This window comes from Oceaniglobus roseus, from assembly GCF_002869745.1.
In the GTDB taxonomy this organism is placed as follows: domain Bacteria; phylum Pseudomonadota; class Alphaproteobacteria; order Rhodobacterales; family Rhodobacteraceae; genus Oceaniglobus; species Oceaniglobus roseus.
Window position 1 is genome coordinate 222036 of the sequence record NZ_PNOS01000001.1, and the last position, 111037, is coordinate 333072.

113 protein-coding genes and 1 tRNA gene (2 of these 114 only partly in view) are annotated in these 111037 nt (G+C 68.5%); 83 read left to right on the forward strand and 31 right to left on the reverse strand.

The annotated features are described in order from the left end of the window. From A7B20_RS01080 to A7B20_RS01095, 4 genes are all read right to left on the reverse strand, one after another. Window positions 1-174, reverse strand: partial view of a DctP family TRAP transporter solute-binding subunit gene (locus A7B20_RS01080; protein ID WP_102106691.1) — the beginning only. The gene continues 828 nt to the left of window position 1, outside the view; 174 of the gene's 1002 nt are visible here — the first part of the coding sequence; it begins with the start codon at window positions 172-174; the stop codon falls past the left edge of the window. Window positions 175-405: 231 nt separating this feature from the next. Next, window positions 406-1452, reverse strand: coding sequence for an ABC transporter substrate-binding protein (locus A7B20_RS01085; RefSeq protein ID WP_102106692.1), 1047 nt, complete (start codon window positions 1450-1452; stop codon window positions 406-408). After that, entirely contained in the window at window positions 1452-2789 is a 1338-nt protein-coding gene (locus A7B20_RS01090; RefSeq protein WP_245866446.1) for a sensor histidine kinase, read from the reverse strand. The genes A7B20_RS01085 and A7B20_RS01090 overlap by 1 nt, the downstream gene beginning before the upstream one ends. Continuing rightward, entirely contained in the window at window positions 2782-3453 is a 672-nt protein-coding gene (locus A7B20_RS01095) for a response regulator (RefSeq protein WP_102106693.1), read from the reverse strand. Before A7B20_RS01095 ends, A7B20_RS01090 begins: the two co-directional genes overlap by 8 nt. Before the next feature lie 273 nt (window positions 3454-3726). On the opposite strand from A7B20_RS01095, the gene A7B20_RS01100 reads away from it, so the two are divergent. The 3 genes from A7B20_RS01100 to A7B20_RS01110 all read left to right on the forward strand — a co-directional run bounded on the left by A7B20_RS01100 (window position 3727) and on the right by A7B20_RS01110 (window position 6774). Beyond that, complete coding sequence (locus A7B20_RS01100) at window positions 3727-4719, forward strand: Bug family tripartite tricarboxylate transporter substrate binding protein (RefSeq protein WP_102106694.1); 993 nt, start codon at window positions 3727-3729, stop codon at window positions 4717-4719. Between the two features lie 71 nt (window positions 4720-4790). After that, window positions 4791-5222: a tripartite tricarboxylate transporter TctB family protein gene (locus tag A7B20_RS01105; RefSeq protein ID WP_102106695.1), complete on the forward strand. Its 432-nt coding sequence runs from the start codon at window positions 4791-4793 to the stop codon at window positions 5220-5222. Between the two features lie 10 nt (window positions 5223-5232). Continuing rightward, entirely contained in the window at window positions 5233-6774 is a 1542-nt protein-coding gene (locus A7B20_RS01110; protein WP_102106696.1) for a tripartite tricarboxylate transporter permease, read from the forward strand. A 328-nt stretch (window positions 6775-7102) separates the two neighbouring features. Here A7B20_RS01110 and A7B20_RS01115 read toward each other — a convergent pair whose 3' ends face one another. From A7B20_RS01115 to A7B20_RS01140, 6 genes are all read right to left on the reverse strand, one after another. Further along, window positions 7103-8113, reverse strand: a complete 1011-nt coding sequence (locus A7B20_RS01115; RefSeq protein ID WP_102106697.1) for a P1 family peptidase — start codon at window positions 8111-8113, stop codon at window positions 7103-7105. A gap of 90 nt (window positions 8114-8203) precedes the next feature. Further along, window positions 8204-8944 (reverse strand): SDR family oxidoreductase, encoded by a 741-nt coding sequence (locus A7B20_RS01120; RefSeq protein ID WP_102106698.1) that lies wholly within the window; start codon window positions 8942-8944, stop codon window positions 8204-8206. A 13-nt stretch (window positions 8945-8957) separates the two neighbouring features. Beyond that, window positions 8958-10412 carry an aldehyde dehydrogenase family protein gene (locus A7B20_RS01125; RefSeq protein ID WP_172960942.1) on the reverse strand — a complete coding sequence of 485 codons (1455 nt, stop codon included), beginning with the start codon at window positions 10410-10412 and terminating at the stop codon, window positions 8958-8960. Next, window positions 10402-12012: an ABC transporter ATP-binding protein gene (locus tag A7B20_RS01130; protein ID WP_102106699.1), complete on the reverse strand. Its 1611-nt coding sequence runs from the start codon at window positions 12010-12012 to the stop codon at window positions 10402-10404. The genes A7B20_RS01125 and A7B20_RS01130 overlap by 11 nt, the downstream gene beginning before the upstream one ends. After that, on the reverse strand, window positions 12009-12827 hold the full coding sequence (locus A7B20_RS01135) for an ABC transporter permease (protein WP_102106700.1): 819 nt from the start codon (window positions 12825-12827) through the stop codon (window positions 12009-12011). Before A7B20_RS01135 ends, A7B20_RS01130 begins: the two co-directional genes overlap by 4 nt. After that, window positions 12824-13771, reverse strand: a complete 948-nt coding sequence (locus A7B20_RS01140) for an ABC transporter permease (RefSeq protein WP_102106701.1) — start codon at window positions 13769-13771, stop codon at window positions 12824-12826. The genes A7B20_RS01135 and A7B20_RS01140 overlap by 4 nt, the downstream gene beginning before the upstream one ends. Window positions 13772-14000: 229 nt before the next feature. Between A7B20_RS01140 and A7B20_RS01145 the strand changes: the two genes are divergently transcribed. Continuing rightward, window positions 14001-14216 carry a hypothetical protein gene (locus A7B20_RS01145; protein ID WP_102106702.1) on the forward strand — a complete coding sequence of 72 codons (216 nt, stop codon included), beginning with the start codon at window positions 14001-14003 and terminating at the stop codon, window positions 14214-14216. Window positions 14217-14641: 425 nt separating this feature from the next. On the opposite strand, the gene A7B20_RS01150 is transcribed toward A7B20_RS01145, so the two are convergent. Together A7B20_RS01150 and A7B20_RS01155 are read right to left on the reverse strand one after the other, a co-directional pair. Beyond that, window positions 14642-16117: an ABC transporter substrate-binding protein gene (locus A7B20_RS01150; RefSeq protein WP_102106703.1), complete on the reverse strand. Its 1476-nt coding sequence runs from the start codon at window positions 16115-16117 to the stop codon at window positions 14642-14644. A gap of 203 nt (window positions 16118-16320) precedes the next feature. Continuing rightward, window positions 16321-17646 carry an acetylornithine deacetylase/succinyl-diaminopimelate desuccinylase family protein gene (locus tag A7B20_RS01155; RefSeq protein ID WP_245866448.1) on the reverse strand — a complete coding sequence of 442 codons (1326 nt, stop codon included), beginning with the start codon at window positions 17644-17646 and terminating at the stop codon, window positions 16321-16323. 159 nt (window positions 17647-17805) lie between these two features. Between A7B20_RS01155 and A7B20_RS01160 the strand changes: the two genes are divergently transcribed. The 9 genes from A7B20_RS01160 (at window position 17806) to A7B20_RS01200 (ending at window position 26063) form a co-directional block, all read left to right on the forward strand. Next, the gene (locus tag A7B20_RS01160; protein ID WP_102106704.1) at window positions 17806-18789 is read left to right on the forward strand and encodes a sialic acid TRAP transporter substrate-binding protein SiaP; all 984 of its coding nucleotides are present in this window, start codon (window positions 17806-17808) and stop codon (window positions 18787-18789) included. Window positions 18790-18900: 111 nt separating this feature from the next. Beyond that, a complete protein-coding gene (locus A7B20_RS01165; protein ID WP_102106705.1) occupies window positions 18901-19467 on the forward strand; it encodes a TRAP transporter small permease in 567 nt (188 codons plus the stop codon). 12 nt (window positions 19468-19479) lie between these two features. Beyond that, window positions 19480-20760 (forward strand): TRAP transporter large permease, encoded by a 1281-nt coding sequence (locus A7B20_RS01170; protein ID WP_245866449.1) that lies wholly within the window; start codon window positions 19480-19482, stop codon window positions 20758-20760. 180 nt (window positions 20761-20940) lie between these two features. Further along, entirely contained in the window at window positions 20941-22020 is a 1080-nt protein-coding gene (locus A7B20_RS01175) for an Ldh family oxidoreductase (protein ID WP_102106706.1), read from the forward strand. A gap of 66 nt (window positions 22021-22086) precedes the next feature. Next, complete coding sequence (modA, locus tag A7B20_RS01180; protein ID WP_102106707.1) at window positions 22087-22851, forward strand: molybdate ABC transporter substrate-binding protein; 765 nt, start codon at window positions 22087-22089, stop codon at window positions 22849-22851. After that, window positions 22848-23543, forward strand: a complete 696-nt coding sequence (modB, locus tag A7B20_RS01185; RefSeq protein ID WP_102106708.1) for a molybdate ABC transporter permease subunit — start codon at window positions 22848-22850, stop codon at window positions 23541-23543. The genes modA and modB overlap by 4 nt, the downstream gene beginning before the upstream one ends. After that, window positions 23540-24637 carry a molybdenum ABC transporter ATP-binding protein gene (gene modC, locus A7B20_RS01190; protein WP_102106848.1) on the forward strand — a complete coding sequence of 366 codons (1098 nt, stop codon included), beginning with the start codon at window positions 23540-23542 and terminating at the stop codon, window positions 24635-24637. The genes modB and modC overlap by 4 nt, the downstream gene beginning before the upstream one ends. Window positions 24638-24716: 79 nt before the next feature. Next, window positions 24717-25550: a carbon-nitrogen hydrolase family protein gene (locus A7B20_RS01195; protein ID WP_102106709.1), complete on the forward strand. Its 834-nt coding sequence runs from the start codon at window positions 24717-24719 to the stop codon at window positions 25548-25550. 66 nt (window positions 25551-25616) lie between these two features. Continuing rightward, a complete protein-coding gene (locus A7B20_RS01200) occupies window positions 25617-26063 on the forward strand; it encodes a hypothetical protein (protein ID WP_157937573.1) in 447 nt (148 codons plus the stop codon). A 9-nt stretch (window positions 26064-26072) separates the two neighbouring features. Here the strand turns inward: A7B20_RS01200 and A7B20_RS01205 are convergent, their stop codons facing one another. After that, complete coding sequence (locus A7B20_RS01205; RefSeq protein WP_102106711.1) at window positions 26073-26552, reverse strand: VOC family protein; 480 nt, start codon at window positions 26550-26552, stop codon at window positions 26073-26075. Window positions 26553-26633: 81 nt separating this feature from the next. Then, on the reverse strand, window positions 26634-28019 hold the full coding sequence (locus tag A7B20_RS01210; protein WP_102106712.1) for a M20 family metallopeptidase: 1386 nt from the start codon (window positions 28017-28019) through the stop codon (window positions 26634-26636). 191 nt (window positions 28020-28210) lie between these two features. Here A7B20_RS01210 and A7B20_RS01215 point away from each other — a divergent pair, with 191 nt between their 5' ends. Both A7B20_RS01215 and glgX read left to right on the forward strand, forming a co-directional pair. Continuing rightward, a complete protein-coding gene (locus tag A7B20_RS01215; protein ID WP_102106713.1) occupies window positions 28211-29365 on the forward strand; it encodes a sugar phosphate nucleotidyltransferase in 1155 nt (384 codons plus the stop codon). After that, window positions 29362-31440 (forward strand): glycogen debranching protein GlgX, encoded by a 2079-nt coding sequence (gene glgX, locus A7B20_RS01220; protein ID WP_102106714.1) that lies wholly within the window; start codon window positions 29362-29364, stop codon window positions 31438-31440. The genes A7B20_RS01215 and glgX overlap by 4 nt, the downstream gene beginning before the upstream one ends. A 36-nt stretch (window positions 31441-31476) precedes the next feature. On the opposite strand, the gene A7B20_RS01225 is transcribed toward glgX, so the two are convergent. The 4 genes from A7B20_RS01225 to A7B20_RS01240 are packed head-to-tail and all read right to left on the reverse strand — an operon-like array spanning window position 31477 to window position 34857. After that, window positions 31477-32229 (reverse strand): phosphatase PAP2 family protein, encoded by a 753-nt coding sequence (locus A7B20_RS01225; RefSeq protein WP_102106715.1) that lies wholly within the window; start codon window positions 32227-32229, stop codon window positions 31477-31479. Then, window positions 32226-33011, reverse strand: coding sequence for a glycosyltransferase family 2 protein (locus tag A7B20_RS01230; RefSeq protein ID WP_102106716.1), 786 nt, complete (start codon window positions 33009-33011; stop codon window positions 32226-32228). The genes A7B20_RS01225 and A7B20_RS01230 overlap by 4 nt, the downstream gene beginning before the upstream one ends. Continuing rightward, window positions 33008-34582 (reverse strand): ArnT family glycosyltransferase, encoded by a 1575-nt coding sequence (locus tag A7B20_RS01235; protein WP_102106717.1) that lies wholly within the window; start codon window positions 34580-34582, stop codon window positions 33008-33010. The genes A7B20_RS01230 and A7B20_RS01235 overlap by 4 nt, the downstream gene beginning before the upstream one ends. Next, entirely contained in the window at window positions 34579-34857 is a 279-nt protein-coding gene (locus A7B20_RS01240; RefSeq protein WP_102106718.1) for a lipid-A-disaccharide synthase N-terminal domain-containing protein, read from the reverse strand. Before A7B20_RS01240 ends, A7B20_RS01235 begins: the two co-directional genes overlap by 4 nt. Window positions 34858-34972: 115 nt before the next feature. Here A7B20_RS01240 and A7B20_RS01245 point away from each other — a divergent pair, with 115 nt between their 5' ends. Continuing rightward, window positions 34973-35632 carry a response regulator gene (locus tag A7B20_RS01245; protein ID WP_102106719.1) on the forward strand — a complete coding sequence of 220 codons (660 nt, stop codon included), beginning with the start codon at window positions 34973-34975 and terminating at the stop codon, window positions 35630-35632. Window positions 35633-35650: 18 nt separating this feature from the next. Continuing rightward, window positions 35651-36985 (forward strand): ATP-binding protein, encoded by a 1335-nt coding sequence (locus A7B20_RS01250; RefSeq protein ID WP_102106720.1) that lies wholly within the window; start codon window positions 35651-35653, stop codon window positions 36983-36985. A 176-nt stretch (window positions 36986-37161) separates the two neighbouring features. Here A7B20_RS01250 and A7B20_RS01255 read toward each other — a convergent pair whose 3' ends face one another. Beyond that, the gene (locus tag A7B20_RS01255; RefSeq protein WP_102106721.1) at window positions 37162-38292 is read right to left on the reverse strand and encodes a Do family serine endopeptidase; all 1131 of its coding nucleotides are present in this window, start codon (window positions 38290-38292) and stop codon (window positions 37162-37164) included. 183 nt (window positions 38293-38475) lie between these two features. Here A7B20_RS01255 and A7B20_RS01260 point away from each other — a divergent pair, with 183 nt between their 5' ends. The 18 genes from A7B20_RS01260 to A7B20_RS01340 all read left to right on the forward strand — a co-directional run bounded on the left by A7B20_RS01260 (window position 38476) and on the right by A7B20_RS01340 (window position 60868). After that, window positions 38476-39147, forward strand: a complete 672-nt coding sequence (locus A7B20_RS01260; protein WP_102106722.1) for a winged helix-turn-helix domain-containing protein — start codon at window positions 38476-38478, stop codon at window positions 39145-39147. Then, window positions 39144-40538 (forward strand): sensor histidine kinase, encoded by a 1395-nt coding sequence (locus A7B20_RS01265; protein ID WP_102106723.1) that lies wholly within the window; start codon window positions 39144-39146, stop codon window positions 40536-40538. The genes A7B20_RS01260 and A7B20_RS01265 overlap by 4 nt, the downstream gene beginning before the upstream one ends. 118 nt (window positions 40539-40656) lie before the next feature. After that, on the forward strand, window positions 40657-41832 hold the full coding sequence (locus A7B20_RS01270) for an efflux RND transporter periplasmic adaptor subunit (protein WP_102106724.1): 1176 nt from the start codon (window positions 40657-40659) through the stop codon (window positions 41830-41832). Then, a complete protein-coding gene (locus tag A7B20_RS01275) occupies window positions 41829-44885 on the forward strand; it encodes an efflux RND transporter permease subunit (RefSeq protein ID WP_102106725.1) in 3057 nt (1018 codons plus the stop codon). The genes A7B20_RS01270 and A7B20_RS01275 overlap by 4 nt, the downstream gene beginning before the upstream one ends. Window positions 44886-45052: 167 nt before the next feature. Further along, complete coding sequence (locus tag A7B20_RS01280) at window positions 45053-46078, forward strand: ABC transporter ATP-binding protein (protein ID WP_102106726.1); 1026 nt, start codon at window positions 45053-45055, stop codon at window positions 46076-46078. Next, complete coding sequence (locus A7B20_RS01285; protein WP_102106727.1) at window positions 46075-47175, forward strand: ABC transporter ATP-binding protein; 1101 nt, start codon at window positions 46075-46077, stop codon at window positions 47173-47175. The genes A7B20_RS01280 and A7B20_RS01285 overlap by 4 nt, the downstream gene beginning before the upstream one ends. A 15-nt stretch (window positions 47176-47190) precedes the next feature. Then, window positions 47191-48717: an ABC transporter substrate-binding protein gene (locus tag A7B20_RS01290; protein ID WP_102106728.1), complete on the forward strand. Its 1527-nt coding sequence runs from the start codon at window positions 47191-47193 to the stop codon at window positions 48715-48717. Between the two features lie 73 nt (window positions 48718-48790). Next, window positions 48791-49735, forward strand: a complete 945-nt coding sequence (locus A7B20_RS01295; RefSeq protein ID WP_102106729.1) for an ABC transporter permease — start codon at window positions 48791-48793, stop codon at window positions 49733-49735. Between the two features lies 1 nt (window position 49736). Further along, window positions 49737-50630 (forward strand): ABC transporter permease, encoded by an 894-nt coding sequence (locus tag A7B20_RS01300; RefSeq protein WP_102106730.1) that lies wholly within the window; start codon window positions 49737-49739, stop codon window positions 50628-50630. 28 nt (window positions 50631-50658) lie between these two features. Then, complete coding sequence (locus A7B20_RS01305; RefSeq protein ID WP_102106731.1) at window positions 50659-52449, forward strand: gamma-glutamyltransferase family protein; 1791 nt, start codon at window positions 50659-50661, stop codon at window positions 52447-52449. Further along, window positions 52446-53201 carry a DUF1028 domain-containing protein gene (locus tag A7B20_RS01310; protein ID WP_102106732.1) on the forward strand — a complete coding sequence of 252 codons (756 nt, stop codon included), beginning with the start codon at window positions 52446-52448 and terminating at the stop codon, window positions 53199-53201. The genes A7B20_RS01305 and A7B20_RS01310 overlap by 4 nt, the downstream gene beginning before the upstream one ends. 4 nt (window positions 53202-53205) lie before the next feature. Further along, the gene (locus A7B20_RS01315; protein ID WP_102106733.1) at window positions 53206-53922 is read left to right on the forward strand and encodes a FadR/GntR family transcriptional regulator; all 717 of its coding nucleotides are present in this window, start codon (window positions 53206-53208) and stop codon (window positions 53920-53922) included. A gap of 169 nt (window positions 53923-54091) precedes the next feature. Beyond that, the gene (locus A7B20_RS01320; protein WP_102106734.1) at window positions 54092-55222 is read left to right on the forward strand and encodes a TRAP transporter substrate-binding protein; all 1131 of its coding nucleotides are present in this window, start codon (window positions 54092-54094) and stop codon (window positions 55220-55222) included. Window positions 55223-55295: 73 nt separating this feature from the next. Further along, window positions 55296-55880, forward strand: a complete 585-nt coding sequence (locus A7B20_RS01325) for a TRAP transporter small permease subunit (protein WP_102106735.1) — start codon at window positions 55296-55298, stop codon at window positions 55878-55880. Beyond that, window positions 55877-57295 carry a TRAP transporter large permease gene (locus A7B20_RS01330; protein WP_102106736.1) on the forward strand — a complete coding sequence of 473 codons (1419 nt, stop codon included), beginning with the start codon at window positions 55877-55879 and terminating at the stop codon, window positions 57293-57295. Before A7B20_RS01325 ends, A7B20_RS01330 begins: the two co-directional genes overlap by 4 nt. Further along, window positions 57285-58631, forward strand: coding sequence for an amidase (locus A7B20_RS01335; RefSeq protein ID WP_102106737.1), 1347 nt, complete (start codon window positions 57285-57287; stop codon window positions 58629-58631). The genes A7B20_RS01330 and A7B20_RS01335 overlap by 11 nt, the downstream gene beginning before the upstream one ends. A 3-nt stretch (window positions 58632-58634) precedes the next feature. Continuing rightward, window positions 58635-58796 carry a hypothetical protein gene (locus A7B20_RS21400; RefSeq protein ID WP_172960943.1) on the forward strand — a complete coding sequence of 54 codons (162 nt, stop codon included), beginning with the start codon at window positions 58635-58637 and terminating at the stop codon, window positions 58794-58796. A 104-nt stretch (window positions 58797-58900) separates the two neighbouring features. Beyond that, complete coding sequence (locus A7B20_RS01340) at window positions 58901-60868, forward strand: AsmA family protein (RefSeq protein WP_102106738.1); 1968 nt, start codon at window positions 58901-58903, stop codon at window positions 60866-60868. A 9-nt stretch (window positions 60869-60877) separates the two neighbouring features. On the opposite strand, the gene A7B20_RS01345 is transcribed toward A7B20_RS01340, so the two are convergent. Next, a complete protein-coding gene (locus A7B20_RS01345; protein ID WP_102106739.1) occupies window positions 60878-61753 on the reverse strand; it encodes a 3-hydroxybutyryl-CoA dehydrogenase in 876 nt (291 codons plus the stop codon). 164 nt (window positions 61754-61917) lie between these two features. Between A7B20_RS01345 and A7B20_RS01350 the strand changes: the two genes are divergently transcribed. Next, window positions 61918-62754: a DUF6473 family protein gene (locus tag A7B20_RS01350; RefSeq protein ID WP_102106740.1), complete on the forward strand. Its 837-nt coding sequence runs from the start codon at window positions 61918-61920 to the stop codon at window positions 62752-62754. 23 nt (window positions 62755-62777) lie between these two features. Here the strand turns inward: A7B20_RS01350 and A7B20_RS01355 are convergent, their stop codons facing one another. The 3 genes from A7B20_RS01355 to A7B20_RS01365 form a co-directional block, all read right to left on the reverse strand. Next, window positions 62778-63281, reverse strand: coding sequence for a superoxide dismutase family protein (locus A7B20_RS01355; RefSeq protein WP_172960944.1), 504 nt, complete (start codon window positions 63279-63281; stop codon window positions 62778-62780). A 115-nt stretch (window positions 63282-63396) separates the two neighbouring features. Next, window positions 63397-64323 (reverse strand): electron transfer flavoprotein subunit alpha/FixB family protein, encoded by a 927-nt coding sequence (locus A7B20_RS01360; RefSeq protein WP_102106741.1) that lies wholly within the window; start codon window positions 64321-64323, stop codon window positions 63397-63399. After that, window positions 64323-65084 (reverse strand): electron transfer flavoprotein subunit beta/FixA family protein, encoded by a 762-nt coding sequence (locus A7B20_RS01365; RefSeq protein ID WP_102106742.1) that lies wholly within the window; start codon window positions 65082-65084, stop codon window positions 64323-64325. Before A7B20_RS01365 ends, A7B20_RS01360 begins: the two co-directional genes overlap by 1 nt. 218 nt (window positions 65085-65302) lie before the next feature. Here A7B20_RS01365 and A7B20_RS01370 point away from each other — a divergent pair, with 218 nt between their 5' ends. Continuing rightward, complete coding sequence (locus A7B20_RS01370) at window positions 65303-65947, forward strand: DedA family protein (protein ID WP_102106743.1); 645 nt, start codon at window positions 65303-65305, stop codon at window positions 65945-65947. A 31-nt stretch (window positions 65948-65978) separates the two neighbouring features. Here A7B20_RS01370 and A7B20_RS01375 read toward each other — a convergent pair whose 3' ends face one another. The 4 genes from A7B20_RS01375 to A7B20_RS01390 all read right to left on the reverse strand — a co-directional run bounded on the left by A7B20_RS01375 (window position 65979) and on the right by A7B20_RS01390 (window position 68271). Further along, window positions 65979-66551, reverse strand: coding sequence for a cob(I)yrinic acid a,c-diamide adenosyltransferase (locus A7B20_RS01375; protein WP_102106744.1), 573 nt, complete (start codon window positions 66549-66551; stop codon window positions 65979-65981). After that, complete coding sequence (locus tag A7B20_RS01380) at window positions 66551-66760, reverse strand: twin transmembrane helix small protein (protein ID WP_102106745.1); 210 nt, start codon at window positions 66758-66760, stop codon at window positions 66551-66553. The genes A7B20_RS01375 and A7B20_RS01380 overlap by 1 nt, the downstream gene beginning before the upstream one ends. Before the next feature lie 72 nt (window positions 66761-66832). Next, a complete protein-coding gene (locus tag A7B20_RS01385; RefSeq protein ID WP_245866452.1) occupies window positions 66833-67702 on the reverse strand; it encodes an SDR family NAD(P)-dependent oxidoreductase in 870 nt (289 codons plus the stop codon). Further along, window positions 67699-68271, reverse strand: coding sequence for an SH3 domain-containing protein (locus A7B20_RS01390; RefSeq protein WP_157937574.1), 573 nt, complete (start codon window positions 68269-68271; stop codon window positions 67699-67701). Before A7B20_RS01390 ends, A7B20_RS01385 begins: the two co-directional genes overlap by 4 nt. A 120-nt stretch (window positions 68272-68391) precedes the next feature. Here A7B20_RS01390 and A7B20_RS01395 point away from each other — a divergent pair, with 120 nt between their 5' ends. From A7B20_RS01395 to A7B20_RS01410, 4 genes are all read left to right on the forward strand, one after another. After that, complete coding sequence (locus A7B20_RS01395; protein WP_102106747.1) at window positions 68392-70818, forward strand: DNA topoisomerase IV subunit A; 2427 nt, start codon at window positions 68392-68394, stop codon at window positions 70816-70818. A 117-nt stretch (window positions 70819-70935) separates the two neighbouring features. After that, window positions 70936-71664 (forward strand): hypothetical protein, encoded by a 729-nt coding sequence (locus A7B20_RS01400; RefSeq protein ID WP_102106748.1) that lies wholly within the window; start codon window positions 70936-70938, stop codon window positions 71662-71664. Window positions 71665-71755: 91 nt separating this feature from the next. After that, complete coding sequence (gene tuf / locus A7B20_RS01405) at window positions 71756-72931, forward strand: elongation factor Tu (protein ID WP_102106749.1); 1176 nt, start codon at window positions 71756-71758, stop codon at window positions 72929-72931. 104 nt (window positions 72932-73035) lie between these two features. Beyond that, complete coding sequence (locus tag A7B20_RS01410; RefSeq protein WP_102106750.1) at window positions 73036-74022, forward strand: zinc transporter ZntB; 987 nt, start codon at window positions 73036-73038, stop codon at window positions 74020-74022. 69 nt (window positions 74023-74091) lie between these two features. Here the strand turns inward: A7B20_RS01410 and A7B20_RS01415 are convergent, their stop codons facing one another. Next, a complete protein-coding gene (locus A7B20_RS01415) occupies window positions 74092-74589 on the reverse strand; it encodes a ferritin-like domain-containing protein (protein WP_102106751.1) in 498 nt (165 codons plus the stop codon). Window positions 74590-74744: 155 nt separating this feature from the next. Here A7B20_RS01415 and A7B20_RS01420 point away from each other — a divergent pair. After that, a tRNA-Trp gene (locus A7B20_RS01420) sits at window positions 74745-74820 on the forward strand. Window positions 74821-74829: 9 nt separating this feature from the next. On the opposite strand, the gene A7B20_RS01425 is transcribed toward A7B20_RS01420, so the two are convergent. Next, window positions 74830-75648, reverse strand: coding sequence for a hypothetical protein (locus A7B20_RS01425; protein ID WP_102106752.1), 819 nt, complete (start codon window positions 75646-75648; stop codon window positions 74830-74832). A gap of 122 nt (window positions 75649-75770) precedes the next feature. Between A7B20_RS01425 and secE the strand changes: the two genes are divergently transcribed. The 22 genes from secE (at window position 75771) to rplP (ending at window position 98786) form a co-directional block, all read left to right on the forward strand. Beyond that, window positions 75771-75971: a preprotein translocase subunit SecE gene (secE, locus tag A7B20_RS01430; RefSeq protein WP_102106753.1), complete on the forward strand. Its 201-nt coding sequence runs from the start codon at window positions 75771-75773 to the stop codon at window positions 75969-75971. A 176-nt stretch (window positions 75972-76147) separates the two neighbouring features. After that, complete coding sequence (gene nusG, locus A7B20_RS01435) at window positions 76148-76681, forward strand: transcription termination/antitermination protein NusG (RefSeq protein WP_102106754.1); 534 nt, start codon at window positions 76148-76150, stop codon at window positions 76679-76681. 156 nt (window positions 76682-76837) lie between these two features. Then, window positions 76838-77263: a 50S ribosomal protein L11 gene (rplK, locus tag A7B20_RS01440; protein WP_102106755.1), complete on the forward strand. Its 426-nt coding sequence runs from the start codon at window positions 76838-76840 to the stop codon at window positions 77261-77263. 1 nt (window position 77264) lies between these two features. Then, entirely contained in the window at window positions 77265-77963 is a 699-nt protein-coding gene (gene rplA / locus A7B20_RS01445; RefSeq protein WP_102106756.1) for a 50S ribosomal protein L1, read from the forward strand. Window positions 77964-78240: 277 nt separating this feature from the next. Further along, a complete protein-coding gene (gene rplJ, locus A7B20_RS01450) occupies window positions 78241-78759 on the forward strand; it encodes a 50S ribosomal protein L10 (RefSeq protein ID WP_102106757.1) in 519 nt (172 codons plus the stop codon). Window positions 78760-78830: 71 nt separating this feature from the next. Then, a complete protein-coding gene (rplL, locus tag A7B20_RS01455) occupies window positions 78831-79214 on the forward strand; it encodes a 50S ribosomal protein L7/L12 (RefSeq protein WP_102106758.1) in 384 nt (127 codons plus the stop codon). Between the two features lie 238 nt (window positions 79215-79452). Beyond that, complete coding sequence (gene rpoB / locus A7B20_RS01460; RefSeq protein ID WP_102106759.1) at window positions 79453-83592, forward strand: DNA-directed RNA polymerase subunit beta; 4140 nt, start codon at window positions 79453-79455, stop codon at window positions 83590-83592. A gap of 96 nt (window positions 83593-83688) precedes the next feature. After that, on the forward strand, window positions 83689-87933 hold the full coding sequence (gene rpoC, locus A7B20_RS01465; RefSeq protein WP_102106760.1) for a DNA-directed RNA polymerase subunit beta': 4245 nt from the start codon (window positions 83689-83691) through the stop codon (window positions 87931-87933). Between the two features lie 174 nt (window positions 87934-88107). After that, window positions 88108-89004: a DMT family transporter gene (locus A7B20_RS01470; protein WP_102106761.1), complete on the forward strand. Its 897-nt coding sequence runs from the start codon at window positions 88108-88110 to the stop codon at window positions 89002-89004. Between the two features lie 302 nt (window positions 89005-89306). Further along, window positions 89307-89678: a 30S ribosomal protein S12 gene (gene rpsL / locus A7B20_RS01475; protein WP_102106762.1), complete on the forward strand. Its 372-nt coding sequence runs from the start codon at window positions 89307-89309 to the stop codon at window positions 89676-89678. A 90-nt stretch (window positions 89679-89768) separates the two neighbouring features. Further along, entirely contained in the window at window positions 89769-90239 is a 471-nt protein-coding gene (gene rpsG / locus A7B20_RS01480; protein ID WP_102106763.1) for a 30S ribosomal protein S7, read from the forward strand. Window positions 90240-90313: 74 nt separating this feature from the next. Next, window positions 90314-92437: an elongation factor G gene (fusA, locus tag A7B20_RS01485; RefSeq protein ID WP_102106764.1), complete on the forward strand. Its 2124-nt coding sequence runs from the start codon at window positions 90314-90316 to the stop codon at window positions 92435-92437. A gap of 86 nt (window positions 92438-92523) precedes the next feature. Beyond that, window positions 92524-93699, forward strand: coding sequence for an elongation factor Tu (gene tuf / locus A7B20_RS01490; protein ID WP_102106749.1), 1176 nt, complete (start codon window positions 92524-92526; stop codon window positions 93697-93699). Between the two features lie 148 nt (window positions 93700-93847). After that, window positions 93848-94159 carry a 30S ribosomal protein S10 gene (rpsJ, locus tag A7B20_RS01495; protein ID WP_099826123.1) on the forward strand — a complete coding sequence of 104 codons (312 nt, stop codon included), beginning with the start codon at window positions 93848-93850 and terminating at the stop codon, window positions 94157-94159. A gap of 14 nt (window positions 94160-94173) precedes the next feature. Continuing rightward, window positions 94174-95055 carry a 50S ribosomal protein L3 gene (gene rplC, locus A7B20_RS01500; RefSeq protein ID WP_102106765.1) on the forward strand — a complete coding sequence of 294 codons (882 nt, stop codon included), beginning with the start codon at window positions 94174-94176 and terminating at the stop codon, window positions 95053-95055. Then, the gene (gene rplD / locus A7B20_RS01505) at window positions 95052-95672 is read left to right on the forward strand and encodes a 50S ribosomal protein L4 (protein ID WP_102106766.1); all 621 of its coding nucleotides are present in this window, start codon (window positions 95052-95054) and stop codon (window positions 95670-95672) included. Before rplC ends, rplD begins: the two co-directional genes overlap by 4 nt. Further along, a complete protein-coding gene (locus tag A7B20_RS01510; protein WP_102106767.1) occupies window positions 95669-95965 on the forward strand; it encodes a 50S ribosomal protein L23 in 297 nt (98 codons plus the stop codon). Before rplD ends, A7B20_RS01510 begins: the two co-directional genes overlap by 4 nt. Window positions 95966-96151: 186 nt before the next feature. Beyond that, on the forward strand, window positions 96152-96994 hold the full coding sequence (gene rplB, locus A7B20_RS01515) for a 50S ribosomal protein L2 (protein ID WP_102106768.1): 843 nt from the start codon (window positions 96152-96154) through the stop codon (window positions 96992-96994). 3 nt (window positions 96995-96997) lie between these two features. After that, a complete protein-coding gene (rpsS, locus tag A7B20_RS01520; RefSeq protein WP_102106769.1) occupies window positions 96998-97276 on the forward strand; it encodes a 30S ribosomal protein S19 in 279 nt (92 codons plus the stop codon). Beyond that, entirely contained in the window at window positions 97273-97653 is a 381-nt protein-coding gene (gene rplV / locus A7B20_RS01525) for a 50S ribosomal protein L22 (RefSeq protein ID WP_102106770.1), read from the forward strand. Before rpsS ends, rplV begins: the two co-directional genes overlap by 4 nt. Beyond that, window positions 97653-98360, forward strand: a complete 708-nt coding sequence (gene rpsC, locus A7B20_RS01530; RefSeq protein ID WP_102106771.1) for a 30S ribosomal protein S3 — start codon at window positions 97653-97655, stop codon at window positions 98358-98360. Before rplV ends, rpsC begins: the two co-directional genes overlap by 1 nt. A gap of 12 nt (window positions 98361-98372) precedes the next feature. Continuing rightward, window positions 98373-98786 carry a 50S ribosomal protein L16 gene (gene rplP / locus A7B20_RS01535; RefSeq protein ID WP_102106772.1) on the forward strand — a complete coding sequence of 138 codons (414 nt, stop codon included), beginning with the start codon at window positions 98373-98375 and terminating at the stop codon, window positions 98784-98786. Window positions 98787-98920: 134 nt separating this feature from the next. On the opposite strand, the gene A7B20_RS01540 is transcribed toward rplP, so the two are convergent. Next, complete coding sequence (locus A7B20_RS01540) at window positions 98921-99649, reverse strand: SpoIIAA family protein (RefSeq protein ID WP_102106773.1); 729 nt, start codon at window positions 99647-99649, stop codon at window positions 98921-98923. 117 nt (window positions 99650-99766) lie between these two features. Here A7B20_RS01540 and A7B20_RS01545 point away from each other — a divergent pair, with 117 nt between their 5' ends. Then, complete coding sequence (locus A7B20_RS01545) at window positions 99767-100387, forward strand: 2OG-Fe(II) oxygenase family protein (protein ID WP_102106774.1); 621 nt, start codon at window positions 99767-99769, stop codon at window positions 100385-100387. A 37-nt stretch (window positions 100388-100424) separates the two neighbouring features. Here A7B20_RS01545 and A7B20_RS01550 read toward each other — a convergent pair whose 3' ends face one another. Then, window positions 100425-101186: a lysozyme family protein gene (locus A7B20_RS01550; RefSeq protein WP_245866454.1), complete on the reverse strand. Its 762-nt coding sequence runs from the start codon at window positions 101184-101186 to the stop codon at window positions 100425-100427. Window positions 101187-101401: 215 nt separating this feature from the next. Here A7B20_RS01550 and rpmC point away from each other — a divergent pair, with 215 nt between their 5' ends. The 18 genes from rpmC to A7B20_RS01640 form a co-directional block, all read left to right on the forward strand. Then, window positions 101402-101611, forward strand: coding sequence for a 50S ribosomal protein L29 (gene rpmC / locus A7B20_RS01555; RefSeq protein ID WP_102106775.1), 210 nt, complete (start codon window positions 101402-101404; stop codon window positions 101609-101611). Window positions 101612-101615: 4 nt separating this feature from the next. Further along, on the forward strand, window positions 101616-101852 hold the full coding sequence (rpsQ, locus tag A7B20_RS01560; RefSeq protein WP_102106776.1) for a 30S ribosomal protein S17: 237 nt from the start codon (window positions 101616-101618) through the stop codon (window positions 101850-101852). A 67-nt stretch (window positions 101853-101919) separates the two neighbouring features. Further along, window positions 101920-102288: a 50S ribosomal protein L14 gene (gene rplN / locus A7B20_RS01565; protein ID WP_102106777.1), complete on the forward strand. Its 369-nt coding sequence runs from the start codon at window positions 101920-101922 to the stop codon at window positions 102286-102288. Window positions 102289-102290: 2 nt separating this feature from the next. Continuing rightward, window positions 102291-102596 (forward strand): 50S ribosomal protein L24, encoded by a 306-nt coding sequence (rplX, locus tag A7B20_RS01570; RefSeq protein WP_102106778.1) that lies wholly within the window; start codon window positions 102291-102293, stop codon window positions 102594-102596. Beyond that, window positions 102596-103159, forward strand: a complete 564-nt coding sequence (gene rplE, locus A7B20_RS01575) for a 50S ribosomal protein L5 (RefSeq protein ID WP_102106779.1) — start codon at window positions 102596-102598, stop codon at window positions 103157-103159. Before rplX ends, rplE begins: the two co-directional genes overlap by 1 nt. Window positions 103160-103175: 16 nt before the next feature. Then, complete coding sequence (gene rpsN, locus A7B20_RS01580) at window positions 103176-103481, forward strand: 30S ribosomal protein S14 (RefSeq protein ID WP_102106780.1); 306 nt, start codon at window positions 103176-103178, stop codon at window positions 103479-103481. Between the two features lie 13 nt (window positions 103482-103494). Further along, window positions 103495-103887: a 30S ribosomal protein S8 gene (gene rpsH, locus A7B20_RS01585; protein ID WP_102106781.1), complete on the forward strand. Its 393-nt coding sequence runs from the start codon at window positions 103495-103497 to the stop codon at window positions 103885-103887. A gap of 10 nt (window positions 103888-103897) precedes the next feature. Then, window positions 103898-104431, forward strand: coding sequence for a 50S ribosomal protein L6 (gene rplF, locus A7B20_RS01590; RefSeq protein ID WP_102106782.1), 534 nt, complete (start codon window positions 103898-103900; stop codon window positions 104429-104431). Window positions 104432-104442: 11 nt separating this feature from the next. Then, on the forward strand, window positions 104443-104802 hold the full coding sequence (gene rplR / locus A7B20_RS01595; RefSeq protein WP_102106783.1) for a 50S ribosomal protein L18: 360 nt from the start codon (window positions 104443-104445) through the stop codon (window positions 104800-104802). A gap of 166 nt (window positions 104803-104968) precedes the next feature. Then, entirely contained in the window at window positions 104969-105550 is a 582-nt protein-coding gene (gene rpsE, locus A7B20_RS01600; RefSeq protein WP_102106784.1) for a 30S ribosomal protein S5, read from the forward strand. Between the two features lie 3 nt (window positions 105551-105553). Beyond that, window positions 105554-105742, forward strand: a complete 189-nt coding sequence (rpmD, locus tag A7B20_RS01605; RefSeq protein ID WP_102106785.1) for a 50S ribosomal protein L30 — start codon at window positions 105554-105556, stop codon at window positions 105740-105742. 174 nt (window positions 105743-105916) lie between these two features. Continuing rightward, window positions 105917-106357: a GFA family protein gene (locus tag A7B20_RS01610; RefSeq protein WP_102106786.1), complete on the forward strand. Its 441-nt coding sequence runs from the start codon at window positions 105917-105919 to the stop codon at window positions 106355-106357. Window positions 106358-106541: 184 nt separating this feature from the next. After that, window positions 106542-107018 (forward strand): 50S ribosomal protein L15, encoded by a 477-nt coding sequence (gene rplO / locus A7B20_RS01615; protein ID WP_102106787.1) that lies wholly within the window; start codon window positions 106542-106544, stop codon window positions 107016-107018. Window positions 107019-107148: 130 nt separating this feature from the next. Then, window positions 107149-108504, forward strand: a complete 1356-nt coding sequence (secY, locus tag A7B20_RS01620) for a preprotein translocase subunit SecY (protein WP_102106788.1) — start codon at window positions 107149-107151, stop codon at window positions 108502-108504. Continuing rightward, complete coding sequence (locus A7B20_RS01625; protein WP_102106789.1) at window positions 108501-109145, forward strand: adenylate kinase; 645 nt, start codon at window positions 108501-108503, stop codon at window positions 109143-109145. Before secY ends, A7B20_RS01625 begins: the two co-directional genes overlap by 4 nt. Window positions 109146-109338: 193 nt before the next feature. Beyond that, the gene (gene rpsM, locus A7B20_RS01630) at window positions 109339-109707 is read left to right on the forward strand and encodes a 30S ribosomal protein S13 (RefSeq protein WP_102106790.1); all 369 of its coding nucleotides are present in this window, start codon (window positions 109339-109341) and stop codon (window positions 109705-109707) included. A 14-nt stretch (window positions 109708-109721) separates the two neighbouring features. Beyond that, window positions 109722-110108 (forward strand): 30S ribosomal protein S11, encoded by a 387-nt coding sequence (rpsK, locus tag A7B20_RS01635; protein WP_102106791.1) that lies wholly within the window; start codon window positions 109722-109724, stop codon window positions 110106-110108. A gap of 115 nt (window positions 110109-110223) precedes the next feature. Next, a protein-coding gene (locus tag A7B20_RS01640) for a DNA-directed RNA polymerase subunit alpha (RefSeq protein WP_102106792.1) crosses the window boundary here: on the forward strand, window positions 110224-111037 show its 5' portion. Its footprint extends 203 nt past the window's final position; 814 of the gene's 1017 nt are visible here — the first part of the coding sequence; the start codon lies at window positions 110224-110226; the stop codon falls past the right edge of the window.

Sequence of the window (111037 nt, forward strand, 5' to 3'; positions counted from 1 at the left end):
CTCCTCGTTCACCCGCTCCATCAGCAGGTTGGCGGCGATCCCCTTGGGATGCTTGTCGGTGTTGGTGACGTGGCTGAACTTGACGACCGTCTCGCCGGGGTCGCAGGCCGCGAGGGCCGCGCCGGGCACGGCGACGACGGCAGCCGCCAGAGCGGCCTTCAGGAAACTTTTCATGGTGGTCCTCCCATAGGATCTGAAAGGGCGGGTTTTCCCCGCCGCTGCCGGGCACAATGCCAAGGAAACGCGCCCCGTGACAAAGGTAATCGTGGGGGTCGCAGAAAATTTATCCAGATCACGGCTTTATGGCCCCTTCTCAAGGCTTTGGCAGCGCCCGGCGCCGCATGCACCGCGGTCCGCCCGGGCGGCCGGCGACCCCCGCGACGTGATTCGCAATACCCGAGCGTCTCAGCGCAGCGGAAAAGAATCGCGCCAGCGGGCGCGGAACAGCGCCCGTTTCTGCGCGTCCAGCGCCAGCAGCAGGGCCGGGCCAAGCGCGATCGGCCGGCGGATCGAGGCGGCGCTGCCGGGCATGTCCAGAAGCGTGCCGTCCGCCCCGTCGAGCGGCACGATCAGCAGCGCCCGCTCCAGCGCCTCGCGCCCCGGCGGCGACAGCAGGAAGTCGACGAAGGCGCCCGCCAGCCCGGACGATCGCGCCCCGGCGGGGATCATCGCCGCCCGGCTGAGAACCAGCGTGTAGTCCCCCGGCGCCACGACGCCGAGGCGCGCATCCTCCGCCGCCCGCGCCAGGGCATAGGAGCCGAGCACGTTGTAGGCGACAAGAAAGCGCCCCGCGATCACCGCGTCGATGATCTCGGCCGAGCAGCAGGTCGCCACCGCGCCCGCGCCGCCGAAGCTTTCCATCAGCCCGCCGAAGGTCGTCGCCTCCAGCGAATCCGCGAAGGCCAGCAGGTAGCCGAGGCCCGACTCCTCGATGTCGTAGGTGGCGATCCGTCCGCGGAAGCGGCTTTCGGCCGGGCGCAGCAGGTCGAGAAGGTCGAAGCGCGAACGCGGCACCTCGCCCTCGGGCACGAGGTCGCGGTTGTAGACCATGACCGCGGGCTCCTGCGTCACGCCCCACAGCTCGTCCCGCCAGCGCAGCGCCCCCGGCAGGGCCGCCGTCAGGGCCGAGCGCCAGGGCTGCGCGCAGCCCTCGTTCACCAGGTCGACCATCTGGTGCACCGCCGAGCTCAGTACCAGGTCCGCGCCCGCCGCGCCATCGGCGCACTCCGTCCGCGCCAGCCGATAGAGGTCGTTCGACCCCCATTGCTCGTAGTCCAGCCCGACGGTCGGCCGGGTCTCGAGGAAGGCCGCGATGACCGGTCCCATCGCCTCCAGATCGGTGGTCGAGCGCACCACCAGCCGCTCGGCCGCCGCCTCCGGTCCGAAGGCCATCACCCGCTCCTGCGCGAAGGCGCCTTGGACGAGGCAGAGCCACAGCGCCAGCCACCGCATTACGCGGCCCCCTCCAGGCACAGCGCCGCCTCGAACCCGCCCGCGCGCCGCTCCAGCCGCAGCCGCCCGCCGTGCCCTTCCGCCACCGCCGCGGCGATGGACAGGCCCAGGCCGCTGCCCCCGGCCGAGCCGACGAACCGCTCGCCCACCCGTGCCAGCACCGCCTCTCCCGGCCCCGCGCCGTTGTCGCGGACGTAGAGGACCGGACCGCGCACCCCCAGCCGCACCGGCCCCCTGCCGTGACGCAGCGCGTTGTGCAGCAGGTTCTTCCCCGCCTCCGCCAGCGCCACGGCGTCGGCGCGCACCATCACCGGGTCGTCCGGCAGGTCCAGTTCCACGACGCCGCCCGCCGCCTCGGCATCCTCCAGCACGTCCAGCGCGATGTCCCGCAGATCGACCAGCGCCCGCGGCTCGGTGTCCGAGCGGTGGGCGATCAGAGCCTGGCTCAGCATCTGGTCCAGAAGGCGGCTCAGCGACAGCGTGCGTTCATGGATCCGCGCCACGATCCGCGCCCGCGTTTCGGGGTCCGCCTCTCCGGCGGCCAGCTGCGCCTGCGCCCGGATCGCCGCCACCGGCGTCCTCAGCTGGTGCGCCGCGTCCCCGATCAGCGACCGGTTCGACACGAGCTGCCGGTCCAGCCGGGCCATGAAGTCGTTCAGCGGCGACAGCATCTCGGCCACCTCCCGCGGCACCGACAGGTCGAGCGGCGTCAGGTCCGTCGGATCGCGCCCCCGGAGCGCCGCGCCGATCCGCGGCAGCGGCAGCAGGGCCGAGCGCAGGGCGAGCCAGGCGAGAAGGGCGATCAGCGCCCCCGCCGCCCCCAGCACGGCGACGGCATTCCCGGCGATGTCCCGCGCCAGCGCCCGGCGCGCCAGCAGGGTCTGGCCGACCACCACCGTCACCGGGCCGGAGAAGCTGCGCTCGGCAAAGCGCCGTGTCAGCGCGACATAGCGGGCCGCCTCCGCGCCGAAGGCCCCGTCGTAGAACACAGTCTCCCCCGCCTCCCGCGGCAGCGGCGCCGCGGCGCTTCCCGTCACCGTCTGCCCGTCGGGGCCGGTCACGCGATAGCGGATGCGGTCGTCCGGGGCGAAGGCCAGCAGCTCGAACGCCGTCACCGGCATGTCGACCACCAGCGTCCCGTCGCGCACCGAGATCGACTCGGCGATGCTCTGCGCGGCGCCGAGCAGCAGCCGGTCGTAGATCTCCCGCGCCGCCTGCCGCCCGTAGCCGAGCGCGGCGGCCAGCACCACGATGCCCCCCGCCACCAGCACCGCCGCCATGGCGAGCGCCACCCGCGCCTTCAGCGAGATCGCCGGCCGCCGCAACGCCTCAGCCACCCTCGGCGATCCTGTAGCCGAGCCCGCGGTGCGTCTCGATCACCGCGCCGCTGCCCGCCAGCTTCTTCCTCAGCCGCGCGATGTAGAGCTCGACCGCGTTCACCCCCACTTCGCTGTCGGCGAAGGAGAACAGCCCGTCGAACAGCCGCTCCTTGCTCAGGATGTGTCCCGGGTGCCCCATCAGCAGCGACAGCAGCGCCATCTCCCGCCGGGTCAGCGGCAGCGGCTTGCCGCCCACCCGCACCACCTGCGCCGAGGGGTCGTAGTCGATGGCGCCGAGCCTCAGCCGCGCCTCCACCCGCCCGGCCTCGCGCCGGGTCAGGGCGCGCACCCGCGCCTCCAACTCGCGCAGGTCGAAGGGTTTCACGAGGTAATCGTCCGCCCCGTCGTCCAGCGCGTCCACTCGCGCCGAGACCTCGATCCGCGCCGTCAGCATCAGCACCGGCACCCGGTTTCCGCCCCGCCGCAGCGACCGCAGGAAATCCCGCCCGTCGCCGTCGGGCAGGTTGATGTCCAGCACCACCACGTCATAGCCCTGCACGCCGACATGGTCCCGCGCCGCGGCGAGGTCGCCCGCGATGTCGCAGGCATAGCCCGCCCGCCCCAGCGCGGCCGCCACCGCCTCGGCCACGTCGGCCGCATCCTCCACCACCAGCACGCGCATGACGTCCTCCCTGCCGGAGCCTAGTGCGCCGGGACCGTCCCCTGCAACAGAGCGTGCATGCCGCCCTTCCGTCACGGGGGATGGGTGAATCACCCATCCTACGCGCCGCGCCGATCGTAGGGTGGGTGATTCACCCACCCGCCCCGGCGAAGATCGGCGCAGCCTGCGCCCTTCCGCGGCATGACAGGTCCATGACAGGTCCGCGCCCTATAGGCTTTCCCAAGGGCCGGGACACAACGGACCCGGCCCGTGATATCTGTGGAGGAGACCACCATGACACTCACCGCCCTCCGGCGCGGCCTGACCGCTGCCGCCCTGATCGCCTGCGCGCCGCTGTCGGCCCTGGCCCAGGACTTCACCCCCTCGAACCCCGAGTGCATCGCCCCGGCGAACCCCGGCGGAGGCTGGGACTTCACCTGCCGCCAGGTCGGCAAGTCGCTCCAGGACGAAGGGCTGATCCCCTCGACCATGCAGGTCGTGAACCTGTCGGGCGGCGGCGGCGGCGTGGCCTTCGCCGAAGTCGTGAACAAGCGCAACGACGACAACGACCTGATCGTCGCCGCCTCCTCGGCCACCGCGACCCGGCTCGCCCAGAACGCCTTTCCGGGCAACACCATGGACCAGGTCCGCTGGCTGGCCTCGGTCGGCGCCGACTACGGCGTGATCGCCGTCGCCAAGGACAGCGAGATCAACACCCTGCCCAAGCTGATGGACAAGATGAAGGCCGACCCGAAATCCGTCGCCATCGGCGGCGGCTCGGCCGTCGGCGGCTGGGATCACCTGAAGGTACTGATCGCCGCCCAGGAAGCCGGGATCGAGGACGTCCGCCAGGTCAAGTACATCGCCTTCGCGGGCGGCGGCGAGGCGGTGACCCAGCTTCTGGCCGGCTCGCTCCAGGCCTTCACGGGCGACCTGTCCGAGGCCAAGGGCTTCGTCGACTCCGGCGACATCAAGGTGCTGGCGGTGCTTGCGCCCGAGCGTCTGGGCGGCGAGTTCGCCGACATCCCGACCGCGAAGGAGCAGGGGATCGACGCCATCGGCGCCAACTGGCGCGGCTTCTACGCCCCCGGCGGGATGAGCGACGCGGCCTACGACTACTGGGTCGACGCCATCGCCAAGCTCTACGCCTCGGACGAGTGGAAGCAGGTGATGGAGACCAACGGTCTTGCCCCGCTCGACCTCCACGGCGCCGAGTTCCAGGCCTTCGTGCAGGAGTCGGTGAACAACATCACCGCCCTCTCGAAAGAGATCGGCATCATCCAGTAACCGGGCACCTTGCCCGCCGCCCGTCCCCGAACCCCCGGGGGCGGGCCATCCACGTCCGGGAGGGGACATCCATGAGCGACCGCATCTTCGGCGGCATCGGCCTTCTGCTTGCCGCCATCTTCGCCTGGCAGGCGACCATCATCCAGGAGAGCTTCCTCTCCGATGCCGTCGGCCCCAAGACATTCCCGCTGGTGATCGCCGCCGTCATGGCGCTGTCGTCCCTCTATTTCCTGGTCAAGCCCGACCCCGAGCCGGAATGGCCGACCATGGGCCGCCTGGCCGAGATCGGCCTCGCCGTCCTCGTGATGATCGCCTATGCCGAGCTTCTGCCCGAGGTCGGCTTCCTGATCGCCACCGCCGTCGCCTCCGCCTATCTCACCTGGCGCCTCGGCACCAATCCGCTGCAAAGCCTCGTCGTCGGGGTCTGCACCTCGGTCGGCATCTACGTCGTCTTCAAACTGGTGCTGGGGCTCTCGCTCGCCTCCGGTCCCCTCGGATTCTGAGGCCGCATCCATGGACACCCTCGCTTCCCTCGCCGACGGCTTCGTTGTCGCGCTGACCTTCCAGAACATCCTGCTGGCCCTCGTCGGCTGCTTCCTCGGCACGATCATGGGCGCGCTGCCGGGCCTCGGGCCCAGCAACGGCGTCGCGATCCTGATCCCCGTCGCCTTCACCCTCGGCCTCGGGCCGACGCCCGCGCTGATCCTGCTGACCTCGGTCTACTACGGCGCGATGTACGGCGGCCGGATCTCGTCGATCCTCCTCAACATCCCCGGCGACGAACCGGCGCTGATGACCTGCCTCGACGGCTACCCGATGGCGAAACAGGGCCGTGCGGGCGAGGCGCTCGCGCTGTCGGGCATCGCCAGCTTCGTCGGCGCCTTCTTCGCCACCTGGGGCCTCGTCCTCCTCGCCCCGCAGCTCGTCAAGGTCGCCCTGCTGTTCGGCCCGGCCGAATACTTCGCTCTGTTTACCCTCGCCTTCGCCACCCTCGGCGGCATCTCGGCCACCAACCAGGCGAAATCCGCCTTCGCCGCCGCCCTCGGCCTCGGCCTCGCGATGATCGGCGTCGACACCCAGACCGGCGTGCCGCGCTTCACCTTCGGCGAGGTGCACCTCTACGACGGCATCGACTTCCTCGTCGCCATCGTCGGCCTGTTCGCGCTGTCCGAGGTCTTCATCTTCCTCGAACACCGCGGCTCGGCGGAAGAGGAAGCCGCCAAGCCGAAGATCGAGATCGGCAGGATCGTCCCCTCCTGGGGCCTGATCCGCTACTGCACCCCCACGATGCTGCGCTCGACGGTCCTCGGCTTCATCGCGGGCGTCCTGCCGGGGGCGGGCGCGTCCCTCGGCTCGTTCATCTCCTACTCGATCGAGAAGAAGGTGGTCGACTCCTCGGGCAAGACCTTCGGCAAGGGCGACCCGCGCGGCGTCGCCGCGCCAGAGGCCGGCAACAACGCCGCCGCCGGGGGCGCGCTGGTGCCGATGCTGGCCCTCGGCGTGCCGGGCTCCGGCACCACCGCGGTGCTGCTCGCCGTGCTGCTGTCGCTCAACATCACGCCGGGGCCGCTCCTGTTCTCGCAGAACCCCGACGTGGTCTGGGGCCTGATCGCGGCGCTGTTCATCGGCAACCTGATGCTGCTCGCCATGAACATTCCCATGGTCGGCCTCTTCACCCGCGTCCTGATGGTGCCGCCGCGGATCCTGATGCCGGTGGTGGCGATGATCTCCTTCGTCGGGATCTACGGCATCTCCGGCTCCAGCTTCGACCTGCTGGTGATGATCGCCTTCGGCGTCGGCGGCTGGGCGCTGAGGAAGCTCGACGTGCCGCTGGTGCCGGTGATCCTCGGCACGCTGCTCGGCAACGAGATGGAGGTGAACCTGCGCCGCGCCGTCACCATCGACGACGGCAACTACGGCATCCTCGTCGGCTCGCCACTCGCCATCGCGCTCTGGACCATCGCCATCGTCGGCTTCATCCTGCCGATCTTCGTCGGCGGCATTCTGAAGCGGCGTATGAAGCAGGCCCACGAGGAAGGGTCGCTGACGGATTGATCGGATCCTGCCCCGACCGGACCGCAGACCGGGCATCGGCCCGGTCTGCCCATTCCAGACCCACAGTGCTCCGTCGCCATGGCCCGATGACTCGCGAGCCGAGCTTCAACCCGGGAAGCCCCTCCGGAGGGGCGACTTCACCACCCGCGCCTATCGTCATCGGTCACACCGGCAGAGCCACAGCCTCCTGGCGCATCGAACCCCGCGCTTCGCGTTGGGAGCCGTTACATATCCGCCCCGGCAACGGCGTGCGTGATTGCCTCATCTCGCCGACGCGCCGGACCTGACCCCACGTCGACCCGGTTGTCGGGGGCGGATGCTGGGGCGTTCAGACGCCGTTCTCCTGCCGCCAGGTCGGCAGCAGATCGCCCTCCGCAGGGCGCGCCAGAAAAACCGCCCGCGCGATCGACCGCGCCACGCAATGCGCCGCCGCGGCGCCGATCCGCAGAACGGTGGAATCGTCAACCTCGACACCACCGGTGGACAGCGCGAACACGATATCCCCGTCATGTGGCGTATGCGCAGGCACCACCGCCCGGGCGATCCCGTCATGGGCCGCCACCGAAAGCCGGTGGCACTGCGCCTTGGTCAGCCGCGCGTCCGTGGCCACGATGCACAGGGTGGTGTTGCCGCCACCCCGTGCCGCCAGCATCTTGCGGCTCTCCCCGATCTCCGCCAGCCCGCCCCGCGGATCCGGCCCCAGCCCGCCGAACTCGTCCCCGACCTCGAAGGGTGCCGCCCAGAAATGCCGGTCCCCCGGCGTCGTGACGCTGCCCACCGGGTTCGCCGCCACCAGCGCCCCGACCGTCACCCCCTGCTCCAGCACGAAGGACGCCGACCCCAGCCCGCCCTTCTGCCGGGCCGCCAGCGCGCCCGTTCCCGCGCCGACCGAGCCGAGGGCGAAGTCCTGCGAAGCCGCCGCGAACGCCGCCCGCCCGAGCGCGCCATAGGGGTTCACCCCCCACCCCTTGTCCCCGCCGTTCAGCAGGTCGAACAGGATCGCCCCGGGCACCACCGGCACCCGCGCGGAGCCCACGGCAAACCCCCGCCCGGCCTCCCGCAGCGCCGCCGCGACACCCGAGCAGGCGTCCAGCCCGAAGGCGGACCCCCCCGACAGGACAATGGCGTCCACCGCCTGCACCGACTTGTCCGGCGCCAGAAGATCGGTCTCGCGCGTCCCCGGCGCGCCGCCCATGACGTGGCAGGACGCCACGAAGGGCGCATCGCCGACCACCACGGTACATCCCGATTTCAGCACCGGGTCCGAGGCCTGTCCGACCTTCAGACCCGGCACGTCCGTCAACAGGTTCCGCGCTCCGACCTTCACCACACGCCCCATCTTCGCTTTCCAGAATTCCCGCGGGGGCCCACATTGCGTGCCATGGGCGCAAGCGCGATGGCGACGGGTGTGAAGCCCCCGGTCCCGCCCTCAGATGCAGCGCCCACCATCGACCTCCATCACCACCCCGGTCACCATCGAAGCCTCGCCCGAACAGAGATAGAGGGCGGCGTTCCCGAGATCTTCCGGGGTCGAGAACCGCCCCAGCGGAATGGTGGCAAGGAACTTCGCCCGCATTTCCGGCGTGTCCTCGCCCATGAAGGACTTCAGCAGCGGCGTCTCCCCCGCCACGGGCGCCAGCGCGTTCACCCGCACGCCGGAGGGCGCCAGCTCCACCGCCATCGCCTTGGTCGCCGTGATCATCCAGCCCTTCGAGGCGTTGTACCAGTTGAGCCGCGGCCGCGGGCTCAGCCCCGCGGTCGAGGCGATGTTCAGGATCGCCCCGGTCCCGCGCGCCTTCATCTGCGGCACCAGCGCCCGCGCCGTCAGGTAGACCGATTTCACGTTGACCCGCAGCACCCGGTCGAAGTCGTCCTCGCTGACCTCCTCCATCGGCGCGGGCAGGTGGGTGATCCCGGCGTTGTTCACCAGGATGTCGACGTCGCCGATGGCCTGCACCGCCGCCTTTGCCATCGCGTCGACGCTGGCGCCGTCGCCCACGTCCACCGTCACGGCGACGCCACCGATCTCCTCGGCCACCGCGCGCGCCGCATCGCCGTTGATGTCGGCGCAGACCACCCGGGCGCCCTCGGCCGCGAAGCGCCGCGCGATCCCGGCGCCGAAGCCCGATCCGGCGCCGGTGACGATGGCGCCCTTTCCGTCCAGTCTCATGCTCTTTCCTCCCTCATCCGTGCCAGGCGGCCACGGTCTTCAGCTGTGAAAATCCGTAGAGCGCCTCGAACCCCTTCTCGCGTCCATGCCCGGACTGACCGACGCCGCCGAAGGGCAGCTCGACCCCGCCGCCCGCGCCGTAGTTGTTGACGAAGACCTGCCCCGCCCTCAGCGCCTTCGCCAGCCGCATCTGCCGTCCGCCGTCCGCCGTCCAGACCGAGGCGACGAGGCCATAGGCGGTGCCGTTCGCGATCCTCGCCGCCTCGGCCTCGTCCGCGAAGGGGATCAGCACCTGCACGGGTCCGAAGATCTCGTCCTGCGCCAGCGGGTGGTCCGGCGGCACGTCGGCGAAGAGCACCGGTGCGACGTAGTGGCCGCCCGGCGGCGCATCCTCCAGCACGCCCTCGGCGGCGCGCACAAGATCCGAACCGCGCGCGAGGAAGCCTTCCACGATCGCTTTCTGGCGTGCCGAGATCAGCGGCCCGACCTGGAGATCCGCCAGCGCCGGACCGACCCGCAGCGCGCGATAGCGCTCGGCCATCCGCGCGCGCACCTCGCCGTAGACCTCGCGCTGCACGAGGATGCGGGAGGAGGCCGAGCAGGTCTGGCCGGCGTTCTGGATCCCCGCGTTCACGAGGAACGGCAGGGCGCGGTCGAGGTCGGCGTCGGCGAAGACCACCTGCGGCGACTTGCCGCCCAGTTCCAGCGTCACCGGCACCACGTTCTGCGCCGCCGCCGCCTGTACCAGCCGCCCCGTCGCCACCGAGCCGGTGAAGGACAGGTGCTGCACGCCGGGATGCGCCGACAGCGCCGCCCCGGCCGCGGCCCCCGTGCCCGGCACGATGTTCAGCGCGCCGGGCGGAAGCCCCGCCTCCCCGGCGATCCAGCCGAACATCAGCGCGGTCAGGCAGGCCTCTTCCGCCGGTTTCAGCACGCAGGCGTTGCCCATGGCGAGCGCGGCACCGACCGAGCGGCCGATGATCTGCATGGGATAGTTCCAGGGCACGATATGCCCCGTGACCCCGTGGGCCTCGCGCAGGGTGTAGACGGTGTAGCCGTCGAGATAGGGGATCGTCTCGCCCGTCACCTTGTCCGCCGCGCCGCCGTAGAACTCCATGTACCGCGCCAGCGCCACGGCATCGGCCCGCGCCTGGGTCAGCGGCTTGCCAACGTCCAGCGCCTCGAGCCGCGCCAGCTCCTCGACCCGCTCCAGCACCAGCCGACCGATGCGGCTCAGGATGCGGCCCCGCTCGGCCGCGGTCATCCGGCCCCACTCGCCCTGCCGCGCGGCCTGCGCAGCGGCCACGGCGGCGTCGATCTCGGCCGCCTGCCCCCGCGCGATGGCGCAGAGGCGGCTGCCGTCGGAGGGATTGCCCAGCTCCAGCGTGCCCCCAGCCGCGGCGCGCCACCGGCCGCCGATCAGGCAGTGCGCGGGATCGAAGGGCAGGTCGGGCAGGTCATTCGGCATTTACGGCACTCCGTGAGAGGTCGGGCAGGCGCGGCGCGGCGGCGATCAGCGCCTGCGTATAGGGATGTTCGGGGCGGCTCAGCACACGTTCGGTCGGGCCTTCCTCGACGATCTTGCCCGCCTGCATCACCAGCACCCGCGTCGTCACCGCGCGCACGACGGTCAGGTCGTGGCTGATGAACAGGTAGGCGAGCGAGAAGCGGCGGCAGATGTCGGCCAGCAGGTCCAGCACACGCGCGCGCACCGAGACGTCCAGCGCCGACACCGCCTCGTCGAAGACGATCAGCTCGGGCTTCAGGATCAGCGCGCGGGCGATGGCGATCCGCTGTCGCTGCCCGCCCGAGAACTGGTGGATGAACCGCGCGGCATCGTCCGGCTGCAGGCCCACCGCCTCCAGCGCCTCGGCGATCCGGGCGCGACGCGCCTCGTCCCGCGGCGGGGCGGGCAGCAGGTGGAACGGTTCGGACACCAGCCGCCCGACGCGGTGGCGCGGATTGAAGCTGCCGTAGGGATCCTGGAACACCACCTGCATCCCGCTCCTCAGGGTGGGGGGCAGGGTAGCGATGTCGTGTCCGAAGACGGCGATCCGCCCGCCCTGCAGCGGCTCCAGCCCCAGGATCGCACGGGCCAGCGTGGACTTGCCGCAACCGGATTCGCCCACCAGTCCCACCCGCTCACCTGCATCGACGCGCAGCGACACGCCGTCCACCGCGCGGTGATGGCGACGCGGCCCGAACAGGCGGGTGCGCGGAAGGGGATAGTCGCGCACCGCCCCCTCGACGCTCAGGATCGGATCGCCCGAGGGGGCGGCCTCCGGCATGTCGGGCCGGTGGACCGAGGCCGAGAACAAGGCGCGGGTATAGGGATGGGCCATCGCGGCGAAGAGCTCGGCCGTCGGCTTCGCCTCCACGATCTGGCCCGCCTGCATCACCGCGATACGGTCGGCCATCTGCGCCACCACGGCCAGGTCGTGGGTGATCATCAGGAGGCCCATGCCGTAATCCGCGACCAGCCCCTTCAAAAGGTCGAGGATCCGCGCCTGCGTCGTCACGTCCAGCGCCGTCGTCGGCTCGTCCGCGATCAGCAGCTTCGGGCGCAACGCGATGGCCATGGCGATGACCACCCGCTGCCGCTGGCCGCCGGACAGCTCGTGCGGATAGCGCGACAGCGGGAAGCGGTCGGCGGACAGGCCGACCCGTTCCAGCACCGCCCGCGCCCGCGCCATCGCCTCGGCGCGCGGCGTGGCCTCGTGCTGGAGGATCGTCTCGGCCACCTGGTCGCCGATGCACTGCACCGGGTTCAGCGCCGTCATCGGCTCCTGGAACACCATGCCCACGGTCCTGCCCCGAAGCGCGCAGAGCGTCGGCTCGCGGGCGGAGACGACATCGGTGCCGTCCAGCAGGATCCGCCCCGTGGCCTCGGCGCCCTCGGGCAGCAGCCCCATCACCGCCAGCGCCGCCATCGACTTGCCCGAGCCGCTTTCCCCGGTCAGCGCCACGATCTCTCCGGGTCGGACCCACAGCGACAGGTCGCGCAGGATCGGCCGCCCGGCGATGCCGACCGACAGCCCCTCCACGTCCAGAACCGGAGCGGCCGTCATGCCCGGACCACCCTCAGCCGCGGGTCCAGCCAGTCGCGCAGCCCGTCGCCGAGCAGGTTCAGCCCCAGCACGCTGAGGACGATCGCCATGCCGGGAAAGATCGCGAGGTGCGGTGCGAGGCTCACCATCGTCTGCGCGTCGGCCAGCATCCGCCCCCAGCTGGGCGTCGGCGGCTGCGCGCCGAGGCCGACATAGGACAGTCCCGCCTCGGCCAGGATGCCGAGCGAGAACTGGATCGTCCCCTGCACGATCATCAGCGAGGCGATGTTGGGCAGGATGTGCTCGGCCGAGATCCGGGCGGAAGACTTGCCGCAGACCCGCGCCATGAGGATGAAATCCCGCTGCCAGAGACCCAGGGCCGCGCCGCGCGACAGCCGGGCAAACACCGGAATGTTGAAGATCCCGATGGCGATGATCGCGTTCGCCGCCCCGGCGCCGAAGACGGCGGTGATCAGGATCGCGATGACCAGCGAGGGGAAGGCGAAGATCAGGTCGTTGCCGCGCATGATGACCTCGTCGAGCCACCCGCCCCGCCGCGCCGCCGCCGCAAGCCCGAGCGGGATGCCGAGCGCCATGCCGATCCCCACCGCCAGCAGCGCCACGGCAAGCGAGGTGCGCGCGCCGACGAGGATCATCGACAGGATGTCGCGCCCGAAGTGATCCGTCCCGAACCAGTGCGCCGCCGAGGGCGGCTGCAGCTTGGCCGGTATGTCCAGCACCTCGATATCGTAGGGCGTCCAGACCAGCGACACCAGCGCCGCCAGCACGAACAGCGCGCTCAAGCCCGCGCCGAGGAGGAAACTGCGCCCCCTCACGCCCGCGCCCTCAGCCGCGGATCGACGGCGGCATAGGCGAGGTCGACCGCGAAGTTCACCACGATCACCGCACAGACCAGCAGCATCACCACGGATTCGACCACGATCAGGTCGCGCTGCGCGATGGACTGGAACACCAGCCGTCCGAGGCCGGGCAGGTAGAACACCTGCTCGATGATGATCGCGCCCGCCAGCAGGAACGAGAACTGGAGCCCGAGGATTGTCAGCACCGGGATCAGCGCATTCCTCAGCGCATGGCGCCACAGCACCTGCCGCCGGGTCAGGCCCTTGGCCCGGGCGGTGCGGATGAAATCCTCGCCCAGCATGTCGATCAGCGCGCTGCGCATGATCCGCGCGAGGATGGCCGCCTGCGGCAGCGCCAGCGCCACGGCGGGCAGGGTCAGCGCCTTGATCCCGCCGCCGATCCCCTTGTCCCAGCCCGGGAACCCCCCCGCGGGCAGCCAGCGCAGGGTGATCGCGAAGACCAGCACCGCCAGCATGGCGAACCAGAAGTTCGGGATCGCGATGCCCACCTGCGTCGCCGCCATCACCGCCGTGTCGCCCGCGCGGCCCCGCCGCGACGCGGCGTAGAGGCCGACGGGAAAGGCGACGAGCGTGGACAGCGCCAGGGCATAGAGCGCCAGCGGCAGCGAGACCCACAGCCGGTCCGCGATCATCTGCGCCACGGGGCTGCGGTAGGCATAGGAGGTGCCGAAGTCACCGCTCAGCATCCCGCCGACCCAGGCGAGGTACCGCTCCACCTTCGGTACGTCGAGCCCGAGTTCCGCGCGCAGCGCGGCCACGGTGTCGGGCCGCGCGTTGACGCCCAGCATGTACGAGGCGGGATCCCCCGGCGCGACCTCGATCACCAGGAAGATGACGGCGGAGGCCACCGCCAGGCTGACGATGAGCGACAGGCCGCGTCGGAGGGCATAGCGCAACATGGAGCCGACGTTAGGGGGGCGGCAGGGGGTGGTCCAGAGCGCTTTTCTGCGCCGGTTCCGGGCGTCATCCCGGACCCGCCCTGCCTCATTCCGGACTCAGTTGCTCCAAACTTCCGCTGGATTCGGCGGTCTTAGTCTTTTGGTAACACTTCGGCCCCATCCTCGCCCATGGGCAGGGTGCGTCCCAAGGCGGTTCGGTAACTGGTCGGCAGGGCTCAGGAGCAAACGGATGATCGTCGCTTACCTCTTCTTCGCCATGATCGCGGGCATTGTCGGCTTCGGTGTCAGCCTCGCCTCGGGCTTCGGCTGGCTGGCGTCCTTCGGTCTCGGGTACCTGGCCGCGATGCTGGGCTTTGCCGCAGTGGTGGCCCTTCTGACCTTGGCCCGGCGCGCGCCGTCGACGTCCTCCCGCTTCGCCCGGTCCGGCTCCGGCGTCACCGGCTGAGGCCGACACTTCCGCGCCGCGGCCTCAGCTCGCATCGGGCGAAAGCCTCGCCCTCGATGCGTTCGGGCATCTCCTCCGCACTCGCTAATCCTGCTTCTGCGCGTCCGCCTGCGTGAGTGCCGGGCCGCAGCGGCTTCTGCGCTGACCGCCCCTTCGACAGTCGGCCCATGCCACCCCCGCGGTCGCCGCCGCCTCACCCGGAGAATCGCGGCCGTCTTTCCCCCACCGTGTCCCGGGACGGCGCGGTGGCGGCAGGCACGCGCCTTGCACCATCCTTCCAGTAGGGACTGCCGGGTAGGCGGGGCCGGAGCGGCGCCGCGCCGGGCGCGTGGGCAACGCCGCCCATGGGTCAAGCCGCACGCCGGAGCCCCCGGCGGATCCTGCGCCAGACCTCCGACCGGACCCCGACCATGGGCGGGCCGGCCTCAGCCTTCCCAGCTGACCCCGGTCAGATCCACCGCCTGCGTCGGCTGGTTCACCCAGAGGCCGCGCAGCCCCGCCTTCGCCACCGTCGGGATCGCCAGCTCGAACAGGTAGGCGTTGACGTAATCCTTCGCGATCATCTCCTGCGCCTCGCGCAGCAGCGCCGTGCGGCCCTCGGGATCGGTCGTCGCGTTCAGCCTGTCCATCAGCGCCACGAACTCGGGCTTGCCGTACTGGAAATAGTAGTCGGGGTTGGCGTAGATCCCGATGTCCATCGGCTCGGTATGCGAAACGATGGTCAGGCCGAAGTCCTTGCCCTTGAACGTCGTCTCCAGCCACTGCGCCCATTCCTGGTTCTCGATCTCGGTCTCGATTCCGACCGCGCGCAGCTGCGCCGCCACGATCTCGCCGCCGCGCCGCGCATAGGACGGGGGCGGCAGTTTCAGGGTGGTGGTGAAGCCGTCGGGATAGCCCGCCTCGGCCAGCAGCTTCCTCGACAGCTCCGGGTCGTATTTCGAGAGCGAGGTCAGATCCTCGTAGGCCGGGTTGTGCGGCGCGAAATGGGTGCCGATGGGGGTGCCGAGGCCGAACATCGCGCCGTCGATGATCTCCTGCCGGTCGATGGCATGGGCCACCGCCTCGCGCACGCGGACATCGTCGAAGGGCTTCTGCCCATTGTTCATGGCAAGGATCGTCTCGCCCTCGGTGTTGCCGACAAGAACCTGGAACCGCGGATCGGCCTCGAACTGGGGCAGGTTCTCGGGGGCGGGGTAGCCGACGAAGGCGTCGATGTCCTCGGCCATCATCGCGGCGAAGGCGGCGGTCGGGTCGGAGATGAACTTGAACGTCGCCTTCGCCAGCTTCGCCGGTTCGCCCCAGTAGCCGTCGAAGCGCTCGAGGTCGATCCGGTCGCCCTGCACCCAGTCCACGAATTTGAACGCGCCGGTGCCGACCGGCTTCGTCGCGATGTCGGCGATGCTCTCCTCGGACACGATCACCGCGTCGCCCCAGGCCATGTTGAACAGGAAGCTCCCCGTGGGCTGGGCCAGCGTCACCTTCACGGTGAGCGGATCCTCCACCGTCACCTCCGAGATCGGCGCGAACAGCCCCTTCTGCGCGTTGGTGCTGTCCTCGGCCCTTGCGCGGTCGAGCGAGAACTTCACGTCCTCCCCGTCCATCGTGCTGCCGTCGTGGAAGGTCACGCCGTCCTTCAGGTGGAAGGTGTAGGTCAGCCCGTCGTCGGAGATGTCCCAGCTCTGCGCGAGGCCCGGCACGATGGAGCCGTCCGAGGCGAAGCGCGTCAGGCCTTCGAACACGTTGGAATAGAGCACCGAGTCGATCGCCCCCGCCGCGCCGCCCGTGGGATCGAGGTTCGGCGGTTCCAGCTGGATCGCGACGGTGATGCTGTCCTGGGCGGCGGCCGCTCCGGTCACGAGGGTCGCCGCTGCGGCGGCGGCAAGGAAGGCGCGGATGGTCATGGCTCTCTCCGGTGATGGCCAGGGGTTGCAGCGACCTTCCCCGCTATCGGGCTTTCGATCAAGTGGCATGGTGCGGGAGCGAGGGGCCAGCCCCTCGCGCTCCCCGGGATATTTTTAAAGCAAAGATGGGGGCCGCGTGCTCCCCGTCATCTTTGCTTTTCAAATATCCCCGCCGGAGGCATCCGACGCGCGCCGCCAGCGCGTCATCGGGTCTGCGTGCCGCCGCCCGCCAGAAGCTCGACCAGCGACAGGGCCATGACCGTGACACTGTCCATCATGTCGTCGACGCCGATCCACTCGTCGGGCTTGTGGGCCAGTTCCAGCAGGCCGGGGCCGTAGGCGACGCAGTTCTTCAGCTTGCCGATCCGGTCTATGTGCTTCTGGTCGTAGGTGCCGGGGGAGGCGACGAACTGCGCCTCGCGGCCCATGGTCCGGGCGATGGCGCGGGCGACGGTGCTGGCGACGGGGCCGTCCCTGTCGGTCATCGAGGGCAGCACGCGGTTCAGTTCGCGCAGGTCGTAGCGGAAGTTCGGGCGCGAGGCGGCGAGGCCGTCGAGCAGGGCGCGCACCTCGCCCTGCACCTCGTCCACCCGCTCCTCCATCAGGAAGCGGCGGTCGATCACGATGCGGCAGCTGTCGGGCACGCAGTGCGAGGGCAGGGCGGTGGAGTCCTTCGGCTTCTCGGCCTGGCCGCCGTGGATCGAGTTGATGTTCATGGTTGAGGAGCGCGCGCCTTCGGGCACCACCGGCATCTCCGTGCGGCGCGCGGCGAGGGCGGGATAGAGCGTGGTCTCGAACGCCTGCAGCACCGCGCCCATGTGGCGCACCGCGCAGTCGCCGAGGAAGGGCATGGAGCCGTGGGCGATCTCGCCGAAGGTTTCGATCTCGGCCCACCAGCCGCCGCGGTGGCCGAGGCACACGCGGTCCTTGTTCAGCGGTTCGGGGATGATGACGTGCTGGACGCGGTCGGGGCTGAAATACCCCTTCTCGGCCAGGTAGGCGACGCCGCCGTAGCCGCCGGATTCCTCGTCCGCCGTGCCCGAGATCTCGATGGCGCCGGCGAAGTCCGGAAACTCGGCCAGGAAGCATTCGGCGGCGACGATGGAGGCGGTGAGGCCCCCTTTCATGTCGCAGGCCCCGCGGCCGTAGATCCGGCCGTCTTCCAGCGCGCCGCCGAAGGGATCGCGGGTCCAGCCCTGGCCGACGTCCACCACGTCGGTGTGGGAGTTGAAATGCACCGTCTCGCCGCCGCGCCGACCCTCGCGACGTGCCACGATGTTCCATCGGGGATAGGCCGCGCAGTCCCCCGGCGTGCCCTCGGCGCGGATCAGCTCGGTCGCGAAACCGGCGGCGGAGAGGCGCGCGTCGAGGTATTCGCAGATCAGGCGATAGTTCTCGCCGGGCGGGTTGAGGGTCGGGATGCGGATCAGATCCTGCGTCAGCGCGACGAGCGCCGCGCGGCTGTCGGCGATGCGGGCGGCGAGACCGGCGAGCGCGGGATCGTCGGAGAGGGCGGGGGGCATGTCCATCCCGCCAGTCTTGCGGAGGACGCGGACGGCGGCAAGGGGTCGCGATAGGGTCCGCCGATGGCCGGTTCACCCCTTGCCTTACGCGCCCCGTTCCGTAAGCTGTCGGCGCAGCGGACTAGAATATCACCAGCCGAACAACCGCTTATGGGAGGAGAAAACATGACGAATCCGGCAAGACTGGCGTGCCTTGCGGCCACCACCGCCCTGACGATGGGGGCCATGGCCGGCGCCGCGGCGGCGGAGACCAAGCTGAAGTGGGCCCATGTCTACGAGGCGAGCGAGCCCTATCACACCTGTGCCGTCGCCGCGAACGACCTGCTGATGGAGGCGACCGACGACCGTTACGGCATCGAGGTCTTCCCGGCGTCGTCCCTCGGCAAGGAGGTGGACATCAACGAGGGTCTCGGATTCGGCACCGTCGACATCATCTATACCGGACAGCTCTTCGCGGGCCGCGCCTATGGCCCGATCGCCATCGGCGGCGCGCCGTTCATGTTCCGCGACTACGACCACTGGGACCACTACCGCAACTCCGACCTCTTCAATGAGCTGTCGCAGGGCTATACCGACGCGACCGGCAACCACATCGTCGCCATGACCTATTACGGCGCGCGGCACGTCACCTCGAACAAGCCGATCCTGAAGCCCGAGGACATGGCCGGGCTGAAGATCCGGGTGCCGAACGCGCCCCTCTACATGATGTTCCCCGAGGCCGTGGGCGCCAATCCGACCCCGATCGCCTTCGCCGAGGTCTATCTCGCGCTGCAGCAGGGCACCGTGGACGCGCAGGAGAACCCGCTGCCGACGATCCAGGCGAAGAAGTTCTACGAGGTCCAGAAGGACATCAACCTGACCGGTCACATCACCGACGCGCTGCTGACCATCGTCGGCGGACCCGCCTGGGACGCGATGAGCGAGGAGGACCGCGCCGCGCTGTCCGAAGTGGCGAGCAAGACCGCCGACTGCGCCACCGACCAGATCATCCAGAAGGAGGGCGAGCTGGCCGACTGGTTCAAGGAGCAGGGCGTGCAGGTCAACGAGGTGGACCGCGGACCGTTCATCGAGGCGGTGAAGAAGATGCACAACGGCGACATGGCGACCTGGGACCAGGCCACCTACGACCGTCTTCAGGCCATCGAGTAAGCCTTTTGACAGGCTCCCGGGGTGCCGCCGTCGCGGCGCCCCGGACCCCCCGACCCTCTGACACCGCGACCGGCCCGGCAGACCCCGGGCGCCCCGGCAAAGGACGCCACCATGGACGACAAGACGCCGCGGACCGGCGCCGACCAGATGCTGTCGCTCGAGGACGAGAAGATCGACCTGTCGGACCTCAGGTGGGACGACAGCCTGGTGCTGATCCTGTTCTGGGTCCTCGCCTTTGTCGTGTTCCTGCAGTTCTTCACCCGCTACATCCTGAACGACAGCCTGGGCTGGACGGAAGAGATCGCGCGGTTCCTGCTGATCGGCGTCACCTTCACCGGCGCCGTCATGGCCACCCGCAAGCAGAGCCACATCGCGGTCGAGTTCCTGTACCGCTGGGTGCCGCGGCGGGGCCGGCAGGTGGCGCAGTTCCTGATCGACGTCACCACGACCGCCTTCTTCGCCGTGCTCGGCCTGCTCTGCGTCCAGATCGCCGGACGTACGAACCAGATGATGGTGTCGCTCGACGTGCCGAAATCGACCATCTACTGGTATGTCACCGCCTGTTTCGCGGCCATGGCGCTCTATTCGCTGTGGAACCTCGTGAAGCACCTCAGGACCGGCACCAGCCCCCTCATCGATCCCGAGCTCTTCGTGGATCAACGCCCCGCCCGGGACTAGGAGTCAAAAGCCTTGGACATCGTCTGGCTGTTCGTCATGCTCTTCGGGATGCTTCTGGTGGGGGTGCCCGTGGCGGTATCGCTCGCCGGGGCCTCCGTCATCTTCATCTTCGCCAACGGCACGCCGCCGCCGATGGTCGTCGCGCACCGGATGATCAACGGCGTCGACAGCTTCCCGCTGCTCGCCGTGCCGTTCTTCATCCTCGCGGGCAACCTGATGAACACCGCCGGCATCACCGAGCGGATCTTCAACTTCGCCCTGGCGCTGGTCGGCTGGATGCGCGGCGGGCTGGGTCACGTCAACGTCGGCGCCTCGGTGATCTTCGCGGGCATGTCCGGCGCGGCGGTGGCCGATGCGGGCGGGCTTGGCGCGATCGAGATCAAGGCGATGCGCGATGCCAAGTACGACGCGGGCTTCTCCGTCGGCATCACCGCGGCCTCCTCGACCATCGGGCCGATCATCCCGCCCTCGCTGCCCATGGTGATCTACGGCGTGGTCGCCGGCGCCTCCATCGGCCAGCTGTTCGTGGCGGGCTTCATCCCCGGCCTGCTGATGGCGGTGTCGCTGATGCTGATGATCGCCTGGTTCGCGCGGCGGAAGGGCTTTCCCCGCGACCAGCCGTTCCAGTGGGGCGTGCTGTGGCAGACGTTCAAGCGGGCGTTCCTGTCGCTGCTGACCCCGGTCATCATCGTCGGCGGCATCCTGACCGGCGCCTTCACGCCGACCGAGGCGGCGGTGGCCGCCTGCGCCTGGGCGCTGTTCCTGGGCCTCGTCGTCTATCGCACCCTGACCCTGCCGCGGTTCCTGCGCGTCAGCTACGACACGATCGAGACGACGGCCGTGGTCCTGCTGGTGGTCGGCGCGGCGGCGATCTTCGCCTGGATTCTGACTTCGAACCGGGTGCCCGAGCAGTTCGCGGCGGCGTTGCTGTCGATCTCGGACCGGCCCTGGGTGATCCTGCTGCTGATCAACCTGATCCTGCTGCTGGTCGGCTGCTTCATGGAGACGGTGGCCGCGATCACCATCATGGTCCCGGTCCTGCTGCCCATCGCGGTGAGCGTCGGCGTCGATCCTGTGCACTTCGGGGTGATCATGGTGCTGAACCTGATGCTCGGGCTGCTGACGCCGCCCGTGGGCATGGTCCTCTACGTCCTCGCGCGGGTCGCCAAGATCCCGTTCGAGCGCTGCGTCGCCGGCACCGCGCCGTTCCTGATCCCGCTGGTGATCGTGCTGCTGCTGATCACCTACGTTCCGGCCATCACCATGTGGCTGCCGACGCTGATCTATCGTTGAGGGAATGGCGCCCTGTCCACGGCGACGCGGATTCCACCGGACAATCCATGGACACCAGCGAAGATTTCATGCCCGGCGGCAACGCCGGGCAGCGCGGCGCTTGCAGCCTGACCCGTTTGCACGCCAGAATCAGCCATGGTTCATGTCCAGTCAGACCCGCCCAACCGTGAAAGCCCGCCAATGACCCGCACCCATGCCGGAACCGTCCGCGCCCGCGCCGAGGATGTCTCGGCCTTCGTCCACGCCGTCCTTCTCGGCATCGGCGCCGACGAGGCCACCGCCACCGCCTGCCGCGATTCGCTGCTGCACGGCTCGATCCACGGTGTCGACAGCCACGGCGTCCGCCTGACCGGCCACTACGCGCGCTGCCTCAAGGCGGGGCGGCTGAACAGGCAGCCGAAGCTGACCTTCAACCGCACCCGCGCCGGATCGGGGATGCTCGACGGCGACGACGCGCAGGGCGCGCTGCCCGCCTACCGCGCGATGGAGCACGCCTGCGACCTTGCGCGCGAGGCCGGGATCGGCGCGGTCGGGATCCAGAACACCAGCCACTTCGGCCCCGCCGGCGCCTACACGCTGCGCGCCGCGCAGAACGGCTACCTCGCCTTCTCCACCTGCAACTCCGACAGTTTCGTGCGGCTTCACGACGGGGCGACGCCGTTCCACGGCACCAACCCGCTGTCCTTCGCCATCCCGTCGGGCGGCGCCGATCCTTGGCTGCTCGACATGGCGACCTCGTCGGTGCCCTTCAACCGGGTCGAACTCTACCGCTCGCTGAACGCCCCGCTGCCCGAGGGCGCGGCCTCGGACGAAAGCGGCGTCGATACCGCCGATCCCCATGCCGCCGCGATGCTGGCCCCGCTCGGCGGCGCCTTCGGCTTCAAGGGCGCGGCGCTGGGCGGCGTGGCCGAGATCTTCTCGGCGGTGATGACCGGCATGCGGCTCTCGCCCGACATCGCGCCGATGATGGGTCCGGATTTCTCGACCCCGCGGGGCTGCGGCGCCTTCGTGATCGCGCTGGATCCCGACGCCTTCATCGGCGCGCCCATGGTCCAGCAGGCGATGACCCGCTACCTCGAGCTCCTGCGAAACTCTCCGGCGCGCCCCGGCACCACCGTCATGGCGCCGGGCGACCGCGAATGGGCCGAGGCCGCGCACCGCAGGGCAGAGGGCATCCCGCTCGACCCCGTGACGCTCGACAGCTTCGCACAATTGGCGGACGAGCTGGGGATGGAGCGCCTCGCGACGACCGCGCCCTGACACTTCGCGGTTGCGCGCGGGCGGCGGCCTCGCAATGGTTCGGCTGACACCACCAAGGGGTTCCGCATGTCACGCCGCCTGATCCGCCTCGCCTGCCTGCTGCTTGCGCTCGCGCCGACCCTGGCGCGGGCCGATGTCACCGTCTTCGCCGCGGCAAGCCTGAAGACCGCCCTCGACCGCATCGCGGCCGACTTCACCGCGGCGGAAGGGATCGACACCACGATCTCCTTCGCCGGCTCCTCGACCCTCGCGCGCCAGATCGAACAGGGCGCCCCGGCGGACGTGTTCCTGTCGGCCAACACCGCCTGGATGGACGAGCTGGAGGAAAAGGGGCTGATCGTCGCCGGGACGCGCACCGATCTCCTGGGCAACAGCATCGTCCTTGCGGGTCACGACCCTGCGCCCGCGACCCCGCTGTCGCTGCCGCGGGACTGGGCGACGCTCGACTTCGGCAGCGACGGCAGGCTCGCCATGGCGATGGTCGACTCGGTTCCGGCCGGCATCTACGGCAAGCAGGCGCTGACCTCCCTCGGTCTCTGGGAGCAGGTTCAGGACCGCGTCGCGCAGGCCGACAACGTGCGCGCGGCGCTTGCCCTCGTCTCGCTGGGCGAGGCGCCCTTCGGCATCGTCTATGCCACCGACGCGAAGGCCGACCCGAACGTGCACCTCTGGGCCACCTTCCCGACGGACAGCCACGATCCCATCGTCTATCCCGCCGCCGCCACCCGCGACACCGCCGAGGCACGCGCCTTCCTCGCCTTCCTCAACGGCCCCGCCGCCCGCGCGGTGTTCGAGGCCGCGGGCTTCACCCTCCTCGCCCCGCCCGAATGACGCCGCTGACGCCGCAGGAACTCGACGCCATCGCCCTGTCCCTGAAGGTCGCCTTCTGGGCCACGCTGTTCAGCCTGCCGCCCGGCATCCTCGCCGCCCACGCGCTGGCCCGCTGGCAGTTCCCGGGACGGCAGCTGCTGAACGGGCTCGTCCACCTGCCGCTGATCCTGCCGCCCGTCGTCACCGGCTACCTGCTGCTCCTGACCTTCGGCACCCGCGGCCCCGTGGGTGCCTTCCTGCAGGAGACGTTCGGCCTCGTCTTCGCCTTCCGCTGGACCGGCGCCGCGCTCGCCGCCGCGATCATGGCCTTTCCCCTGATGGTGCGCGCGATCCGCCTGTCGATCGAGGCCATCGACCCGAAGCTGGAAGAGGCGGCGGGCACCCTCGGCGCGTCGCGCCCCTGGGTCTTCGCGACGATCACCCTGCCGATGATGCTGCCCGGCGTCATCGCGGGCGCGATCCTGGCCTTCGCCAAGGCGATGGGCGAATTCGGCGCCACGATCACCTTCGTCTCCAACATTCCCGGCCAGACCCAGACCCTGCCCTCGGCCATCTATGCCCTGTTGCAGGTGCCGGGTGGCGAGGCGGCGGCGCTGCGCCTCGTCCTCGTCTCGGTCGTGATCGCCATGGCCGCGCTGCTGCTCTCGGAATGGCTGTCGGTTCGCGCCGCGCGGCGGGTGGCCGGGCGGTGAGCCTCTCCGTCGCCCTCGCCCACCGCCTTCCGGGCCTCGACCTCGACATCGCCTTCGAGGCACCGCCGGGGGTAACGACGCTGTTCGGTCGCTCGGGCGCGGGCAAGACCACCGTGGTCAACGCCGTCGCGGGCCTGCTGCGCCCCGACCGCGGGCGCATCGTCGCCGAGGGCGAGGTGCTTTGCGACACCGAAAGCGGCATCTGGCTGCCGCCGCACCGGCGCCGCCTCGGCTATGTCTTTCAGGAGGGGCGCCTTTTCCCCCATCTCTCAGTCCGCCAGAACCTGACCTACGGCCGCTGGTTCGCCCCCGGCCGGCGCGACGGCGACGACTTCGCGCGCATCCTCGACCTGCTCGGGATCGAACCCCTGCTGACGCGCCGCCCCGCCGCGCTTTCGGGCGGCGAGAAGCAGCGCGTCGCCATCGGCCGCGCGCTCCTGTCCCGGCCGCGCCTGCTGCTGATGGACGAACCCCTTGCCGCGCTGGACGAGGCTAGAAAGGCCGAGATCCTGCCCTATCTCGAACGGCTCAGGGACGAGGCGAGGGTGCCGATCCTCCACGTTTCCCACGCGCTGGCCGAAGTCGCCCGCCTCGCCACCACGGTCGTCGCGATCCAGGACGGCCGGGTGATCCGGACCGGCCCCGCGGCCGAGGTGCTGGCCGACCCCGAGGCGGTGCCGGCCCTCGGCGTGCGCGAGGCCGGCGCGGTGCTGACCGGCCGCCTTGCCGCCCATCACGACGACGGCCTCAGCGAGATCGCGCTGACCGCCGCGCCGCTGTTCCTGCCCCGGATCGCCGCGTCCGTCGGCGCGCAGGTGCGCGTCCGCATCGCCGCGCAGGACGTGATGCTGGCGCTCGAAGCGCCGCGCAGCATCTCCGCCCTCAACATCCTGCCCGCCACCGTGATCGCCGTGCGGCAGGGGCAGGGGCCCGGCGTGGTGGTCCAGTTGCGCTCGGGCGAGGATGTGTTCCTGGCCCGCGTCACCCGCCGCTCGGCCGATGCCATGAACCTCGGGCCCGGCACCCCCTGCTTCGGAATCGTCAAGTCCGTCGCCGTCGCGCAAAGCGATGTCGGCCGCGGCCGACAGCCCTGAGGCCATCCGCACCAGTCGGGGGGCTTCCCACGCCGGTCCCCACCGCGCAGACTGCACCCGACCCTGCCCGGAGCCTGCGATGCGCGACACCCTCCGCCTCTGCCTCGTCCAGATGACCTCGGCCAAGCGGGCGGAGGACAACATCCCGGTCCTTGAGGCCGCCGTCGCGCACGCCGTGGCCGAAGGTTGCGCCATGGTCGCGCTGCCGGAAACCGCCGGGCTGATGAACCGCCACGGCGACGAGGCGCGCGCCGACGCCCGCCCGCCCGGGGACGCCCTCTGGTCCGCCGCCTGCCGCCGCCTTGCCGCCCGCCACCGCCTGTGGATCCACTGCGGTTCGACCGCCGTGCTGGGGCCGGACGGGAAGTTCCTGAACCGCAGCCTCCTGGTGGACGACACCGGTGCCGACGTCGCCACCTACGACAAGATCCACCTCTTCGACGCCGCCCCCGACGGCCGCCCCACCGGCGAATCGGACTGGTACGCGGCGGGGGACCGGGCGGTGCTGGCGCAGACTCCGTGGGGGCCCATGGGCCTCAGCATCTGCTACGACCTGCGCTTTCCCCAGCTCTACCGCGCGCTCGGACAAGCGGGGGCGCGGGTGCTGTTCGTCCCCTCCGCCTTCATGGTCCCGACCGGCGCGGCGCATTGGGAGGTGCTGCTGCGCGCCCGCGCGATCGAGAACGCGGCCTTCGTCGTCGCCGCCGCGCAGGTCGGCCGCCACGAGGACGGGCGCCGCACCTGGGGGCACGCGATGGTGGTCGCGCCCTGGGGCGAGGTGATCCGCGACATGGGCGGCGACGCGCCGGGCTGCGCGGTGATCGATCTCGACCTGACCGAGGCCGAGGCGGCGCGGCGCAGGATCCCCGCGCTGGACCACGACCGGCCCTTCGCCCCGCCCCGGCGCGGCTGAGCCAGGCGAATCCGCTTAGGATTGCGCCTTGTCCGAGTTATGCTCGCAAAGCGTGCGGAGATGGCGATGTCGGCAGAGACCCTCATCAAGGCGTTCGTGGCGGTGGTCGGACTGGCCGGGCTTCTGGTCGGCGTATTCCAGTTCGTCCGGGTGCAGGCGGTCGAGGCGCGCACCCCCTACCTGGAACGCAAGCTCGCCTGGTGCGAGGAGGCGGTCGAGACGACCTCCCGCATCGCCGTCGCCGCCGATCCCGCCCCGGCGGACCAGGAGCGGTTCTGGCAGATGTACTGGGGCGTCATGGGCCTGATCGAGAAGCACTCGATCACCACGGCGATGATCGACTTCGGCAAGGCCCTGCGCAGTTCCGGGGCCGAGAAGGCGCCGACCGGCAGCGGGGAAAGCGCCGCCCCGCTGTCCGCGCTGTCCCTCGCGCTTGCCCACGCCTGCCGCAGGGAGCTTTCGGCCGAATGGTCGCCCTCCTGGGCGCTGTCCCCGGCGGGGTCGGGCGGCTGAACGGCGTCTCTAGCCGCGCCGCGCCGCCTCGATCGCCGCGACGTCGATCTTGCCCATGGTCATCATCGCCGCGAAGGCGCGCTGCGCCTCGTCGCCGCCCGCCGCCAGCGCCTCGGTCAGCACCCGCGGCGTGATCTGCCAGTTGACGCCCCAGCGGTCCTTGCACCAGCCGCAGGCGCTTTCCGCGCCGCCGTTGCCGACGATGGCGTTCCAGTAGCGGTCGGTCTCTTCCTGGTCGTCGGTGGCGATCTGGAACGAGAACGCCTCGGTCTGCACGAAGGCCGGTCCGCCGTTCAGCCCGAGGCAGGGAATGCCCGCCACCGTGAACTCGACGGTCAGCACGTCCCCCGCCTTGCCCGAGGGGAAGTCGCCCGGCGCCCGGTGCACCGCCTTCACCTCGCTGTCCGGAAAGACGTCGGCATAGAACCGCGCGGCCGCCTCGGCCTCGCGGTCGTACCAGACGCAGATGGTGTTCTTCGCTGTGGTCATGGTCGCCTCCCCGTTGCCGCGCCCCGTCGGCGCGGCCTTGCCGGAGCGTCCCGCATACCGCCCCCGCCCGTCAAGCGGCGGCTAGCGCGGTCCGCCGGTTTCGCCGATGTCCCAGAACAGCCCGGTCATCGCCAGCAGCGCCTCGCGCGCGACGGGGGCCAGCATGTGCTCGTTCGGGGCGTGCTGCGAACAGCCGGCATAGGAGTGCGGCACCCAGACCGTCGGCATCCCCAGCACCTCGGCGAAGCAGTCGTTCGGCAGCAATCCGGCGAGGTTCGGCAGGATGTGCGGCGCCTTGCCCGTCACCTCCTCCAGCGAGGCCGCCACGAACCGCACCCAGGGGTGGTCGGGCGGCAGGCGGGTGGCCGGGAAGAACCCCTCGCGCGCCGGTTCGATCCCGACCATGCCGAAGCCTGACGCGTCCAGGTGGGCGCGCAGGTCCGGCAGGATCCGCGCCGGGTCGGTGCCGACGACGAAGCGCAGCTGGCAGGTCGCACGGGCCTCTCCGGCGATGGCGTTGACCGGCGCCTCGGGCACCCCGCTTGTCATCGCCAGCACCGCGAAGGAGTTCCAGCCGAAGGCGCGTTCGGCCGGGCTCAGCCCCGGCTCGCCCCAAGTCGGGTCCACCTCCGGGCCCGCGCCGCCGACCGGCAGCTCCGCCAGGGCCGCGCGGATGTCGGGCGTCAGGCTGTCGGGCCGCCAGCCCTCGACCCGGATCTCGCCCTTCGGCCCGGTGATCGTGGCCAGCGCATGGGCCAGCACGATGGAGGGATCGGCGATCAGGCCGCCGAAGTTGCCCGAATGATGGGCCCCCTCCCGGAACCGCACCCGGAGCACGAAGTTCACCGCCCCCCGCGCGCCCATGAACAGCGTCGGGCGGTCGGGTTGCAGTCGCGGCCCGTCCGAGGCGATCAGAACGTCCGCCTTCAGCCTTTCCCGCTCGGCCGCGCAAAGCTCGCGAAGCCCCGGAGAGCCCGTCTCCTCCCCCGTCTCGATCAGCGCCTTGAGGTTGAAGCCCAGCCGCCCCCGCGTCTCCAGGACCGCCCGGAGCGCGCGCAGGTTGACCAGGTGCTGTCCCTTGTTGTCCGCCGTGCCGCGCCCGTACAGCCGCTCGCCCTCCACGGTCAGCGCGAAGGGCGCGAGACCGTCCCGCCACGCGGCGTCCTGCCCGCGGATCACGTCGCCGTGGCCGTAGGTCAGCACCGTCGGCAGGTCGTCGCCCTCGTGCCGCTCGGCCACCAGGAACGGCCCGCCCCCCGGCGCGGGGTTGTCGAGAACGGTGCAGGCGCAGCCCAGCCCCTCCAGCATCGGGATCATCTCGGCCTCGAGATAGGCCCGCAGCGGGCCAAGGTTGTCGGCCACCTGGCTTTCGGTGCGCAAGGCCACCAGACGTCCCAGATCCGCGACGAATCCGCCGTCGTCGAAATACGCTCCTGCGGCTGCTATCGCCGCGTCCCGAACCGCCATGTGCCCGTCCTTCTCTTCCCCGCGCCTCCAAGGAATAGACAGCGGCGAAGGAAAGCGACAGGCCCGAGGCGCCGAACCGCCGATGTGATCGAGGCGAGTGGAACAAACCGCGATACACGCGGTTTCAGGATCACTTCAGACAAGATCACATCAGGGTCCTCATTAAGCGACCCGCACCTGGGAGGCTGGCCATGGGAGACTTTGGCGAGGTGGTGGGAGTCATGCTGGCCGGAGGCCAGGGAACCCGCCTTCACGAACTGACGAAAGACGACTGCAAGCCGTTCCTGCCCTTCGCGGGCAACCGGCGCATCGTGGACTGGACGATGGCGAACTGCGTGCGATCCGGGCTTGCCCGGATGATCGTCGCCACGCAATACCGCCCCGAGGGGCTGCACCGGCACATCGCGAACTTCTGGCGGCCGGGCTTTGCCGACGGCGCGCTGTCCATCGTCCATGGTCCGGCACAGACGGGGCGCCCCGAGGGCTTCGTCGGCACCGCCGATGCCGTTACCCAGACGATGGACCGGATCGGCGCGACCCACCCGAGCGAGGTCGTGGTGGTGGCCGCCGACCACGTCTATGCCATGGACTACCGCCCGATGCTCGAGGCGCACCGCAACGCCGGGGCGAAGGTCACGGTCGCGGCCGACGTGGTGCCGCGCATGCAGGCGACCGGCTTCGGGGTCATGCATTGCGACGCCGACGGAAAGATCCGCGACTTCGTCGAGAAGCCGGCCGATCCGCCCGCCATGCCGGACGATCCCGACCGCGCGCTGGTCAGCATGGGCATCTACGTCTTCGACTGGGAGTGGCTGGCGAAGACTCTGGAGGACGACCGCGACGACCCCGCCTCGGGCCACGACTTCGGCCACGACATCCTGCCGCGCGCCGTGGCCGAGGGTGTCGCGCTGGCGGTCCGCGCCGCCTCCCCCGACGAGCGGCCGTTCTACTGGCGCGATGTCGGCACGCTCGACGCCTATCGCCTGGCGCAGCTCGACTTCGCCACGGCCGAGCCGCCCTGTGCGATTCCGCAGTACCCGGGCCTGCCCCATGCGATCCCGAGCGGCACCGGCTGGCGCAACGACAGCATCGTGCTGCCCGGCTCATGGGTCGCCCACGGCGCGCGGGTGACGCGCAGCATCATCGCCGGCCGCGCCCAGGTGCCCCGCGCCCTCAGCATCGGCACGGATCCCGAGGAGGACCGCCGCTGGTTCCGCGTCAGCGATGGCGGAACCACCCTTGTGACCCAGGCGATGCTGGAACGTCGCGCCGCCGACCGGGCGCCGGCCTACTTTTTCGGCTCGACGCCTCTATCTCTGGTCGGACGAAAGGCCATTCCAAAATGAAAGACACCAATGTGACGGACTCCGATTTCGACAGTTCCCTTGGCCAGTCCCACACCCTCGGGGCACGGGTCAGGGACGGTGGTACCAATTTCGCCCTTTTCTCGGAGAACGCCACGAAGGTGGAGCTTTGCCTGTTCGACGCCGAGGGCAAGACCGAACTCCGGCGCGTCGCCCTGCCCGAGATGGAGGGCGGCATCTGGTACGGCTTCCTACCCGGCATCGGCCACGGGCAGGTCTACGGCTACCGCGTCCACGGCGCCTATGACCCCGAGAACGGGCACCGGTTCAACCCGAACAAGCTGCTGCTCGACCCCTACGCGCGCGAGCTGAAGGGCGGGATCGAGTGGGACGATTCCCTCTTCGGCTACAAGGTCGGCGAAGAGGACACGACGATGGACGACCGCGATTCGGCGGCGTTCATGCCGAAAGGTGTCGTCGTGCAGGACCAGTTCCAGTGGGACCAGTCCAACGCCATCCGCCGCCGCTGGAAGGACAGCGTGATCTACGAGGCCCACGTGAAGGGCCTGACCAGGCGCCACCCGAAGGTACCCGAAGAGATGCGCGGCACCTTCGCCGGCCTCGCCTCCGACCCGATCATCGAGCATCTGCACCGCGTCGGCGTCACGGCAATCGAGCTTCTGCCGGTCCACGCCTTTTCCAACGACCAGTTCCTGACCCAGAAGGGCCTGTCGAACTACTGGGGCTACAACACCCTGTCGTTCTTCGCCCCGCAGCAGGCCTATCTCCGGACCGGCCACGTGGCCGAGGTGCAGAACGCGGTCGACCAGTTCCACCGCGCCGGGATCGAGGTGATCCTCGACGTCGTCTACAACCACACCTGCGAGGGCAACGAGAAGGGTCCGACGCTCTCCTATCGCGGGATCGACAACGCGGCCTACTACCTGCTGTCCGAGAACCGCCGCCACAGCTTCGACACCACGGGCACCGGCAACACCCTGAACGTGGCGCATCCGATGGTGCTGCGCATGGTGCTCGATTCCCTGCGCTACTGGGTCGAGGTGATGCACGTGGACGGCTTCCGCTTCGACCTCGCCTCGACGCTGGGCCGCGAGGCCAGCGGGTTCGAGCGCGAGGGCGCCTTCTTCGCCGCGATCCGGCAGGACCCGGTGCTGGCCGGCGTCAAGCTGATCGCCGAGCCCTGGGACATCGGCGAGGGCGGCTATCAGGTGGGCGGCTTCCCCTGGCCGTTCCGCGAGTGGAACGACAAGGCCCGCGACGACATCCGCGCCTTCTGGCGCCGCGATCCCGGCCTCGTCTCGGCCATGGGCGAGCGGCTGACCGGATCGCCGGTGCAGTTCAAGCACTCGTACCGCCCGGCCACCTCCTCGATCAACTTCATCGCCGCCCATGACGGATTCACCGCCCACGATACCGTTTCCTACGACGACAAGCACAACGAGGCGAACGGCGAGGACAACCGCGACGGCCACAGCCACAACCTTTCCCACAACCTCGGGGCCGAGGGAGAGACGGACGATCCCGGCATCCTCGAGGCGCGCTTCCGCCGGGTGAAGGGCATGATCGCGACGCTGGCGCTGTCGCAGGGCGTGCCGATGATCCTGGCGGGCGACGAGTTCGGCCAGACCCAGGGCGGCAACAACAACGCCTATTGCCAGGACAACGAGATCACCTGGCTCGACTGGGAAAACGCGGACGAACGGCTGACCGACGCCGTCGCCGCCATGCTGTCGCTCCGGAAGGCACTGGACGGATACATCTCGCCGCGATGGGGCGTCGGGCCGGACTCCGAGGAGGAGGGCAGCAACCGCATCTCGTGGTGGCACCCCGCGGGGCGCGAGATGAAGGAGGCCGACTGGCAGGACGAGGCACTGGGCTGCGTCGGGATCCGCACCCTGACTCCCGAGGGGCTGGAGGTGCTGGCCCTGTTCAACACCGGCGACGACGCCGTGGTGAAGCTGCCGAAGGGCGGCTGGACCCAGAGGCTCGACACCGCCGCGGCCGAGGTCGGCTGCGAGACCGAGGTGAAGGGGCGGCTGGAGATGGGCTGGCAATCCGTTGCCGTGCTGACCCGCCGGCAGGACAAGGCCGCCTGAGGCGACCGGGCGCGGTGCCCCTCCGGGCGCCGCGCCTCAGGGCAGGGCCCGGGACGCCGTCTGGGCGCCGTAGGCGCGGGCACGTTCGCGTCCCACCGGCTGCTCGGCCAGACCGAAGGCAAGGTAGACCACGGGCACGATCAGCCCCATGGCCAGCGCCGCGAACACGGTATCGCTCAGGAAATGCCCGCCGAAGGCGATCCTCAGCCAGCCGGTGAACACCACCAGCGCCGCCAGCCCTGCGACGAACAGCCAACGCCGGACGCCCGTCAGCCGCGGCGCGATCAGGAGCCCCAGCGTCAGGCACAGCGTCGCCATGCCCGCCGTCTCGGCCGAGACGAAGCTGCAGTTGACGTGGCACTGGTCGGCGAAGGTGAAGGGCGGGGTATAGTGGTCCGGGCCGCCGAACTCGGTCACGTTGCGCGGCCGCGCCCGCCCGGACGAGCGTTTCATCCAGAGGTTCACGAACACCACCGGCCCCGCGACATAGGAGGCGGCGACGAAGCCCGTCACCCGCCGCGGCAGCCGCATCCACAGCGGCACCCGCGGCCCAAGCGCACAGAGCAGGATCGCCCCGACCCCGAGCGCATAGCTGCTGGCGCGCAGGACGGCCCGCACCGCCTCCCAGACCGGGGCGTGGGAATACAGGAACCCGCCGCGCGCCGCGTCGAAGTAATGCCGCGACACCGCAAGGTCGAGCTGGGGGAAGCGCAGGAACAGGATGCAGGCCAGCGCGGCCGTCACCAGCACCGCAGCCAGCATCCGCCCGATCACCGTGCCGTTGGTCATGGCCGGGTCCGCCCCGTGGCTTCCTCGGCCGCGACCTCGCGCGGGGGGGCCATGCGCCGGGACGGTTCCGAGCGGCGGATCAGCCAGGCCGCGCCCAGCAGGTCCGGGATCCCGACCAGCGCGCGGCCGAGGTTGTTGTACTTCGACACGCCCCCGTCCCGCGCCCGGTGGCTGACGGAGACGCAGCGCACCTCCCAGCCTTCCCGCAGCATCATCGCGGGCATGAAGCGGTGGATGTGGTCGAACCAGGGCAGGGTCAGGTAGGCCTCGCGCCGGAAGGCCTTCAGCCCGCAGCCCGAATCCTGCACCCCGTCGCGCAGCAGCCGGCCGCGGATGGCGTTGGCGATCCGCGACGCCGCGCGCTTCCAGAACGTGTCCTTGCGCCCCAGCCGCTGACCCTGCACCAGGCCCAGCCTCTCGGTTCCCGGCCCGTTGAAGGGCGCCAGCAGCAGCGGGATCTGGTCCGGCGGGTTCTGCCCGTCGCCGTCCAGCGTCACGATCAGCGGCGCCCGTGCCTCGCGCACCCCGCGCCGGATGGCCGAGGACTGCCCGGCGGCGACCTCGTTGCGCCGCCAGCGCAGCGACGGGTGGCGCACGGCGAGGCGGGTCAGCAGGTGGCCGGTGCCGTCGGACGAGCCGTCGTCGATCACCAGGATCTCGAACCGCCGCCCCGCCAGCGCCGCCTCCACCCCGGCGACGAGCCCGGTCAGCGCCTCGACCTCGTCGCGGGCGGGAATGATGACGCTGATCTCGGGCTGCGGCGCGGGGTCTGGCAGGCTCATGTCTTCGGCTCCGTCTCGGTCTTCTGGCCCGGGTCATCGGCCACGCGCCAGATGCCGTAGGGCGAATTGCGGAAGGTCACGACCTCGGCCGGGGGCCAGCCCAGGTCCACCCGGTCGGGGCGCGAGATGATCACACCGCCGGGATGGTCGGCCTCCCAGGCGGCGCGCGCGGCGTCGCTCTCCAGCACCGCCACCGGCTGCGTGAGCCGGGCGGCGAAGTTGAACTCGGCGTGGTAGGTCTGCCCGGTGAAGGCGATCCCGGCGTCGCGGTAGGGGTCGAGCAGCGCCGCAACCTGCCGCGCGTCGTAATAGGTGTGGGTCTTCGTCAGCCCCACCAGCAGGTTCAGCGAGGCGACGAGGCCCAGTGTCAGCACCACGCCGCCCCTGAGCCCGCCGAGCCGAAGCGCCAGCCAGCAGATCGCCACCGCCAGCAGCACCCAGCCCAGCAGGGCCGACAGCGGGTCCAGCAGGTCGGCCGCCTTGCCGGTGTCCAGAAGCCCCGAGACCATGGCGAGGAAGGCCGCGCCCACCAGCGCCACCGGCACCACCGCCACGGCCACCGTGAACTGCGGCCGCACCCGGGTCAGCCGCGCCACGATCAGCGCCACCGCCGGAAGCTCGGGCACCAGGTAATGCGCCTGCTTGCCGCTGATGAGCGAGAACAGCACGAAGGCGCTCCCGGCCCAGATCAGCGCCAGCCGCAGCGCCCTGTCGCCCCGCCACCCGGTGCGCAACGCCGCGCGCCACAGGCCCGGCGCCAGCACCCAGGGAAACAGCAGCACGGGCAGCAGCGCCGCGAAGAACCAGATCGGCTTGGCATGGGGCGCCGCCTCGCCGCCGATGCGCCCGGCGCTCTGGGTCCAGAGCACCGCCTCGCGGTACTCCGGGCCGCCGAGGATCAGCGCGGGCACCAGCCAGAAGGCGAGGATCACCAGCGCCGAAAGCAGCGCCACGCCGAACCCCGCCAGCGCCCGCCGCCAGGCGACCTCGGCCCAGAGCGGCGCCAGGAGCATCGCCGGGGCGAGGTGCAGCAGGATCACCGGCCCCTTCGCCAGCACGCCGAAGGCGATGGCGATGCCGACCGGCACGAAGGCGGCAAGCCCGCCCCGGAGCGCCCGGAGCAGCGCGAGGTACCCCGCCACCGTGCAGAGCGTCAGCAGCGCGTCGAACATCGTCAGGCCGCCCAGCAGCACGAAGGGCAGGGCGCCCGCCAGCGCCAGCACCGCCCGCGGCCCCGCCTCGGGGTCGTCGGGCCAGAGCCGCGCCGCCAGCCGCCCGGTCAGCAGCACCGAGATCACCGCGGCGAGCGGCCCCACCAGCCGCGCCGCCCAGTCCGACACCCCCGCCACGGTCCAGGCGAGGTTGATCAGCCAGAACAGCAGCGGCGGCTTGTCGGTGTAAAGGTCGAAGTTCTTCGTCGGCACGAACCAGTTGTGGTTGACGTGCATCTCCCAGGCGACGGCGACATAGCGCGTCTCGTCCACTGGCAGCAGCGGGCGCAGGAACACTCCCGCCACCAGCACGGCGAACAGGGCCAGGACGGCCAGCGATGCCGCGCGGCCCGTGCTCACGACGAGACCCCGGCGCGGTTCTTCTTCCAGATCAGCATCAGGTTGCGCGCATAGACGACAAGCCCGGTCGCCTGCCCGGCGATGATCACCGGATCGCGCCGCCAGATGGCGTAGGACAGCAGCGTCACGCCGCCAAGCAGGCTGAACCACCAGAAGGCCAGCGGGATCACGCTTTCCCGCCGCTTCTCGCTCACCAGCCACTGGATCAGGAAGCGCGAGGTGAACATCGCCTGCCCAGCGAATCCGATGGCGACCCAGAGGGTTTCTTCCGACATGACCATTCCTTTCCGGCGGGCCCGCGCCCGCCCGAACGAACGCCGCCTCGCACTCCAACCTTACGGATCCCTGACGGACCGTCTAAAAGGGGTGCGACGGCAGAGGGAAACCGGCATGCGGCTACTGGTGGTCGAGGACGAGGTCAACCTTGCGGGGGCGGTCGTGGACCACCTGCGCGCCCGCACCCACGCCGTGGACTGGGCGGCGACCCTGGACGAGGCGGCGGCGGCCGTGCGCACCGCCGACTTCGACCTGGTGCTGCTGGATCTGTCCCTGCCCGACGGTGACGGGCTGAGCCTCCTGCGCGAGATGCGGGACCGCACCGACCGCACGCCCGTCGTCATCGCCACCGCCCGCGACAGGATCATGGAGCGTATCGCGGGGCTGGAGGCCGGGGCCGACGACTATATCCTGAAGCCCTACGACCTGGACGAACTCAGCGCCCGGATCGCCGCCATCCGCCGCCGCGCGGGCGACATGCCGACCTCGGAACGCCGGTTCGGCGCGCTGGTGGTGGATCCCGAGGGGCGTGCGGTGCATCTCGACGGCCAGCCGGTGGCGCTGACCCGGAAGGAGTGGGCGGTGCTCGACCGGCTCAGCCGCCGCCCCGACACCACGGTGACGCGCGAACAGCTGGAACAGGCCGTCTACGGCTTCGACGACGAGGTGGAGAGCAACGCGATCGAGGTCCACGTCAGCCGCCTGCGCGCCAAGCTGGGCCGCGCCGCCGTCGAGACGGTGCGCGGCTTTGGCTACCGCATGGGTCGCGGATGACGCCGCGATGAGCCGGGCATGAGACTCGCCGACAGCCTCGCCCGGCGCCTCGCCCTCCTGGTCTCCGTCGGCATCGGCGCGATCTGGCTGCTGGCCGTGCTGGCCATGGCCTTGGTCCTGCGGCTGGAAATGAACGAGATGCAGGACCTCGAACTGCGCGAGGCGGCGCGGCTGTTCCTGCCCTCCCTCTCGCGCGAGCACGAGGCCGATCTGGCCCGCACCGAAAGCTTCCGGCTTCCCCCCGATCCCCGGGTCGGCGACGAACTCCTCGTCTTCCTGCTGCTCGACCGCGACAACCGGGTGCTGATGGTCTCCTCCGGCGCCGAGCAGGCGGAGCTGCCGAAGGAACCGCCCCATCCCGGCTTCATCGACACCGCCACCCACCGCTTCTATTCCACCGGCTTCAACGATCAGGGCTATGCGGTCGCCTTCGGCAGCCCGCTCGAAGAGCGCGGAGAGGCCTACCGGGACAGCCTCACCGCCTTCCTGCTGCCGATGCTGGCGCTGCTGCCGCTGGCCTACCTGCTGACCGGCTGGATCTCCCGCATCGCCCTCTCGCCGCTCGACACCCTGCGGCGCGAGATCCAGCGCCGCGGCGAGACCTCCCTCGCGCCGCTGGGGGCCGGGGGGCAGCCGCGCGAGCTCAGGATCATCACCGCGGCGCTCAACCGCTTCATGATCCGCCTCGCGCAGACGCTGGAAGGCGAACGCGCCTTCGCCACCAACGCCGCGCACGAGCTGCGTACCCCCGTCGCCGCCGCGCTGGCCCAGATCCAGCGCGCGCGCGCGCAGGCCACGGCGCCCGAGGTGCAGGAACACCTCGACCGCGCCGCGGACGAGATCCGCCGGATGTCCCGCCTCGTGGCCCGCCTGCTGCAACTGGCCCGCGCCGAGGCGGGGATCGGCACCGCCGACACGGCGCAGGACCTCGGCCGGCTGCTGCGCTTCACGGTGGAGGAGCGGCGGCACGGGGCGGGGGCGGACGGCCGGCTGCGCCTGTCGCTCCCCGACGCGCCGGTGTTCGGGCGCATCGACCCCGACGCCTTCGCCATCGTCGCGGGCAACCTGATCGACAACGCGCTCCAGCATTCCCCGCCGGGCAGCCCCGTCGATGTCGTGCTCGACGCCGCGGGCACCCTCGCCGTCACCAACGACGGACCGCCGGTCCCGCCCGAGGTGCTGGCCCGCCTCACCGACCGCCACAGCAGGAGCGGGGGCGGCAGCGGCTTCGGCCTTGGCCTCTACGTGTCGGAGCTGATCGCCAAGCAGGCGGGCGGGAGCCTGTCCCTCGCCTCACCCGCGCCGGGACGCGGGGGCGGGTTCGAAGCGCGGCTGAACCTGCCGGGCGCGTGAACGCGAAACGGCCCCGGCAGTCCTCCCTGCCGGGGCCGCGAAGGCACTTCTGTCCTTGGAGCCGGAGGATCGCCCCCCGGTGCCTCCCTGTCACCAGGGGGCGACGTCCCTGACCGCTGAACGGCGGGACTGCCGGCCCACCCCGAGGGGCAGACCGGGTTCGTCTGACGCCCGGATCAGGCGTCGTTCTGGTCGAGCTTGCCGACGGTCACGTCCAGCGTCTTCTCGTTGCCCTTGTGCAGGACCACGACCTTCGCCGACTTGTCGGGCTCGGTGCCGGCGACCGCCCGCGTCAGGTCGCGCAGCTCGGTGATCTCGGTGCCGTTGAAGGACAGGATGATGTCGCCCTTCTCCAGCCCCGCCTTCGCCGCCGGGCTGTCCTCGGTCACCGCCTCGATCACCGCGCCCTTCGGCGAGTCATAGCCCAGCACCTGCGCGATGTTCTCGGGCATCGGCGAGATCTGGACGCCCAGCCAGCCACGGGTCACGCCGCCGTTCTCCAGCTGGCCGACGATCTTCTTCACCAGGTCCGACGGCACGGCGAAGCCGATCCCGACCGACCCGCCGTCCGGCGAGAAGATCGCGGTGTTCATGCCGATGACCTCGCCGGCGTTGTTGAACAGCGGCCCGCCCGAGTTGCCCCGGTTGATCGCGGCGTCGGTCTGGATGAAGTCGTCGTAGGGTCCCGAGTGGATGTCGCGCGAGGTGGCCGAGACGATCCCGCTCGTCACCGTGCCGCCAAGGCCGAAGGGGTTGCCCACGGCCACGACCTCGTCGCCCGGACGCATCTTGTCGCTGTCGCCGAAGGACACGGTCGGCAGGTCGGCGTCGGCCTTGATCTGGATCACCGCCACGTCGGTCAGCTTGTCGACGCCCACGACCTTGGCATCGAAGTTGCGCCCGTCGGTCAGCTTGACGTTCACCGTGTCCGCACCGTCCACGACGTGGGCGTTGGTGACGATGGTGCCCGACTTGTCGATGATGAAGCCCGAGCCGACGCCGCGCATCGGCTGCGCGTCCTGCGGGTTCATCGGCATGCCCTTGAACATGTCGCCGAAGCGGCGCTGCAGCTCCTCGGGCATCCCCGGGGGCATCTGGCCCTGCATCTGTGCGTTGGCCGGGGTCACCTTCTCGGTCACCTCGATGAAGACGACGGCGGGCGAGACCTCGGCCACCAGGTCGCCGTAGCCGCCCGCGGGCACGGCCAGGGCGGCGGTCGGCATGCCCGCGACCAGGCCGGTCGAGGCGACGGCGCCCAGCAGCGCGGCGCTGGCCAGGCGGGTCCGGAGGGGGGTGGAACGTTTCATGTAAATCGACTCCCTTGGGGTTGATGTCGCGATGGACCGAAGATGCGGCCCCTTCCTGACATTCCCCTCCCTCGCCCTATACAAATCTGTAACCTCGCCTTCCCGTGCCGCTGTGCTACCCATATCCCCATCCTGAAGACGCCGCCAAAGGGCCGCGGCGCCACGGAAAACGCGGCAGAGACGATGAAACTTCTGGTGATCGAGGACGACGCCACCACCGGCGCCTACATCGCGCGGGGCCTGCGCGAGGAGGGGCAGGCGGTGGACCTGGTGGACAACGGGCGCGACGGTCTGGTGCAGGCCACGGCGGGCGCCTACGACGTGCTGATCGTCGACCGGATGCTGCCCGAGATCGACGGCATGACCCTGGTCAAGACCCTGAGGGGCGCGGGCAACCGCACGCCGGTGCTTTTCCTGACCTCGCTCGGCAGCGTCGACGACCGGATCGCGGGGCTGAACGCGGGCGGCGACGACTACCTCGTGAAGCCCTTCGCCTTCGGCGAGCTTTCGGCCCGGGTCGCCGCGCTCGCCCGCCGCCCCCAGGCGCTGGAGCAGGACACGAAGCTGACCGCGGGCGACCTGACGATGGACCTCGTCACCCGGCAGGTCATGCGCGCCGGAAGGAAGATCGACCTCCTGCCGCGGGAGTTCGCCCTGCTCGAACACCTGCTGCGCCGCAAGGGCCGGGTGCAGACCCGCACCATGCTCCTGGAGTCGGTCTGGGACATCAGCTTCGATCCGAAGACCAACGTGGTCGAAACCCACATCTCGCGGCTGCGCGCCAAGATCGACAAGCCGTTCCCGACCGAACTGATCCAGACCATGCGCGGCGCGGGATACCGGATCGAGGGATGAGCCGCGGCATCCTCTCCCTCGCCCGGTCCATGCCGGTCCGGCTGGCCTGTTCGCTCGTCGCGCTGTTCGCCGTGGTGTCGCTGGCCTCGCTCGCCGCGTCCTACGCGGTCAGCTGGAACTCCCTCGACGCCACCATGCGCGAGGACCTGCGCCAGGACATGGCGGGTTTCCGCGCCGCGCCGTCCGCCCTTGCCCTTGCCGCGCTCGTCAACGCCGAGGGCAAGGTGACGGACCCGAACCGGATGCTGCTGAGCTATTTCGCGCCGAACGGCCAGCACTTCGGCAACGCCGCCCTGACGCGGGACGAGAACGGCTATCACCTGACCCAGCCTTCGGGCGAGGGGATCAGCGGCCAGTACCTGGCCCTGACCGACGACCTCTACGGGGGCGAGCTGACCATCGCCCGCTCCCGGACCGAGATCGACGACCTCTGGCTGGTGTTCCGTCGGATCGTGCTGGTGTCGCTCCTGCCGACGATCCTCGTCGCGCTCTCGGGCGGTCTGTGGCTGGCCCGGCGCAGCGCGGCGCAGGTCGAGGTGATGGAGAACACGCTGGAGCGGCTGACCAGCGGCAATCTCGCGGCGCGGGTGGATCCGGCGCCAGGCTGGTCGGAGGACATGCTTCAGATCGGCCGGCGGATCGACCGCATGGCCGCCGCGCAGCAGCTCACGGTCGAAACCCTGCGACAGGTCTCCAGCGACGTGGCCCACGACCTGAAGACGCCGATCCAGCGGGTCGCCGTGCGTCTCGACGACCTGACGCGCCACCATGGTCTAGCCCCCGAGGCGCGGGCGCTGATCGACGATGCCCGCGCCGACCTCGACGACGTGGTGTCGGTGTTTCACGCGCTGCTCCAGATCGCGCAGGTCGAATCTGGCACGCCGAAATCCCGCTTCGCCGCCGTCGACCTCGGCACCCTGGCCGAGACGATGGCCGAACTCTACGAACCCGCTGCCGCCGACACCGGCCATACCCTGACCGTCACCGCCACCCCCGGCGCGGCCGTCTGGGGCGGGCGCGACCTGCTGGGGCAGGTGCTGGCCAACCTGATCGAGAACGCGCTGCGCCACACCCCCGAGGGCACCGCCATCGCCGTCACCGTGACGGCGGAGGCCGACACCGTGCGTCTCACCGTCGCCGACACCGGCCCCGGCATCCCGGCCGCCGAACGCACGGCGGTGCTGCAACGGCTCTACCGCCTCGACCGCAGCCGCCACACCCCGGGCAGCGGCCTTGGCCTCTCGCTCGTCTCGGTCGTGGCGGGGTTGCACGAGGCGGAGGTGACGCTGGACGACAACGCCCCCGGCCTCGTCGTCCGGCTGACCTTCCGGCGCTGCCGGAACGGCGCCGGGCCATCCTCGGCGCCCGAGATTCCGGTAGCCGCCAACTGAACCGCTCGTTACACTTCCCGTGCGTGCCTTGCGCGGTCCGCGCCCTATGTCAGGGCCGGAACGCCGTGCGCCAGGCCGCGCCGCGCCACGATCCGGACCGATTGAAAGGCCCGACCAGATGACGTTTCACCGCCCGCCCGTCCTTGCCCTGCTTTTGTGCCTCGCCGCAGCCCTGCCCGCGACGGCCCAGCAGGACGTCGCCGCCCCGCCGCCCACCGTCACCGTGGCCGAGGCGCAACAGGAGGACATCGCGCTGACGATCATCGCCTCGGGCGGGCTGATCGCCGTCGAGGACGTGATGGTCTATGCCCGCATCTCGGGGGCCGAGATCACCGACCTGCTCGCCGACGTAGGCGACACGGTGGAACAGGGCCAGCCGCTGGCGCAGCTCAACGCCGAGACCTACCAGGCCCAGAAGCGCCAGGCCGAGGCCAACCTCGCCATCGCCGAGGCCGCCATCGCCCAGGCCGAGGGCAACCTCAGGAGCGCCGAGGCCGCGTCGCGCCAGGCCGAACTCGCGCTTGACCGCACCAAGCAGTTGCGCGCGCGCGGCGATTCGGCCCAGGCGGTGCTGGACCAGGACACCGCGACCGCCGACAGCGCCGCCGCCGCGGTGGAGACCGCCCGCGCCGCCATCACCTCGGCCGAAGCGCAGAAGGCGCAGGCCGAAGCCGCGCTCCAGATCGCCGAGTTGAACCTCGCATGGACCACGGTGAAGGCGCCGGTGGACGGCGTCGTGGTGGCCCGCAACGCCAACCTCGGCGACCTGTCCTCGGGCGCCGCGCCGATGTTCCAGCTGATCCAGGACGGCGAGATCGAGGTTTCGGCCGACGTGATCGAGACCGATCTCGTTCACCTGTCGGAAGGCGATCCGGCCAGCGTCTCCATCGCCGGCCTCGGCACCCGCCCCGGCACGGTGCGCCGCGTGTCGCCGCTGGTCGATGCCGCCACGCGCCTCGGCAACATCCGCGTCAGCCTGCCCGACCAGTCGAACCTGCGCGTGGGCCTCTTTGCCCAGGCCGACATCACCGCCGACCGCCGCAACGCCGTGACCGTCCCGGTCAGCGCGATCCTGACCGGCGACGACGGGGAATATGTCCAGAAGGTCGTGAACGGCACGGTCGAGCGGCAGCAGGTCACCGTCGGCCTCGTCGCAGACGGGCGGCGCGAGATCCTGACCGGCCTCGAACCCGGCGACACCGTCCTGGTGCGCGCCGGCGCCTTCTTCCAGACCGGCGACACCGTCACCCCTGAACCGGTGCAGCCCGAGGCGACAGAGGAGGCGTCGCGATGAACATGTCCACTTGGGCGATCCGCAGCCCCGTCCCGTCCATCGCCGCCTTCCTCGTGCTCTGCGTCGTCGGCCTCTATTCCTTCTTCTCCCTCCCCGTCACCCGCTTCCCCAACATCGACGTCCCCATCGTCACCGTCTCCGTCGCCCAGGCCGGGGCCGCCCCGTCCGAGCTTGTCACCCAGGTCACGAAACCGATCGAGGACAGCATCTCGTCGATCACCGGGGTCAAGCACATCACCTCCAACGTCACCGACAGCTCTTCCGTGACCACCGTCGAGTTCGAGCTCGAGACCGACAGCGACCGGGCGCTGAACGACGTGAAGGACGCCGTCGCCAAGGTCCGCAGCGACCTGCCGGATTCGATCACCGAGCCGCAGATCCAGCGGCTCGACGTGACGGGCGAGGCGATCATGACCTATGCCGTCTCCGACCCCACCCGCAGCATCGAGGACCTGTCATGGTTCGTCGACGAGGTGCTGAAGCGCGAGCTTCAGGGGGTCAGCGGCCTTGGCACCATCACCCGCCTCGGCGGCGCCGACCGCGAGATCAAGGTCGAACTCGACCCGCAGCGGCTGATGGCGCTCGGCATCTCCGCCGCCTCCATCTCGCGCCAGCTCTCGGCCACCAACATCGACCTCGGCGGCGGGCGGGGCGACATCGGCGGCACCGAGTTCTCGATCCGCGCGCTTGGCGGCGCCACCACGCTCGACCAGCTGCGCAGCACGCCGCTGGCCGTGGGCGACGGGCGCACCGTGCGGCTGTCTGACGTCGGGCTGGTGGTGGACGGCCCGGCCGAGACCCGCAGCTTCGCCGCCCTGAACGGCCAGCCCGTCGTCGCCTTCGGCGTCTTCCGCGCCACCGGGGCCAGCGACCTATCGGTGGCCGAGGCGGTGCAGGACCGCCTTGCCGACGTCACCGCCGAATATCCCGACGTGCAGGTGACGCTGATCGAGAACACCACGGATTACACCGAGGGCAACTATCACAGCGCCATGGACACGCTTTACGAAGGCGCGGCGCTCGCGATCCTCGTCGTCCTGCTGTTCCTGCGGAACTGGCGCGCCACCCTCATCACCGCCGTCGCCCTGCCGCTGTCGATCATCCCGACCTTCATGGTGATGAACCTGCTCGGCTTCTCGCTGAACACGGTCTCGCTGCTTGGCATCACCCTCGTCACCGGCATCCTCGTGGACGACGCCATCGTCGAGATCGAGAACATCGTCCGCCACATCAACATGGGCAAGCCCGCCTACGAGGCGACCGAGGAAGCGGCGTCCGAGATCGGCCTGACCGTCATCGCCATCTCCTTCACCATCGTCGCCGTCTTCGCGCCCGTTTCCTTCATGTCCGGCATCGCGGGGCAGTATTTCCGCCAGTTCGGCCTGACCGTCGCCGTCGCGGTGCTGTTCTCGCTTCTCGTCGCCCGCCTGATCACGCCGATGATGGCCGCCTACCTGCTGAAGGACGCCCCCCACGCCGAGGAGAAGGACGGCTTCATCATGCGCGGCTACATGCGCATCCTCGGCTGGACGCTCAGGAACCGCACGATCACCATGCTGATCGGTCTCCTGGTCTTCGCGGGCTCGATCTATTCCGCCACGCTCCTGCCGACGACCTTCATCCCGAACGCCGACGAAGGCCGCGCGCAGATCACGGTCGAGCTGCCGCCGGGCGCCACGATCGAGGAGACCCGCGCCCTGACCGACGAGATCTCGCGCCGCGCGCACAAGGTGGCCGAGGTGCAGAACGTCTTTGTCCAGGGCGGCACCGACAGCGTCAACACCGCCCGCGTGACCGTCACGCTGGGCGACAAGGACAGCCGCGAGCGCACCCAGTTCCAGATCGAGGACGACCTGAAGCGCGAGATGGCGGGCATCCCCGACGCGCGCATCAACTTCCTGGCCGGGAACGGCCAGCGCGACGTGACCATCGTTGTGCTGGGCGAGGACCCCGAGCAGGTGGCCGAAGCCGCCGACCGGCTCGACCGGCAGATGCGCGACCTGCCCGCGCTGCGCAACGTCTCCAACGCCGCCTCGCTGGAACGGCCCGAGGTGCGCATCACCCCGAAGCCGCAGATCGCCGCAGATCTCGGGGTCACCGCCAGCGACCTGGCGACGACGATCCGGATCCTCACCATCGGCGACACCGACGCCAACCTCGCCAAGTTCAACATCGACGGCCGCCGCATCCCCATCGTCGTACGGGTGGCGGAAGAGCAGAGGAACAACCTCGAACAGCTCCAGGGCCAGCGGATCAACACCGCCACGGGCCTGTCGGTGCCGATCACCACCGTCGCCGACATCTCGCTGTCGAACGGCCCGTCGTCGATCCAGCGATACGACCGCCAGACCCAGGTGAAGCTCGAGGCCGACCTGGCGCCGGGCGCCGTCCTCGGGCCGGCGCTGGAGCAGATCAACACCTCGCCCGCCGTGACGGACCTGCCGCCGGGCGTGTCGATCAAGCCCTCCGGCGATGCCGAGGTGATGGGCGAGGTCTTCGCCAGCTTCGGCGCGGCCATGGGCGCGGGCATCCTCATGGTCTACGTGGTGCTGGTGCTGCTCTTCGGCAGCTTCATCACGCCCTTCACCATCCTGATGTCCCTGCCGCTCTCCATCGGCGGGGCGATCCTGGCGCTCTACGTCACCGGCAACGCCATCGGCCTGTCGGTCGTCATCGGCTTCCTGATGCTGATGGGGATCGTCACGAAGAACGCGATCATGCTGGTCGAGTTCTCGATCGAGGCGATGAAGGAGGGCAAGACCCAGTTCGAGGCGATGAAGGACGCGGGCCACAAGCGGGCGCGGCCCATCGTGATGACGACCATCGCCATGGCCGCCGGCATGATGCCCTCGGCCCTCGCCATCGGGGCGGGGGGCGAGTTCCGCGCGCCCATGGCCGTGGCGGTAATCGGCGGCCTGCTGCTGTCGACGCTGCTGACGCTGATCTTCATTCCCTCGCTCTTCACCGTCATCAACGGGCTCAGCGACCGGGGCGGGCGGCTGATGCGGCGGGGTCTCAGGCTGAACCGGCCTGCGGACGCCGCGGCCGAATAGCGCCAGCCGCGGGCGGCCCGCCTTCACGCTCTGCCTCCGATTGCGGCGTTTGCCTGCACCCCCGGCGTTTTCCGCCGCATCGGTACGGGATTGTCGGACAACACCATTGACAGGGCCGCGAGGTCTGAACCAATCTGCGAATGGTTCAGAACGGAGCAGCCGCACGCATGACCCAGCCCCCGCGGACGACGCCGGAGACGGCCCCTGCCGACAGCCCGGTCCTTCGCCTCGGCGCGCTCGAGGTCGGCTTTCGCGGCCAGCCGGTGAACGTGCTCGACGGGGTCGACCTCGAGGTGTCGGCGGGCGAGATCCTGTGTGTCGTCGGCGAATCGGGCTGCGGCAAGAGCGTGTCGGCCATGGCGCTGATGGGTCTGCTGCCCCCGGCGCACACGCGGATTTCCTCAGGTAATCTGACATTTGACGGCGAACAGTTCGACCTTACCCGGCAGACCCTGCCGCCCCGGTTGCGCGGCGGTCGGATGGCGATGATCTTCCAGGAGCCGATGAGTTCGCTGAACCCCGCCTTCCGCATCGGCGACCAGATCGCCGAGTCGGTGTTGCAGCACCAGGGCGGGACCCACGCCTCGGCCATGGCCCGGGCGCTGGAGATGCTGCGCCGCGTGGGCATCCCGGCGCCGGACCGGCGGCTGAAGGAGTACCCGCACCAATTGTCCGGTGGTATGCGCCAGCGGGTGATGATCGCCATGGCGCTGGCCAACGATCCGCAACTCCTGATCGCGGACGAGCCGACGACGGCCCTCGACGTCACCATCCAGGCCCAGATCCTCGACCTGATCCGCGAGCTGCGCGACAGCCTCGGCATGGCCTGCCTGATGATCACCCACGATCTCGGCGTCGTCGCCGAGATCGCCGACACCGTCGCCGTCATGTACGGCGGGCAGGTCGTGGAGAGGGGGCCCGCCGCCGCGGTCTTCGAGAACCCGCAGCACCCCTACACCATCGGGCTGATCTCCGCCGTCCCGCGCCTGGACGCGCCGGGCGGCCGCCTGGCGACCGTCCCGGGCTCGGTGCCGCCCATCGCGGCGATGCCGACGGGCTGCCGCTTCCGCAACCGCTGCCCCTTCGCGGCCGACATCTGCGCCGGGAAGCCGCCCCTCGCGGTGCAGGACGGCGGCCATGCGGTCGCCTGCCACTTCGCGCCGCTGGAGCAGAACCTGGAGGTGGTGGCATGACCGGAACCATCCTCAAGGCCACGAACCTCACCAGGCACTTCGGCGGCGGCGGCTTCCTGTCGGAAACGGCCCCGGTGCGCGCCGTCGACGGCGTCTCGCTCGACATCCGCAGGGGCGAGACCTTCGCGATCGTCGGCGAATCCGGCTGCGGCAAGTCCACGCTCGCCCGGCTGCTGATGCGGCTCCTGGCCCCGACCTCCGGCACGGTGGAGTTCGACGGGGCCGAGGTCACGACCCTCGAAGGCAACCGCCTGCGCGACCTGCGCCGCGACATGCAGTTCATCTTCCAGGATCCGTTCTCCTCGCTCAATCCGCGGCTGACGGTCGGCCGCCTCGTCGGCGAACCGCTCGAAGTGCACCGCCCCGACCTCTCCGCCCGGCAGCGGCGCGAGAAGGTGGCCGAGCTGCTGACCCAGGTCGGGCTCCTGCCCGACCACATGTCCCGCTTCCCGCACGAGTTCTCGGGCGGACAGCGACAGCGCATCGGCATCGCCCGCGCCCTCGCCTCGGGTCCGAAGCTCATCATCGGCGACGAACCGGTGAGCGCGCTGGACGTCTCGGTGCAGGCGCAGATCATCAACCTTCTCGGCGACCTCGGACGCGACCTGGGCCTGACCCTCGTCATCATCGCCCACGACCTCGCCGTGATCCGCCACATGAGCGACCGCGTCGCCGTCATGTACCTTGGCAAGATCGTCGAGACCGGCCCCGCCGCCGAGGTGTTCGACAGCCCGCGCCATCCCTACACGCAGGCGCTGCTTGCCTCGATCCCCTCGCCGGAGACCCGCAGCGAAGGCCGCAAGGCCCGCGTGCAGGGCGAGATGCCAAGCCCCACGGCGCCCCCGCCCGGCTGCCGCTTCCACACCCGCTGCCCCCACGCGCAGGAGGATTGCCGGACCGTGGAGCCCAAGCTGGAAGACCCCGGGACCGGCGCCCATCCCGTCGCCTGCCACCACTGGCAGGGCATCGCCGCCGCCACCGGCGCGCAGGCGGTGCCGAAACCGCGCAACGAAACGGCCGAGGCGCGCTTCGCCCTCTACCGCGCCGCCACGGAGGGCGCGCGGCTTGAAAAGACCAAGAAGACCGAAACGACCTGACAGAGAGGAAACCAGATGCCACATCTCAAGACTGCCCTCCTCGGCACCCTGCTCGGGGCCACCGCCATGGGCCTTGCCGCGGGCGCGGTAGAGGCCAAGGACCTGCGCATCGCGCTGCAATCCGACGCCGACGTGCTGGACCCCGACCAGTCCCGCACCTTCGTGGGCCGGATCGTCTATACCTCGCTCTGCGACAAGCTGGTGGACATCACCCCCGACCTCGAGATCATCCCGCAGCTCGCGACCGAGTGGACGACGGCCGAGGACGGCAAGTCGATCACCATGAAGCTGCGCGAGGGCGTGACCTTCCACGACGGCACCCCCTTCAACGCCGAGGCCGTGGCGGCCAACATCGACCGCTCGCAGAACCTTGAGGAATCGCGCCGGAAGTCCGAGCTGGCCTCGGTCACCGGGACGGAGGTGCTGGGCGAGTACGAGATCAAGCTGAACCTCTCGGCCCCCGACGCGACCCTGATGGCGCAGCTGGCCGACCGGGCCGGCATGATGATCTCTCCCACCGCCGCCGAGGCCGCGGGCGCCGATTTCGGCAACAACCCCGTCTGCTCGGGTCCGTTCAAGTTCTCCGAGCGGGTGGCCCAGGACAAGATCGTGCTGACGAAGTTCGACGACTACTGGAACGCCGACGAATACCACTTCGACAGCGTCACCTTCCTGCCGATCCCCGACACCACGGTGCGTCTCGCCAACCTCCAGTCCGGCGACATCGACATGCTCGAGCGTCTGGCGGCGACCGACCTCGCGCAGGCCGAGGCGGATCCGAACCTGACCGTGGAAAGCGCCGTCTCGCTCGGCTACCAGGGCGTGACCTTCAACGTCGACAACGGCGCCAAGGGCGACAACCCCTGGGGCAACGACAAGCGCCTGCGCCAGGCCTTCAGCGCCGCCATCGACCGCGAGGCGATCAACCAGGTGGTGTTCGAGGGCTCGGCCGCGCCCGGCAACCAGCCGTTCCCGCCGAACTCGCCCTGGTACGACCAGGACTATCCCGTGCCCGCCCGCGACGTCGAGAAGGCGAAGGCGCTGCTGGCCGAGGCGGGCTTCGCCGACGGCATCGACCTGGAGGTGCAGGTGCCCAACACCAACGTGCCGCTCCAGCTGATGCAGGTGATCCAGGCGATGACGGCCGAGGCGGGGATAAACATCTCGCTCGTCTCCAAGGAATTCGCCACGCTGCTGTCGGACCAGACCGCGGGCGACTATACCGCCAGCCAGATCGGCTGGTCGGGGCGCGTCGATCCCGACGGCAACATCCACCAGTTCGTGACCACGGACGGCGGCATCAACGACAGCCACTTCTCGAACCCCGAGGTCGACGCCGCGCTGAACGAGGCGCGGACGCTGGCCGACACCGCGGCGCGGAAAGAGAAGTACAACGCGGCGATGGACGTGCTGATGGACGAGATGCCCATCGTCTATGTCTATCACGAGAAGTGGATCTGGGCGCTGAACTCGAAGCTGAAGGGCTTCACCCCCTATCCCGACGGCATGATCCGCCTCGAAGGCGTCACCTGGGAAGAGTGACGCCGACCGGGCCGCGCCGTCTTCGGCGCGGCCCCCCCCTTCTCTGCCCCCCGCGTCCCCGCAGGAGCCTGACATGCTGCGCTATATCCTCCGCCGCGCGCTGATCGCGATCCCGACGATCCTGCTGATCTCGGTCTTCGTCTTCTCGCTGCAGAAGCTTCTTCCGGGCGATCCGGTGCTGGCCATGGCGGGGGAGGAACGCGATGCCGCGACGCTGGAGTTCCTGCGCGAGAAGTACCACCTGAACGACCCGATCCCGGTGCAGTATTTCAACTGGATCGGCAACGCCGTGCAGGGCGACCTCGGCATGTCGCTCCGGACCCGCCAGCCGGTGACCGAGCTGATGGCCGAGAAGCTGCCGGTCACGATCCAGCTTGCCGTCATGGCGATGATCTTCGCGCTGCTGATCGGGATACCGGCGGGGATACTGTCGGCCGTGAAGAAGGGAACCGTCACCGATTACGTCGCCAACGTGGTGGCGCTGTCCGGCCTGTCGATCCCGAACTTCTGGCTGGGGATCATGCTGATCCTGCTGGTCTCGGTGAAGTGGCAGTGGCTGCCCGCCTCGGGCTATGTCCCGCTGTCCGAGGATTTCGCGCAATCGGTGAAGACCATGCTGATGCCGGCCTTCGTGCTGGGAACCGCGCTGGCCGCGACACTCATGCGGCATACCCGTTCCGCGATGCTGGGCGTGCTCAGCGCCGACTACGTCCGCACCGCCCGCGCCAAGGGACTGGCGGAGCGCCGCGTGGTGCTGAAGCACGCCTTCCGCAACGCGCTGACCCCCATCGTCACCCTGACGGCGCTCCTGTTCGGAGAACTCGTGGCGGGCGCCGTGCTGACCGAGCAGATCTTCACCATCCCCGGCTTCGGCAAGCTGGTGGTCGACGCCGTGTTCAACCGCGACTACGCCGTGGTGCAGGGGATCGTGCTGGTCACCGCGATCGGATTCATCGCCATGAACCTCCTGGCCGACGTGCTCTACGTCGTGCTGAACCCGCGGCTGAGGGGGCAGTGACATGACCGACGCCGCCACGCCTTCGACCATCACCGGGGCCACCGACCCCGTCCTGTCCCGCCGCCCCGAAAGCCGCGCGTGGAAGAAGTTCCGCACCCACCGCAGCGCCGTCCTCGGCGGCATCCTGGTGCTGTTCTTCGTCGCCATCGCCGTCGCCGCCCCCTGGCTGCCGATCCCCGATCCGGCCGCCACCGACTGGGGCGCGGTCCGCAAGGCGCCCTCGGCCGCGCACTGGCTGGGGACGGACGAGATCGGGCGCGACGTGCTGGCGCGGATGGTCTGGGGCGCGCAGGCCTCGCTTCTGGCCGGGGTGGTGTCGGTGGCGATCGCCGTGATCCTCGGCGTGCCCCTCGGGATCGTCGCGGGCTATTTCGGCGGCTGGACCGACGCCGTGATCTCGCGCTGCACCGAGGCGCTGCTGGCGGCGCCGTTCCTGATCCTCGCCATCGCGCTTGCCGCCTTCCTCGGGCCCTCGCTGACCAACGCGATGATCGCCATCGGCATCTCGGCCACCCCCGTCTTCATCCGCCTGACCCGCGGGCAGGTGCTGAGCATCAAGGCCGAGGACTATGTCGAATCCGCCCGGGCCATCGGCCTGCCGACGCCGAAGATCCTGTCGCGCTACATCTTCCCGAACGTGCTGCCACCGATCCTGGTGCAGGCCACGCTGACCATCGCCACCGCGATCATCGCCGAGGCGTCGCTGTCCTTCCTCGGCCTCGGCCAGCAGCCGCCCGCGCCAAGCTGGGGGTCGATGCTGAACACGGCGAAGAATTTCCTGAACCAGGCGCCGTGGATGGCGCTCTGGCCCGGCATCTCGATCTTCCTCGTGGTGCTGGGGTTCAACCTTCTGGGCGACGGGCTGCGCGATGCGCTCGATCCCCGCGAAAACTGATTGCAGAACGGTACAATACGGAGCTTCCATGTCTGATTTCACCACCCGCCCCGAAATCCGCGGTACCTTCGGCGTCGCCGCCTCGACCCACTGGATCGCCTCGGCGGTGGGCTTCGGAGTGCTGGAGAAGGGCGGCAACGCCTTCGACGCGGCGGTGGCGACGGCGCTGACGCTGCAGGTGGTCGAACCGCACCTGAACGGACCCGCAGGCGACATGCCCGCGATCTTCCACTCGGCGAAGACCGGCAAGACCGAGGTGCTGTGCGCGCAGGGGGTGGCCCCCGCCGCCGCGACGGTCGAGCACTACACCGGGCAGGGCCTGACCCTGATCCCCGGCTCGGGTCTGCTGGCGACGGTGGTGCCGGGGGCCTTCGACGGCTGGATGCTGATGCTGCGCGACCACGGTACGATCACCCTGCGCGAGGCGCTGGCCCCCGCCATCGGCTATGCCCGCGACGGCCACCCGGTGCTGCCCCGCGTCGCCAACACCATCGCCGGGCTGAAGGACTATTTCGAAACCGAATGGCCCACCTCCGCCGCCGTCTGGACCCCGAACGGCGAGGCCCCCGCGCCGAACAGCCTGTTCAGGAACCCCGACTTGGCCCGCACCTACGAGCGGCTGGTCGAGGCGGGCGAGGCCGCGGGCGGCAGCCGGGAACAGCAGATCGACGCCGCGCGGAAGGAATGGCGCGAGGGCTTCGTGGCCGAGGCGATCTTCGACTACCTGAAGGACGCCGAGGTGATGGACGTCTCCGAAGCCAAGCACCGCGCCGTTCTGGCACCCGAGGACATGGCGAACTGGCAGGCGACCTACGAGCCGCCGCTCAGCTACGATTACCACGGATGGACCGTCCACAAGACCGCGCCGTGGTCGCAGGGACCCGTCCTGCTGCAGGCGCTGGCGATCCTGAAACATACCGATATCGCGAACATGGACCCCATGGGCGCCGATTTCGTCCATACCGTGATCGAGGCCATGAAGCTCGCCTATGCCGACCGCGAAGCCTATTACGGCGACCCGGCGCACAGCGAGGTGCCGATGGAGCACCTGCTCTCCGATGCCTACAACGCCGAGCGGGCGAAGCTGATCGGCGACAAAGCCTCGCTGGAGCAGCGCCCGGGCCGTGTTCCGGGCTTCGAGAAACAGGCCGACGCCTATATCGAGCGGGCGCAGCGCGATTTCGACGTCGGCCACGTCGCGGCGCAGGAGCCGACGATGTCGCACCTGACCGAGAAGCGCGGCGACACCGTGCATCTCGACATCATCGACCGCTGGGGCAACATGGTGGCCTCGACCCCCTCGGGCGGCTGGCTGCAAAGCTCGCCCGTGATCCCCGGCCTCGGCTTCCCGCTTAACTCCCGCGCGCAGATGTTCTGGCTGGAGCACGGTCTGCCCACCTCGCTTGCTCCCGGCCGCCGTCCCCGCACGACGCTGACGCCGAGCCTGGCCGAGAAGGACGGCGCGCAGCTCGTCTTCGGCACGCCCGGGGGCGACCAGCAGGACCAGTGGCAGCTGGTCTGGTTCCTGCGCTTCGTCCACTCGGACATGAACATGCAGCAATGCATGGACGCACCGCTGTTCCACTCGATGCACTTCCAGGGTTCGTTCTTCCCGCGCGAGGTGAAGCCCGGCGAGATGATGCTCGAGCCGAACTTCGGCGAGGCGGTGATCGAGGAGCTTCGGGCCCGCGGCCACAAGGTGACGGTGGCCGAGCCCTGGACCGTGGGCCGCCTGACCGCCGCCCTGCGCGAGGCCGACGGAACGCTCCGCGCCGCGGCGACCCCGCGGCTGATGCAGGCCTACGCGGTCGGGCGATGACGCTGTCCCTGCTCGTCCGTGACGGCGGGACCGGCGCGATCGGCGTGATCGTCGTCAGCCGCTCCTTCGCCTGCGGCGCGTTGGTGCCGCATGTCGGGGCGCGCGTGGCGGTGGCGAGCCAGGGGCTGTGGAACCCGGTCTGGGGAACCGAGGGGCGCCGGCGGATGTCGGAGGGGGAAACCGCCCGCGACCTGATCGCCGAGTTCTCCGCGCGGGATGCGGGCCACGCCCGGCGACAGGTGCACATGATGGACGGGAAGGGCCGGTTTGCCGCGCATACCGGGGCCGGCTGCCTGCCCTGGGCGGGACACCTGATCGCATCCGATCATTCGGTCGCGGGCGCGGTCCTTTCCGGTCCTGCCGTGCTGGAAGCGGTCTCGGACGCCTATTCCACCTCGCGGCACCTGCCGCTGGCCGAGCGGCTGATCTGGGCGATGCGGGCGGGCGAGGCCGCGGGCGGCTGCGATCTCAGGGGGCGGCAGTCGGCGGGTCTCGTGATCCACCGTCGCCAGGACCACCCCTGGGTGGACCTGCGGGTGGACGATCACGCGCAACCGCTCGACGAGTTGGACCGGCTCTGGGACGTGGCGCAGGAACGCTACCTGGCCTGCACGCTGGCCATGGGCACGCGCGACAACTTCTCGGGCCTGACCGACCGTGCTCCGATCGAGGACGCCATCCTGCGCACGACCGCCGAGCGGCGCGCGGCGGGGCGCCTCAGCCGGTCCTGGGCAGTGGACGGGGAGGCGTGATGCCGTGAGCCAGTTGCGCGTCCGCCCCCAGGTCTCGGTCGACGAGGTGCGCCGCCGCCTGATGGACCTCATCCGGGGCGGCGGGCTCAGCCCCGAGGGGCGGCTGCCGGCCGAGCGCGACCTGTCCGAGCGGCTGGGAGTGGGGCGGCGGTCGGTCCGGCTGGCGCTCGACCAGCTGGAAACCGAGGGGCTGGTCTGGCGCCGCCAGGGCAAGGGCACCTTCGCCGGGCTGCCCGCCGATCCCACGGGGGATCTCGCCGCGCGCATCGCGGGCGAGACGGACGCGCTCCAGGTGATGGAGGCGCGGCTTTGTATCGAGCCCGAGCTGGCCGCGCTCAGCGCGCAGAGGATGCTGCCCGCCGAGGTCGACCGCCTGCGCCACCTCGCCGAACGGCAGGTCGAGGCGGCCGATGCCCAGGCGACCGAGCTTTGGGACGGCGCGCTGCACCGGCTGATCGCCCAGTGCGCCCGGAACCGCCCGCTGCTGACCGCCTTCGCCCTGCTCGACCGGATCCGCGGCAATCCTGGCTGGGTGCAGATGCGCGCGCGGGCCCGCGATCCCGCCTCGCTCGTCGTCACCCATTCGGAACACATGGCCATCGTCGAGGCCATCGCCGCACGGCAACCGGACCTGGCCCGGATCGCCATGCGCGACCACCTCGGCACCCGGTTCAGCGCGCTCAGGAGCGGCCTTGGCGCCGAGCCGGGGGCGGACGCCTGACCGCGTGCGGGCAGAGCGAAAAAGGAGGGCAAATACAGACGTTCGCATTACCACAAACGGCTTGTCATTTGACGGGCGAAAGTTACCATGCCGGGTCTGGACCGCCTTCATTCCAATGGCATCGGCATTCAAAAGATGCGGCTGGCGGTCCACAACGGGAGGAGATTAGATGACCACTACACCGAAGCTGAACCGCCGGTCGTTCCTGGCGAAGTCGGCCCTTGGCGGGGGTGCTGCCGCCGCCGGCGCGCTGGCCGCGCCCGCGGTCCTCGCGCAGTCGCCGAAGGTCCTGAAGATGCAGACCTCGTGGGGCGCCGCGAACATCTGGCAGGAGTTCGCCCAGGACTATGCCGACCGGGTCGAGCAGATGTCGAACGGCCGCCTGAAGATCGACGTGCTGCCCGCCGGTGCGGTCGTCTCGGCCTTCCAGGTGATGGACGCGGTGAACGACGGCGTGCTCGACGCCGCCCACTCGGTCTGCGCCTACTGGTACGGCAAGAGCAAGTCGGCCTCCCTGTTCGGCACCGGCCCCGTGTTCGGCGCCTCCTCGCAGGCGATGCTCGGCTGGTTCTACGAAGGCGGCGGCCAGGAGCTGTACCGCGAGCTGACGCAGGACCAGCTGGGGCTCGACGTGGTCGGCTTCCTCGGCTTCCCGATGTTCGCCCAGCCGTTCGGCTGGTTCAAGGAGCCGATCCAGGGCGTCGCCCAGATCGAGGGGCTGAAGTACCGCACCGTCGGCCTGGCCGCCGACCTCCTGCAGTCCATGGGCATGTCCGTCGCCCAGCTTCCGGGCGGCGAGATCGTGCCGGCCATGGAGCGTGGCGTGATCGACGCGTTCGAGTTCAACAACCCGTCCTCCGACAAGGACTTCGGCGCGCAGGACGTGGCCAAGAACTACTACCTGTCCTCCTACCACCAGGCGGCCGAACAGTTCGAGTTCCTGTTCAACCGCTTCACCTACGAGGATCTGGATCCCGACCTGCAGGCGATCCTCAAGTACGGGGTCGAGGCCGCGTCGACGGCGAACACCTCCAAGGCGATGAAGCGCTATTCGGCGGACCTGAAGTGGCTGCAGGAGGATGCGGGCGTCACCGTGTACCGCACCCCGAAGGACATCCTCGACGCGCAGATCAAGGCCTGGTCGACGATCATGCCGGACCTCGAGAGCGATCCGATGTTCAAGAAGATCACCGACAGCCAGCGCGCCTGGGCCGAGGACGTGGCCTTCTACGAACTGATGAACGCACCCGACTACGGCCTTGCCTACGAGCACTTCTTCCCGGGCAAGCTGAAGCTCTGATCCGAAAGACAAGCCCGACAATGTCCCGCGCGCAGCCCGCGCGGGGCATCTGCCGTGCAGCGAAGGGGTTGCAATGATTTCCTACATCCGGTTCGCCGACAACCTGTCGGCGTGGTTCGGCAAGGCCTTCGCCTGGCTGATCGTCCTGATGGCCGTCGGCACCGGCTATGAGGTGTTCGTGCGCTACGTGCTGAACAGCCCGACGGCTTGGTCGCTCGACGTCTCGTTCATCATGTACGGCACGCTGTTCATGATGGGCGGCGCCTATACCCTGTCCAGGGGCGGCCATGTCCGGGGCGACTTCCTCTACCGCCTGTGGCAGCCGAGGACGCAGGCGAAGGTCGACCTCGTCCTCTACATCCTGTTCTTCTTTCCCGGCGTGCTGGCCCTGGTGCTGGCCGGCTGGAAATACGCCGCCCGCTCCTGGAGCTACACCGAGGTCTCGGTGAACAGCCCGGCGGGCATCCCGATCTACCAGTTCAAGACCGTCATCGTCGCCGCGGGCCTGCTGCTGCTGGTCCAGGGGGTCGCGCAGGTGATGCGCTGCATCCTCGCGATCCGCACCAACGAGTGGCTGGACGCCCACGAGGACGTGTTCGAAACCGAAGACCTGCTGATGCGCGAAGCCAACAAAGCCGAAAAGGGCCACAATCCATGACCGATCCTCAGATCGCACTGATGATGCTGGGGCTGTTCATCGTCTTCGTGTTCCTCGGCTTCCCCATCGCCTTCACCCTGATGGCCATGGGAATCGGTTTCGGCTACTACGCCTATTTCGACGAACGCCGCATGTGGGCCGACTTCAACCGCCTCGACGACGTGGCGACATGGTGGGACCAGACCAGCACCTGGGTGTTCGGCTTCTTCAACAACCGGATCTTCGACCTGTTCGTGAACCAGACCTTCACGGTGATGAGCAACGAGGTGCTGACCGCCGTGCCGCTGTTCCTGTTCATGGGCTACATCGTGGAACGCGCGAACATCGTCGACCGGCTGTTCACCACCCTGAACATCGCCTCGAAGAACGTGCCCGGCTCCATGGGAGTCGCCGCGCTGATCACCTGCGCGCTGTTCGCCACCGCCACCGGCATCGTCGGCGCCGTGGTCACGCTGATGGGCCTCCTGGCGCTGCCCGCGATGATGAAGGCGCGCTACGATCCCTCCTTCGCCAGCGGCATCATCTGCGCGGGCGGAACGCTCGGCATCCTGATCCCGCCGTCGATCATGCTGATCGTCTACGCCGCCGCCTCCAACGTCTCGATCGTCCAGCTCTATGCCGCGGCGCTGTTCCCGGGGCTGACACTGGTGGGCCTCTACCTCGTCTACATCGTCGGCCGCTCGATCCTGCAGCCCTCGGTCGCGCCGCGCCCGACGGACGAGGAGGTGCCGGACATGCCCGCGGGGAAGCTGACGCTGCTGATCGTCACGTCCTTCCTGCCGCTGGCCTTCCTGATCCTCGCCGTGCTCGGCTCGATCCTGTTCGGCCTCGCCACCCCGTCAGAGGCGGCGTCGATCGGCGCGCTCGGCGGCATCTTCCTGGCCTTCGTCTATCGCGCGATGACCTGGCAGCGGATGCGCGAGAGCGTGTACCTCACGGTGCGCACCACGGCGATGGTCTGCTGGCTGTTCGTCGGCTCCTACACGTTCTCGGCCGTGTTCTCCTATCTCGGGGGCGAGCAGATCATCGGCCATTTCGTGCAGAGCCTGAACCTGTCGCCGGTGATGTTCCTGATCCTCGCCCAGCTGATCATCTTCCTGCTCGGCTGGCCGCTGGAATGGTCCGAGATCATCATCATCTTCGTGCCGATCTTCCTGCCGCTGCTCGATCACTTCGGGATCGACCCGCTGTTCTTCGGCATCCTCGTGGCGCTGAACCTCCAGACCAGCTTCCTGACCCCGCCGATGGCGATGTCGGCCTACTACCTCAAGGGGATCGCCCCGCCGGAAATCCGGCTGACCCAGATCTTCGCCGGGGTCATGCCGTTCCTGTTCTGCGTGATCGTGTCGATGGTGCTGATGTACGTCTTCCCGAGCATCGTCTACTATCTCCCGGACCTGTTCTATGGCCGGTGAACCCGTGGCGACCGGCGCGGTGGAGCTGCGCGAGAGGCTTGCCGCCGGGACGCTCGACGCCCTGGCGCTGGCCGAGGCCTGCATCGCCCGGATCGAGGCGCGCGAGCCCGAGATCGGCGCCTGGGCCTGGTTCGACGCCGACTTCGTGCGAAGCCAGGCCCGTGCGCTCGACGCGCAACGAAAGGCGGGGCGTCCGCTCGGGCGGCTCCACGGCCTGCCGGTCGCGGTGAAGGACATCATCGACACCCGCCGCATCCCGACCGAGAACGGCTGCCTCGTCGATGAAGGCCGCGTGCCCGCGCAGGACGCCTTCGTGGTCGAGCGCCTGAGGGCCGAGGGTGCGATCCTCATGGGCAAGACGGTGACGACCGAACTCGCCTTCGCCCATCCCGGCAAGACGCGCAATCCGCACAATCCGGGCCACACGCCCGGCGGCTCCTCCTCCGGCTCGGCGGCCGCGGTGGCCGACGGGATGGTGCCGCTGGCCATCGGCACGCAGACCGCGGGTTCGGTTATCCGGCCCGCGTCCTTCTGCGGCATCACGGGCTTCAAGCCGACCTTCGGGGCGATTCCGCGGCGCGGCGTGCTGAACCAGTCGCCCTCGCTCGACACCGTCGGCGTCTTCGCGGCCGATCCGACGGGCGCCGCGCTTCTGGCCGAGGTGCTGTTCGGCCACGACGCCGCCGATCCCGCGACCCGGCCCGAGCCGACACCGCCGCTGCTGAAGGTCGCCGCCTCCGAACCGCCGCGGCCGCCGGTCTTCGCCTTCGTCCGCCCGCCGGGCTGGGACGTGGCCCACCCCGACCTGCACGACGGTTTCCGCGAGCTCTTCGACGCCCTCGGCGAACAGGTGTTCGCCGCCCCGCTGCCAAGCGCCTTCGACGCCGCCGCCGACCAGCGCCTGAGGGTGAACGAGGCCGAGATGGCCTACAATTTCTACCCCTACTGGCGGGACGGGAAGGACCGGCTGGGCGAGCCGACGGTGAAGGCGATCGAGTCCGGCAATGCCGTGCCCGCCCGCGACTACCTTTCGGCCAAGGATTACCCGAAGGTGCTGAACGCCGCGCTGGACGAGATATTCCGCCGCTGCGACGCCATCCTCTGCCCCGCCGCCCCCGGCCCCGCGCCCGAGGGGCTGGGCAGCACCGGCAACGCGATCTTCAACGGTCTCTGGACCTACTGCGGCACGCCCTGCGTGACGGTCCCGCTGCTGACGTCACAGGACGGCCTGCCCATGGGCGTGCAGATCGTCGCCGCCCGCGGCAACGACGCCCGGCTGCTGCGCTGCGCCAACTGGCTCGTCAACTGGGCCGACCGACAGTCCCAGGAAGGATAGGACATGAACCGCCTGCTCGCGCTCTTCGCCTTCGTCATCATCGCGATCTTCCTCGGCATCCTCGCCTTCAAGGTGCCCAGTCCCGACCTCGTCGCCGTGATCCTGCTGACGCTCGGCCTCGTCGCCTACGATTTCGCGACCTCCAGCGGCAACAACCGCGACTGATCCGCACCAGATCGGACAGATTTTCCGGCCGGCTCACAAACCGTTTCGTCCGCCCGTCCACCGCGCGTAGATTCGCCGGAAAAAGACGAGAGGCGGAGGCGGCGATGCGGTGGATATTCCGGGCGGTCCTGGGGCTGTTCGTGCTGGTGCTGGTGGCGGGGGTCGGCCTGCTGCTGCTGCCGGCCGAGCGGATCGCGAAGATCGCCACCGAACGGTTCGAGGCGGCGACGGGCCGCGCCATGGTACTGGAAGGCGACGTGCGCCCGACGCTCTGGCCCGTGCTCGGCGTGCAGACCGGCCGGGTCGAGATCGCCAACGCCCCCTGGTCCGCCGAGGGACCGATGCTGAAGGCCGCGGCGCTGTCGGTCGGGGTCGACGCGCTGTCGCTCGTCCGCGGCAACATCCGGATCACCCAGATCACCGCCGACGAGGCCCATGTGCTGCTGGAAACCGACAAGGACGGCACCGGCAACTGGGTCTTCGCCACGGCCCCCGAGGGGACCGAGGCCCCCGGCGATGCCGCCGAAGGCTCAGGGAGCGGCCTGCCGGCCCTGACGCTCGACAAGGCGACGCTGCGGGGCGGCAGCCTGCGCTTCATCGACCATCGCACCGGCGCGGATCACCGCCTTGCCGAGCTGGACCTCGACCTTGCCATCCCCTCGATGACCGGCGAGACGGTGTTCGACCTGAAGGCCGTCAGCCGCGGTCAGCCGCTCCGCCTCAGCGGCCGGATCCAGGGCCTCGCCGGCTTCCTGCAGAACGGCGCCGTGCCCGTCGTCGCCAACCTCGCCCTCGGCCCTGCCACCGCCGCCTTCGACGGGCGCGCCGGGCTGGTGCCGGTCGCCGCGGCCGGGCGCGTGACCGCGGACCTCAAGGACCTGGCGGCGCCGATGGCGCTGCTCGGCCTGCCGAAGCCCGGCCTGCCGCGGGGCCTCGGGGCGGAGACGGTCGCGCTCTCGGGCGACGTGACCTTCACCGACGCGACGCTGAACCTGCGCAACGCCGCGCTGACGCTGGACAACAACAGCCTGACGGCGGCCGCCGACCTGTCGCTGAAGGGCGAGAAGCCGGTGCTGAACGCGAAGTTCACCGCCGCCGCGCTGGACCTGTCGGGCGTGACCAACGCGACGCCCGCCGAAGGCAGCGGCGCGACCGCCACCGCAGCGGCAGGCGGCTGGCCCACCGACCCGATCGACGTCAGCGGCCTGCACGCGCTCGACGCGACCGTGGCGCTGGTGGCCGACAGCGTCCGGATTGGCACGACCCAGCTGGGCCGGACCGACCTGCTGACTACGCTCGAGAACGGCCGCGCCGTGACCCAGATCCTGGACCTGCGCGCCTATGACGGGCGGGTGGACGGCTCGGTCGTCGTCAACGCGCGGGGCGGGCTTTCCGCGCGGGCCGACCTCAGCGGCTCGGCCCTCGCCATCTCCTCGCTCATGGCGGAGCTGCTGGATTACGACCGGGTGATCGCCAGCGGCGACCTTGCGATCAACCTTCTGGGTGTCGGCAACGACCTGAACGCGATCATGCATTCGCTGGAAGGCAGCGGCCGCTTCGCCACCTCGGCGGGCGAGTTGCGCGGGCTGGACCTGGCGGGGATGCTCCGGACGATGGACCTCAACTACATGGGCGAGGGGGCGAAGACGATCTTCGACAAGATCTCGGGCAGCTTCACCGTGCAGAAGGGCGTGCTGTCCACCGACGACCTGACGCTGCTTGCGCCCCTGCTCTCGGCGCGGGGGGCAGGAACCGTCGGGCTGGGGGAACAGACGCTTGACCTCAGGATCGCCGCGCGGCTGCTGGGCGACCAGGGGATCGAGGTGCCGGTGCTGGTCTCGGGGCCCTGGGCGGCGCCGAAGGTGCGGCTGGACCTCGAAGGCATCGCGAAGCAGCAGCTGAAGGAGCAGGGTCCGGCGCTGGAGAAGGCGGCCAAGGCCAGGGCGAAGGAGAAGATCGCCAGCGAACTGGGCGTCGAGATCGGCGAGAACGAGCGGATCGAAGACGCGCTGCGCGGCGCGGTCGAAGAGAAGGCGAAGAAGGGGCTGCTGAAGCTGCTCGGCGGGAACTGACGCCGCGCCTCAGCGCGTCGGAACCGGCGTCTCGCCGCGGTAGTCGTAGAAGCCGCGGTCGGTCTTGCGGCCCAGCCACCCGGCCTCGACATATTTCGTCAACAGCGGGCAGGGGCGGTACTTGGTGTCGGCCAGCCCGTCGTGCAGCACGTTCATGATGGCGAGGCAGGTGTCGAGCCCGATGAAATCCGCCAGCTCCAGCGGCCCCATCGGATGGTTCGTGCCAAGCTTCATCGCCATGTCGATGGACGAGACGTTCCCAACCCCCTCGTAGAGCGTGTAGACCGCCTCGTTGATCATCGGCATCAGGATGCGGTTGACGATGAAGGCCGGGAAATCCTCGGCCGTGGCGGCGGTCTTGCCCAGCCGGTCGACCACGGCGAGGCAGGCGTCGAACGTCTCCTTGTCGGTCGCGATGCCGCGGATCAGCTCGACCAGCTGCATCACCGGCACCGGGTTCATGAAGTGGAAGCCCATGAACTTCTCGGGCCGGTCGGTGCGCGAGGCGAGCCGGGTGATCGAGATCGACGAGGTGTTCGAGGTCAGGATCGTCGTCGGCTTCAGGTGTGGCACCAGGTCCTCGAAGATCGCGGTCTTGACCGTCTCCCGCTCGGTCGCCGCCTCGATCACCAGGTCGGTCTGCCCCAGCTCGGCCAGCTTCAGCGTGGACGAGATGCGGCCCATGGCGCGGTCCTTGTCGGCCTCGCTGATCTTGCCGCGGCCCACCTGCCGGGTCAGGTTGCCGTCGATGATCGAACGGGCGCGGTCCAGGCTGTCCTGGCTGATGTCGGTCATCAGGACGTCGTACCCGGCCAGCGCGAAGACATGGGCGATGCCGTTGCCCATCTGCCCCGCACCCACGATGCCGACCCGCTGGATGTCCATGCCGCTGTCCCCTTCCTTGCGTTCCGCCAGACCTTATGCAGCGCCGCGGCGCGGGCGCAAGGCGCAATTCCCGCGGGCAAAACCGCGAAAATTCGCACGTTAGCGGAATGCACACCACCGCCTGTCACTCTCCCGCGCGGGTGAGACGAAATTTCGGGTGAGTCATGGCTTATGAGAATATGCCGGGGCCGGCGGTGGACTATGCGCCGTGCCGGTACGGAACGTCGCGTCTGGTCTTCCGCGGACCGCAACAACGGCTGGCCGGCCGCTATATCGCGGTCCTCGGCGGGTCCGAGACCTATGGCCGCTACCTGGCCGACCCCTATCCGGCCTTGCTCCAGGATGCGACGGGGGTGCGCACGGTGAACTTCGGCTGCGTCAATGCCGGGGTCGATGCCTTCGTCGGCGACGAGACGGTGATCGACGCCTGCCGCGGGGCCGAGGCGGTGATCCTCCAGATCGGCGGGGCGGCGAACCTGTCGAATCGATTCTATGGCGTCCATCCCCGCCGCAACGACCGGGTGACGACGATCTCGCCGGTGATGAAGGCGGTGTTCCCCGAGGTGGATTTCACCGATTTCCACTTCACGCGCCACATGCTGGGCGTGCTGGAAGAGACGTCCGCCAGCCGCTTCGCCCTCCTGCGGGACGAGTTGCGGCGGGTCTGGCTGTCGCGCATGAACCTGCTGATGTCCCGCATTGGTCGGCCGGTGACGCTGCTGTGGATGGCGGGACGGCGACCCGAGGATCCGGCAGAGACGCTCGCCGACGGGGATCCGCCCTATGTGGGCCGCGCCCAGATCGACGCCCTGCGCGGGCGGATCGCGGACGAGGTCCGGCATGTCTTTTGCGAGAAGGCCGGGGTCGGCTCGCCCGACGGCAAGCTCTTCAACCCCGAGGAGGAACCGGCGGCCCTGACGGTCGCCGGTCCCGCGGCCCACGAAGCCGTGGCCGAGGCGCTGGTGGGGGCGCTCGGACGCCAGCACCGCAAGGCGGGCTGAGCGCCGGGCGCCCCGCGTCCCGCTCAGTTCGCCTCGAACACGCCGCAGGCGATCCGGTCGCCCGCGTTGCCTGCGGGCTGGGATTCGTAATCGTCGGCGCCGGAATGGACGATGAAGGCGCTGCCGTCGTCGTCCATCACGCTCTCCATGTCGAGGCCGGTCTTGAAGTAGTCGACCGTCAGCGTGCCGTCGTCGCCCACCGTCGCGTTGGGCAGGTCGCCGGGGTGCGGGCCGTTCCCGGAGCGCACGCCGTGCTCCTTGTCGCCCGCAAGGTGGCCGCCTGCCGACTTGAAGTCGTCCGAGCTGCAGTCGCCGGTCTCGTGGATGTGGACGCCGTGGGATCCGGCGGGCACGCCCGCCAGGTCGATCGACACCAGGACCTCGCCCGAGGCGGTGTCGTACAGGGTGACGGTGCCGGAGATGCCGTCGGGGCCGCTGACGTTCGCGGTCGTGCCGCCGGTCATCTGCTGCTGGGCGACGGCGGGCATCGCGGCGAGGAGGGCCGCGGCGAGAACGGGTCTGAACATGGGGATCTCCTTGTGTTGCCTGACGGGTCAACACGAGGCCACCGCGCATGTTCCCTGCAACGCGAAAGGCCCGCCGGTCGGGGCGGGCCTTCGTGGCGTCGTGGAGTGCGCAGGCTCAGAGCTTGCTTTCCAGCTCCGGCACCGCCTCGAACAGGTCGGCGATCAGGCCGTAGTCGGCGACCTGGAAGATCGGCGCCTCCTCGTCCTTATTGATCGCGACGATGATCTTGCTGTCCTTCATCCCCGCGAGGTGCTGGATCGCACCCGAGATGCCGATGGCGATGTAGAGGTCGGGCGCCACCACCTTGCCGGTCTGCCCCACCTGCCAGTCGTTCGGCGCATAGCCCGAATCGACCGCGGCGCGGGACGCGCCCACGGCGGCGCCCAGCTTGTCGGCCAGCTTCTCGACGATGGCGAAGTTCTCCTCGCTGCCGACGCCGCGCCCGCCCGAGACGACGATCCCGGCCGAGGTCAGGTCGGGGCGGTCGGACTCGGCCACCTTGTCCTCGATCCACTCCGACAGGCCCGGGTTCTCGGCCGCGTCCAGCGATTCGACCGAAGCCGACCCGCCGGTGCCCGCCAAATCGAAGGCCGAGGTGCGGATCGAGAAGACCTTGGTCTTGTCGCCCGACTTCACGGTCTGGATCGCGTTCCCGGCATAGATCGGCCGCTCGAACGTGTCGGCGTCGACGATGCCCGAGACGTCGGTCAGCACCATGACGTCCAGCAGGGCGGCGACGCGGGGCAGGATGTTCTTGGCATCCGTCGTCGCCGGGGCGGCGATGTGCGAATAGTCGCCCGCGAGGCTCACCATCAGCGCCGCGACGGGTTCGGCCAGGCGGTGGCCATAGACCGCGTTCTCGGCGCACAGCACCTTGGCCACGCCCTCGATCGTCGCCGCTTCCTTCGCGGCGTCCGAGCAGGAGGCGCCGCAGCACAGGATCGTCACGTCGCCGAGCGGCTTGCAGGCGGTCACGGCCTTGGCCGTGGCATCCATGTTCAGCGTGCCGTCGGTCACTTCGCCCAGAAGAAGAACAGCCATCAGATCACCCCCGCTTCGTCTTTCAGTTTCGCGATCAGCTCGTCCACCGAACCGACCATGACGCCGGCCTTGCGCGCCTCGGGCTCGGTCGTCTTGACGACGCTGAGGCGGGGCGTGACGTCGACGCCGAAATCGGCAGGCGTCTTCTCGTCCAGCGGCTTCTTCTTCGCCTTCATGATGTTCGGCAGCGAGGCATAGCGCGGCTCGTTCAGGCGCAGGTCCACCGACACGATGGCGGGCATCTTCACCTTGATCGTCTGGAGGCCGCCGTCGACCTCGCGGGTGACCTTGGCCTCTTCGCCCTCGATCTCGATCTTGCTGGCGAAGGTCGCCTGCGACCAGCCCAGCAGCGCGGCCAGCATCTGGCCGGTGGCGTTCATGTCGTTATCGATGGCCTGCTTGCCGCACAGGACCATGCCCACGCCCTCGGCCTCGGCCACCGCCTTCAGGATCTTGGCGACGGCGAGCGGCTCGATGTCCTGATGGACGTCGTCGGCCGCCACCACGAGGATCGCGCGGTCGGCACCCATGGCCAGCGCGGTGCGCAGCGTTTCCTGCGCCTGCTTCACGCCGATCGAGACGGCGATCACCTCTTCGACGGCGCCCTTCTCCTTCATGCGGATCGCCTCTTCGACGGCGATCTCGTCGAAGGGATTCATCGACATCTTGACGTTCGCCAGATCGACACCGCTTCCGTCCGCCTTGACGCGGACCTTCACGTTGTAGTCGATCACGCGTTTGACGGGCACCAGCACCTTCATGGCGTATCTCCTGTGGCTTTCCGCGCCGCACGGGGCGCGTGGGTTCTGCACTGGACCTAGCGTGACCGCGGTGCACATGACAGTGCAAAATCGACCTGTCGCGCGGCCCGGACGCCGCGTTTCGCCCGCTTCGGCCCGGTTCGCGGTGTCGCAGGGCGGAACCCGGGGCGCCCCCGAAGCGCTGAGCGGGCGAAGGGTTCCACGAGGCGAGAGGCGCAATGTTCGACTGGATGACCGGGCTGATCGACGCCCTCGGCGCGCCGGGCGTGGCCCTGTTGATGTTCCTCGAGAACGTCTTTCCCCCGATCCCCTCCGAACTCGTGATGCCCCTCGCGGGCTTCAACGCCGCCACCGGAAAGATGAACCTCGTCGCCGTGATCCTCGCCGGGGCGGCCGGATCGCTTGCCGGGGCCTGGTTCTGGTACTGGCTGGCGCTGAAGCTCGGGCGCGAGCGCCTGCGCGACTTCGCCGAGCGTCACGGCCGCTGGACCGGCATCACCCCCGAGGATCTGGACCGCTCCCACGACTGGTTCCAGCGTCACGGCGCGGCGGCGGTGCTGTTCGGCCGGATGATCCCCACGGTGCGCACCTTCATCTCGGTGCCCGCGGGGCTGTCGCGGATGCCGGTGCTGAAGTTCCTCGGCTTCTCGCTGGTCGGCACCGCGATCTGGACGACGCTGCTGGCGATGGCGGGCTACTGGCTGCAATCGGGATACGACGCCGTGGCCCACTGGCTCGACCCGGTCAGCTGGGTGGTGCTGGCGGCCATCGTCGGCTTCTACATCTGGCAGGTCGTCACCTACGACAGCCGCCGCAGCAAGGCGCAGGAAAAGGCAGGTCTCGCAGCGTCCCGCTCTGAGTAGGACGGGCGCGCCACCGGCGCCCCCGCCGCTCTCAGCGGTTCGCCCCCGGAACCCACAGCACGTCCGCCTTGCCGTCGTCGTTGGCGATCCGCGAGGCGACGAAGAACCAGTCCGACAGCCGGTTGAGGTACTTCACCCCCGCCGGGTTCACCGACTCGAGCGTCGCCAGCTCCACCGACAGCCGCTCGGCCCGCCGCGACACCGTCCGGCACAGGTGCAGATGCGCCGACAGGGCCGAGCCCCCCGGCAGCACGAAGGAGCGCAGCGGCGTCAGCTTCGCGTTCATCGCGTCGATCTCGGCCTCCAGCCGGTCGACCTGCGAGGCGGCGATCCGAAGCGGCGGATACTCGGCCTCGGCGTCCTTCTCCATCTCCGGGCGGCAGAGGTCGGCGCCGAGATCGAACAGGTCGTTCTGGATCCGCGCCAGCGCCGCGTCCATCTCGCCCTCCGCATGGAGCCGCGCCATCCCGACGGTCGCGTTCGTCTCGTCCACGGTGCCGTAGGCGTTGACCCGGGCGGAATGCTTCGCCACCCGCGCCCCGTTGCCAAGCGCCGTCTCGCCGTCGTCGCCGGTGCGGGTGTAGATCTTGCTGAGGACGACCATCAGTTTCCTCCCATCCGGCGGAAGAACACGAAGACGAGGATCAGCACCACCGCCAGCGCCTGCGCGTAGATGCGGTAGCGCATGATCCGATTGGCGTGCTTCCGGTTGAACTCGCCGCCCTTGGCGAAGCCGCCGATGCCCACGGCAAGGATGCCCAGCACAAGCAGGCAGGCCGCGGCGACGGCGATGAAGAAGGGGTCGTGGAACATGAAACCTCCCGAAGTCCGGTCTGCCCCTTCACCTAGCGGAGCCGCGCGGAAAAGCGAAGGCCGATTGCCGGATCAGCCCTTCGCCAGCATCCAGTCGAGCGCCCGCGTCGGCAGGATCCGCCGCGCGAGGTTCATCAGGTGGGTCGGGGTCGTGACGAAATACCGCGGCGCCGGAACGCGCCGCTCCAGCGCTTCGACCAGCCGGTCGCTGACCGCCGAGGGCGGAAGCTCGAACCGGTCGGGACCGCGCGCAGTGTAGAGCCGTTTCAGCAGGCTCTCCTCGTACTGGGCCCGGCGGGGCGAGGCGCGCCAGTCGATCCAGCGCTCGAAATGCGGGATCGAATTGGCGCGGATCCGCGACGTTACCGGTCCGGGTTCGATCAGGATCACCTTGATGCCGGTGCCCCGCATCTCGACCCTCAGCGTGTCGGTCAGCCCTTCCAGCGCAAACTTGCTGGCGACATACGCCCCCCGCCATGGCGCCGCCACCAGTCCCAGCACGGAGGAACAGTTGACGATCCGCCCGTGGCCCTGCGCCCGCATCACCGGGATCACCCGCGTGGTCAGGTCGTGGACGCCGAACAGATTGACCTCGAACAGCGCCCTGAGGCCGTCGCGCGGCAGGTCCTCCACCGCGCCGGGCGTGGCATGGGCGCCGTTGTTGAACAGGGCGTCGAGCGTGCCGCCCGTCGCCTCCAGCACCTCGGCCAGTCCCCGACGCAGGCTCTCGGGGTCGGCATAGTCCATCCGCGGGCTTCGCATCCCCATCGCCTCCAGCCGCGCGCAGTCCTCCGGCTTGCGGCAAGCGGCGAAGACCTGCCAGCCGCGGTCATGCAGCCGCCGTGCCGCGTCCAGCCCGATGCCGCTGGAACAGCCGGTGATCAGGACCGAGCGGCGCGGGCGCGGCACGGTGGGGGCAGGGGGGACGTGGGGCAGGGTCAACCGGGGCGTTCGGCGCTCAGGAACTTGCCGTAGATGAAGCCGGTCTGACCGCCGTCGGAGGTGCGGATGCGATACCAGCCACCGTTCTCCTCCAGCACCTCGGCCAGATCGCCTTCGACGACCTGTCCGACCACCGAGTCCGAGGTCGAGGGCCCGGCGCGAAGGTTTACCCGGCTGCCGGTGACGAACCACATGTCGCCCGCATCCCCGGCCGACGCCGTCGCCTCGCCCACGGGAAGCTCCGCGGCAGCGGACTGCACGAGGATCCGCCGCTTGGGCGCCTCCGCCGGGGTCGTGCGCGCCTCGGTCGCGGCCAGCGCGATCTCGATGGCGCGCTTCTCGTCGTCCAGCGGTACGCGCTCGGCCGTCTCGGTGGGCTTGTCGATGGAGCCGATGATGTTGCTGACCTTCATCAGAAGCTCGGGCGCGTTGCGGCCGCCGGTCGTCGAAGCCTCGGCCGCCGCGATGGGTCCGCCCATGCCGCCGTCATGGGCACCGTTCCGCGGCTGGCCGAAGACATACATGGCAAGGCCGATCCCCGCGATCAGAAGCAGAGTCAAACGTAACATCGCAAAAGCCCTCGAACTGTTCATCAACCATAGCACGAATGCGGCACCGCCCCGCGAGAAATCCGCTCAGGCATCACGGGTGTGCTTTACCATGAATGCGGTCGCGGCTATCTCGTTCCAATGAATGACGAGACAGACGATACGACGGCGGAACCGGCCGGCCTGACCGAGAGCCTGCGCCGTGCGATCGGCGAGCGTTACCTGACCTATGCGCTCTCCACCATCATGCACCGCGCGCTGCCCGATGCCCGCGACGGGCTGAAGCCGGTGCACCGCCGCATCCTCTATGCCATGCGCGAGCTGCGGCTGACACCGACGGGCGGATTCCGGAAGTCGGCGAAGATCTCTGGCGACGTGATGGGCAACTATCACCCCCACGGCGACGCCGCGATCTACGATGCGATGGCCCGCCTCGCGCAGGATTTCAACGTCCGCTATCCGCTGGTCGACGGGCAGGGGAACTTCGGCAACATCGACGGCGACAACCCCGCCGCCTCCCGCTACACCGAGGCGCGGATGACCGCCGCCGCCGAGGCGCTGATGGAGGGGCTGGGCGAGAACGCGGTCGACTTCCGCCCCAACTACGACGGCACCCTGACCGAACCGGTGGTGCTGCCTGCCGCCTTCCCGAACCTGCTGGCCAACGGCGCCTCGGGCATCGCCGTTGGCATGGCGACGAACATCCCGCCGCACAACATCGACGAGCTGATCGGCGCCTGCCTGCACCTCATCAAGACGCCCGACGCCCGCGACGAGACGTTGCTGAAGTATGTACCGGGCCCCGACTTCCCCACCGGCGGCGTGATCGTCGAGCCGCAGGAGAACATAGCGGAAGCCTACCGCACCGGCCGCGGCAGCTTCCGCCTGCGCTGCCGCTGGGAGATCGAGGAACTGGGCCGCGGCCAGTGGCAGATCGTCGTGACCGAGATCCCCTACCAGGTCCAGAAGTCGCGCCTGATCGAGAAGCTGGCCGAGCTGATCCAGACCCGCAAGATCCCGATCCTGGGCGATGTTCGTGACGAATCCGCCGACGACATCCGCCTGATCATCGAGCCGAAGTCGCGGACCGTGGACGCCGACGTTCTGATGAACGCGCTGTTCCGGAACTCGGACCTCGAGACGCGGTTCTCGCTCAACATGAACGTGCTGATCGACGGGCGCACGCCGAAGGTCTGCTCGCTGAAGGAGGTGCTGCGCGCCTTCCTCGACCACCGCCGCGAGGTGCTGATCCGACGCTCGCGCCATCGCCTCGCGAAGATCGACCACCGGCTGGAGGTGCTCGAAGGCTTCATCATCGCCTTCCTGAACCTCGACCGGCTGATCGACATCATCCGCTACGACGACGACCCGAAGCGCGCGTTGATGTGGGAGGACTGGTCGAAGGCGCACCAGTCCACGATCCGCCGGGCGACGAGCGAGGCCGATTACATCTCGCCTCTCGCCGGGGTCGACATCGACGCCATGGGCACCATCGCCGACGAGGAGGCGACGGCCGAGGAGATCGCGGCGCTCGACGGTGCCACGGCGGACGACCGCAAGATCCCCCACCGCTACCCCGGCAAGGACCTCAGCGACGTACAGGTCGAGGCGATCCTTAACATGCGCCTGCGCTCTCTCCGCCGCCTCGAGGAGCTGGAGCTGATCCGCGAGCGCGACGCGCTCCAGAAGGAACGGGCCGAGCTCGAGGACCTGCTGGCCGAGACCGCGCTCCAGTGGGACAGGATCGCCGAGCAGCTGAAGGAGACCCGCAAGCAGTTCGGCAAGACGTCCCCGCGGGGACAGCGCCTGACCCGCTTCGCCGAGGCGGGCGTGGTCGAGGACGTGCCGCTGGAAGCGATGATCGAGCGCGAGCCGATCACCGTCGTCTGCTCGCAGATGGGCTGGATACGTGCGCTGTCGGGGCACGTCGCCCTGGACCGCGAGCTGAAGTTCAAGGACGGCGACGGCCCCCGCTTCATCTTCCACGCCGAGACGACGGACAAGATCCTGCTGTTCGGCTCGAACGGCCGGGTCTTCACCCTGGCCGCCAACGCGCTGCCCGGCGGGCGGGGGATGGGCGAGCCGGTGCGCCTGATGGTGGACCTGCCGAACGAGGCCGAGATCGTGGCGCTGTTCATCCACCGCCCCGGCGCGCGGCTGCTGGTCGCCTCGGACGCGGGCGACGGCTTCGTCACCGCCGAGGAGGAGGTGATGGCCCAGACCCGCGCGGGCAAGCAGGTGCTGAACGTCAAGGACGGGGTGCGCGCGAAGATCTGCAAGCGCGTCGCGGGCGATCATGTCGCCGTCGTGGGCGACAACCGAAAGCTCCTGGTCTTTCCGCTGGCCGAACTGCCCGAGATGGGCCGCGGCAAGGGGGTGCGGCTGCAGTCCTACAAGGACGGCGGCCTGTCCGACGCCACGACCTTCGACCTGGCGCAGGGCCTCAGCTGGAAGGACCCCGCGGGCCGCACCCGGACCGAGACGGCGCTGGCCGAATGGACCGGCAAGCGCGCCTCGTCCGGCCGCATGGCGCCGCGCGGCTTCCCCCGCGACAACACCTTCACCTGAGCCGCGACCGCCGCCCATGACCAAGCCGTGACCGGCCGGAAAGCCCGCCAAGATTGCACCGTGGCCCCCGGTGCGCTAACACGCCGCCTGCCGACCTGATCCAAGGATGACCCGCCGATGCTGCCTTCCCCGCTCCGCCGCGTTCTGGCGCTGGCCTGCCTGCTGATCCTGGCCGCCTGTGCAAACACCGACCCGAACGGCAAGCTGATCCCGCTGGGCGACTTCCGGCTGGGCTACGACTATGTCCGCGCGACCGAGGTCCAGAAGGGCCCGTTCTCGCGCGATGCGACCGGGGAGGAGCTGAGCGCCGCCCTGGACCAAGCGATCGAGGCGCGGCTCGGCCGCTACGACGGCGACGGGCTCTATCACTTCGGCATCACCATCGGCGGCTATGTCCTGGCGCAGCCGGGCCTGCCGGTGGTCTACACGCCGAAGTCGGTGATGATCTTCGACATCACCGTCTACGACAACGCGACCCAGAAGAAGCTGAACGATGAGCCCTACCGCATCACCGCCTTCGAGGGGCTGCAGAACACGGCGCCGATCATCGGCTCGGGGCTGGCGCGCGGCAAGGAAGAGCAGCTGAAGAACCTCGCCCAGGAGGGCGCGCGGCAGATCCAGGAGTGGCTGGCGAAGCATCCCGAGTGGTTCGAGCCCGATCCCGAGACGCCGCGCACCCCCTTCGACCGCGCGAAGGAGAAGGCGAAGCTGGCGAAGATCGCCACCGACAAGGCCCGCGCCCTGGCCGCGGCGAAGGCCACCGGCAGCGTTCCGGCGACGGTTGCGACGGGGGCGACCGGCGGGGCGGGCGGCAGCGTCGCGCCGCTGGCGGCGCCGTCCAACTGAGGCTTGATTTCGCCGGCCCCGGCGGATAGAGAGCGCGCGATGTGAAAACCGGGGCTTTTCCGGCCCCTCTGACGGACAAGGCGAGGCCACCATGGCAAAGGCAAAATTCGAACGGACGAAACCGCACGTCAACATCGGCACGATCGGTCACGTTGACCACGGCAAGACGACGCTGACGGCGGCGATCACCAAGTACTTCGGCGAGTTCCGGGCCTATGACCAGATCGACGGCGCGCCGGAAGAGAAGGCCCGCGGGATCACGATCTCGACCGCCCACGTGGAGTACGAGACCGAGAACCGGCACTATGCCCACGTCGACTGCCCCGGCCACGCCGACTACGTGAAGAACATGATCACCGGTGCGGCGCAGATGGACGGCGCGATCCTGGTGGTGAACGCCGCCGACGGCCCGATGCCGCAGACGCGCGAGCACATCCTGCTGGGCCGCCAGGTCGGGATCCCGACCATGGTCGTGTTCATGAACAAGGTCGACCAGGTGGACGATCCGGAACTGCTCGAGCTGGTCGAGATGGAGATCCGCGAGCTTCTGTCGTCCTACGAGTACCCGGGCGACGACATCCCGGTGATCCCGGGCTCGGCGCTGGCGGCGATGAACGGCACCGATCCGGAGATCGGCGAGCAGGCGATCCGCAAGCTGATGGCGGCGGTGGACGAGTTCATCCCGACCCCCGAGCGGGCGGTGGACCAGCCGTTCCTGATGCCGGTCGAGGGCGTGTTCTCGATTTCGGGCCGCGGCACCGTGGTGACCGGCCGGATCGAGCGCGGCGTCGTGACCGTGGGCGACGAACTTGAGATCGTCGGCATCCGCACCACCCGCAAGACGACCTGCACCGGCGTCGAGATGTTCAAGAAGCTGCTCGAGCGCGGCGAGGCGGGCGACAACATCGGCGCGCTGCTGCGCGGCATCGACCGTGACGGCGTGGAGCGCGGCCAGGTCCTGGCGAAGCCGGGCTCGGTGACGCCGCACACGAAGTTCGAGGCCGAGGCCTACATCCTGACCAAGGAAGAGGGCGGCCGCCACACGCCGTTCTTCGCGAACTACCGTCCGCAGTTCTACTTCCGCACGACGGACGTGACCGGGATGGTCCAGCTGGCCGAGGGCACCGAGATGGTGATGCCGGGCGACAACGTGTCGTTCGGGGTCGAGCTGATCGCGCCGATCGCGATGGAGCAGGGCCTGCGCTTCGCGATCCGCGAAGGCGGCCGCACCGTCGGCGCCGGCGTGGTGTCGAAGATCGTCGAGTGAACCTTCCCGCAGGATGGGTGACATCATCCATCCTGCACCCGTGAAGGGCTTGAAATGTCAGGGCGGTCCCATGGGCCGCCCTTTCCTTTTCCGGAGGTGACCCAGTGCTGAACTTCATCCATTTCGCCCATGCCCTGGGCGAGCATCCGCGGTGGAAGCCGCTGCGCGACCACCACGAGATCGCCGCGGCCCTGGAAGCGCCCGAGCCCGCATGGCTGCACCTCCATGCCGAGGATCCCGGCACCCGTCCCTGGATCGACGAGAACCTCTCCTACCTCGATCCGTCGATCCGCGCCGCCCTGACCCAACCCGAGACGCGGCCGCGGGCGGTCCGGATCGGCGACGGGCTGCTGGTGATCCTGCGCGGCATCAACATGGATCCGGGCGAGGATCCCGAGGACATGATCTCGGTACGGATGTGGATCGACCCGGCGCGCATCGTGTCGCTGTCGCGCCGCAAGCTGGCCTCGGTCATGCAGCTGGACCGCGAGTGCGGCGAGGGGAAGGGGCCGAAGGACGCGGGCAGCTTCCTTGCCCACCTGATCGAGCAGCTGACGACGCGGATCGAGACCCAGATCGACGACCTGGACGACCGCACCGAATCGCTGGAGGCGGCGGTGATCGGCGACCCCAACGGCGCACAGGGGGCCGAGCTGTCGGACCTGCGGCTGGAGGCCATCGACCTGCGCCAGTACATGGGCCCGCAGCGCGACGCGATCCGTGACGTGCTGGCCAGCGGGGTCGACTGGCTGACCGAGGCGCACCGCAGCACCCTGAACGAACAGCACAGCCGGATGACCCGGGTGGTGGAGGAGCTCGAGGCGACGCGCGACCAGCTTCAGGCGATCCGCGACGAGCTGGGCCGCGCCATGGACGAGCGGCTGAACCGCAACCTTTACATCCTGTCGGTGATCTCGGCGGTGTTCCTGCCGCTCGGCTTCCTGACCGGGCTGATGGGGATCAACCTGGCCGGCATGCCCGGCGCCAATTGGCCGCCCGCCTTCTGGGTGTTCACCGCCTCGCTCGCCGTGCTGTCGGCGGCCATCGTTGTGCTCTTGTGGTGCCTGAAACTCGTCAGGCCGCGGCGCTGAGAGGGTGGGGGCAATGAGAAAGGGCGCGGAGACGATCCGCGCCCTTTGCTTCTGTCCGATTAACCGGGGTCAGGCGGCCTTCTCGTTCACCCCGCCCTTCGTGGCGATCTTCGTCATGTGCCTGTCGCCGCTGCGCGTGTTCTCGAGGCACTGCTCCAGCAGGGCCGCGTCGCCGTCGAAGCCCAGCCGGTTCGCGAAGGCCGTGACGCAGCCATAACCCGCGAGGCCGTAGTGGACCATCCGCTGGTACTGGGTGATGATCGCGGCGTCCTTCACGCTGCTGTCTCCGAACTCCATGTCGAGCGCGTGGGCATGCACCTCGGTCACGAGGCCCTCCATGCCCTTGCAATGCTCGCCCGTCGGGTCGATCCCGTGGTCCGAGCAGATCTTCGCGATCGTCTCCATGCCTTCGGAGATGCCGTTCGAGCCCGCGATCAGGGCCTCGCTCAGCTCCTTGTCCTCGGCCGCGCGGCCGAGCTTCGTCGTGGCGTCGAGCGACTGCTTGTTGGCGCTGTAGAGGTCCTGCAGCTGGTCGAGATAGAGGTCCTTGAGGGTGTTCATGGTCATGGTCGTCCTCCTTGGATCGGTGATCCGGCATCGGTTTGCCTGTCCAACGGTCGCTGGCGCCCATGGTTCCTGCGTCGCGCGCCGGCACGCGGGAACGATGGGCGAGGATGGCTCTTGATTTCCCGCGGGAACGGCTTTAGGCACGGCCTCGGCCTAGGGGTTTAGCTCAGTTGGTAGAGCATCGGTCTCCAAAACCGAGGGTCGTGGGTTCGAGTCCCCCAGCCCCTGCCATTCCATCCGTCACATCTTCATCTGCCAGGCGACGCGCACGCCCGGATTGCGCCGCAGGCCGCGTTCCATGGCGTCGAACCGCACGCCGAGCGGCCAGTGCGACAGGCGGTTGCGCATGGTGGCGATGCCTTCGAACAGCGCCGTGTCGTCCAGCCCCGCCACCGCGGCGGCGGCGAGGTCCGCGGGACCGATGGCGCGCTCGCAGCGGAACGCCACGGTGTCCTCGCGGCAGAAGGCGACGGGCGTGAAGGCATCGCCGAAGCGGGCCATCTGGGCGGCAAGCCAGGGCTGCGACCAGTGCAGGAAGTCCTGGTGGATCAGCAGGGCGCCCGGCAGCAGCGAGGGGAAGAACTGCGCGGTCATCCTGTCGCAGAGTTCGGTCTTCTTCGCCGCGTCCACCGCCAGGATCTCGATCGGCCCGCCGTCCCAGCCCAGCTCGGTGATCTCGCCCCGGTGCAGGCGCACGCGGTCGGCCCAGGGGGCGAGGTGACGCTCGGCCAGCCAGAGCATGTCGTTGCCCTCGAACGGCGCGACGCCCCGATTATAGAGCATGCGCCGCTTGGTCTTCTCGTCCACCGTGAACTTGTCGTAGGCATGGACGAAGCCCGGCCGGACGCCGTCGGCATGGCCCGCGGCCAGCCGCGCGGTCGATCCGCCGACGAAGGCGCCAAGGTCCACCACGGCGCCGCGGCCCTCCATCCAGTCCCGCGTCGCCCAGTAGTAGAACCGGCACTCCTCCTCGGCCATCATCGTGGGCACGGCGGCAAGGCGGGGGTCTTCGGAGACGTCAAGGGCCGCCCAGGGGCGGTCGTCGAACGGTGCTGGCATGGAACGGGCCCTCCCTCGTCGGCTCAAGCCTAGCGGTGCGGGCGCGGCGTCACAACGGCGGCGCTTGAATTGCACGGCCCATGGGCGTATCTGCACCGCGACAGACACAGGATCCAAGACCCATGGCAGTGAAAACCAACCCGTTCCGATTCTTGCAGCAGGTCCGGGCCGAAGTGGCCAAGGTCGTCTGGCCGACCCGCCGCGAGGTCGCGCTGACGACGGTGATGGTCTTCGTCATGGCGACGATCACGGCGATCTTCTTCTTCTCCGTCGATCTGCTGATCCGAACCGGGCTCCAGGCCATCCTGGGCATGTTCGGCTGAAATCGCGGTTCGGCCCTTGAATCCGGCACGCAGCGGCGCTAAGCGGGGCGCCAATCCATGAGACATGGCGTGCCACGATTCGCGAGGCACGCCGCTTTTCATTGGGGCAGGGCGGTTCCGCCGCTTTGACAGGAATGCATTCCGGCCCCGGCCGGACAAGAAGGGCAGCGAGTGACATGGCGAAACGGTGGTATTCGGTGAGCGTGCTCTCGAACTTCGAAAAGAAGATCGCCGAGCAGATCCGCGCCGAGGTTGCCGAGAAGGGCCTCGAGGACGAGATCGAGGAGGTCCTGGTCCCCACAGAGGAGGTGATCGAGATCCGCCGCGGCAAGAAGGTCCCGACCGAGCGGCGCTTCATGCCGGGCTACGTGCTGGTGCGGATGGAGATGTCGGACCAGGGCTATCACCTGATCAACTCGATCAACCGCGTCACCGGCTTCCTCGGTCCCCAGGGCCGCCCGATGCCGATGCGCGATGCCGAGGTGAACCAGATCCTGAACCGGGTCGAGGAGAACACGAACGCGCCGCGCACCCTGATCTCGTTCGACATCGGCGAGAAGGTGTCGGTGAACGACGGGCCCTTCGAGGGCTTCGAGGGGATGGTCGACAGCGTCGACGACGAGCACCAGCGCCTGAAGGTGACGGTCTCGATCTTCGGCCGGGCGACCCCGATCGAGCTGGAATTCACTCAGGTCACGAAAGCGTCCTGAGTTCTGCCGCCTTCCGGCCAGCCCGGCGGGCGGATGTCGAGGTGGGAGGCGAGGGTGCCCCTGATGGGGCAGCCGGACCGAACCACCGCAACTGATGGGCCTTCCGGGGTCCGTTGCAGGGCGGGGAAGACCCCGCCGCGATGAAGGAGAGGCCAGATGGCCAAGAAGAAGATCGGCAGCCTCAAGCTGCAAGTGAAGGCGGGGCAAGCCAACCCGTCCCCGCCCGTCGGACCGGCGCTCGGTCAGCGCGGCATCAACATCATGGAATTCTGCAAGGCCTTCAACGCGAAGACCCAGGAGATGGAGCCGGGCGCGCCCTGCCCCACCGTGATCACCTACTATCAGGACAAGTCCTTCACGATGGAAATCAAGACGCCGCCGGCGTCCTATTACCTGAAGAAGGCCGCGAAGAAGACCTCGGGCGCCAAGCTGCCGGGCCGCGAGACCGTCGGTACCGTGACCCTTAAGCAGGTGCGCGAGATCGCCGAGGCCAAGATGAAGGATCTGAACGCGACGGACGTCGAGGGCGCGATGAAGATCATCGTCGGCTCTGCGCAGTCCATGGGCATCGAGGTGAAGTAAGATGGCAAAGCTTGGAAAACGCACCCGCGCCGCCCGCGAAGCCGTCGCCGGCAAGGCTAACCTGACGGTCGAAGAGGCCGTGAAGCTGATCAAGGCCAACGCCAAGGCGAAGTTCGACGAGACGATCGAGATCGCGATGAACCTGGGCGTCGACCCGCGCCACGCCGACCAGATGGTTCGCGGCACCGTGACCCTGCCGAACGGCACCGGCAAGGCCGTGCGCGTGGCGGTCTTCGCCCGCGGCGCCAAGGCCGACGAGGCCACCGCGGCGGGCGCCGACGTGGTGGGCGCCGAGGACCTGATGGAGCAGGTCCAGGGCGGCAACATCAACTTCGACCGCTGCATCGCCACCCCGGACATGATGCCGATCGTCGGCCGTCTGGGCAAGATCCTGGGCCCGCGCAACCTGATGCCGAACCCGAAGATCGGCACCGTGACCATGGACGTGAAGGAAGCCGTGCAGGCGGCCAAGGGCGGCCAGGTCCAGTTCAAGGCCGAGAAGGCCGGCCAGATCCACGCCGGCGTCGGCAAGGCCTCGTTCGACGAGGCGAAGCTGGTCGAGAACGTGCGCGCCTTCGTGGACGCCGTGAGCAAGGCGAAGCCCGCGGGCGCCAAGGGCACCTACATGAAGGCGGTCAACCTGACCTCTTCCATGGGCCCCGGCGTCACCGTCGACGTGGCCAGCGCGCTCGGGAACTGAGCGATTTCGCAGGATGGGTGATATCACCCATCCTGCCCCGAATTTGGCGGACCTCGGTCCGCCAATGGCAGGGCCCCCGGGCCCTGTCCTGTCCGAGACGGAGGGTGGGCGGAAACGCCGGTAAATCCTTCCTGAGATGGGAAGCGAGACGAACTTTCAGGGGGTTTCGGCCCTCGGGCGGTTTTGGCCTCGGGACCCTGAACGGACCCGATCCCCCGCACTTGCGGGGGCTGACTAGAGCCGGAGGGGGCGACCTCTCCAAACTTGGAGTGAAACTGTGGATAGAGCCCAGAAAGAGAAAGGGGTCGAGGAACTCGGCCAGATCTTCGAAAGCTCTGGCGTCGTGGTGGTTGCCCACTACGCGGGAATGACAGTTGCCGAGATGCAGGACCTGCGCGCACGCATGCGTGAAGCGGGCGGGTCCGTTCGCGTTGCCAAGAACAAGCTCGCCAAGATCGCCCTTGAGGGGAAGCCGGTGTCGTCCATCGGCAACCTGCTCACGGGCATGACCGTGTTGTCCTTTTCCGAGGACCCCGTGGCGGCAGCCAAGGTGGCCCAGGAATTCTCCAAGGGGAATCAGAAGTTCCTGATTCTCGGCGGGGCCATGGGCGACACGGCGCTGGATCCGGAAGGTGTGAAGGCCGTCGCCGCCATGCCGTCGCGTGAGGAGCTCATCGCTTCGATCGTCGGCTGCATCGGGGCGCCTGCCGCGAACATCGCCGGGGCCATTGGCGCGCCTGCAAGCAACATCGCGAGCATCCTCTCGACCATCGAGGAGCGTGGCGAAGCCGCGTAAGCAAACGTCTGAACCGCGTGGGGTTGTTTCGACACACGCTGGAACACATCTGAAAGAACGGAAAGCATCAAATGGCTGATCTGAAGAAACTTGCTGAAGAGATCGTGGGTCTGACCCTTCTCGAAGCCCAGGAACTGAAAACCATCCTCAAGGACGAGTACGGCATCGAGCCCGCCGCGGGCGGCGCCGTCATGATGGCCGGCCCCGCCGGCGACGCCGGTGGCGCTGCCGCCGCGGAAGAGCAGACCGAGTTCGACGTGATCCTGAAGAGCGCCGGCGCTCAGAAGATCAACGTGATCAAGGAAGTCCGCGCCATCACCGGGCTCGGCCTGAAGGAAGCCAAGGACCTCGTCGAGGCCGGTGGCAAGGCCGTCAAGGAGCAGGTCTCCAAGGCCGAAGCCGACGACATCAAGGCGAAGCTGGAAGCGGCCGGCGCCGAAGTCGAGCTGAAGTGATCCGCGCCGTGCCCTCGGGCACGGAGCACCAGGTACAAGGCTGGTCCCGGAGGTTCCGGGGCCAGCCTCCCGCGTCTCGGGAAGGGCTGATGCGCTCAGCCTTTCCCAAGCCGCGGTTCAGGATCGGGAGGCCTCCTGTGGGAAGGGGGCCAGGTATGGATCTGAACCCGCTGTTTCGTGAGGGCCGAGTACCGCCGCCCACCGGTGCCGTGCCCGCGAAAAGAAAGGTGACTACCACATGGCATCGACGTTCCTCGGCCAGAAACGCCTCCGCAAATACTATGGCAAGATCCGCGAAGTGCTGGAGATGCCGAACCTCATCGAGGTTCAGAAGTCCTCCTACGACCTGTTCCTGCGCTCCGGCGACCAGGAGCAGCCGATGGACGGCGAAGGCATCAAGGGCGTGTTCCAGTCGGTCTTCCCGATCAAGGACTTCAACGAGACTTCCGTCCTGGAGTTCGTGAAGTACGAGCTGGAGAAGCCGAAGTACGACGTCGAGGAGTGCCAGCAGCGCGACATGACCTACAGCGCACCGCTGAAGGTGACGCTGCGGCTGATCGTGTTCGATGTCGACGAGGACACGGGCGCGAAGTCGGTGAAGGACATCAAGGAGCAGGACGTCTTCATGGGCGACATGCCCCTCATGACCCAGAACGGCACGTTCATCGTGAACGGGACCGAGCGGGTGATCGTGTCGCAGATGCACCGCTCCCCCGGCGTGTTCTTCGACCACGACAAGGGCAAGACGCACAGCTCGGGCAAGCTGCTCTTCGCCTGCCGCATCATTCCCTACCGCGGGTCCTGGCTGGACTTCGAGTTCGACGCCAAGGACATCGTCTATTGCCGCATCGACCGGCGCCGGAAACTGCCGGTGACGACCCTGCTCTATGCCCTCGGCATGGACCAGGAGGCGATCATGGACGCCTACTATGACACGGTCACCTACACGCTGAAGAAGGACCGCGGCTGGGTCACCCGCTTCTTCCCCGAGCGCGTGCGCGGCACCCGTCCGGGTCACGACCTGGTGGATGCCGACAGCGGCGAGGTGATCGCCGAGGCGGGCAAGAAGATCACGCCGCGCGCGGTGAAGCAGCTGATCGACGCGGGCCAAGTGAAGAACCTGCTGATTCCGTTCGACCACATCGTGGGACGCTACGTCGCCAAGGACATCATCGACGAGGAGACGGGCGCGATCTACGTCGAGGCCGGCGACGAGCTGACCTGGGAGATCGGCAAGGACGGCGAAGTGACCGGCGGCACCCTGAAGGAACTGCTGGATGCGGGCATCACCGAGATCCCGGTGCTCGACATCGACAACGTCAACCACGGCCCGTACATGCGCAACACCATGGCGATGGACAAGAACATGGGCCGCGACACCGCGCTCATGGACATCTATCGCGTGATGCGCCCGGGCGAGCCGCCCACGGTCGAGGCCGCGTCGAACCTGTTCGACACGCTGTTCTTCGATGCCGAGCGCTATGACCTGTCCGCGGTCGGCCGGGTGAAGATGAACATGCGCCTCGACCTCGACGCCGAGGACACCGTGCGCACGCTGCGCCGCGAGGACATCGTGGCCTGCGTCAAGGCGCTGTGCGATCTGCGCGACGGCAAGGGCGACATCGACGACATCGACCACCTCGGCAACCGCCGGGTGCGCTCGGTCGGCGAGCTGATGGAGAACCAGTACCGCGTCGGCCTGCTCCGGATGGAGCGCGCGATCAAGGAACGCATGTCCTCGGTCGAGATCGACACGGTGATGCCGCAGGACCTGATCAACGCCAAGCCCGCGGCGGCCGCGGTGCGCGAGTTCTTCGGCTCCTCGCAGCTGTCGCAGTTCATGGACCAGACCAACCCGTTGTCGGAAGTCACCCACAAGCGGCGCCTCTCGGCCCTCGGGCCTGGCGGTCTGACGCGTGAGCGCGCGGGCTTCGAGGTGCGCGACGTGCACCCGACCCATTACGGCCGGATGTGCCCGATCGAGACGCCGGAAGGCCCGAACATCGGCCTGATCAACTCGCTGGCCACCTTCGCCCGCGTGAACAAGTACGGCTTCATCGAAACGCCCTACCGCGTCGTCAAGGACGGCAAGGTCACGGACGAAGTCCACTACATGTCCGCGACCGAGGAGATGCGCCACACCGTGGCCCAGGCGAACGCCAACCTCGACGAGAACATGGGCTTCGTGAACGAGCTGGTCTCCACCCGCCAGTCCGGCGACTACATGCTGGCCCCGCGCGAAAGCGTCGACCTGATCGACGTCTCGCCGAAGCAGCTGGTGTCGGTCGCGGCCTCTCTGATCCCGTTCCTCGAGAACGACGACGCGAACCGCGCCCTCATGGGTTCGAACATGCAGCGCCAGGCGGTGCCGCTTCTCCAGGCCGAGGCGCCCTATGTGGGCACCGGCATCGAGGAGGTCGTCGCCCGTGACTCCGGCGCGGCGATCATGGCGCGGCGCGGCGGGATCATCGACCAGGTGGACGCCACCCGGATCGTGGTCCGCGCGACGGAGAACCTCGAACTCGGCGATGCCGGGGTCGACATCTATCGCCTGAGGAAGTTCCAGCGGTCGAACCAGAACACCTGCATCAACCAGCGTCCGCTGGTGAAGGTGGGCGACACGGTGCGCGGCGGCGAGGTGCTGGCGGACGGTCCGTCGACCGACATGGGCGAGCTGGCCCTCGGCAAGAACGTGATCGTCGCGTTCATGCCCTGGAACGGCTACAACTACGAGGACTCGATCCTGATCTCCGAGCGGATCACCCGCGACGACGTCTTCACCTCGATCCACATCGACGAGTTCGAGGTGGCGGCCCGCGACACCAAGCTCGGGCCCGAGGAGATCACCCGCGACATCCCGAACGTCGGCGAGGAAGCCCTGCGCAACCTCGACGAGGCCGGCATCGTCTATATCGGGGCCGAGGTCGGACCGGCGGACATCCTGGTGGGCAAGATCACCCCCAAGGGTGAAAGCCCGATGACCCCGGAAGAGAAGCTGCTCCGCGCCATCTTCGGCGAGAAGGCATCGGACGTCCGCGACACCTCCCTGCGTCTGCCCCCGGGCGACTTCGGGACGGTCGTGGAAGTGCGGGTCTTCAACCGCCACGGCGTCGAGAAGGACGAGCGCGCGCTCCAGATCGAACGCGAGGAAGTCGAGCGCCTGGCGCGCGACCGCGACGACGAGCTGGCGATCCTCGAGCGCAACATCTACGCCCGCCTGCGCGGCATGATCGAGGGCAAGACGGCGGTGAAGGGGCCGAAGGGCGTCAAGTCCGGCACCGTCATCGACGCCGAGCTGCTGGACAGCCAGCTGTCGCGCGGCCAGTGGTGGCAGCTTGCCCTTGCCGAAGAGCAGGAAGCGGCCCAGGTCGAGGCGCTGCACGCCCAGTTCGACATCCAGAAGAAGGCGCTGGACGCCCGCTTCGAGGACAAGGTCGAGAAGGTGCGCCGGGGCGACGACCTGCCGCCGGGCGTGATGAAGATGGTCAAGGTCTTCGTCGCGGTGAAGCGCAAGCTGCAGCCGGGCGACAAGATGGCTGGGCGTCACGGCAACAAGGGCGTGATCTCGAAGGTGGTCCCGATGGAGGACATGCCGTTCCTCGAGGACGGCACGCCGGTCGACTTCGTGCTGAACCCGCTGGGCGTGCCGTCGCGGATGAACGTCGGCCAGATCCTCGAGACCCACATGGGCTGGGCCGCGCGCGGCCTGGCGCTGAAGATCGACGAGGCGCTGGAAGACTACCGCCGCTCGGGCGACCTGACACCGGTGCGCGAGGCCATGCGCATCGCCTATGGCGACGACGTCCACAACGAGGTGCTGCACGACATGGACGAGCAGCAGATCGTGGAATCGGCGCAGACGGTGCGCCGCGGCGTGCCGATCGCCACGCCGGTCTTCGACGGCGCGAAGGAAGCCGACGTGAACGACAGCCTGCGCCGCGCGGGCTTCGACACCTCGGGCCAGTCGCGCCTGTTCGACGGCCGCACGGGCGAGGAGTTCAGCCGCAAGGTGACGGTGGGGGTCAAGTACCTGCTGAAGCTGCACCACCTGGTCGACGACAAGATCCACGCCCGCTCGACGGGGCCCTACTCGCTGGTCACCCAGCAGCCGCTTGGCGGCAAGGCCCAGTTCGGCGGACAGCGCTTCGGCGAGATGGAGGTCTGGGCGCTCGAAGCCTACGGCGCCGCCTACACCCTGCAGGAGATGCTGACGGTGAAGTCGGACGACGTGGCGGGCCGGACCAAGGTCTACGAGTCGATCGTCAAGGGCGAGGACAACTTCGAGGCCGGCGTGCCGGAATCGTTCAACGTCCTGGTCAAGGAGGTCCGCGGCCTGGGCCTCAACATGGAACTCCTGGATGCGGAGGACGACGAGTAGGGCCACGCCGGAATTCGCCAGGATTCCGGCCCGGCTTCCCGAGGGAGGCCGGGCCCCGCTCCCTCCGCTTTCAAGACGAAATCTCAAGGATTGAAGATGAACCAGGAACTCACCACCAACCCGTTCAACCCGCTGGCGGCTCCGAAGACCTTCGACGAGATCAAGATCTCGCTGGCCTCGCCCGAGCGGATCCTTTCGTGGTCCTTCGGCGAGATCAAGAAGCCGGAAACCATCAACTACCGCACGTTCAAGCCCGAGCGCGACGGCCTGTTCTGCGCGCGCATCTTCGGGCCGATCAAGGACTACGAGTGCCTCTGCGGCAAGTACAAGCGGATGAAGTATCGCGGCGTCGTCTGCGAGAAATGCGGCGTCGAGGTGACGCTGCAGAAGGTCCGTCGCGAGCGCATGGGCCACATCGAGCTGGCCTCGCCCGTCGCCCACATCTGGTTCCTGAAGTCGCTGCCCTCCCGCATCGGCCTGATGCTGGACATGACCCTGCGTGACCTCGAGCGGGTTCTCTACTTCGAGAACTACGTCGTGATCGAGCCGGGCCTCACCGATCTCACCTACGGTCAGATGCTGACCGAGGAAGAGTTCATGGATGCCCAGGACCAGTACGGCATGGACGCCTTCACCGCCAACATCGGCGCAGAGGCGATCCGCGAGATGCTGGCGATGATCGACCTCGAAGCCGAGGCCGACAAGCTGCGCGAGGAGCTGAAGGAAGCCACGGGCGAACTGAAACCGAAGAAGATCATCAAGCGGCTGAAGATCGTGGAGTCCTTCCTCGACTCCGGCAACCGCCCCGAGTGGATGATCCTGACGGTCGTCCCCGTGATCCCGCCCGAGCTGCGCCCGCTGGTGCCGCTGGACGGCGGCCGCTTCGCCACGTCCGACCTGAACGACCTCTACCGCCGCGTCATCAACCGGAACAACCGCCTGAAGCGGCTGATCGAGCTGCGCGCGCCCGACATCATCGTCCGCAACGAGAAGCGGATGCTGCAGGAGTCGGTCGACGCCCTTTTCGACAACGGCCGCCGCGGCCGCGTCATCACCGGCGCCAACAAGCGGCCGCTGAAGTCGCTGTCCGACATGCTGAAGGGCAAGCAGGGCCGGTTCCGCCAGAACCTTCTGGGCAAGCGCGTGGACTTCTCGGGCCGGTCGGTCATCGTGACCGGTCCGGAGCTGAAGCTGCACCAGTGCGGCCTGCCCAAGAAGATGGCGCTCGAGCTGTTCAAGCCGTTCATCTACTCGCGGCTTGAGGCGAAGGGCCTCAGCTCGACCGTCAAGCAGGCGAAGAAGCTGGTCGAGAAGGAGCGCCCCGAGGTCTGGGACATCCTCGACGAGGTGATCCGCGAGCACCCGGTGATGCTGAACCGTGCGCCGACGCTGCACCGTCTGGGCATCCAGGCGTTCGAGCCGATCCTGATCGAGGGCAAGGCGATCCAGCTGCACCCGCTCGTCTGCTCGGCCTTCAACGCCGACTTCGACGGTGACCAGATGGCCGTCCACGTTCCGCTCTCGCTGGAAGCCCAGCTGGAAGCGCGCGTGCTGATGATGTCGACCAACAACGTGCTGTCCCCCGCGAACGGCGCGCCCATCATCGTGCCGTCGCAGGACATGATCCTTGGCCTCTACTACATCTCCATGCAGCGCGAGGGGATGAAGGGCGAGGGCATGATGTTCGCCGACGTGGACGAGGTGCAGCACGCGCTGGACGCCGGCGAAGTGCACCTGCACGCCAAGATCACCGCCCGCCTTCCGCAGATCGACGAGGAAGGCAACGAGGTGATGATGCGGTTCGAGACGACGCCGGGCCGCGTGCGGCTTGGCGCGCTCCTGCCGCTGAACGCCAAGGCGCCGTTCGACCTGGTCAACCGCCTGTTGCGCAAGAAGGAAGTGCAGCAGGTCATCGACACCGTCTACCGCTACTGCGGCCAGAAGGAGTCGGTCATCTTCTGCGACCAGATCATGTCCATGGGCTTCAAGGAGGCGTTCAAGGCCGGCATCAGCTTCGGCAAGGACGACATGGTCATCCCCGACGAGAAGTGGCCGCTGGTCGAGGAGACCCGCGAGCAGGTCAAGGACTTCGAACAGCAGTACATGGACGGCCTGATCACCCAGGGCGAGAAGTACAACAAGGTCGTGGACGCCTGGTCGAAGTGCAACGACAAGGTGACGGCGGCCATGATGGCCAACATCTCGACCGCGGGCGTGGACGAGAACGGCGCCGAGAACGAGCCGAACTCGGTCTACATGATGGCCCACTCCGGTGCGCGGGGTTCGGTGACGCAGATGAAGCAGCTTGGCGGGATGCGCGGCCTGATGGCCAAGCCCTCGGGCGAGATCATCGAGACGCCGATCATCTCGAACTTCAAGGAAGGCCTGACCGTGCTCGAGTACTTCAACTCGACCCACGGCGCCCGGAAGGGTCTGTCGGACACCGCCCTGAAGACGGCGAACTCGGGCTACCTGACCCGCCGTCTGGTGGACGTGGCGCAGGACTGCATCGTGCGCGAGCACGACTGCGGCACCGAGCGTGCGGTCACCGCGCAGGCCGCGGTCAACGACGGCGAGATCGTGGCGAGCCTGGCGGAGAAGGTCCTGGGCCGTGTCGCGGCCGAGGATCTGGTGCGCCCCGGCACCGACGAGGTGATGGTCGCCAAGGACGAGCTGATCGACGAGCGCAAGGCGGACATGATCGAGGGCTCCGGCCTTCAGTCGGCCCGCATCCGCTCGCCGCTGACCTGCGAGGCCGAGGAAGGCGTCTGCGCCATGTGCTACGGCCGTGACCTGGCCCGCGGCACGCTCGTCAACCAGGGCGAGGCGGTCGGCATCATCGCCGCCCAGTCCATCGGCGAACCCGGCACCCAGCTGACCATGCGGACCTTCCACATCGGCGGCGTGGCCCAGGGTGGCCAGGCGTCGTTCCAGGAGGCCGGACAGGAAGGCACGATCGAGTTCCGCAACGCGAACCTTCTGGTGAACGACGCGGGCAACCAGATCGTCATGGGCCGCAACATGACGCTGGCGATCGTCGACGAGCAGGGCGTGGAACGGGCCAGCTTCAAGCTCGGCTACGGCACCACGGTCCTGGTCGACGAGGGCATGAAGGTCGTCCGGGGCGCCCGCCTGTTCGAATGGGATCCCTACACCCTGCCGATCATCGCCGAGAAGGCGGGGACGGCGCGGTTCGTGGACCTCATCACCGGGCTTTCGGTGCGCGACGACACGGACGATGCCACCGGCATGACCCAGAAGATCGTGACCGACTGGCGCTCGGCGCCCAAGGGCAACGAGCTGAAGCCGGAGATCCTGATCGTCGGCGAGGACGGCGAGCCGGTCCGCAACGAGCAGGGCAACCCGGTGACCTATCCGATGTCGGTCGACGCGATCCTGTCCGTCGAGGACGGGGCCGAGATCAAGGCCGGCGACGTGGTGGCCCGCATCCCGCGCGAAGGCGCGCGGACCAAGGACATCACCGGCGGTCTGCCCCGCGTGGCCGAACTCTTCGAGGCGCGGCGTCCGAAGGACAACGCGATCATCGCCGAGAAGGACGGCTACGTTAAGTTCGGCAAGGACTACAAGAACAAGCGCCGCATCGCGATCGTCCCGCCGGAAGGCGAAGGCGAGCCGGTGGAATACATGGTGCCGAAAGGCAAGCACATCCCGGTGGCCGAAGGCGACTTCGTCCAGAAGGGTGACTACATCATGGACGGCAACCCGGCACCGCACGACATCCTTGCGGTCCTGGGGGTCGAGGCGCTGGCCGACTACATGATCGACGAAGTGCAGGACGTCTACCGGCTGCAGGGCGTGAAGATCAACGACAAGCACATCGAGGTGATCGTGCGCCAGATGCTGCAGAAGTGGGAGATCCTCGACAGCGGGGAGACCACGCTTCTGAAGGGCGAGCACGTGGACAAGGCCGAGTTCGACGAGGCCAACGCCCGTGCCGCGCTGAAGGGGGGCCGTCCGGCGACGGGCGAGCCGATCCTGCTCGGCATCACCAAGGCGTCGCTGCAGACCCGCAGCTTCATCTCGGCGGCCTCGTTTCAGGAGACGACGCGGGTGCTGACCGAGGCTTCGGTGCAGGGCAAGCGCGACAAGCTCGTCGGCCTGAAGGAGAACGTCATCGTCGGCCGCCTGATCCCGGCGGGCACCGGCGGGGCGACCCAGCAGGTGCGCCGCATCGCCGCCGAGCGCGACCTCAAGGTGCTGAAGGCCGCCCAGGCCGAGGCCGAGGCCGCGGCGGCGCTGGCCGCGCCGATCCAGGAGATGGAGCCCGGCGACGAGTACGACAGCGGCCTGGTGATGACGCCGGAAAGCCGCGAAGAGTAAGCCCGGATCCCGTATCCGGACAGGAGGGGCTCCCGCCGCTGCGGGGGCCCCTTTTCGTTTCCGCGACCTCCCGGCGAGCCGGGCAAATTGTATGGCATTCCGGCGCGAATGGCCTGTCGCCCGCCGGGGCGGAATGCTATCGCCCGGTCACGGGGCCGGAGCGGAGGGGTTCGGATGAGCGACAACATGCGCGGCGCGCTGCTGATGATGACCTGCATGGTCGCCTTCACCATCAACGACACCTTCATGAAGATCATCCTCGGCGAGATCGGGCTGTTCCAGGCGCTGTTCCTGCGCGGCATCGTCACCACAGCCGCGCTTGTCGCGCTTGCCGCGGCCATGGGCGTTCTCGTCCTGCCGCCGCGGCCCCGCGACCGCTGGCTGATCCTGGTGCGCACCTTCGCCGAGGTCTCGGCGGCCTGGCTGTTCATGACCGCGCTGGTCCACATGCCGATCGCCAACGTCTCGGCGATCCTCCAGGTGCTGCCGCTTTCCGTGACCCTCGTCAGCGCCCTGGTCTTCCGCGACCCTCTGGGCTGGCGCAGGCTTTCGGCCATCGCCATCGGCTTCTTCGGCGTGCTGCTGATCGTGCGCCCCGGCACCGAGGGCTTCACCGTCTACTCGGTCTACGCGCTCGCCTCCGTGGCCTGCGTGACCCTGCGCGACATCGCCGCGCGGGGCCTGTCGCGCGAGGTGCCCTCGATCACCGTCGCCATGCTGACCGCCCTCGGCGTGACGCTGTCGGTCGGCGCCTTCTCGGCCTTCGAGACCTGGGAGGCGGTGGACGGCGCGACGGCCCTGCACCTTGCCGGGGCCTCGCTGTTCGTGGTGGCGGGATACCTCAGCAGCGTGATGACCATGCGCGTGGGCGAGATCGGGGTGATCGCGCCCTTCCGCTACACCAGCCTTGTCGCGGCGCTGATTCTCGGGCTGGTCGTCTTCGGCGACTGGCCCGCGCCGCTGACCCTGCTCGGGGCGGCGATCGTCGTCGGCATGGGCATCTTCACGCTGCTGCGCGAACATCACCTCGGCCGCGTCCGCCGCCGTGCCGTCACGCCGCGCCCGCTGTGAGGTGCGAGGCGGGCCGAGCTGTTGACACCCCCCGCGACTCCTTCTATACGGCGCCCACTTGGGGTGGGCCATGCGTAGCCGCTGCCGCTCCGTCACAGAACTGAAGTGGTCACGATCCGGTCCGAAGGGCCCGATCCTCTGGAAACCCACCGCGTGTTCCCCGCAAGGGCGAGCAGAGCGGTTTTTGCGTTTTTGCGGACGCGCAAGACGCGAGACGATCACCGGGGCGCGCGCCCTACCGAATTGGCCCCGCCTTGTGCCGGGCGCGAACAGAAGTGTTGCAACACGGGGATAAGACCGGAATGCCAACGATCCAACAGCTGATCCGCAAGCCGCGGCAGGCGAAAACCAGAAGCTCCAAGTCCATGCACCTGCAGGGCTGCCCGCAGAAGCGCGGCGTCTGCACGCGCGTCTACACCACCACGCCGAAGAAGCCGAACTCGGCCATGCGGAAGGTCGCCAAGGTGCGCCTGACCAATGGCTTCGAGGTCATCTCCTATATCCCCGGCGAATCGCACAACCTTCAGGAACACTCGGTGGTCCTGATCCGCGGCGGCCGGGTGAAGGACCTTCCCGGCGTCCGCTACCACATCCTGCGCGGTGTCCTCGACACCCAGGGTGTGAAGAACCGCAAGCAGCGCCGTTCCAAGTACGGCGCCAAGCGTCCGAAATAAGAGGCGGGGTGGGGTAGGACCCCACCCTACATCCGTCCGTAGGGTGGGGTTTCACCCCACCGTCCCGTCCAAGATCCGAGGATTACCGAAATGTCCCGCCGCCACGCAGCCGAAAAACGCGAAGTCCTGCCCGACGCCAAGTACGGCGACCGCGTCCTGACCAAGTTCATGAACAACCTCATGGTCGACGGCAAGAAATCCGTCGCCGAGCGCATCGTCTACAACGCCTTCGAGCGTATCGAGGCGAAGCTGAAGAAGTCGCCGGTCGAGGTCTTCCACGAGAGCCTCGACAACATCAAGCCGTCGGTCGAGGTCCGCTCGCGCCGCGTCGGCGGTGCGACCTACCAGGTGCCCGTCGAGGTCCGCCCCGAGCGCCGCGAGGCGCTGGCGATCCGCTGGCTGATCGACGCCAGCAAGAAGCGCAACGAGAACACCATGGAAGAGCGCCTGGCCGGCGAGCTGGCCGATGCCGTCAACGGCCGCGGCGCCGCCGTGAAGAAGCGCGAGGACACCCACAAGATGGCCGATGCCAACAAGGCGTTCAGCCACTACCGCTGGTAACAGACATTCCCTGACGGGGCGCCGGTCCGCGGCGCCCTGCAGCACCCGATACACCATTCTCCAGGAGCAGACAGATGCCCCGCGACTATCCCCTTCAGCGCTACCGTAACTTCGGGATCATGGCGCACATCGACGCCGGCAAGACCACCTGCACCGAGCGCATCCTGTTCTACACCGGCAAGTCGCACAACATCGGCGAAGTGCACGACGGTGCTGCGACCATGGACTGGATGGAGCAGGAGCAGGAGCGTGGCATCACCATCACCTCCGCCGCGACAACCACCTTCTGGCAGCGTCAGGAAGAGCCGACCAAGGACGGCACCTCCGACACGAAGTACCGGATGAACATCATCGACACCCCGGGCCACGTGGACTTCACCATCGAGGTCGAGCGTTCGCTCGCCGTGCTCGACGGCGCCGTCTGCGTGCTCGACGCCAACGCCGGTGTCGAACCCCAGACCGAGACCGTGTGGCGCCAGGCCGACCGCTACAAGGTGCCGCGCATCGTCTTCGTCAACAAGATGGACAAGATCGGCGCCGACTTCTTCAACTGCGTCCGCATGATCGAGAACCGCACCGGCGCCCGGGCCGTTCCCGTCGCGCTGCCGATCGGCGCCGAGAACGAGCTGGAAGGCATCATCGACCTCGTGACCATGGAAGAGTGGGTCTGGAAGGGCGAGGATCTGGGCGCGTCCTGGGTCAAGAACCCGATCCGCGACGACCTGAAGGCGCAGGCCGACGAGTGGCGCGGCAAGCTGATCGAGGCCGCCGTCGAGGAAGACGACGAGGCCATGATGGCCTACCTCGAAGGCGAAGAGCCCGATGTCGACACCCTGCGCAAGCTGATCCGCTCGGGCACCCTGAAGCTGCACTTCGTTCCCGTTCTGGGCGGCTCCGCCTTCAAGAACAAGGGCGTCCAGCCGCTGCTGAACGCGGTCATCGACTACCTGCCGAGCCCGCTCGACGTTGTCGACTACATGGGCTTCAAGCCGGGTGACGAGACCGAAACGCGGAACATCCCGCGCCGGGCGGACGACAACATGCCGTTCGCGGGCCTGGCGTTCAAGATCATGAACGACCCCTACATGGGCACCCTGACCTTCACCCGCGTCTACTCGGGCAAGCTGGCCAAGGGCGACAACCTGCTGAACTCGACCAAGGGCTCGAAAGAGCGCATCGGCCGCATGGTGATGATGCACTCGAACAAGCAGGACGAGATCTCGGAAGCCTTCGCGGGCGACATCATCGCGCTGGCGGGCCTGAAGGGCACCACCACCGGCGACACGCTCTGCGATCCGCAGGATCCGGTCGTGCTGGAAACGATGACCTTCCCCGAGCCGGTGATCGAGATCGCCGTCGAGCCGAAGACGAAGGCCGACCAGGAGAAGATGTCCATGGGTCTGCAGCGGCTTGCCGCCGAGGATCCGTCCTTCCGCGTCGAGACCGACATCGAGTCGGGCCAGACGATCATGAAGGGCATGGGCGAACTTCACCTCGACATCCTCGTCGACCGCCTGAAGCGCGAGTTCAAGGTCGAAGCCAACATCGGCGCCCCCCAGGTGGCCTACCGCGAGACCATCGGCCGCGCGATCGAGCACACCTACACTCACAAGAAGCAGTCGGGTGGGTCGGGCCAGTTCGCCGAGGTCAAGCTGGCGCTGTCGCCGACCGAGCCGGGCGAGGGCTATTCGTTCGAAAGCAAGATCGTCGGCGGTGCGGTTCCGAAGGAATACATCCCGGGCGTCGAGAAGGGCATCAAGTCGGTCATGGACTCCGGTCCGCTGGCGGGCTTCCCGGTCATCGACTTCAAGGTGGCGCTGCTGGACGGCAAGTTCCACGACGTGGACTCCTCGGTTCTCGCCTTCGAGATCGCCTCGCGGATGTGCATGCGTGAGGGTCTGAAGAAGGCCGGCGCCAAGCTGCTGGAGCCGATCATGAAGGTCGAGGTCGTGACCCCGGAGGAATATACCGGCGGCATCATCGGCGACCTGACCTCGCGTCGCGGTCAGGTGCAGGGGCAGGACACGCGCGGCAACGCCATCGCGATCGACTGCTTCGTGCCGCTGGCCAACATGTTCGGCTACATCAACACCCTGCGCTCCATGTCCTCGGGCCGGGCGAACTTCACCATGCAGTTCGACCACTACGAGCCGGTGCCGCAGAACATCAGCGAAGAGATCCAGGCGAAATTCGCCTGACGGGGGTGCCGGGCTGTTGCCCGGCCTACCCGCCACCGTAGGCCGGGCAACAGCCCGGCACCCGCACAAATTGAAGGAGCCACACCATGGCAAAGGCAAAATTCGAACGGACGAAACCGCACGTCAACATCGGCACGATCGGTCACGTTGACCACGGCAAGACGACGCTGACGGCGGCGATCACCAAGTACTTCGGCGAGTTCCGGGCCTATGACCAGATCGACGGCGCGCCGGAAGAGAAGGCCCGCGGGATCACGATCTCGACCGCCCACGTGGAGTACGAGACCGAGAACCGGCACTATGCCCACGTCGACTGCCCCGGCCACGCCGACTACGTGAAGAACATGATCACCGGTGCCGCGCAGATGGACGGCGCGATCCTGGTGGTGAACGCCGCCGACGGCCCGATGCCGCAGACGCGCGAGCACATCCTGCTGGGCCGCCAGGTCGGGATCCCGACCATGGTCGTGTTCATGAACAAGGTCGACCAGGTGGACGATCCGGAACTGCTCGAGCTGGTCGAGATGGAGATCCGCGAGCTTCTGTCGTCCTACGAGTACCCGGGCGACGACATCCCGGTGATCCCGGGCTCGGCGCTGGCGGCGATGAACGGCACCGATCCGGAGATCGGCGAGCAGGCGATCCGCAAGCTGATGGCGGCGGTGGACGAGTTCATCCCGACCCCCGAGCGGGCGGTGGACCAGCCGTTCCTGATGCCGGTCGAGGGCGTGTTCTCGATCTCGGGCCGCGGCACCGTGGTGACCGGCCGGATCGAGCGCGGCGTCGTGACCGTGGGCGACGAACTGGAGATCGTGGGCATCCGCACCACCCGCAAGACGACCTGCACCGGCGTCGAGATGTTCAAGAAGCTGCTCGAGCGCGGCGAGGCGGGCGACAACATCGGCGCGCTGCTGCGCGGCATCGACCGTGACGGCGTGGAGCGCGGCCAGGTCCTGGCGAAGCCGGGCTCGGTGACGCCGCACACGAAGTTCGAGGCCGAGGCCTATATCCTGACCAAGGAGGAAGGCGGCCGCCACACGCCGTTCTTCGCGAACTACCGCCCGCAGTTCTACTTCCGCACGACGGACGTGACCGGGATGGTCCAGCTGGCCGAAGGCACCGAGATGGTGATGCCGGGCGACAACGTGTCGTTCGGGGTCGAGCTGATCGCGCCGATCGCGATGGAGCAGGGCCTGCGCTTCGCGATCCGCGAAGGCGGCCGCACCGTCGGCGCCGGCGTGGTGTCGAAGATCGTCGAGTGAACCTTCCCGCAGGATGGGTGACATCACCCATCCTGCCTTCGCGGCAGGGCGCTGCCCCTGCCGCAAACCGAAGACGTCCGGTTCGACGTGGCGCCACCAATGACGGGGGCCCCACCTCTCAACCGCTAAGCCGCGAAAGGCAATTGACATGGCAGCCAGCCAAAACATTCGCATTCGGCTCAAGGCGTTCGATTACCGCGTGCTGGATGCCAGCACGCAGGAAATCGTGAACACCGCGAAGCGGACCGGCGCGCAGGTGCGCGGCCCGATCCCCCTGCCGAACAAGATCGAGAAGTTCACCGTTCTGCGTGGTCCCCACGTCGACAAGAAATCCCGCGATCAGTTCGAGATCCGCACCCACAAGCGGCTGCTCGACATCGTCGATCCGACTCCGCAGACCGTGGACGCGCTGATGAAGCTCGACCTCGCCGCCGGCGTCGACGTCGAGATCAAGGTCTGAGGAGGGCACCCGAAATGTTGCGCTCTGGCGTTATTGCAAAGAAGGTCGGGATGACCCGGCTGTTCCTGGAAGACGGGAAGCAGGTTCCCGTGACCGTCCTCCAGCTCGATTCGCTTCAGGTCGTCGCTCAGCGCACGGTCGAGCGTGACGGCTACACCGCCGTCCAGCTCGGCGCGGGCACGGCCAAGGCCAAGCGGACCACAAAGGCCATGCGCGGCCACTTCGCGCTGGCGAAGGTCGAGCCGAAGCGGAAGATCGCGGAATTCCGCGTCGCCGCCGAGAACATGATCGACGTGGGCGAGGAGATCACCGCGAACCACTACTTCGAGGGCCAGTTCGTCGACGTGGCGGGCACCTCGATCGGCAAGGGCTTCGCCGGTGCGATGAAGCGGCACAACTTCGGCGGCCTCCGGGCGTCGCACGGCGTGTCGATCAGCCACCGCTCCCACGGCTCCACCGGCCAGTGCCAGGACCCCGGCAAGGTGTTCAAGGGCAAGAAGATGGCCGGCCACATGGGCGCCGCCCGCGTGACCACGCAGAACCTGCAGGTCGTGCGCACCGACGCCGATCGCGGCCTGATCATGGTCAAGGGTGCGGTGCCGGGCTCCAAGGGCGGCTGGGTCACGATCAAGGACGCGGTCAAGAAGCCGACGCCCGAAGGCGTGATCTACCCCGCCGCGCTGAAGTCCGCCGCCGAGGAAGCCGAGCGTCTGGCCCGTGAGGCCGCCGAGGCCGCCGAAGCCGAAGCCCGCGCCGCCGAAGAGGCCCGCCTGGCCGAGGAAGCCGCCGCCGAGGAAGCCGCGCTGAAGGAAGCCGAGGCCGAGATCGAAGCCGACAAGGCCGACGCCGCTGACCAGAGCGAGTCTCTGGACGAGAAGAAGGAAGGCGACCAATGAAACTCGACGTGATCAAACTGGACGGCGGCAGCGCCGGATCGGCCGATCTCGACGACGAGATCTACGGTCTGGAGCCGCGTGCCGACATCCTGCACCGCGTGGTCCGCTGGCAGCGCAACAACGCGCAGCAGGGCACCCACAAGGTGAAGACCCGCAGCGAGACGTCGTACTCGACGAAGAAGATCTATCGCCAGAAGGGCACCGGCGGCGCACGCCACGGTGACCGCAACGCGCCGATCTTCCGCAAGGGCGGCATCTACAAGGGTCCGACCCCGCGCAGCCACGGCCACGAGCTGACGAAGAAGTTCCGCAAGCTCGGGCTGAAGCACGCGCTGTCCTCGAAGGCCGCGACCGGCTCGCTAGTCATCCTCGACGACGCGATGATGTCCGAGGCCAAGACCGGGATGCTCGCGAAGCAGATCAAGGCCCTGGGCTGGAAGCGCGCGCTGATCATCGACGGCGCCACGGTGAACGAGAACTTCGCCAAGGCCGCCGCCAACATCGACGGTCTGGACGTCCTGCCGAGCATGGGCGCGAACGTCTATGACATCCTCAAGCGTGACACCCTGGTGATCACGAAGGCGGGTGTCGAAGCACTGGAGGCTCGCCTGAAATGAGCGCGAAACCCGAACACTACGACGTGATCCGCAAGCCGGTCATCACCGAGAAGGCCACCATGGCGTCCGAATCGGGCGCGGTGGTGTTCGAGGTGGCGATGGACGCCAACAAGCCGCAGATCAAGGACGCGGTGGAGAACCTCTTCGGTGTCAAGGTGAAGGCCGTGAACACGACCATCACCAAGGGCAAGGTGAAGAAGTTCCGCGGCCAGCCCGGCCGCCGCAAGGACGTCAAGAAGGCCTATGTGACCCTCGAAGAGGGCAACACGATTGACGTCACCACCGGTCTCTAATAACAGACCGCATCGCTTTGGCCCCGGGCGCCGTCCGGGGCCGGATTTTTTGGACGACACCGCCGACAGGCGATGACCGTCCCGCAGGATGGGTGATTCACCCATCCGCCTCGCCGGGGACCTTCGGGGCCCTTCAAACAGACGGGTCCCGCAAGGGGACCGCAAAGCAAACGGAAGACAGAAAGCATGGCACTCAAGTCGTATAAGCCGACGACGCCGGGCCAGCGTGGGCTGGTGCTGATCGACCGTTCGGAGCTTTGGAAAGGACGCCCGGTCAAGGCCCTCACCGAGGGTTTGACCAAGAACGGCGGCCGGAACAATACCGGACGGATCACGATGCGGCGCAAGGGCGGGGGCGCGAAGCGTCTCTACCGGATCGTCGATTTCAAGCGGACCAAGATGGACATGACCGCCACGGTCATCCGCATCGAATATGACCCCAACCGCACGGCGTTCATCGCGCTCGTCTCCTACGACGACGGCGAGCAGGCCTATATCCTGGCGCCTCAGCGTCTGGGGATCGGCGATACCGTGATCGCGGGCCAGAAGGTCGACATCAAGCCGGGCAACGCGATGCCGTTCTCGGGCATGCCGATCGGCACGATCGTCCACAACATCGAGATGAAGCCCGGCAAGGGCGGCCAGATCGCGCGCGCCGCGGGCACCTACGCCCAGTTCGTCGGCCGCGATGGCGGCTATGCGCAGATCCGCCTCTCGTCCGGCGAGCTCCGCCTCGTGCGGCAGGAGTGCATGGCGACGGTCGGTGCCGTGTCGAACCCCGACAACAGCAACCAGAACCTCGGCAAGGCCGGGCGCAACCGCCACTACGGCAAGCGTCCCTCGGTCCGCGGCGTCGTGATGAACCCGATCGACCACCCGCACGGCGGTGGTGAGGGTCGGACCTCGGGCGGCCGTCACCCGGTCACCCCGTGGGGCAAGCCGACCAAGGGTGCGAAGACCCGCAACAGGAACAAAGCGTCGCAGAAGCTGATCGTCCGCTCGCGCCACGCCAGGAAGAAAGGACGCTAATCCATGACGCGTTCCGTTTGGAAGGGCCCTTTTGTCGACGCGCACGTCCTCAAGAAGGCCGAAAAATCCCGTGAGTCGGGCCGCAAGGAAGTGATCAAGATCTGGTCGCGCCGCTCGACCATCCTGCCCCAGTTCGTGGGCCTCACCTTTGGCGTCTACAATGGCAAGAAGCATGTCCCGGTCTCCGTGACCGAGGAGATGATCGGCCAGAAGTTCGGTGAGTACTCGCCGACCCGGACCTATTACGGTCACGCCGCCGACAAGAAGGCGAAGCGCAAATGAGCACGGAAAAGAACCCCCGCCGCGTGGCGGACAACGAAGCCCTGGCAAAGGCCCGCATGCTGCGGATCAGCCCCCAGAAGCTAAACCTCGTCGCCGCGATGATCCGCGGCAAGAAGGTGGAGAAGGCCCTGTCCGACCTGACCTTCTCGAAGAAGCGGATCGCCGTGGACGTGAAGAAGTGCCTTCAGTCCGCCATCGCCAACGCCGAGAACAACCACAACCTCGACGTGGACGAGCTGATCGTGGCCGAGGCCTGGGTCGGCAAGAACATGACGATGAAGCGCGGCCGCCCGCGCGCCCGCGGTCGCTTCGGCCGCATCGTGAAGCCCTTCGCCGAGCTCACGATCAAGGTCCGCCAAGTTGAGGAGCAAGCCTGATGGGACAGAAGGTAAATCCGATCGGCATGCGCCTTCAGGTCAACCGGACCTGGGACAGCCGCTGGTACGCAGACACCAAGGACTACGGCAACCTGCTGCTCGAGGACCTGCGCATGCGCAAGTTCATCAAGAAGGAGTGCGCCCAGGCCGGCGTGTCGAAGATCATCATCGAGCGTCCGCACAAGAAGTGCCGCGTCACGGTGCACACCGCCCGTCCGGGCGTGATCATCGGCAAGAAGGGCGCGGACATCGAGACGCTTCGCAAGAAGCTGGCCGCGATGACCAAGTCCGAGCTGCACCTGAACATCGTCGAGGTGCGCAAGCCCGAGCTGGACGCCGCCCTGGTGGCCGAAAGCATCGCGCAGCAGCTCGAGCGCCGGGTGTCGTTCGGCCGCGCCATGAAGCGCGCGGTGCAGAACGCCATGCGCATGGGCTCGCTCGGGATCCGGGTGAACCTCGCGGGACGTCTCGGCGGTGCCGAGATCGCGCGGACCGAATGGTACCGTGAGGGCCGCGTGCCGCTGCACACCCTGCGCGCCGACATCGACTACGCCCATTACGAGGCCCAGACCGCCTATGGCATCATCGGCATCAAGGTCTGGATCTTCAAAGGCGAAATCATGGAGCACGATCCTTCGGCCCACGACCGCCGGATGAGCGAGCTTCAGGAAGGTCCCGCGCCCCGTGGCGCCGGCGGCCGCCGGTAAGGAGTAGATCCAATGCTGCAACCAAAGCGCACGAAGTTCCGCAAGATGCACAAGGGCCGTATCCACGGCGATGCAAAGGGCGGATCGGACCTCTCCTTCGGCACCTACGGCCTGAAGGCGGTCGAGCCCGAGCGGATCACCGCCCGGCAGATCGAAGCCGCCCGCCGGGCCATGACGCGCCACATGAAGCGTCAGGGCCGGGTCTGGATCCGGATCTTCCCGGACCTGCCGGTGACGTCGAAGCCCGTCGAGGTTCGGATGGGTAAGGGTAAGGGTTCGGTCGATTACTGGGCCGCCAAGGTCAAGCCGGGCCGGATCATGTTCGAGCTCGACGGCGTGACCGATGCCGTCGCCCGCGAGGCCCTGCGCCTCGCGGCGATGAAGCTGCCGATCAAGACCCGCACCGTGGTCCGCGAGGACTGGTGACGGTCCGAGTGGGATGAAGCATCAGCCTGCGGAAATCCTGGCCCCTGCCGTGAGAACGGCGGGGGTCTTTCGCTTTTGCGGGCGCGGTTCAGGTGGGGTGGAACCCCGCCCTGCGCAAGGCGGTCGGGGTGGTGTCAGTCCGCGGCCAGCCAGGCCCGCGCGTCCTCGAACTCCTCGTTGTCGAAGTGCTTCACCTCGGCGTTGAAGAAGGTGGAGGCCAGCCGCTCGGCCATCTTCGCGACGGCGCCCGACCGGACGATGGCCAGCTTGTCGACCAGCATCCGGTGATCCCGGACCAGCCTGAGACGCTCGCCGAGGGCGCCGAGCCCCTGCCAGCCGTCGAACTGGCGCAGGTCCAGCAGCAGTCGGAAACGGTCGTGGGCCCGGATGAAGGCGTTCAGATCCTCTTCCTCCGCGGCATAGACCGCGGCGTCGAGCTTGCCCAGAAGCTGCACGTGGAGCATGCCTTCGCCAAGGTCGGTCTGGTGGATGCTCCCGAGGGACTCGCTCAGCCAGCGTCGGGCATCGTCTTCTCCGGCCAGCGGAAAGACCATGACGGGGCAGGGGAAGAACACGCTGAAGGCGCGGATGGCGCGCGTCATGCCGCCGGGATCGGCGACGATGGCGACCCGGTCGAAGCCGCGCCAGTGCTTGAGACCGAACCGCGAGTCCTCGAACAGCGCGCCGAGGGTGAAATCGCCGAAGCCGCTTTCCATGCGGACCAGGAGCCGCAGCCTCGGGTGCTCGGCCATGGCGGCGTCGAGGGCGGGGATCAGAGCCCTGGTATAATCCTCCTCGGATATTGTGCCGGAATACCGGATTTCGAGGGTTCCCTCGGTCGGGGACGGTGTGACTTCGATCATGGCAGGCCTCCGCGATGTTCATGCGGGACCATCCTGCGCCACTGCGATGGCAGCGCCTTGATCCAGAGCAAGCGCACCTCTCGCCATGGCCGCGGCGCTCGGCTAAAGCTGCTGCCCATGTCCCAGATCGATTCCCTCTTCGTCACCCGTCTCTACCGCGCGCCGCTCTCCGAGTTCGGCAAGCCCATCGACCCGGCCGAGCTGGAGGCGTCGTGCCTCTCCATCGCCGAGGACGACGAGGCGGGACAGGCCTGGTGCGACGAGAACGATTTCCCGGGCTACACCTCCTATGCCTCGCTGACCGACCTTCCCTGGCGGTTCTCGATCTTCAAGGACCTGGTCAAGGTGCTGGACAAGCACGTTGCGGCCTTCGTCAAGGATCTGGCTTTCGATCTCGGCGACAAGAAGGTCACGCTCGATTCGCTCTGGATCAACATCCTCCCCGAGGGCGGTATCCACACGGCCCACATCCACCCCCATTCGGTGATCAGCGGGACGACCTACGTGGCGATGCCGAAGGGCACCAGTGCGATCCGGTTCGAGGATCCTCGGCTGGCGATGATGATGGCCGCGCCGGGGCGCAAGAAGACCGCCGACCGGGCGCTGCAGCAGTTCGTCTATGTCGCGCCGGACGTTGGGGATGTGCTGCTCTGGGAATCCTGGCTGCGCCACGAGGTCCCGATGAACATGGCCGAGGACGACCGCATCAGCGTCAGCTTCAATTACGGCTGGGGCTGAGCCGCACCGGACGTCGGTGCGCGGCGGGCAGCGCAGCCTAGCCCGGGAACAGCTTCGCCATCTCCCGGTCGAACTGCGCCCAGGTCATCGACGCGGCATTGCCCGCATAGCCGTCGTAGTAGGATTTGCCGCTCGACAGGGGCAGCCCCGCCCAGATCTTCGCCAGGTTCTGCATGAAGTCGTGCCGCGCCAGGTCTCCGGCGCTGGCCGCGTGGAATCCGGCCTCCGCCAGCAGCTCGTCGGCCAGCCGGTCCTGCACCGCGGGCGTGAACAGGGTGTCGGCCGACAGATCGAGCCGACGCACCAGCCGCGCCAGGGTGGCGGGAATGAACTGGAACTTGCCGATGGCGTGGGGCTGGCCCGGCGTGTCCTCGATCCAGGCGAAGATCTCGCCCAGGGTCATCCGGGTCGGCGGCCTGTCCGGTTTGATACGGGCGCCGTACTGCACCGCGTCATAGCCGTGACGCCGCGATTCGGCCCAGCCGATCACCTCGCGGAGACGTTCCACACGGCTGCCGCGGAGGGGGCCCGAGCCGCGGGCTGGCAACTCCGCCTGCTCGGGCCGGAGGAGGGGCGCGAAGAAGCCGCCGGCCTCGCGATCGGCGAAGAGGCTCGCCACGCCGCGCCGCGCGGGGGCTTCCTTTCGGACCTCGATCAATGCGCGGGCCGGGGTGAAGAGGCCGTCCGCGCCAAGCAGGCTTACCGCTTCCGCCCGCGCCGCCCCGGCTCCGACCGCAAGGAAGATCCCGAGCAATATCGCGAGGGTCCGCATCCCGTTCTCGTTCCGTTTCGCCGTCATGGGGGCGGTTATCGCCGGCATTTCCTTGCCAAACCGTTAGCGTGCCCCCGTCAACAACGGCGAATCCCCGGTTATTTGCCGCGAAGACCCCCATGGGGCTTGCGTCCGGGTCCTTCGGGCGTTATGCGGGCGCCTCATCATGACCTCCACCGGAATCAGGGTGACCCGGCACGATCTGCACAGGGGCCCTCCAGTGATGTTGAAAGGAGACGGCGATGGACGCCGCTGAACTGCGCGACAAGACCCCGGACGAGCTGAAGGACCAGCTCGCCAGCCTGAAGAAGGAGGCGTTCAACCTCCGCTTCCAGCAGGCCACCAGCCAGCTCGAGAATACCGCCCGCATGCGCGTCGTGCGCCGCAACGTGGCCCGAGTGATGACCGTTCTGAACCAGAAAGCCGCCGAAGCGGCCAAGTCGGAGGCCTGAGACCATGCCCAAGCGTATCCTCCAGGGCACCGTGACCAGCGATGCCAACCAGCAGACCGTCACCGTTTCGGTCGAGCGCCGCTTCACCCACCCGGTTCTGAAGAAGACGATCCGGAAGTCGAAGAAGTACCGGGCCCACGACCCCGAGAACACCTTCAAGACCGGCGATGTGGTCCGCATCCAGGAATGTGCGCCCGTGTCGAAGACAAAACGCTGGGAGGTCATCGCCGACCAGGCGTGACACCCCGGTTTGATCGAAACCATGGGGAGAAGGCTAACCAAGCCCCCCAAAGGTCAGGAGAAACCACATGATCCAGATGCAGACCAACCTGGATGTCGCTGACAACTCCGGCGCACGCCGGGTGCAGTGCATCAAGGTGCTCGGCGGTTCGCACCGCCGGTATGCTTCCGTGGGCGACATCATCGTCGTCTCGGTCAAGGAAGCCATTCCGCGCGGCCGCGTGAAGAAGGGCGACGTGCGCAAGGCCGTCGTCGTGCGCACCGCCAAGGAAGTCTTCCGCGAGGACGGCACCGCGATCCGCTTCGACCGGAACGCCGCCGTCATCCTCAACAACAACAACGAACCCGTCGGCACCCGCATCTTCGGGCCCGTGGTGCGCGAGCTGCGCGCCAAGGCCTTCATGAAGATCATCTCGCTGGCTCCGGAGGTTCTGTAACCATGGCCGCAAAACTTAAGAAGGGCGACACCGTCGTCGTGCTGACCGGCAAGGACAAGGGCAAGCAGGGTGAGATCACCCAGGTGATGCCGTCCAAGGGCAAGGCCGTGGTCGAGGGCGTGAACGTCGCCATCCGCCACACCAAGCAGTCCCAGACGTCGCAGGGCGGCCGCGTGCCCCAGGCGATGCCGATCGACCTGTCGAACCTCGCCATCGTCGATGCCAACGGCAAGGCCACCCGCGTCGGCTTCCGCATGGAAGACGGCAAGAAGGTGCGCTTCGCCAAGTCCACGGGAGACGCGATCTGATGCTCGACACCGCAAACTACACCCCGCGGCTGAAAACCTTCTACGCGGACAAGGTCCGCGCCGCCCTGAAGGAAGAATTCGGCTACAAGAACGAGATGCAGATCCCGAAGCTCGAGAAGATCGTGCTGAACATCGGCTGCGGCTCGGAGGCCGTCCGCGACTCCAAGAAGGCGAAGTCGGCTCAGGAAGACCTGACGACGATCGCCGGCCAGAAGGCCGTGACCACCAAGGCGAAGAAGTCGATCGCCGGTTTCCGCGTTCGCGAGGAGATGCCGCTCGGCGCCAAGGTGACGCTGCGCGGCGACCGGATGTACGAATTCCTCGACCGCCTGATCACGGTGGCGATGCCCCGCATCCGCGACTTCCGCGGCGTGAACGGCAAGAGCTTCGACGGCCGCGGCAACTATGCCATGGGCATCAAGGAGCACATCGTCTTCCCCGAGATCAACTTCGACAAGGTCGACGAGGTCTGGGGCCTGGACGTCATCATCTGCACGACCGCATCGACCGACGCGGAAGCCAAGGCGCTGTTGAAGCAGTTCAACATGCCGTTCAACAGCTGAGCCTGGGAGAGATATCATGGCAAAGAAAGCAATGATCGAACGCGAGAAGAAGCGTCAGCGCCTGGTCGAGCAGTATGCCGCCAAGCGCGCCGCGCTGAAGGAGATCGCGACCGACGAGAGCAAGCCGATGGAAGAGCGCTTCAAGGCGCGCCTGAAGCTTGCCGAACTGCCGCGCAACAGCTCGGCCACCCGTCTTCACAACCGCTGCCAGCTGACGGGGCGTCCCCACGCCTATTACCGCAAGCTCAAGGTCAGCCGCATCATGCTCCGGGAACTCGGCTCGTTCGGCCAGATTCCCGGTCTCGTGAAGTCCAGCTGGTAAGGAGGGTACAGATATGAACGATCCTCTCGGCGATATGCTGACCCGCATCCGCAACGCCCAGATGCGCGGCAAGTCCACCGTGACGACCCCCGCCTCGAAGCTGCGCGCCTGGGTGCTCGATGTCCTTCTCGACGAAGGCTACATCCGCGGCTACGAGAAAAGCTCCGACCGCAACGGCCATCCGACCATCGTGATCAGCCTCAAGTACTACGAGGGCACGCCGGTCATCCACGAGATCAAGCGCGTCTCGACCCCGGGCCGCCGCGTCTACATGGCATCGAAGGACCTGCCGTCCGTCCGCCAGGGCCTCGGCGTCTCCATCGTCTCCACGCCCCGCGGCGTGATGTCGGACGCGAACGCACGTCACGCCAATGTCGGCGGCGAAGTGCTCTGCACCGTATTCTGAGGAGGGAAGAATGTCTCGTATCGGCAAGAAACCCGTCCCGATCCCGTCCGGCGTCACCGCGACGCTGTCGGGCCAGAAGATCGAGGTGAAGGGGCCGAAGGGCACCCGTCACTTCCAGGCCACCGACGACGTCACGATGAAGGTCGAGGACGGCGCCGTCACCGTGACCCCGCGCGGCACGTCCAAGCGGGCCCGCCAGCAGTGGGGCATGACCCGCTCGATGGTGGAGAACCTGGTGACCGGCGTCTCCACCGGCTTCAAGCGCGAGCTCGAGATCCAAGGCGTCGGCTATCGTGCCGCGCTTCAGGGCAAGGTCCTGAAACTGAACCTCGGCTACTCGCATGACGTCGACTTCGAGGTGCCGGAGGGCGTGACCGTCACGGTCCCGAAGCCCACCGAGATCACGCTGGAAGGCATCGACGAGCAGCAGCTCGGCCAGGTCGCGGCGAACATCCGCGCGTGGCGGCGTCCCGAGCCCTACAAGGGCAAGGGCATCCGCTACAAGGGCGAGTTCATCTTCCGCAAGGAAGGCAAGAAGAAGTAAGGACGCAACAGATGGCAAACAGCAAAAGAGACCTGTTCCTGAAACGCCGCCTGCGCGTCCGGAACAAGCTGCGCAAGATGAACGCCGGGCGCCTGCGCCTGTCCGTGCATCGCTCCAGCAAGAACATCAGCGTGCAGCTGATCGACGACGTGAAGGGCGTGACGATCGCCTCGGCCTCCTCGCTCGAGAAGGACCTGGGCATCGTCGGCAAGAACAACGTCGAGGCGGCGGCGAAGGTCGGTTCGGCCATTGCCGAGCGCGCGAAGAAGGCGGGCGTGGAAGAAGTGTATTTCGACCGCGGCGGCTTCCTGTTCCACGGCAAGGTGAAGGCCCTGGCCGACGCCGCCCGCGAGGGTGGCCTGAAGTTCTGATCGCGGCGGCGGGCCCAAGCCCGCCCCTCTCACTCGAAAACGTAGGATGGGTGATATCACCCATCCTACCCCCGACATGCAGGCCGCAGCGCCTCGATGATCCGGGAACCGCTGGTTCACCTGGATTGACACCATCGCCCGGACGGGCACGAGAAGGAGCCATCCCATGGCAAGAGACGACAATCGCGGAGGCGGCCGCCGCGGCCAACGCGACGAAACCCCGGAATTCGCCGACCGCCTGGTGGCGATCAACCGCGTGTCCAAGACCGTCAAGGGCGGCAAGCGCTTCGGCTTCGCCGCGCTCGTGGTCGTCGGCGACCAGCGCGGCCGCGTCGGCTTCGGCAAGGGCAAGGCCAAGGAAGTCCCCGAGGCGATCCGCAAGGCCACCGAACAGGCGAAGCGGCAGATGATCCGCGTGCCGCTGCGCGACGGCCGCACGCTGCACCACGACACCGCCGGGCGCCACGGCGCCGGCCGCGTCTACATGCGCACCGCGCCGCAAGGTACCGGTATCATCGCCGGCGGCCCGATGCGCGCCGTGTTCGAGATGCTGGGCGTTCAGGACGTGGTGGCCAAGTCCATCGGCTCGTCCAACCCCTACAACATGATCCGCGCCACCATCCAGGGCCTGGCCGGCGAGGCGTCGCCGCGCTCGGTCGCGCAGCGCCGCGGCAAGAAGGTGGCCGACATCCTGCCGAAACGGGAAGACAGCAACCAGTCGTCCGACATCGTCGCCGAGGAGGCCTGATCCATGCCCAAGACCATCGTCGTCAAGCAGATCGGCTCGCCGATCCGCCGCCCCGAGATCCAGCGCAAGACGCTGATCGGCCTCGGGCTGAACAAGATGCACCGCACCCGCGAACTCGAGGATACGCCCTCGGTCCGCGGCATGGTGAACAGCATTCCCCACCTCGTCGAGATCATCGAAGAGCGCGGGTAGGACCGGCAGCCGCAAGGCTGGGGTTCGAAGACAGGGCGCCTCCCGGATCTCCGGGGGGCGCCTTTTGCGTTGCACCGTCCTTCGCCCCTCCAAAGGTCGATATCGCCTTTTGCGGCATTTTGTCGTCCCCTTCGTAGGCGTGCCAACGAGCGCGCGCCAACCGGAGGAGAGATCATGTCCAGCCCTTACGAAGGCGGTTGCGATCATGTGCACGTCAAGGCGACGTCCGAGCCGATCGACAACCACGTCTGCCACTGCAACGTCTGCAAGGCGGTGACGGGCCAGCAGACCACCCACGTCGCCTTCTTCAAGCACGGCGACCTGAAGGCCGACCATCCCGAGCTGATGAAGCGCCAGCCGTTCAACGCCAACAACCCCGGCGGTCCGCTGGAGCTGTGCACCTGCGCAGAATGCGGCGCGGCGCTGATGCTCGACGACAAGGAGGGGCGGATCCGCGTCGCGGTGCCGAACGTCATGGGCTATGACGACGCCAACTTCCCGGACGCGACCTACCACGCCTTCTACGACGACACGAAGGGCTATCCGAAGCCCGACGACGGGCGCCCCGTCTACGACTCGCTGCGCCCGGACTTCACCTGGCCGTCGCCCTCCTGAGGCAGACGGATCCCGGCGGCAGGACGGACCCTTGCGTCCGTCCTGACCCCGGTCCGCGCCCTTGATCCCGTGCGGCGCAGGGTCTATACGCCCCCGGTGGCCGAGAGGGCCGCGATTCACATCACGCCGTGGCCATGCCGCTCCCGTCGCTGGGGGCATGTGTCCGGCAACAGGAGCAAGCGACATGAAACTGCACGAACTTCACGACAATCCCGGCGCCGCCCCCAAGCGCAAGCGCATCGGCCGCGGTCCCGGCTCGGGCATGGGCAAGACCGGCGGACGCGGCATCAAGGGCCAGAAGTCCCGCTCGGGCGTGGCGATCAAGGGATACGAAGGCGGCCAGATGCCGCTGTACCAGCGCCTGCCGAAGCGCGGCTTCAACAAGCCGAACCGCAAGTCCTTCGCCGTCGTCAACCTGGGCCTGATCCAGAAGTTCATCGACGCGGGCAAGCTCGGCACCGAGATCAACGAGACCGAGCTGGTGGACAGCGGCCTCGTCCGCCGCAAGCTGGACGGCATCCGCGTGCTGGCCAAGGGCGAAGTCACCTCGGCGATCACGCTGACGGTCTCCGGCGCCTCCAAGTCGGCCATCGACGCGGTCGAGAAGGCGGGCGGCAGCCTGACCGTCACGAAGCCCGCGAACGCGGTCGCCGCCGAGTGACGCGTGGCGGCGGCGCGCCGCATTAAGAGGTTGTGAGCGGCCCGCGCGCCGCTTACATCACTCCCAGGTTTTCCAGCGCCGCGTGATCCGGAAAACGGAGCCACGCGGCGTTTGCATGAAAGAGACACCAATGGCATCAGCAGCCGAACAGATGGCCGCGAACATGAGCTGGGGCGCCTTCGGCAAGGCGACCGAGCTCAGGGCCCGCATCCTCTTCACCATCGGGCTCCTCATCGTCTACCGCCTCGGCACCTACATCCCGGTCCCCGGCATCGACGGCAACGAGCTGCGCCAGTTCATGGAGCAGGCGTCGACGGGTCTGGGCGGGATCCTGAACATGTTCACCGGCGGCGCGATCTCCCGCATGGGGATCTTCGCGCTCGGGATCATGCCCTACATCTCGGCCTCGATCATCGTGCAGCTGATGACGGCCATGGTTCCCCAGCTCGAGCAGCTCAAGAAAGAGGGCGAGCAGGGGCGCAAGAAGATCAACCAGTACACCCGCTACGGCACCGTTTTCCTGGCCACCTTCCAGGCCTTCGGGCTGGCGAAGAGCCTCGAGGCCGGCGGGCTGGTGACGAACCCGGGCATCTACTTCCAGGCGGCCTGCGTCATCACGCTGGTCGGCGGCACCATGTTCCTCATGTGGCTGGGCGAGCAGATCACCAACCGCGGCATCGGCAACGGCATCTCGCTGATCATCTTCGTCGGCATCATCGCGGAGGTGCCACGCGCGCTGGCCCAGTTCTTTGCCTCCGGCCGCTCGGGCGCGATCAGCCCCTTCGTGATCGTCGGCGTCATCATCATGGTGATCGCGGTGATCGCCTTCGTCGTCTTCATGGAACGCGCGCTCAGGAAGATCCACATCCAGTATCCCCGCCGCCAGGTGGGCATGAAGGTCTATGACGGCGGCTCGTCGCACCTGCCGGTCAAGGTCAACCCGGCGGGCGTGATCCCGGCGATCTTCGCCTCCTCTCTGCTGCTGCTGCCGACGACGCTCGCCACCTTCTCCGGCTCCCAGACCGGCCCGGTGATGTCGACGCTGCTGGCCTATTTCGGCCCGGGCCAGCCGCTCTACTTCGCGTTCTTCACCGCGATGATCGTGTTCTTCACCTATTTCTACACCGCCAACGTCGCCTTCAAGTCCGAGGACGTGGCCGAGAACCTGCAGAACCAGAACGGCTTCATCCCCGGCATCCGCCCCGGCAAGAAGACCGAGGAATACCTCGACTATGTCGTGTCCCGCCTGCTCGTGCTCGGCTCCGCCTATCTCGCCGCGGTCTGCCTGCTGCCCGAGGTGCTGCGCTCTCAACTGGCGGTGCCGTTCTACTTCGGCGGAACGTCGGTGCTGATCGTTGTCAGCGTCACGATGGACACGATACAACAGGTGCAGTCCCACATGCTGGCCCACCAGTACGAGGGCCTGATCGAGAAATCGCAACTGCGCGGCAAACGGCGCGGCAAGAAAGGGACGGCGAGACGATGAACATCATACTCCTGGGGCCGCCGGGGGCGGGCAAGGGAACCCAGGCGCGCCGTCTCGTCGAAGAACGCGACATGATCCAGCTCTCGACCGGCGACATGCTGCGCGAGGCCCGCACCAGCGGCACCGAGATGGGCAAGCGCGTGGCGGCGGTGATGGATCGCGGCGACCTCGTCACCGACGAGATCGTCATCGGCCTGATCGAGGAAAAGCTGTCGGGCCCCCAGGGCGGCGGCTTCATCTTCGACGGCTTCCCCCGCACCCTCGCCCAGGCCGACGCCCTTGGCGAACTTCTGGACCGGCACGGCAGCACGCTCGACGCCGTGATCGAGATGCAGGTGGACGACGCCGCGCTCGTCGCCCGGATCACCGCCCGCTCGACCTGCGGCAACTGCGGCGAGGTCTACAACGACATCACCAGGCCGCAGCCCGCCGACGGCAAATGCGTCAAGTGCGGCGCCTCGGACTTCCGCCGCCGGGCCGACGACAACGAGGAATCGTTGAAGCAGAGGCTGATGGAATACTACAAGAAGACCTCGCCGCTGATCGGCTACTACTACGCCAAGGGCGACCTCGAACGGGTCGACGGACTGGGCGAGGTGGACGACGTCGCGGCGGCCATCGGCAAGGTTCTGGAGCAATAGGGCAGGGGGCCTTGACCCCCGCGCGAATCCCCCTTATCCCACGCCATCCCGAAAGGGAATCGTAACCCATGGGGTCGCACCCCGGAACGAAACACCGACATTCAGATTGCAGCCCGCTGGCGGTTCCGCCACGGGCTTGCGTTGTGAAAAAAGGTTCCGGCACTACGGAACCGCAACGAAAAGGAAGCTAAACGTGGCACGTATTGCCGGCGTGAACATCCCGACTGCAAAGCGGGTTCCCATCGCCCTTACCTACATCACCGGAATCGGCCCTTCGTCGGCCCGCTCCATCTGCGAGGCCGTCAACATCGACCTGACCCGCCGCGTGAACGAGCTGTCGGATGCCGAAGTTCTCGCGATCCGCGAGCACATCGACGCCAACTACACCGTCGAGGGCGACCTGCGCCGCGAGACGCAGATGAACATCAAGCGCCTGATGGACCTCGGCTGCTACCGCGGCCTGCGCCACCGTCGCAACCTCCCCGTGCGCGGCCAGCGGACCCACACCAATGCGCGCACGCGCAAGGGCCCCGCAAAAGCCATCGCCGGCAAGAAGAAATAAGAGGGACCTGACCAATGGCACGCGATCGTCGCATCAAGAAGAAGGTCTCCAAGAACATCGCCGCCGGCGTTGCTCATGTGAATTCCTCGTTCAACAACACCAAGATCCTGATCTCCGACGTTCAGGGCAACGCGATCTCCTGGTCCTCCGCGGGCACCTGCGGCTTCAAGGGCTCCCGGAAATCCACGCCCTACGCCGCGCAGATGGCCGCCGAGGATGCGGGCCGCAAGGCGCAGGAACACGGCGTGCGCACGCTGGAAGTCGAAGTGCAGGGTCCGGGCTCGGGCCGTGAATCGGCCCTCCGCGCCCTGGCCGCCGTCGGTTTCAACATCACGTCGATCCGCGACGTGACGCCGATGGCCCACAACGGCTGCCGTCCGCCGAAGCGCCGCCGGGTCTGACCGTCACACGAACAGCGCGCAGGCCGTGGTTCCCCGCGGCTTGCGCATTGTCATTTCCACCTCGGGTGTTCGCCGCCGGGGACATGGGCAGCGGACTTGAATTGAGGAGACACGCATGATCCACAAGAATTGGGCCGAACTGATCAAGCCGACGCAGCTTGAGGTCAAGCCCGGCAACGACCGGATGCGCCAGGCGACCGTCATCGCCGAACCGCTGGAGCGCGGCTTCGGCCTGACCCTCGGCAACGCCCTGCGCCGGATCTTGATGTCGTCGCTCCAGGGCGCCGCCATCACCTCCGTCCAGATCGACAACGTCCTGCACGAGTTCTCGTCTGTCGCCGGTGTCCGGGAAGATGTTACGGATATCGTCCTGAACCTCAAGGGGGTCGCGATCAAGATGGAAGTCGAGGGGCCGAAGCGCTTGTCGATCTCCGCCAAGGGTCCGCAGATCGTCACCGCCGGCGACATCTCCGAGAGCAACGGCATCGAGGTCCTGAACAAGGATCACGTGATCTGCCACCTCGACGATGGCGCCGACCTGTTCATGGAGCTGACCGTCAACACCGGCAAGGGCTATGTCTCGGCCGACCGCAACCGTCCCGAGGACGCGCCGATCGGCCTGATCCCGATCGACGCCATCTACTCGCCGGTGAAGAAGGTCAGCTACGACGTGCAGCCGACCCGCGAGGGCCAGGTGCTGGACTACGACAAGCTGACGCTGAAGCTGGAAACCGACGGTTCGGTCACGCCGGACGATGCCGTGGCCTATGCCGCGCGGATCCTGCAGGATCAGCTGTCGATCTTCGTCAACTTCGACGAACCGGAATCGGCCCGCTCGGATTCGGACGAGGACGGGCTGGAGTTCAACCCGCTCCTGCTGAAGAAGGTGGACGAGCTGGAGCTGTCGGTGCGCTCGGCCAACTGCCTGA

Bases quoted from the DNA above. Each gene is read 5' to 3' on its own strand.
- A7B20_RS01625 (WP_102106789.1), top strand. From the start codon at position 108,501: ATGAACATCATACTCCTGGGGCCGCCGGGGGCGGGCAAGGGAACCCAG.
- A7B20_RS01275 (WP_102106725.1), top strand. From the start codon at position 41,829: ATGAACATGTCCACTTGGGCGATCCGCAGCCCCGTCCCGTCCATCGCC.
- A7B20_RS01370 (WP_102106743.1), top strand. From the start codon at position 65,303: ATGTTCGACTGGATGACCGGGCTGATCGACGCCCTCGGCGCGCCGGGC.
- A7B20_RS01250 (WP_102106720.1), top strand. From the start codon at position 35,651: ATGAGACTCGCCGACAGCCTCGCCCGGCGCCTCGCCCTCCTGGTCTCC.
- fusA (WP_102106764.1), top strand. From the start codon at position 90,314: ATGCCCCGCGACTATCCCCTTCAGCGCTACCGTAACTTCGGGATCATG.
- rpsJ (WP_099826123.1), top strand. From the start codon at position 93,848: ATGGCAGCCAGCCAAAACATTCGCATTCGGCTCAAGGCGTTCGATTAC.
- A7B20_RS01115 (WP_102106697.1), bottom strand. From the start codon at position 8,113: ATGGGGCGTGTGGTGAAGGTCGGAGCGCGGAACCTGTTGACGGACGTG.
- A7B20_RS01280 (WP_102106726.1), top strand. From the start codon at position 45,053: ATGACCCAGCCCCCGCGGACGACGCCGGAGACGGCCCCTGCCGACAGC.
- A7B20_RS01335 (WP_102106737.1), top strand. From the start codon at position 57,285: ATGGCCGGTGAACCCGTGGCGACCGGCGCGGTGGAGCTGCGCGAGAGG.
- A7B20_RS01285 (WP_102106727.1), top strand. From the start codon at position 46,075: ATGACCGGAACCATCCTCAAGGCCACGAACCTCACCAGGCACTTCGGC.
- rplC (WP_102106765.1), top strand. From the start codon at position 94,174: ATGTTGCGCTCTGGCGTTATTGCAAAGAAGGTCGGGATGACCCGGCTG.
- rpsQ (WP_102106776.1), top strand. From the start codon at position 101,616: ATGCCCAAGCGTATCCTCCAGGGCACCGTGACCAGCGATGCCAACCAG.
- A7B20_RS01125 (WP_172960942.1), bottom strand. From the start codon at position 10,412: ATGCCGAATGACCTGCCCGACCTGCCCTTCGATCCCGCGCACTGCCTG.
- A7B20_RS21400 (WP_172960943.1), top strand. From the start codon at position 58,635: ATGAACCGCCTGCTCGCGCTCTTCGCCTTCGTCATCATCGCGATCTTC.
- A7B20_RS01150 (WP_102106703.1), bottom strand. From the start codon at position 16,117: ATGACCATCCGCGCCTTCCTTGCCGCCGCCGCAGCGGCGACCCTCGTG.
- A7B20_RS01240 (WP_102106718.1), bottom strand. From the start codon at position 34,857: ATGTCGGAAGAAACCCTCTGGGTCGCCATCGGATTCGCTGGGCAGGCG.
- rpsC (WP_102106771.1), top strand. From the start codon at position 97,653: ATGGGACAGAAGGTAAATCCGATCGGCATGCGCCTTCAGGTCAACCGG.
- A7B20_RS01230 (WP_102106716.1), bottom strand. From the start codon at position 33,011: ATGAGCCTGCCAGACCCCGCGCCGCAGCCCGAGATCAGCGTCATCATT.
- modA (WP_102106707.1), top strand. From the start codon at position 22,087: ATGTCACGCCGCCTGATCCGCCTCGCCTGCCTGCTGCTTGCGCTCGCG.
- A7B20_RS01395 (WP_102106747.1), top strand. From the start codon at position 68,392: ATGAATGACGAGACAGACGATACGACGGCGGAACCGGCCGGCCTGACC.
- A7B20_RS01105 (WP_102106695.1), top strand. From the start codon at position 4,791: ATGAGCGACCGCATCTTCGGCGGCATCGGCCTTCTGCTTGCCGCCATC.
- A7B20_RS01365 (WP_102106742.1), bottom strand. From the start codon at position 65,084: ATGAAGGTGCTGGTGCCCGTCAAACGCGTGATCGACTACAACGTGAAG.
- A7B20_RS01255 (WP_102106721.1), bottom strand. From the start codon at position 38,292: ATGAAACGTTCCACCCCCCTCCGGACCCGCCTGGCCAGCGCCGCGCTG.
- secE (WP_102106753.1), top strand. From the start codon at position 75,771: ATGGCAGTGAAAACCAACCCGTTCCGATTCTTGCAGCAGGTCCGGGCC.
- rplF (WP_102106782.1), top strand. From the start codon at position 103,898: ATGTCTCGTATCGGCAAGAAACCCGTCCCGATCCCGTCCGGCGTCACC.
- A7B20_RS01160 (WP_102106704.1), top strand. From the start codon at position 17,806: ATGACGAATCCGGCAAGACTGGCGTGCCTTGCGGCCACCACCGCCCTG.
- A7B20_RS01175 (WP_102106706.1), top strand. From the start codon at position 20,941: ATGACCCGCACCCATGCCGGAACCGTCCGCGCCCGCGCCGAGGATGTC.
- A7B20_RS01330 (WP_102106736.1), top strand. From the start codon at position 55,877: ATGACCGATCCTCAGATCGCACTGATGATGCTGGGGCTGTTCATCGTC.
- A7B20_RS01110 (WP_102106696.1), top strand. From the start codon at position 5,233: ATGGACACCCTCGCTTCCCTCGCCGACGGCTTCGTTGTCGCGCTGACC.
- rplK (WP_102106755.1), top strand. From the start codon at position 76,838: ATGGCCAAGAAGAAGATCGGCAGCCTCAAGCTGCAAGTGAAGGCGGGG.
- A7B20_RS01225 (WP_102106715.1), bottom strand. From the start codon at position 32,229: ATGACCAACGGCACGGTGATCGGGCGGATGCTGGCTGCGGTGCTGGTG.
- rpmC (WP_102106775.1), top strand. From the start codon at position 101,402: ATGGACGCCGCTGAACTGCGCGACAAGACCCCGGACGAGCTGAAGGAC.
- A7B20_RS01380 (WP_102106745.1), bottom strand. From the start codon at position 66,760: ATGTTCCACGACCCCTTCTTCATCGCCGTCGCCGCGGCCTGCCTGCTT.
- rpsG (WP_102106763.1), top strand. From the start codon at position 89,769: ATGTCCCGCCGCCACGCAGCCGAAAAACGCGAAGTCCTGCCCGACGCC.
- A7B20_RS01100 (WP_102106694.1), top strand. From the start codon at position 3,727: ATGACACTCACCGCCCTCCGGCGCGGCCTGACCGCTGCCGCCCTGATC.
- A7B20_RS01375 (WP_102106744.1), bottom strand. From the start codon at position 66,551: ATGGTCGTCCTCAGCAAGATCTACACCCGCACCGGCGACGACGGCGAG.
- rplR (WP_102106783.1), top strand. From the start codon at position 104,443: ATGGCAAACAGCAAAAGAGACCTGTTCCTGAAACGCCGCCTGCGCGTC.
- A7B20_RS01415 (WP_102106751.1), bottom strand. From the start codon at position 74,589: ATGACCATGAACACCCTCAAGGACCTCTATCTCGACCAGCTGCAGGAC.
- rplL (WP_102106758.1), top strand. From the start codon at position 78,831: ATGGCTGATCTGAAGAAACTTGCTGAAGAGATCGTGGGTCTGACCCTT.
- rplX (WP_102106778.1), top strand. From the start codon at position 102,291: ATGGCCGCAAAACTTAAGAAGGGCGACACCGTCGTCGTGCTGACCGGC.
- A7B20_RS01120 (WP_102106698.1), bottom strand. From the start codon at position 8,944: ATGAGACTGGACGGAAAGGGCGCCATCGTCACCGGCGCCGGATCGGGC.
- A7B20_RS01340 (WP_102106738.1), top strand. From the start codon at position 58,901: ATGCGGTGGATATTCCGGGCGGTCCTGGGGCTGTTCGTGCTGGTGCTG.
- A7B20_RS01205 (WP_102106711.1), bottom strand. From the start codon at position 26,552: ATGACCACAGCGAAGAACACCATCTGCGTCTGGTACGACCGCGAGGCC.
- A7B20_RS01270 (WP_102106724.1), top strand. From the start codon at position 40,657: ATGACGTTTCACCGCCCGCCCGTCCTTGCCCTGCTTTTGTGCCTCGCC.
- A7B20_RS01390 (WP_157937574.1), bottom strand. From the start codon at position 68,271: ATGTTACGTTTGACTCTGCTTCTGATCGCGGGGATCGGCCTTGCCATG.
- rpmD (WP_102106785.1), top strand. From the start codon at position 105,554: ATGCCCAAGACCATCGTCGTCAAGCAGATCGGCTCGCCGATCCGCCGC.
- A7B20_RS01305 (WP_102106731.1), top strand. From the start codon at position 50,659: ATGTCTGATTTCACCACCCGCCCCGAAATCCGCGGTACCTTCGGCGTC.
- A7B20_RS01245 (WP_102106719.1), top strand. From the start codon at position 34,973: ATGCGGCTACTGGTGGTCGAGGACGAGGTCAACCTTGCGGGGGCGGTC.
- tuf (WP_102106749.1), top strand. From the start codon at position 92,524: ATGGCAAAGGCAAAATTCGAACGGACGAAACCGCACGTCAACATCGGC.
- A7B20_RS01155 (WP_245866448.1), bottom strand. From the start codon at position 17,646: ATGGACATGCCCCCCGCCCTCTCCGACGATCCCGCGCTCGCCGGTCTC.
- rplE (WP_102106779.1), top strand. From the start codon at position 102,596: ATGCTCGACACCGCAAACTACACCCCGCGGCTGAAAACCTTCTACGCG.
- rplV (WP_102106770.1), top strand. From the start codon at position 97,273: ATGAGCACGGAAAAGAACCCCCGCCGCGTGGCGGACAACGAAGCCCTG.
- A7B20_RS01510 (WP_102106767.1), top strand. From the start codon at position 95,669: ATGAGCGCGAAACCCGAACACTACGACGTGATCCGCAAGCCGGTCATC.
- modB (WP_102106708.1), top strand. From the start codon at position 22,848: ATGACGCCGCTGACGCCGCAGGAACTCGACGCCATCGCCCTGTCCCTG.
- A7B20_RS01210 (WP_102106712.1), bottom strand. From the start codon at position 28,019: ATGGCGGTTCGGGACGCGGCGATAGCAGCCGCAGGAGCGTATTTCGAC.
- rplA (WP_102106756.1), top strand. From the start codon at position 77,265: ATGGCAAAGCTTGGAAAACGCACCCGCGCCGCCCGCGAAGCCGTCGCC.
- rpsS (WP_102106769.1), top strand. From the start codon at position 96,998: ATGACGCGTTCCGTTTGGAAGGGCCCTTTTGTCGACGCGCACGTCCTC.
- tuf (WP_102106749.1), top strand. From the start codon at position 71,756: ATGGCAAAGGCAAAATTCGAACGGACGAAACCGCACGTCAACATCGGC.
- nusG (WP_102106754.1), top strand. From the start codon at position 76,148: ATGGCGAAACGGTGGTATTCGGTGAGCGTGCTCTCGAACTTCGAAAAG.
- A7B20_RS01095 (WP_102106693.1), bottom strand. From the start codon at position 3,453: ATGCGCGTGCTGGTGGTGGAGGATGCGGCCGACGTGGCCGAGGCGGTG.
- A7B20_RS01470 (WP_102106761.1), top strand. From the start codon at position 88,108: ATGAGCGACAACATGCGCGGCGCGCTGCTGATGATGACCTGCATGGTC.
- A7B20_RS01545 (WP_102106774.1), top strand. From the start codon at position 99,767: ATGTCCCAGATCGATTCCCTCTTCGTCACCCGTCTCTACCGCGCGCCG.
- rpsL (WP_102106762.1), top strand. From the start codon at position 89,307: ATGCCAACGATCCAACAGCTGATCCGCAAGCCGCGGCAGGCGAAAACC.
- rplB (WP_102106768.1), top strand. From the start codon at position 96,152: ATGGCACTCAAGTCGTATAAGCCGACGACGCCGGGCCAGCGTGGGCTG.
- A7B20_RS01360 (WP_102106741.1), bottom strand. From the start codon at position 64,323: ATGGCTGTTCTTCTTCTGGGCGAAGTGACCGACGGCACGCTGAACATG.
- rpoB (WP_102106759.1), top strand. From the start codon at position 79,453: ATGGCATCGACGTTCCTCGGCCAGAAACGCCTCCGCAAATACTATGGC.
- A7B20_RS01165 (WP_102106705.1), top strand. From the start codon at position 18,901: ATGGACGACAAGACGCCGCGGACCGGCGCCGACCAGATGCTGTCGCTC.
- rplD (WP_102106766.1), top strand. From the start codon at position 95,052: ATGAAACTCGACGTGATCAAACTGGACGGCGGCAGCGCCGGATCGGCC.
- A7B20_RS01425 (WP_102106752.1), bottom strand. From the start codon at position 75,648: ATGCCAGCACCGTTCGACGACCGCCCCTGGGCGGCCCTTGACGTCTCC.
- rpsH (WP_102106781.1), top strand. From the start codon at position 103,495: ATGAACGATCCTCTCGGCGATATGCTGACCCGCATCCGCAACGCCCAG.
- A7B20_RS01350 (WP_102106740.1), top strand. From the start codon at position 61,918: ATGGCTTATGAGAATATGCCGGGGCCGGCGGTGGACTATGCGCCGTGC.
- rpoC (WP_102106760.1), top strand. From the start codon at position 83,689: ATGAACCAGGAACTCACCACCAACCCGTTCAACCCGCTGGCGGCTCCG.
- A7B20_RS01300 (WP_102106730.1), top strand. From the start codon at position 49,737: ATGACCGACGCCGCCACGCCTTCGACCATCACCGGGGCCACCGACCCC.
- rpsK (WP_102106791.1), top strand. From the start codon at position 109,722: ATGGCACGCGATCGTCGCATCAAGAAGAAGGTCTCCAAGAACATCGCC.
- A7B20_RS01200 (WP_157937573.1), top strand. From the start codon at position 25,617: ATGTCGGCAGAGACCCTCATCAAGGCGTTCGTGGCGGTGGTCGGACTG.
- rplO (WP_102106787.1), top strand. From the start codon at position 106,542: ATGAAACTGCACGAACTTCACGACAATCCCGGCGCCGCCCCCAAGCGC.
- A7B20_RS01085 (WP_102106692.1), bottom strand. From the start codon at position 1,452: ATGCGGTGGCTGGCGCTGTGGCTCTGCCTCGTCCAAGGCGCCTTCGCG.
- A7B20_RS01320 (WP_102106734.1), top strand. From the start codon at position 54,092: ATGACCACTACACCGAAGCTGAACCGCCGGTCGTTCCTGGCGAAGTCG.
- A7B20_RS01550 (WP_245866454.1), bottom strand. From the start codon at position 101,186: ATGACGGCGAAACGGAACGAGAACGGGATGCGGACCCTCGCGATATTG.
- A7B20_RS01355 (WP_172960944.1), bottom strand. From the start codon at position 63,281: ATGTTCAGACCCGTTCTCGCCGCGGCCCTCCTCGCCGCGATGCCCGCC.
- secY (WP_102106788.1), top strand. From the start codon at position 107,149: ATGGCATCAGCAGCCGAACAGATGGCCGCGAACATGAGCTGGGGCGCC.
- A7B20_RS01345 (WP_102106739.1), bottom strand. From the start codon at position 61,753: ATGGACATCCAGCGGGTCGGCATCGTGGGTGCGGGGCAGATGGGCAAC.
- A7B20_RS01400 (WP_102106748.1), top strand. From the start codon at position 70,936: ATGCTGCCTTCCCCGCTCCGCCGCGTTCTGGCGCTGGCCTGCCTGCTG.
- A7B20_RS01290 (WP_102106728.1), top strand. From the start codon at position 47,191: ATGCCACATCTCAAGACTGCCCTCCTCGGCACCCTGCTCGGGGCCACC.
- A7B20_RS01310 (WP_102106732.1), top strand. From the start codon at position 52,446: ATGACGCTGTCCCTGCTCGTCCGTGACGGCGGGACCGGCGCGATCGGC.
- rplN (WP_102106777.1), top strand. From the start codon at position 101,920: ATGATCCAGATGCAGACCAACCTGGATGTCGCTGACAACTCCGGCGCA.
- A7B20_RS01295 (WP_102106729.1), top strand. From the start codon at position 48,791: ATGCTGCGCTATATCCTCCGCCGCGCGCTGATCGCGATCCCGACGATC.
- A7B20_RS01265 (WP_102106723.1), top strand. From the start codon at position 39,144: ATGAGCCGCGGCATCCTCTCCCTCGCCCGGTCCATGCCGGTCCGGCTG.
- A7B20_RS01145 (WP_102106702.1), top strand. From the start codon at position 14,001: ATGATCGTCGCTTACCTCTTCTTCGCCATGATCGCGGGCATTGTCGGC.
- A7B20_RS01540 (WP_102106773.1), bottom strand. From the start codon at position 99,649: ATGATCGAAGTCACACCGTCCCCGACCGAGGGAACCCTCGAAATCCGG.
- A7B20_RS01325 (WP_102106735.1), top strand. From the start codon at position 55,296: ATGATTTCCTACATCCGGTTCGCCGACAACCTGTCGGCGTGGTTCGGC.
- A7B20_RS01195 (WP_102106709.1), top strand. From the start codon at position 24,717: ATGCGCGACACCCTCCGCCTCTGCCTCGTCCAGATGACCTCGGCCAAG.
- A7B20_RS01260 (WP_102106722.1), top strand. From the start codon at position 38,476: ATGAAACTTCTGGTGATCGAGGACGACGCCACCACCGGCGCCTACATC.
- rplP (WP_102106772.1), top strand. From the start codon at position 98,373: ATGCTGCAACCAAAGCGCACGAAGTTCCGCAAGATGCACAAGGGCCGT.
- rpsN (WP_102106780.1), top strand. From the start codon at position 103,176: ATGGCAAAGAAAGCAATGATCGAACGCGAGAAGAAGCGTCAGCGCCTG.
- A7B20_RS01130 (WP_102106699.1), bottom strand. From the start codon at position 12,012: ATGACGGCCGCTCCGGTTCTGGACGTGGAGGGGCTGTCGGTCGGCATC.
- A7B20_RS01610 (WP_102106786.1), top strand. From the start codon at position 105,917: ATGTCCAGCCCTTACGAAGGCGGTTGCGATCATGTGCACGTCAAGGCG.
- A7B20_RS01215 (WP_102106713.1), top strand. From the start codon at position 28,211: ATGGGAGACTTTGGCGAGGTGGTGGGAGTCATGCTGGCCGGAGGCCAG.
- A7B20_RS01140 (WP_102106701.1), bottom strand. From the start codon at position 13,771: ATGTTGCGCTATGCCCTCCGACGCGGCCTGTCGCTCATCGTCAGCCTG.
- rpsE (WP_102106784.1), top strand. From the start codon at position 104,969: ATGGCAAGAGACGACAATCGCGGAGGCGGCCGCCGCGGCCAACGCGAC.
- glgX (WP_102106714.1), top strand. From the start codon at position 29,362: ATGAAAGACACCAATGTGACGGACTCCGATTTCGACAGTTCCCTTGGC.